Below are 112756 nucleotides of genomic sequence, written 5' to 3' on the forward strand. Positions count from 1 at the left end.
CCCGGGTATCCTGGCTCTGGCCGGGCTGTCGATGGCGCTGATGTCCGGCCTTGCACATCGAATGGTTTCTTCGCCAATGGCCTCGGCGATCGCCGGCACGCCGACGCCCGTGAACATCTCGTTCGTGCCGCATATCGGCGTGCCGCTCCTTCTTTCCGGCATGACCGTCGCCGCGGGTATCGTCTTTTACCTCAACCTCGCTCGGCTGCGCGGGGCAATGGCAACGATCCTTGCCGGGATCGGCTGGGGACCGGACCGGGGCTTCGACCAGTTCATGCGTGGTCTGGTGCGCTCCGCCGTGGCCGTGACCCGTCGGGTGCAAGGCGGTCGGCTCGACGTCTACATGACGGTGACCTTCCTGCTGGTCGCCTTCGTGCTTCTGGCCATTCCCTTCCACTATGGCGAATTCCCGCGTGCGCCCTTCTTCGCCGCGGATGTTCCCCTGCACGAACTTGCGATCATGACGATCGCCGTCGCCGGGCTCGTTGCGATGATGATTGCGCCGGACCGGCTGACCGCCATCGTTTCGCTCGGCATACAGGGTTTCGCCGTCGCCATGATCTTCCTGCTCTATGGCGCGCCAGATCTCTCCTTCACCCAATTCATGATCGAGACCCTGTCGGTCGTCGTTCTCGCCCTCGTCATGACCCGGCTGCGGCTGTCACCGTCGGACCATAGGCCATGGCGCGAGAAAGTGCCTGACTTCGCGCTCGCGCTTGCCTGCGGCACCGGCTTTGCCCTTCTCCTACTACGCGTCACCGGCGTGCCCTTCGATGCGAGCCTGACAGCCTTCTTTAACGAATATTCGAAGGCGATCGCGCACGGGGCGAATGTCGTCAATGTCATCATCGTCGATTTCCGCGGCACCGATACGCTCGGCGAAATCACAGTCGTGATGATTGCCGGATTGGCCATTCTTGGGCTCGTGCGGCTGAGGGCCGGCGCGCTCAAGCGCCCCGCCGTCGCCGAAGTCGTCGTTGAGGACGAGGATGTGGAGGAACGGGTATGAAGTCGGTAATCTTCCGCACGTTGGCGCCGTTCCTGGCCAGCCTCATGATGCTTTTTTCCGTCTTCGTCTTGCTGCGCGGCCATAATGAACCGGGCGGCGGCTTCATCGGCGGGCTCATCGCCGTTTCTGCGTTGGCGATCTATGGTATCGCCAACGGAGTCCAGACGGTGCGGCGCGCCATCTACTTTCATCCGATGGCGATCGCGGGCGCCGGTCTTTTCGTTGCGACGATCGCCGGTATTGTTTCCGTGGCCGTGGGCGTCCCATTCATGACTGGATTATGGATCTACCCGTCCTTACTCGGCGTCGAGGTCCCGCTTTCCACGGTCATGCTGTTCGACACCGGCGTTTATCTGGTCGTCGTCGGCGCCATCAGCTCGGTCGCGTTGTCGCTCGAAGAACGGGGAGGGGAGTGATGGAGGCCTGGTTTGCCCTGCTGGTCGGCGTCTTTTTCACCGTGGCCGTCTACCTGATGCTTTCGAAGTTCATCATCCGCGTGCTTCTGGGCGTCGCGGTTCTCGGAAACGCCGTCAATCTGCTGATATTTACCGGTGGCCGTCTGACGCGCGAGGTGCCGCCGGTCATTGCCGGTGATGCCGAAGTGCTGGCCGGACCCGCCGCGAATGCCCTGCCGCAGGCGCTGATCCTGACGGCTATCGTCATCTCCTTTTCTTTCTTCGCCTTCCTGCTTGTTCTTTCCTGGCGGGCCTACGACGATCTCGAGACCGACAATACGGATGAGATGCGCGTCGCCGAGCCGATGAACGAGCCGGCGCCGCCGCTGGGATACTGACTGCGATATGGCTGCTTCGACCGCCCCCTCCGTTGACCTCTCCGCCGCCCTCGTCCTGGCGCCGCCGACCGCAGCCGAGTGGCTGGTGGTCCTGCCCGTCGCCTGGTGCCTGACGCTTGGAGCCCTCCTCGTGATGATGCGTCGCAATATCGGCCTCCATCCGGCGATCACGATCGTCGGGCTGACCGGGCTGGTGGGCATCGACGCGCTGCTCCTCCTCGAGATCATGCGCAACGGTCCCATGACCATGGTCATGGGACGCTGGCTTCCCCCCTTCGGGATTGCGTTCACGGCCGACCTGACGGGCGCGCTTTTTGCGCTCGTCGCCGCTCTGGTCGCACTTGCCGCCGGCATCTTCTCTATCGCCGATATCAACGACAGCGGCCGGCGCTACGGCTTCTACCCGTTGCTGATGGTGCTAATGGCGGGCGTCTCGGGAGCCTTCCTGACAGGCGACATCTTCAACCTCTATGTCTGGTTCGAAGTTCTGCTGATCTCCTCCTTCGGCCTTCTCGTGCTTGGCTCGGAACATGAGCAGATCGACGGAACTGTGAAATACGGCTTCCTCAATCTCGTTGCGACAACGCTGTTCTTGGTCGCAACCGGCTACCTCTACGCAATCTTCGGCACTCTCAACATGGCCGATATCGCGCGCAAGGCGGAGGGGCTGCGCAGCAGCGCTCCGCTGATGACGCTGGCGGGGCTCTATACCCTGGCTTTCGGCATGAAGGCGGCGGCATTCCCAGTCAATTTCTGGCTCCCCGCCTCCTACCATACTCCGCGCGTCGTGGTCTCGGCACTCTTCGCGGGCCTGCTTACAAAGGTCGGCATCTACGCGCTGATACGCGTCATGGTTATGCTGTTCCCGGTTGAACGGGAGGAAATGAGCTTGCTACTTGCCGTAGCCGGCTCCCTGACGATGATCGTCGGCGTTCTCGGGGCGCTCGCCCAGTCCGATTTCCGTCGCCTGCTCGGCTTTCTTGTCATCGCGGGAATCGGTTCGATCCTCGCCGGCATTGCCGTCGGCGGCCCGGGCGGCATCGGCGGCGCCATATTCTACGCCCTGCATTCGATGCTCGTCATGACCGCGCTTTATTTCGCATCCGGCATCGCCATGCGTCTCGGTGCGAGTGCTTCGATCGTCACGCTCGCCGGTCTTTATCGCCGTCATGTCGGGTTTGCCGCACTCAGCCTGATGCTGTGCTTCGCCGTCTCCGGGCTGCCGCCCTTTTCCGGCTTCTGGCCAAAGGTCATGCTGGTGAAGGCGGCGCTCGATATCGGCGCCTGGTGGCTCGCCGCGGTCCTGCTGCTTGCCGGCTTCCTCACCACAATCGCCACCGGTCGTCTTTTCCTGCTGGCCTATTGGCGCGACGGAGCGGCAGCGGTCGGCGAGACGGCGCCGCTGCCCGCATCGACGCTGGGACCGCTTGCCGCCCTCACCCTGCTGACTTTGGTACTCGGCCTTTATCCTGAGCCACTGCTTGCGACGATCCAGGAGGCGGCGGCGGGGCTTGCCGATCCGTCCGCCTACGGAGAATCGGTCTTTCCGGAAGGGTGGCCGCAATGAAGTTCCTGGCGACCAACCTGATCCTGACTGTCATCTGGGGCGCCATCAGCGCCAGTTTCACGCCGGCCAACCTCCTGCTCGGCTTTGCTGTGGGGGCACTGTCGCTCTGGCTGATCCGCCGTGAACTGCAGCCCGTCACCTATCCGATCAGACCCTTGCGGCTGGCGCTTCTGCTTGCCCTGTTCTTCAAGGAACTTGCCGTCTCCGCGACCAAGGTCGCAATCCTTGTGACCCGCAAGAAAATGGCGCTCAAGCCCGGGATCTTCGCCTATCCGCTCACCGTGAGGAGCGATTTCGAGATTTCCCTGCTTGCCAATCTCATCACCCTTACGCCCGGCACGTTGTCCGTGGATGTCTCCGAGGACCGCAAGACGCTTTATGTCCATGCATTGGATTGCGCCGATCCGGGCGCATTGCGACTGGATATTTCGCGCGGCTTCGAACGGCGCATTCGGGAGGCTTTCGAACGATGATCTCCGATTGGATCCTGAATGCGGCCACCAGCCTTTCCCTGGCGGTCTTGTCTGCTGCCCTGCTCGTGACGCTCGTGCGCATCGTCCGCGGACCGACCTTGCCGGACCGGGTGCTTGGTCTCGACATGCTGGTGGCGATTGCCATCGGCTTCATCGCGGTGATCGCCGTCAAGACCGGCTTCAGCCTCTATATCGATATCGCGATCGCCCTCGGACTTGTCGGCTTTCTCGCCACCATCGCACTGGCGCGCTTCATCCTGACGCGCGGACTGGCGCCGGAGCGCGAAGCCAGGATGCCGACGGCGTCAGCTGGCGCCAAGCCCGCTCCGAAACCGATAAAGACAGGACGGCCGAACCGCCGCAAACGCAAGGGAGGACGCTGATGGGCGGACAGATCAACGCCATCGTTACGCTGCTCGTCGCTCTCATCATGGTCGTGGGCGCCGGGTTTTCGCTGCTGGCCGGCGCCGGCATAGTCCGGTTTCCCGATCTGTATACCCGCATGCATTCGGCGTCGAAGGCGGGCACCGTGGGTTCCGGCCTGCTGCTTTTCGCCGCCGGGCTGCATTCGCTCGATCCCGCGATCTTCGCGCGTGCGCTTGCAGCCTTTGTTTTCTTCGTGCTGACGGCGCCGATCTCGGCGCATCTACTGGCCAAGGCCGCGCATCAGGCAGGTTACAGGATGTCGAGACTATCGGTGATAGATCAGCTGCCGCAAAAGGAAGAGGCGCGCGGCCTTTGAGCGGCGCCGTTTCTGTCCCTTTATTTCCGGCAATTTCGGGCGTGACGGCCAAATTAGTGGCCTTGAATAGATTTGCTGGCGGTAGATGAAAATTATGTTTTGACATTTCCTAGATCAGTGTTAATCCACTATATGAAAAGTGTCGTCGCTGATAAATACTTTGAACTGAAATTCCAGCTTGGGTTGTGATTCTTCCTTGTTGCTTTGAGGCGTAGGCCAGCTCGGCGCCTTGGTGACGTTTCCAATCGCGACCGGAGCCTTGATGTTGCGGCGGAGCCGGCTTCCCCTGCAATGACCGTCCAGTTTCAAATGGCAAGTGAGTTCGGCGGCATTTTCTAACATGTTTCCTCCTGAAACGTCGTTTCAGGATATGTTGCTGAGTTCCGATAGGAGAAGAAGATGACAGAAACCACGCTCGGTACGAGCAACGAACTTTTGGTAGAGCTGACGGCGGAAATTGTAGCGGCCTATGTCAGCAACCACGTAGTTCCGGTTGCCGAGCTTCCGACGCTGATCGCCGACGTTCATTCAGCGCTCAACAACACAACCGCTCCGGCGCCGGTGGTTGCTCCCGTTGAGAAGCCGAAGCCGGCGGTATCGGTCCGCAAGTCGGTGCAGGACGATCAGATCACCTGCCTCGAATGCGGCGGCACCTTCAAGTCGCTGAAGCGCCACCTGATGACCCACCACAATCTGTCGCCGGAAGAATATCGCGAGAAATGGGACCTGCCCGCCGACTACCCGATGGTCGCTCCCGCCTACGCGGAAGCCCGTTCGCGTCTGGCCAAGGAGATGGGCCTCGGCCAGCGTCGAAAGCGTCGCGGCAAGTAAGAGCTCTATCAAATCGGCGCCGATTGCTGCGGCCGGTGAAGCTTATATTGCGAGTTCAGGCCGGGCTGCTTCAGTCCGGCTTTTTGCTTTAGTCTACAGCGCCGAGCGTCCTATCGGACGCGCAAAGGTCGCTGTAGTACTTTGAATTGCTGCATGTCCTTGAATCGAGGTCAATTTACATGCAGTAGGAGCGGCGCGTGTCGTATCAGACGCGGGATGGTGGCTGGCGCAGGTGCAACGGCATCACGCAGGCAGGCGCGTCTCGGCCTCACTCTTGATCCGCCGTACCATGGAGCGCAAACCATTGGCGCGCTGGGCCGACAGATGTTCGATGAGACCGATCTTACCGAAGATCTCGAGAGCATCGATGCTGGCGATTTCGGAGGCGCGCTTGCCGGAAAAGACGGCGAGCGCGATCGCCACGAGGCCGCGGACGATGTGGGCGTCCGATTCGCCGTGAAAAGTGAGCACCGGGTCTTCGGGATCACCCGCCGCTTCGGTCACCAGCCAAACCTGGCTCGCGCAGCCCTGAACCTTGTTCTCGCTCGTTCTCAAGGCCTCCGGCATATCGGGCAGACCCTTGCCCAGCTCGATCACATAGCGGTAGCGGTCCTCCCACTCGTCCAGGAAGGCGAAATCATCGATGATCTGGTCAAGGGAAGTCATGGCCCGTCCGATATTGGCGTTCTGCGCGCGCCGAAGGATGCGATTCCACTCGATCCTTCGGCCGCTCGCCGGGGATCCATCCCTCATATAGGGGATGCCGGCCGCAAAGAGAACAGTCAAGGCCCATTCAGTTCTCCACGCCTGACTGCGGCGCGGTCCATCGCGCCAGCCGGCACGACATTGCCTTGCGAATGCGGCTGTTACCTGGTGCCCGCCGCCCTCGGATGGAGACGCGGTTCCGGGACCGGCATCCGCTTGAAGCCCGGCATGGCTTCATGCGCTGTCTTTGCGGTTGCGTCATCTTCGACCGGGCCAACGGTGCCGGTCATGACCATGGCATCGGGTGCCGCATCCGTCCCGGCAAACTGGGTGTCCAGGAATTCATAGGCGATCCGCGCCCCCGTACGGGCGCGATGACCGAGCGCGACGAAGGTTTCCGTACCCTTTGCGCAGACATCGGGTTTCTCCGCGCAGATCGCGCTCACATAGCGGATCGCTTCGTTGGCTGCGGAGAAGGTGTCTCCGATCTCGATCGTCGGCCCCTTGTCGAGCTTTGCCCTGCTCGAGGGATCGAGGAACGGAAGAAGAACCAGCACCAGCGAAAACCAGAATGTCGCCTTTACGAGAAACCACATGGTCCGACTATCCTCTGTTCGCTTGTCGGAATTTGCCGCTTTCGGCATCATCGATCAAGCCATCCTTGCGTCATGTTCGGGGCCATCTGCATTCCGCTCATGTCACGGGATCGACCGTAGAACGGGAATCACAAGGCTGGTTTTCAAAAACCGGTTGGATTTGTCTCGAATTTTAAGAAAGTGTACAATTTTGACGTGCGATGCAACCGGATGTCTCGCATTTTAACGATCGCCGTTAAGCTTCGTGGCGAACCGCACGAGGCAATTGTCGGCTCTGCGGGCCTCAGCACCGTCACGCCTTGCCCAATTGGTTAACAAGAACCGGAAAATCCACCAAAATCCGCTGCTTACGCCCCGTTAACCACAACAGATAAAGCTCGGTGGAATTGCTTCAAATCGAGAAATTTCCGCCGTTTCCGCGGGCCTTTCGGGATACGCGCTTATTCTTTCATTAAGTCGGGAATGCGAGATTCGAAGCATAAAGAGGTGCGCCGGACACCGGCCCGGCAAAACGCGGCAGGGCCCCGGAAGCGCCTCGCAAAACAACAATGACGGCAGGGTATGGCGTGAGCGTATTGCGTGACATGGCTGGCAGGTGGGCATCCCGCTTGGATAAGGCGGCCGCACCTCGAATGCTGCGCCGTTCGAACGGATCCGCCGTCGCTGATCGTGACCTCCGGCGTCTGCGCGCCGTCGCCGCGGTTTCCTTGACCGCTCTGCCGATCGTGCCACTCGCCCTGATGGCAGTCTTGCCGGTTTCCGCGGCGTTGCCTGCGGGAACGGCGCTCTGGGCGTCAGCATCGCTTCTGGCGGCAGCCGCGGCCCTGGTCGGTGGACGCAATGCATATGTGTCCGTCGGGGCCGAGGCGTCCCTCGCCGGCGCCACGCCTGATCTGTCGGGCGCATACGATCTTTTCGCCGGTCTCGTCACTGTGCACGATCCGCGCGGCAATGTCCTGTCGGTTCACGGTCGCGACGCGGCCGAACACCTGAAGTCGCTGCGAGATCCTCGCGGCCGCGGGTTCCTCGAGCAGATCCACGTGTCCGATCGCCTCACCTTCCTCAGGGCAATCGATGCACTGCGCCAGGACGGGGGGCGTTCCGCGGTTGATATCCGGCTGGAACGGCCCTCGGTGAGGGCCGAAGGCGCGCAGTTCGTGCATATGCACTGCGAGATGGCGCCCCTGCGCGATGCCGAGGGGCGTCTGGTGGCGATCGTCGCCCAGTCACGCGACGTCTCCGACGAGGCCCGCTTGCGGGAGGAGGCCACCGAGAAGGCGGCGCATGCGGAATCGGCGAACGATGCGAAGACGCGCTTCCTGGCGGCAGTGAGTCACGAATTGCGCACGCCGCTGAACGCTATACTCGGCTTCTCGGATGTCCTTGCCGGAGAGTATTTCGGCAAGCTGGAGAATGACCGGCAGCGTGAATATGTGTCGCTGATTCATCGTTCCGGGACGCATCTTCTATCTGTCGTCAATACGATGCTTGACGTGAGCAAGATCGAGGCCGGCCGTTACGAGCTGTTGCCGGAGCCCTTCCCGGTCGCAGATGCGATCGCCGCATGCGAAGCGATGCTCTCGCACCAGGCGCAGGAAAAGGGCGTGAGGCTGACGAGCCGCGTGACGCGCGCAGTGGGTGAGATCAATGCCGATCAGCGCGCCTTTCAGCAGATCCTGATCAATCTTATCGGCAACGCGATCAAGTTCACCGACTGCGGCGGGCTGGTGACGATCGACGCGGAAAGAGACGGCGCAGCGCTGAAGCTGACCGTCAGCGACACCGGCATCGGCATAGCCGAAGACAAGCTCCAACTTCTGGGCCAGCCTTTCGTCCAGATTCAGAATGATTATACGCGCCGCTATGAAGGGACTGGCCTCGGGCTTTCCCTGGTGAAGGGGCTGGTCGAGTTGCATGGCGGCAGTTTCTCCATCCGCAGCGCCGAGGGCAGGGGAACGGTCGTCATTACCTCCATTCCCTGCGATGGTTCAGGAATTGCGGAGCGCGAGCAGGCGGGCTCTCCCGTTACGGTGGAGTTCCCGCCGAAACTCAGGGTGCGTGGCGAAGACAGGAGCGCTCCGGGACAGGCACTCGCCGCTGCGTCCAGGAGCGAGAGAACGAGCAAGGAAGGGGGACATGGCTCCGCGCAAGCGAAAACAGCCTGAGCGGAAGAGGGCGGCACGGTCGCAGCAGGGTTTCGCGCTCACGGGGCTGGCACTCGCCGGCCGCGGCCTGGGTCGCGTCATCGTGTTTGCCGGGCGGGCGGTCGCGCGCCATCCCGTCGGCGCCGGAGGCTCGGCGGCTTTCATGGTGGCCTTCAGCTTCGTGGCAGCAAATGCCATATGGTACCAGCAGGGCACGCATCCCTCGCCGCTGTTGCACACGCGTGTCCCGCTGGTCAGTGCGGAGGTCGCGGAACGTCTTGCTGCTGCCAACGGCGTGGCTGTCGAGCCGCGCCGCGTAACGACTTTCGTTATTGAGCGCGAAGGCGAGGCAAAGCCGGAGAAGGTCGAGGATGCGATCGCTGCTGACGGAACGTCGTCGGCGAAGCGATCCGTGCGCCCTGAAGCCGAGGCTGCCGGCGATACGGGCGGCGTCGTCGATTCGGCGCTCGTCGCCGACGTCCAGAAGGAATTGGTGCGGCTAGGGTTCTATGACGATGCGCCGGATGGCCGCAGCGGTCCGAAAACCGCGGCGGCGATCGTGCGATTTGAGAAACAGGCCGGCCGAACGGAGACCGGCGCGGTGAGCCCCGAACTTCTCGCGGACCTCCTTGTGTTCGGCAAAGCCGGAGCCGCGGCCGTTACAGTTCCGGATAATCGCCCCTATGCCGATCCGAAGACGGCGCCGGCGGACACCGATCCCGTCGCGGCGGCGATCCGCAAAGCAGAGGAGGAGCAGACGCTCGTGACGCGTGCCGGGGTTCCCGCATCGAGCGAACTGGTCATGAACATCCAGAGGGGCTTGAGCAATCTCGCCTACGCCGACGTCGTCGTCGATGGCGTCGCCGGCGACCAGACGCGGGCGGCGATCCGCCACTTCGAGAAGCACTACCGTTTGCCGCAGACGGGTGAGCCAAGCGCCAAGGTCCTCAAGAAGCTGAAGGAAATCGGCGCGCTTTGATGCATGCAGCCACTCTGACTTCCAGCATGAATTGTGGTCTGATTGGACGCGGGGCGCTGTAGAGCCGTATGGCGGCTTTGGAAGAGCGTGCATAAGGAGTCGATAGGCTCCAACTCCCTCGTTTGCATCTTACTGTTGCCGCGTGTATCAGCCTCGCATGCGCCTGAAGTCCCACATCTTCGTCTCTTCGCTCATGCGCCGCGTGTTTGCGCTCGGCGGCTACGCCGCGGTCTTGCGCAAGGGGGCGGAAGAGGCGGGTGCGATTTTCGTCCGGCAGCGCACCCGTCTGGGTGGGGAGACGCTCTACGCGCCGGCCCCGCAAAATTTCTTCGAAGACGAAGGCGATACGGCGCGCCGGTTCGAGATTCGGCTGCGGGACGTCGAGGCAGAGACGATCGACAGCACTTTATCGTCGGAGATCCGCTTCGATCCGGATTGCTGGGTCGTCGAGATCGAGATCGAGGATTGCAGTGACCTGCTCGAAACTGTCAGCGATGCTGATCGCTGACGGGCGTAGATTTCGCTTAGCGCATAGGCTTGAATGACAGACCTTCGGAAAACAACGATGCGCGGCTTCAAAAACCTATAGCGTCCGTCGTCCGAAAGGACGTGCGAAGCTGACACAGCGATCTGCAATGCTGCACGTTTATCTCAACCGAGGACCATCCAAGGAGACATGCGCCAAACCGAGATGCGGCAGTGGCCCGGCCCCCTCAGCGCCGGCCGAAGGTCCGCCTGAATTGCTCGATACCGTCGCGGTCGGCAGCCGACGGGTGGGCGTCCTGTCGACGCGGGTCCGGCCTTCGATTGTCCGCGAAGTGGGGTTCGTGCCGCGCCAGACTCTGCGGACCCGGTTCGTCGGCACGCAGCCAGGACTTGACGTGCTCGACACTCGCCCGCAGGTCCAGGGCTTTGATCAGCGCATCCGCGCGCGTGCCGCCGCCGAGTCTGTCCCCCAGATGCGGGTAGAGGCAGGCCAGCAGCGATGCCATGTCGGACGACGGAAAGTCCAGTGCGGCAAGCGTGGTGGCTAATTGCTGGCCGGAAACATCCAACAGGATCCGCTCGGCCAGGGAGTCGCTTGCCCCAAGCATGTCGGCGAGGGCATTCGCGAAGAGCACCGTCTCGCCCGTTCGCGCAAACCGCACGAGCAGTGCCTGGTGGACCTCGTCGATTGCCGGAAGCTCGGAAGGAGCGGCGGTATTCGATCCGGTGCGAGCCAGCGCCTTGATTTCGTCGCGCAGCTTGTCCTCGCGCGCGACGCGGTCGACTGCGGTCCGGTCCACTGAGGGGGAAGGCGCAACTGCTGGCGCCGGGCCGGTCAACTCGCGGGTCTGCACGGAGGCAGCTGCGTTCTTATGGTGCTCGACCAGGGCGTCGATCACGGAAGCGGAGAGATCGTCACGGCGAGCAATTGCGCTCGCATGGGCCGGGCCCCGCTTGCGGATGATGGAGATGAGCATCCGATCCGAAACTGCCTTCGAACGGGTGAGGAAGCTTGCAGCAACCGAAATCGGCATGCTGCCGATGAGAAGGGCAACGGCTTCCGGGACATGGTCGCATTGCGAAAGAGCCGCCGCCGCCTGCCGGCGCGCCTCCTCGCTGGAGCCGAGGAAAAGTGGTTCGAACAGTTCGGCGAATTGCCTCATTTCGGACCGGCGCGGTTTGCGAAGGCTTTCGAAGCTGGTGACGGTCGCCATCAGCACGACGTCCTTCAGTCGGCCCTTTTGCGGCCTTTCCAACTCACGAAACCGATCCGTCACGACAAATCCTTGCACGCAATGCAGGCCATTGCCGATGGTTCGGAACGGCACACGTCTCAAAAAGTAAACTGAAAACGTTAGCGTAGCATTAACTATGGACGTTGGAGCTTTATTCAGGCTTGCGGCGTTGCGGTGGCGGGACGCAATGGCGGCAAGTGCCGCCTCCGCCTCAAAAACTCCACAAGCGGCGCTATTTCATTCCCCGGACGGTGAAAGGCCTTCGGGCCTGCCGACGGAGAAGGCCCATCGTCTTCTTAAGGGAGAAATATCTGTGAAGCATCCCTTCCTGCGGGCAGCGGCTCTCGGCGCGTTGCTCTTCATGCCGGCGATCGCCGAGGCGGCCGGAGGCATCGCAACTGCCAACGTCAATATGCGCTCGGGGCCGAGCACCCGCTATCCGGCCGTGACCGTGATACCAGCTGGTAATTCGTTGGAAATCCACGGCTGTCTGGGGGATCGGCCCTGGTGCGATGTTTCCTTCTACGGCGGTCGAGGCTGGGTCGCAGGCCGCTATGTGCAAGCGGTCTATCGCAGCAACCGCGTGCATGTGGAACCGGAATATTATCGACCCCTCGGAATTCCCACCATTGTCTTCGAGTTCGACCGCTATTGGGATCGCAACTACCGCGGCCGCGAATTCTACCGCGATCGTGACCGCTGGCGCCGGGATCGGGCTGACGACGGTCACCGGCGTGACTGGGAACGTCGAGAGGCGCGTCCAGATTGGGACCGGGATCGTCGCCGCGGCGACGACGAATGGGAGAGCAGGGCCGACGAGGATTTCTTCGAGAACCGCCGTCGCGAGCGGGAACAGTCGCGATACGAGATCCGACGCGAATCAGAGATGAGAACCGTTCGTGAATGCGAGATAGACGACTTCGCGTGTGAAATCGACTGAACGCCGATTGGGGGGCGGGCGGTGTTGTCCGCTCCCTTTGTCGGTCCGCTCTGCCTTGTGATTTCGCGGGAACCAATCCGCGCTTCGACGCGTTGACATCGCGCAAAAGGGAAGGAGCGGACGTGATGGCGGAAGAAAAGCTGGCGGCAGTGGACTCCGAATTGGATGCGGATAATCGGACGGCGGATGCACAGGCGGAACTCGAAGCACAGATTGCGGATCTCAGGACCGAGATCGCCCGGTTGACCGAGACTGTATCGGCCATCGGAAGCGGAGCGAAGGCAGTCGTGCAGGGAGAAGCGGAACTCATGACGGAGCGGGTGCGAGAGCGCGTCCGCGAGGATCCGATTTCCACACTCCTGACGGTTGCAGGCGTCGCCTTCCTGTTCGGCGTGCTTGCAAGACGCTGAGAAACGCTGACGCGCGGACGTGCTCCAGCGCCCCCCAATTCGAAGTTGGCCCAAGGCTGGTGACGCGAGACGAAGGCGCGCACCGGATTAAGACATAGTTAAATAGGGCTATGGCTCAATCGGAGCGGGCCGGCTATTATCGGGTCTCGCATCTGATGCTCCGAAGCGGACGAAATCCGGGAGAACCGGAAGAAGGAGAAAGTGAGAACGGCGTGTCTGACCGGTCGTCACCGGGACCGCGCCAGCCCGCAGCGGGCAGGGTGAAATCTGTACGGTAGTTCATCCGTCTCGTGGAAATATGGAGACGAGCATGGCAGACGTAATCAGAATGGAGGACCGCAAGGTCAAACGACCGCGTCGGCGCCCGGTGACATCGGGCAGTGCCAAAGTATTGTTCTTCACCGGCATCCGCTATGAGCGCCTCGACGGTCGCGGGCCTCAGCCGAGTGCTCCGGCAGGCAAGCACGCGAAGAAACAGTAAGAACCTGACTGCGGATGACCGTTCGCAGAGGCTGGCGGCGGGGCTAATGCTCGCTGTCTCTCCCCACCCGATGAAATCCCTCCACGGCGCCGAGCGTCCGGCGTGCAAAGCCCGATACGACCCGTTACAGTAGGTCTGCGCATCGAGCTTTCCGATTCGTCATGACCGCCGAAAGAGCTGACAGCTGGAGTCGCTCAGAAAATCGCGGACCTGTTCCTCGAAGCTGTCAAAAGGGGCGAGCGCGCGCAGAACCGCGTAGCCTTCCTCGTCTTTCATCTCGATCATGATCGATTGGGTCAATTCCTCCGGCGGCGACTTGCGCAGTTCCACCAGTTGGATCGGCGTAGCCACGATGAGATCGAGATTGCCGTTGACGGCGGTGTGGTCGTTCATGCTGAACACTTCGTTCGAGCCGCTGTCGAAGACGGAGAGCGACCAGAAAGGAACGGGACCGCGGGCAATGAAGCGGGTCGGTGCATCCGCGACCGAGAAACTGCAGACGGCCGTTCGAAGAAACGGATTGCCGCTGCGCAAGCCGGTCGGGCTGGGCTCGGCCGTAAGGGGAAAGAAACTGTCCATTTCCAGAAGGTCCAGCACGCGGGTGTAGGCGTCGCGGCCGGTGAATTGCGGCAGTGCCAGGACGATCACAATGTGCAGGAGAGCTGCACCGAACAGCCCCACGAGGATGGCAAAGAGGACGCTACGCATTGCCGCACCCGGTCTTGACGATCTTCGGCATGTCGAGATCGATCAGCCCCGACGAGCCGGCCGTCGGCGTGTCGAGCAGCGTCAATACGAGCCGGAAACTGCCCACATGCCGAAGCGCCAGCCAGTTGCCCGGCTTGGCAACGGGGGAGGCGTGGACGACGAAGCGGCCGTCCCTGGCGCGGAGCACCGTCCAGGAGTTGATCGCCGAGGGGAGGTCCGGGCTCGGCCGCAGCGTAATCCCATCGGCGGTCGTCGCATAGAGGGTCCAGAAACGAGTGGGCGGCGTGATGCCGGAAATGTCGTAGGAACAACCCGCCGAGAGCCGCTCGCCGCTGTCGTCGGTCGCCGCCGAGAACATCAGCCCCTCCGCGCTGCCGAACAGCAGCTCGCCGGTACGGGCTCGGTGCGCCTTGGCATAGGGGTCGGCAGAGGCCGTCTGTGCCGCCGGAAACGCCACCCATGGTCCTATGGCAATGGAGCCGAAGCCGACCGTCGCCCTCAGTGCCCATACGGACGAAGCGATGCCACCGCCAAAGGCGACGGCAAGTGCGACGGCGACGAGGAGGGGAACTCGGAACAAGAGGAGACTCTATTGAAAATGTGTTGGCTAACCGGCAGCTGATTCTTTTGTCCTTGCGATCTGTCCATTGGGTCCATGTTCAGGGAACCCACCTGTCGTCGTCAGTTCGGTTTTCCGCAACTCAGTTCTCCGTCGAATTGGTTGTCAGTTGCCGCGTCAGAGCTTCGCCCGGCGCTTCGAGCGTCGCAACCTTGCCGCCGGCCTTTTCCCGGGGTTTGAGTGGAAGTGCATGCTCCAGTGCTTCGCCGATCGTCTTCAGCATCCGCGTCGCACCGGACGAAAGCGACCGCGGACGGATGAGCGGAGGCAGCGCGTTTTCGTCCCGGCTAGCGTCGCCGGCTTTGGCCGGTTTCTTCGACGCCACGGCCACCGGCGCTTCAAAGCCGGGGATGTCGCGATGCTCGATGCCCTGTTCGGCATAGTCCATCAGCCGCTTGAATGTCATCGCGGGCAGCGAGCCGCCGGTCATGTTTTCCGTGGAGGTGTAATCGTCATTACCGAACCAAACGGCCGTCGTGTAGTCGCCGGTGAATCCGATGAACCAGGCGTCGCGATAGGCCTGGGTCGTTCCGGTCTTGCCGCCGGTCACGATGCCGTTGTCAAGCGCAGCCCTACGGGCCGTCCCCATGACCGGGATTTGCGTGAGAATGCGGTTCATCGAGGACACCGCTTCTTCGCTCAAGACCCGCTCGGACGGCGGTGCGTCGCGCACGAGATCATAGAGGATGTCGCCGTCATAATTCAGGATCTGGCTGAGGCCGTGGCGCCGCGACTGGAAACCTCCTGCCGGAAAGACGGCATAGGCCGTTGCCTGGTCGAGCACCGTTACTTCAGAGGTGCCGAGCGGCATGGTCTTGTCGGTGCGGATCGGTGTCTCGACGCCCATCTTCTTGGCGGTTTCGGCGATGATTTCGGTGCCGAGCTTGTCCTTCGCAAGCCGGACCGGAACCGTATTGATGGATTTCGCCAGCGCCGTCATCAGCGTCACACGGCCGGCATAGCTGCGGCCGTAGTTCTGCGGCGACCAGCCGCGCCAGGTGATCGGCGCGTCGACGACCACCGTCTCCGGCGTCATGCCTTTTTCCATGGCGGCCGCATAGGTGTAGACCTTGAAAGACGAGCCCGGCTGGCGAAGGGCGCGGGTGGCGCGGTTGAACTGGCTCTCGCCATAGTCGCGGCCGCCGACCATCGCGCGGACGGCGCCGCCATGTTCGATCATTACGAGGGCGCCCTGCTTCACCTTGTAGGTTTCGCCATATTGTCTGAGGCCCGATTCTACCGCTTCCTCGGCGGCCGCCTGCAGGCCCATATCGATCGTGGTCCTGACGATCAGGGAATGCTGCGCGAAGGGAGCGGCGATGCGCTGCACCTCGTCGAAGGCCCAGTCGAGGAAGAAGTCCGGCGCCTTGACCTGGGCGCGATCGATGATCGTCGCCGGGTTGAGGCGGGCGGCGAGCACCTGCCCCTCCGTCATCAGGCCGCCCTGGACCATGTTGGTCAGGACCTCGTTGGCGCGCGCGCGCGCAGCCGGCAGGTTGACGTGCGGTGCATAGCGCGCAGGCGCCTTGAAGAGGCCCGCAAGCATGGCGGACTCGGCAAGATTGATGTCCGTGATCGCCTTGCCGAAATAGAACTGAGCCGCCGCCGCCGCGCCGAACGTGCCGCCGCCCATGTAGGCGCGGTCGAGATAGAGGCGCAGGATTTCCTTCTTCGAGAGATTGCATTCGAGCCAGACGGCAAGGAAGGCTTCCTTGACCTTCCGTTCGATCGTCCGCTCATTCGTCAGGAACAGGTTCTTGGCAAGCTGCTGGGTCAAGGTAGAGCCGCCTTGGACGACGCTGCCGGCCCGGGCATTTTCCGTCATGGCGCGAGCGAGGCCGAGAAAATCGATGCCCCAGTGCTCGAAGAACCGGCGGTCCTCGGTCGCCAGCACCGCTTTGATGAGATGGTCCGGGAGTTCGTCGATCGGGACGGAATCCTCATGGATGATGCCGCGATGGCCTATCTCGTTGCCGTAGCGGTCCAGGAAGGTCACGGCAAAATCGCCCTGGGCGCGCCAATTGCCTTTGGTTTCCTCGAAGGCCGGAAGGGCGAGCGCGAGCATCACTACCGAGCCAGCGGTCCCCCATGTCATGCCCTCGCCGAGAACTTCGAAAAGCGCCCGTTTCCAGCCGCGCACGCGGAAACGGCGGGAGAAGATGGTGGTGTCCTCCCACCATTCGGCAAGGCGGAACCCGGCATTCCACACCGTCGAATCGATCCAAGAATCGATCCGGAGGAAGATGTGTCGCGCCTTTGGCCGGTTGTCCTCTTTCCTCGGTTCCTGCACGGTCTTTCATGTCCCGACGCTATCCTGCCCCATCCAATATTTGCATGGCGCCAAATTCCAATCTACTTGCATATCGCGCCGCCGGCCTTAAAAAACCGGCAATTTTCTGCGAATTTTCCATGTCGGCGTGTATTGATGGAAGTGTGACGCTATGGGCGAAATGCCTTTCTGGAAGACGAAGAGCCTCGAAGAGATGTCCCAGGCGGAGTGGGAAAGCCTTTGCGACGGCTGCGGGCTCTGCTGTCTCAACAAGCTAGAGGATTGGGACACCGGCGAAATCGCGTGGACGTCGGTTCGCTGCACGCTTCTCGATGGCGAGACTTGTCGGTGCAAGGACTACGAAAACCGACAGGCGACGGTTCCGGACTGCATTCAGCTGACGCCGGAGCGCGTGCGCGAGATAAGCTGGCTGCCGCCGACCTGCGGCTATCGGCTGATTGCGGAAGGGCGCGGGCTCTATTGGTGGCATCCGCTCGTTTCCGGCGATCCGGAAACCGTGCATGCTGCCGGCATTTCCGTGCGCGGACGCAGCATTGCCGAGGACGGGATCGATATCGACGACTATGAGGATTACCTGGTTACCTGGCCACTGGAGGTAGGGCTCGAGCCGGCCGAGTAGCCGGCTGCAGCGTTTAGCGCCGCGCGTCAGTAGCCGCCGTTCCTGCGGACGAGGCTTTTCGGGGCGACGTTGCGCCACGCGGTTTCCATGGACTGGCGAATGAGTTCCTCGTCGGCATCGACAAAATAGAGCGAGGTCCAGCCGCGCTCGCCCCAGCCGCCGGGGACGGCGGCGCAGACGCCGGGTTCGGTTTCCAGCAGCATTCGCTGCTGGTCGGGCGTGAACTTGAAGACCGCGCGTCCGGCCTCGGGCAGGGTCATGAAAACCCGTTTGCCCACACGGAAATCCCGCGTGCCGAAATGGGCATTCTCCTGTGTTCCGGGCAGGCTCAGCGCCAGCTTTTCCATCTCCTCGCTCAGCATCCGAAAAGACTAGCACGAATTTATCAATTGACAAAAAGCATCCGCCCACCATTTGGCGGGCGGATGCTTGTACAGAATGCGAGTTGGCTTCTCCCGGATTTGGCGCCGGGTGCCGCGTCATTCGCTTGGCGGGACCAGCTTTTCCGGCGCTTCTTTCGCCGTGCGCATCGCGCGCCATTCACTCTCGAAACGATCGAGCAAAATTTGCGGAATTCTGGATTGCGTGGCTACGGGCGACTTGTTCGCGACTGACTGCATCCGGTCCTCCTGAATGATTTGGGTGGAATGAGCGGACCATTTCACATGGCAAAAACTTTGTAAATCAGAGGGTTAAATCTTTTAAACGATTGAAGAATATTTAAATCGATTAACTTCGGACCATATCCACAGCATTTGAAGCGCTGGCGCATCGGCCCGGAAGTCGTACCCGATTTTGGGAAAAGGCTCGATGCGCAGATCCAAAAGGCTACAGCGATCTTTGCGCGTCTGCGAAGGCGCGCGACGCTGGGAGATGAGCGAGGGCGCTTTCAGTGTGCGGAGTGGCTGATGTGATTTTTGATGATTGGCCGCCAAAGGATTCAAATGAATCGCTTTTCAGGGTCGGAGGCGTGACCCGTGCGCCACGCGCCGGGTCTGCACCGGCGTTGAGGGGGCATTCATTTGCCATTCAGCCTATATCGGATAAAAAAACCTCCATGTTGCTTCCCAAGTCGAAAGTGCATTCATGTCTTCACAAGTAATCATAGCCGCGCTTGCCGCAGGCCTCGCAGGCTTCCCACCGCCTGCCGTCACTGTGCCTGCGGCTGTCGTCAGTGCGGCTGGCGATTGCAGCGTCGCAGCCGCGCAAGTGGTGGCTGAGACGGGCGGTGAATTGCTTTCCGCCCAACCGACATCCGATGGCAAGTGCGTCGTGACCGTGCTAATCCCTGGCAATGGCGGGCGGCCGAAGAAGTTGACCGTAAGGGTCCCCATGTAGGCTTCTGCGCCCCGCACAAAGAACAAGGGGCTTTAGACGAGAGATGCGCATTCTGATTGTCGAGGACGACGCCAACCTGAACAGGCAATTGGCCGAGGCGTTGAAGGAATCCGGTTATGTCGTCGACCAGGCCTTCGATGGCGAGGAGGGCCATTACCTCGGCGATACTGAACCCTATGATGCGGTGATCCTCGACATCGGCCTGCCGGAAATGGACGGGATCACCGTGCTCGAGAAGTGGCGCGGCGACGGCAAGCTCATGCCCGTGCTGATTTTGACGGCGCGCGACCGCTGGAGCGACAAGGTGGCCGGCATCGACGCCGGCGCCGACGATTACGTCGCCAAGCCCTTTCACGTCGAAGAAGTGCTTGCCCGTATCCGAGCACTGATCCGCCGCGCCGCGGGGCATGCGAGTTCAGAGATCATTTGCGGGCCGGTGCGTCTCGATACGAAGGGATCGAAGGCGACGGTCGACGGCGTGGCGCTGAAGCTGACTTCGCACGAGTTCCGCCTGCTCTCCTATCTCATGCATCACATGGGGCAGGTGGTCTCCCGCACGGAACTCGTCGAGCACATGTACGATCAGGACTTCGATCGCGACTCCAACACAATCGAGGTCTTCATCGGCCGGCTTCGCAAGAAGATCGGCAATGACCTGATCGAGACGGTGCGCGGCCTCGGTTATCGCATGCAAGCCCCTGGCAATGGCAATTAGATCCCTCACGGCCCGCGTTCTGGCGGTATCGACCGGCTGGGCGGTCGTTGCCCTGGTCGTAATCGGGGTCGTCATCTCCGCGCTTTACAGGCAGGGATCGGAGCGCGGCTTTCAGGACCTCTTGCGGGCGCAGCTCTATAACGTGATCAACTCGATCTCGGTCGGCGAGAACGGCTCCCTCTCGGGCAGCCCGCAACTTGGCGACCTGCGCTTTTCGCAGCCGCAGACCGGCTGGTACTGGATCGTCGAGCCGATCGGCGAGTTCAATACGCCGCCCCTCCTGTCGACTTCGCTGGGCACGGCGAAATTGCCGATCGTCAGCGTCGACGAGGTGCCCTTCGACATACGCTACGAGCGCTTTTATACCACCGAGGACCCTTTCGGAAATCAGGTCGAAGTGGCGGAAACCGAGGTGGTTCTTGACATTGAAGGCCACGCGGCGCGCTTCCGAGTGGCGGGCAACCGCAATGTGCTCGAGGCGGACATCGATCGCTTCACCCGCAACCTGACGATAGCGCTCTCCATCTTCGGCCTCGGCGGCCTTGGCATGAATGCCCTGACGATTCTTTTTGGCTTGAAACCGCTCGACCAGGTGCGCCGCTCGCTCGAGAAGATCCGCACCGGCGAGAGCGAACGGCTGGATGGGGCGTTCCCGCGCGAAATCCAGCCGCTCGCCAATGAGGTAAATGCGTTGATTGACAGCAACCGCCGCATCGTCGAGCGCGCGCGCATGCAGGTCGGCAATCTTGCTCATTCGCTGAAGACGCCGATCGCCGTGCTACTCAACGAGGCGCGGGTGCTGGAGGTGCCGCATGGCGAGTTGATCAGGATGCAGGCGGATGCGATGCAGACACAGGTGCAATCCTATCTGAGCCGCGCCCGAATCGCGGCGCAGCGCGGGTCGGTCCTGGCGCGGACCGAAGCTCAGCCGGCGCTCGAAAGGATCGTCCGTGTGATGCGGCGCCTCAATCCGGAGAAGGAATTCAGCCTGTCAGTTCATCCGGCGGGGCTGGTGCTGGCCATGGAGCAGCAGGATGTCGAAGAAACGGTTGGCAATCTACTTGAAAATGCTGCGCGATACGCGCGCGACCATGTTTGGTTGAGCGTCAAGCCGGCCTCCGAGGAAGAACGCAGCAAGGAACCGGGTCGTGAATGGGTCGTGTTGCAGATCGAAGACGACGGCCCCGGCCTCTATCCGGACCAGATCGCTCTGGCCATGAAGCGCGGCAAGAGGCTCGACGAGAGCAAGCCCGGAACGGGGCTCGGGCTTTCGATCGTGAGCGAGATCGTGGGCGAGTATCAGGGCAGCCTGGAGCTTTGCCGTCGCGACGAGGGGGGCTTGCGCGCCAAGCTTCTTCTGCCGGTCGCGGTCTAGGGAGGTCCCCCGAAAGGCAATCCGGGCGGCGAGGACAGCGGGCGTTCGTCCGAAATGCGGCTTCTCCGGAAACAACGCATCGTGATCCGGCGGTCACACCGGTAACCGAAAATATCGCAGTCGACACCGGGTGCGGTTGCCTCGGGCGGTGGAGGGGTGCAAAAAGAAAACCTGTTCGTGCCGTTCCCATCGGGGCGGCGCCAGTAAATTCGAGAACGAGTAGTCGCGTATCATGAGGATTGGCGCAGAATTTGGGCAGGCCCTTGCTTCGGGCGGCAGGATCGCAATCGTCGCATCGGCCGTGACGCTTGCCGGCTGCGCTACTTCGAGCGGATCGCGCGGGACCGCAGCCGCCGCTCTCGCCCCAACCACGACCCGCAGCGTGTCGTCGTCGACCTATATCGAGGCACTACAGGGTGGGATCATCGCGCGCCTTTCCGGCGTCGATCTCGGCAAGTCGGATCGGCAAAGGGCACTGGAGGCGGAATACCGCGCCCTGGAAGCAGCACCCGGTGGCCAACCGGTCCTCTGGGAAGGGCAGGGCGTGAGCGGTTCCGTAGTTGCCGCCGCTCCCTATCAGGTCGGCTCGCAGAACTGCCGCCAGTACAGCCACACGGTCACCGTCAGGGGGCAGTCGACGAAAGCGCACGGTGCGGCGTGCCGCAACAGCGACGGAAGCTGGACGCCCTTGACCTGAGGCGGTCATCGACGGAACTCCGCTCCTCGCGCTCGGGATCTCCGGGCCGAACGGCTCCGGATAGGTCCTTGCGGCGAAACGCCTCAAATCTCCGTCATTTCCGGTTTTCGAGTTGGAATGACAGGGCCCGCATAGTATTTCCCCATCATGTTGTTCTGGATTCTCGTCGCCGCCCTGACGGCGGCTGTCGCTATCGTGCTCCTCTTGCCGCTGATGCGGGCGGCTTCGCCGCTCCCGTCTGCCCACAGCCATGACATTGAAGTCTACCGCGACCAACTCGAGGAGTTGGAGCGGGATCGCGGGGCCGGGCTGATCAGCGAGGAAGACGCGGAACTTGCGAGGGCGGAGATCGCGCGCCGGCTGCTTGCGGCGAGCGCAGCCGACGAACCGGCCCGAAGCGTGCCGAAGCAGGTTCTTTCGAACCGGATGGCGCAGGTCTTCATCCTTCTCTGCCTGCCGGCCGTTGGGCTTGGACTTTACCTGACGACTGGCAGTCCGGGCGTGCCGGCCCAGCCGCTGGCCGAGCGGCTGGCAAATCCCGGCGAGGACATCAACATTCTGATTGCCAAGGCCGAGAACCATCTCGCCGTCAACCCTGAGGATGGCGCAGGTTGGGATGTGCTGGCGCCGATTTACATGCGCAACGGCCGCGTGGACGACGCGGCTGCCGCCTATGAGCGAGCGATCCGACTGGTCGGCCCGACGGCGGCGCGGCTAGGCGGCTATGCGGAAGCCCTGATCGTTCAGTCCGGCGGGCTCGTCACCGCGGAAGCCCAGGACGCGTTGAAAAAAGCGCTGGCGCTCGATCCCCATGATCCGCGTTCGGAATTCTATCTGGCGCTGGGTTTGAAACAGGAAGGAAAGCAGGCTGCCGCACTCGCAGCGTTCCGCAAGCTCGCCGACACTTCGCCCGCCGATGCGCCCTGGCTGCCGCTGGTCACCCAGCACATCGCGGAGCTCGCGAACAGAAAGCCGGCCGACGGCGGCGCGGCGCCCGCAGACCCGACATCCGATGACATCGCGGCCGCCGAAGAGATGAACGCCGGCGACCGGCAGGCGATGATCCGCGGCATGGTCGATAGCCTGGCGGCGCGGCTGAAAGACGATCCCGCCAATCTCGAGGGATGGCTGCGCCTCGTCCGGTCCTATGTTGTGCTCGATCAAAGAGACAAGGCCGAGGATGCATTACGGCAAGGTCTGAAGGAATTCCCGGCCAAGGGCGATGAGGGCAAGCAGTTGCTGTCTGTGGGGCGGGAACTCGGCCTCGATGCCGGCGGAGAGCAAGAATGACGCGTAAACAAAAGCGGTTGGCAATCATTGGGGGCGGCGTTGGGTTCCTCACCGCCGCGGTGCTGCTCGTCATGTTTGCCTTCAGCCAGGCGGTGGCCTATTTCTATGTTCCCGGTGATCTGGAGAAGACCAGTGTTGCGCCCGGGACGCGCATCCGGCTCGGCGGATTGGTCGAGGTGGGCTCCGTCAAGCGCGGCGAGGGCAAGACGGTCACCTTCAGCGTCACCGATACGCTCGCATCGGTGCCCGTGACCTATACGGGCATCCTGCCGGATCTCTTCCGCGAGGGGCAAGGTGTGGTGGCGGAGGGCGCATTCGTTGCCGGCGGCTCCGTCTTCGTTGCCGATACGGTGCTGGCGAAGCACGACGAGACCTATATGCCGAAGGATGTGGCGGACCGGCTGCAGGCGCAGGGCGTCACGCTTGGCGGGAAGGAAAATATCAAATGATCATCGAGCTCGGGCACTACGCGCTGGTGTTGGCCCTTGCAACGGCGATCGTCCAGGCGGTGTTGCCGATCCTGGGCGTAAAACGCGGTGACCAATCCATGATGGAATTGGCGGGAGGCGCCGCGGTCGCCTCCTTCCTGCTCGTCGTCTTCGCATTCGCGGTGCTGACCTTTGCCTATGTCGTGTCCGATTTCTCGGTCAGGAACGTCTGGGAAAACTCGCATTCCCTGAAACCTTTGATTTATAAGATTTCGGGCGTTTGGGGAAACCACGAGGGCTCGATGCTCCTGTGGCTTTTGATCCTCGTTTTCTTCTCCATGCTCGTCGCCCTATTCGGCCGCAACCTGCCGGCGACATTGAAGGCGAACGTACTTGCGGTGCAGGCCTGGATCACCACGGCCTTCACCCTTTTCATTCTGCTTACGTCCAATCCCTTCGCCCGCCTCGTCCCAGCCCCGGGTGAGGGTAGGGACCTGAACCCGGTCCTTCAGGACATCGGCCTCGCAATCCATCCGCCGCTGCTCTATCTCGGCTATGTCGGCTTTTCCGTCTGCTTCTCCTTTGCTATCGCGGCCCTGATCGAGGGGCGGATCGATGCGGCATGGGCACGATGGGTAAGGCCCTGGACGCTCGCCGCCTGGACGGCCCTGACGGCGGGCATCGCCATGGGTTCCTACTGGGCCTATTACGAACTCGGCTGGGGCGGCTGGTGGTTCTGGGATCCGGTCGAGAACGCCTCCTTCATGCCCTGGCTTGCCGGTACCGCACTGCTTCATTCCGCCCTCGTGATGGAAAAGCGCGAAGCGCTGAAGATCTGGACCGTGCTTTTGGCGATTCTCACCTTCTCGCTTTCGCTGCTCGGCACCTTCCTGGTGCGTTCGGGCGTGCTGACATCGGTCCATGCCTTCGCGACCGATCCGACGCGTGGCGTCTTCATCCTGGCAATTCTCGTCATTTTCATCGGCGGCGCCTTCGCGCTCTTCGCCTTGCGCGCCACGCATCTGAAGGCGGGTGGGCTATTCGCGCCGATCTCGCGCGAGGGCGCGCTCGTCCTCAACAACCTGATTCTGACCACGGCGACTGCGACGGTGCTGACCGGAACACTCTATCCCTTGTTGTTGGAAGCCTTGACCGGCGACAAGATCTCGGTCGGTGCGCCTTTCTTTAACATGACCTTCGGTCTCCTGATGCTGCCGTTGCTCTTCGTCGTTCCTTTCGGGCCGCTGCTCGCATGGAAGCGGGGTGACCTCTCCGGCGCCGCTCAACGGCTCTTCGTCGCTGCCGCCATGGGCATTCTGGCCGCTGCAGTCATGTCTTATGCGAAAAGCGGCGGGCCGCTTCTTGCGCCCTTGGGCATCGGCCTCGGCGCCTTTCTGGTGCTCGGGGCGATGACCGATCTCGTGCTTCGATCCGGGCTTGGCAAGGTCGCGGGCCGCATCGCCCTGAGGCGCCTTCTCGGCCTGCCGCGCTCGGTCTTTGGCACAGCGCTCGCCCATGCCGGCCTCGGCGTCACGCTGATCGGCATCGTTGCGGCTACGGCCTATGGGACGGAGACCGTGGCGGAAATGAAGCCGGGAATGCTGGCGGATGCCGGCGGCTACACGTTGCGCTTCGACGGCATGCGAGAGGGGCGCGGCCCGAACTATTCGGAAGATACGGGACACTTCACCGTCAGCCGCGACGGTGTCCAACTCAACGAGATCTGGTCGTCCAAGCGCCTTTACTCGGCCCGCAGGATGCCGACCACGGAAGCCGGGATCAGGACCTTCGGTCTGAGCCAGCTCTATGTTTCGCTCGGCGACGAAATGTCCGGCGGCGGCATTGTCGTACGCATCTGGTGGAAACCCCTGATCCTGTGCATCTGGGGGGGGGCGCTGATCATGATGGCTGGCGGTCTCGTTTCCCTGAGCGACCGCCGCCTGCGAGTCGGCGCCCCGTCGCGCGCCAGGAAGTCACCCCAACTCGCTGCGGGAGCTGCCGAATGATCCGCGTCCTTCTCGCGCTCTGCCTCTGCCTGGCGTCCCTCGGACCGGCTCTCGCGGTCAATCCGGATGAGGTGCTTGCCGACCCCGCGCTCGAGGCGCGGGCGCGGGAGATCTCCGCGGAGCTGCGCTGCATGGTTTGCCAAAACCAGTCGATCGACGATTCCAATGCAGAACTTGCGAAGGACCTGAGAGTGCTCGTGCGCGAGCGCCTGAAGAACGGCGACAGCGATGAGGCGGTGATTAACTATATCGTGTCGCGCTATGGCGACTTCGTGCTCCTGAAACCGCGCTTCGGGGCCAAGACCCTGATTCTCTGGGGCATGCCGGTCGTTCTGCTGCTCGTCGGTGCAGGCACCATTTTTTTCGCTGCGCGCCGCCGTGGTGGCCGGACGGCGGGAGCGCCACTTTCCGACGAGGAGCAGGCACGACTGGACAAGCTCATGCGATCCTGAAGGTGTTTCGGCAACGGTATCCGGCTGTGCGAAAAGCAAATGCGATCAGCCGTTAGCGGTTTGCGCGCCGTGAAAGAGGCCAATTCTCCGGCATGTCTTGCCAACATTACGAAAAGTTCATCTGGCGGACAGAACTCAGTAAGGTCCCTTCCATTAAATCTTGCTTCATCGGCTGTTCCTCCAGTCGCAGCCAATCAGACGATCAGGTAACGGGCATCCGGATCCTGGCAGCAACGGTTTCGAGCCACCGCCGACCCGCGGAGCTCCATGGAAGAGAAAAGGCAAATCGAATGTCCACGAAGAAATCCCTGCGTCCCTCTCTCAAGACCATTCTGAAGACGTCCACGGTCGCCGGCGTTGCCGCGGTGATGCTTACGACCGGCATTCCGGCGCAGATATCGCACTCCTTTGCAGAGGCGGTGCAAGTTCAGGCCCCGGCCGTTCCCAGTTTTGCCGATGTCGTCGAAGCCGTTTCCCCGGCGGTCGTCTCCGTTCGGGTGCAATCGCGCATGCAGGTCTCCGATGAACAGGCCGGCAATTTCAGCTTCGACTTCGGCCGCGGCTTCGAGGATCTGCCGGACGATCACCCGCTGAAGCGCTTCTTTCGCGAATTCGGCGGCCCGGCTCCGCGTGACGGCGATCGAGCCGATCGCTGGCGTGATCGTCACGGGCCGCGTGAAGGCCGGCTCCGTCCGCGGGCACAGGGCTCCGGCTTCTTCATCAGCGAAGACGGCTATCTCGTCACCAACAACCACGTCGTTTCCGACGGCTCGGCCTTCACCGTCATCCTGAACGACGGCACGGAGCTTGATGCCAAGCTCGTAGGCAAGGATCAGCGCACGGACCTTGCCGTGCTCAAGGTCGATGCCAAGCGCAAGTTTGCCTATGTCAGCTTTGCCGACGACAGCAAGGTGCGCGTGGGCGATTGGGTGGTCGCCGTCGGCAACCCATTCGGTCTTGGCGGCACGGTCACCGCGGGTATCGTCTCAGCCCGTGGCCGCGATATCGGCTCCGGTCCCTATGACGATTATCTGCAGGTCGACGCGGCGGTGAACCGCGGCAACTCCGGCGGCCCCACCTTCGACCTTGCGGGCCAGGTTGTCGGCATCAACACGGCGATCTTCTCTCCGTCTGGCGGCAATGTCGGCATTGCCTTCGCCATCCCCGCATCGGTGGCGAAGGACGTTGTCCAAGATCTCATCAAAGACGGCAGTGTCTCGCGCGGCTGGCTCGGCGTCCAGATCCAGCCTGTAACCAAGGACATCGCCGAATCGCTCGGCCTTTCCGAAGCGAAGGGCGCCCTCGTTGTCGAGCCGCAGCCGGGTTCGCCGGGGGAAAAGGCAGGCATCAAGCAGGGCGATGTGGTGACAGCCCTCAATGGCGAGCCGATCAAGGATCCGCGTGATCTCGCACGGCGAGTGGCGGCGCTCAATCCGGGTACGACCGCCGACGTCACGCTGTGGCGCAATGGCAAGTCGGAGAGCATCAAGCTCGAGATTGGAACTCTGCCGAACGACACCGCGAGTGCGACTCCCGACAGTGGTGACGGGCGGCCCGATCAGGGACAGACGGGTGAGGAAACGCTTTCCGATCTCGGCCTGGCGGTCACTCCGTCGGATGACGGCAAGGGCGTCACGATCACCTCGGTCGATCCGGAGTCCGATGCCGGCGATCGCGGCTTGAAGGAAGGCGAAAAGATCGTCTCCGTCAACAATCAGAATGTGACGTCGGCGGACGAGATTCTCAAGGTGATCGACGCTGCCCGGAAGGATGGCCGCAGCAAGGCGCTCTTCCAGATCGAAGCTGCGGAAGGCAGCCGCTTCGTGGCGCTGCCGATCGACCAGGGCTGATCTATCAAGAGACCGGACCGGGTGCGGGAGGGAATGGTCGAAGGATCTTCCCCGCCCGCGTCTCGGCGCGTGGCCGAACCGCCGCGATCGTCGCGGCGGCTTCCGTTTCGACCCGATCTGCTGCGGCCCATGACACCGCGGCGTTCGGGCTGCTTGCGATCCGAAACCGGTTGAGACGATCAGAGGTCCGGGATTATGGTCATGCGTATGAAGATTCTCATTGTTGAAGACGACCTGGAGGCAGCGGCCTATCTCGCCAAGGCGTTTCGTGAGGCGGGTATCGTTTCCGACCATGCAAGCGACGGCGAGAGCGGCCTGTTCATGGCAAGCGAAAACGCCTACGACGTGATCGTGGTCGACCGGATGCTGCCGCGTCGCGACGGACTGTCGCTGATCTCCGAGCTCAGGCGCAGGGATGTCCACACGCCGGTGCTCATCCTCTCCGCTCTCGGCCAGGTCGACGATCGCGTCACGGGCCTTCGCGCCGGGGGCGACGACTATCTGCCGAAGCCTTATGCCTTCAGCGAACTCCTGGCGCGGGTTGAAGTGCTCGGCCGGAGAAAGGGAGCGCCGGAGCAGGACATGGTCTACCGCGTCGGCGACCTCGAACTGGACCGGCTCTCCCATTCGGTCAGACGGCAGGGCAAGGAGATTTCACTGCAGCCGCGCGAGTTCCGCCTGCTCGAATATCTCATGAAGAATGCAGGCCAGGTGGTCACGCGCACCATGCTGCTCGAGAACGTTTGGGACTACCACTTCGACCCTCAGACCAACGTCATCGACGTCCACGTCTCGCGCCTGCGCTCGAAGATCGAGAAGGATTTCGACCCGCCCCTGCTCAGAACCGTTCGGGGCGCAGGTTATATGATCAAGGACGACCAGGCGTCTGAAACATGAGCAGGTTCGGCGTTCTGTCCAGGACGACGGCGGTCAGGCTCTCCGCACTCTATCTCGTACTCTTCTCCCTTTGCGCCGCCATTCTCGTATTCTACGTCACCGGCATGTCCGAACGTCTGCTGGAACAGCAGACGCGCGAAGCTGTCGCTGCCGAGGCGTTACAGATCGAGGGCGTGTACGAGCGTGCCGGCATCAGCGGCCTGCTGCGGACACTCGAACGCCGTGCGCGCCAGCCCGGCGCCAATCTCTATGTCATCGCCGGCCCGGCAGGGGAAATACTCGCCGGCAATGTGGCCAGTCTTGAACCCGGCCTGCTCGATGACGCGGGCTGGACACCCGAGCCGTTCCGATACCGCCGCTTTACCGACGAGAGCCGCGCCGATAGTCATGTGGCGCTTGCCCAGGTGATCGTGCTCGACAATGGCCTCAGGATCCTGGTCGGCCGCGACCTGCAGGAGCCGGAGAAGTTTCGCGTCCTCGTCCGTCAGGCCCTGGTGGTCGCCCTCGGCATCATGGGGCTCGGCGCGCTGGTGATCTGGTTCGGCATCGGACGTAACGCCCTGAAGCGCATCGACCGCATGTCCGAGGCAAGCACCAAGATCATGGGGGGCGACCTGTCGCAGCGCCTGCCGATGAGCGGATCCGGCGACGAGTTCGACCGGCTTTCGGAATCGCTGAACACGATGCTCGGCCGCATCGAGAAGCTCAATGAAGGCCTGAAACAGGTGTCCGACAACATCGCGCACGACCTCAAGACGCCGCTGACACGACTGCGCAACAAGGCTGAGGCGGCGCTTGCCAGCCGCGAAAATCAGAGCGCCTCTCTCGAGGAGATCATCGCCGAGTCCGATCAACTGATCCGCACCTTCAATGCGCTCTTGATGATTTCGCGCGTCGAGGCAGGATCCGCCGTTGCGGAGATGAGCGAAGTCGATCTGACCGGCATCGTCGCCGATTGCGTCGAACTCTACGAACCGCTCGCGGAGGAAAGTGCGCTACGGCTGGAGACCGCCATCGAGCCCAAAGTGACAGTTGCGGGCAATCGCGAGCTTATCGGTCAGGCGCTGGGCAACCTACTCGACAATGCCGTCAAATATGCCGAGGGGGCGGAAAATCCGCTGATCCGGGTGGAAATGAAGGAGAGCGAGGGCAATGTCCTGCTGTCGGTTGCAGACCACGGCCCCGGCGTTCCGGCCGGCATGCGCAGCGAGGTCCTCAAACGGTTCGTGCGGCTCGACGAGAGCCGATCGAAGCCTGGGACCGGGCTCGGCCTCTCGCTTGTCGAAGCGGTCATGGAGATGCACCATGGCTCACTGGAACTCACGGCGACTGAACCGGACGGCACGGGATTGACGGTACGCATGGTTTTCCCGACCGCTTTGGCCTGATAGATCGATTGTGATGGGGAGGGATTGGATGCAGGCGGCGAGGGAAAGACGGCTGTCCGATATCGATGCGGTGCACATCCGGCCCGGAAGTCAGGCCGAGGCGAAGGCGTCGCTTGCCGCTCTGAAGGACGCGGCCAAAGGGCGTGAGGCACTCACTGCGCTGCTGGCCTCCGAAGCACCGCTCAAGAACTTCCTCGTCGCCGCTTTCGCGCTCTCCCCCTTCTTGCGCGATACGCTCGGCAGCCACCCGGCCATTCTCGAGGCTTTGCTTGCCGAATCCCTGCCTCTATTTCTCGAGCGACGGATCGATGCCGCGCGGGTGGCATGGAAAGCGGAGGGGACGGGCGTGGCACTGCCGGACGCGGAAGTGATGTCGCGGCTGCGGCGAGCCAAACGCGAGATTGCCTTCGCCATCGCCCTTGCCGATCTCGCCCGACTCTTCGACGGCCGGGAAACGACGCGCTGGCTGAGCGATTTCGCGGGCGCGGCTGTGTCTGCGGCGGTCGATCACCTGCTGTTGAGCGCAGAGGAGAGCGGCAAGTTTGCATTGAAGGACGCGGCCAAACCGAGCGCCGGTTCCGGCCTTGTCGTGCTCGGTATGGGCAAGCTCGGTGCGGCGGAACTCAATTATTCCTCCGACATCGATCTCGTGGTCTTCTACGATCCGCAATCCGTCATCCTGCTGCGACCCGACGAGGCGCCGGAGACCTTCGCGCGGCTCTTGAGACGGCTGGTCCGCATCCTGCAGGAGAGAACCGGCGACGGTTACGTTTTCCGCACGGACCTGCGCCTTCGCCCGGATCCGGGTTCCACCCCGCTCGCGATCCCCGTCGAGGCGGCGATGCTCTATTACGAGAGCCGGGGCCAGAACTGGGAGCGCGCCGCCTTCATCAAGGCGCGGCCGGTCGCTGGCGACCTCCAGGCAGGCGAGCGTTTCCTCAAGGAACTGACACCCTTCGTCTTCCGCAAATATCTCGATTATGCGGCGATCGCCGATATCCACTCGATCAAGCGGCAAATACATGTGCACAAGGGTCACGGCGAAATCGCGGTCAAGGGGCACAATATCAAGCTCGGCCGGGGTGGCATCCGCGAGATCGAGTTCTTCGTCCAGACGCAGCAACTGATCGCCGGCGGACGCATGCCGGCGCTTCGGCTGCGCGCGACCGAAGCGATGCTGCGTGCTCTCGCAGATACCGGCTGGATAGATCCGGGGACGGCGGATGAACTGATCGACGCCTATTGGTTCCTGCGCGATGTCGAGCACCGGATCCAGATGGTGCACGACGAGCAGACGCATCTTCTGCCCGAGACGGAGTCGGAGTTGAAGCGGATCGCCTGCATGCTCGGTTTCAGCGACACGGCCTCTTTCGCGGCGCAGTTCTCCGGCATCTTGCGGACGGTCGAGCGGCGCTACGCCCAGCTCTTCGAGCAGGAGGCGCGGCTTTCGAGCGAGACAGGCAATCTCGTTTTCACGGGCCAGCAGGACGATCCGGACACGCTGCAGACGCTGAAGAAGCTCGGTTTCGAGCGCCCGTCGGATATAGCCCGCATCATACGCACCTGGCACTATGGTCGCTACCGGGCCACTCAGTCCGTGGAGGCGCGCGAACGGCTGACGGAGTTGACACCGGAGCTTCTGCGCGTCTTCGGCGAGAGCCGGCGTGCCGATGAGGCGCTTCTGCGCTTCGATCAGTTCATCTCCGGGCTGCCGGCGGGCATACAACTTTTTTCCTTGCTCGGCAGCAATCCCGGGCTTCTGTCGCTGATCGTCAACATCATGTCTTCGGCCCCGCGTCTTGCCGATATCATCGCCGCCAAGCCACATGTCTTCGACGGCATGCTGGATCCGGGGCTTCTCGCCGAGCTTCCGACGCGTGACTATCTTGCGCCGCGAATTGCCAATTTCGTAGCGGGCGGCCGCCACTACGAGGATGTGCTCGATCGCCTGCGCATCATCGCGGCCGAGCAGCGCTTCCTGATCGGGATCAGGCTCCTGACGGGAGTGATCACCGGACCGCAGGCAGGCCGGGCCTTCACCGATCTCGCCGACCTGATCATCGCCTCCGCGCTCGAGGCGGTGCTCGAAGAGATCCGCGCCGTGCATGGCCGCTTCCCCGCAGGGCGGGTCGCGATCGTCGGCATGGGCAAGCTCGGTAGTCATGAGCTGACGGCTGGTTCCGACGTGGACCTCATTCTGCTCTACGACTTCGATGATGAGGCGTCCGTATCCGATGGCGCCAAGCCGCTGGATCCGGTCCGCTACTTCACCCGCGTGACGCAGCGACTGATCGCCGCCCTTTCCGCGCCGACGGCGGAGGGCATTCTCTACGAGGTCGACATGCGGCTAAGGCCGTCGGGCAACAAGGGTCCGGTCGCAACGCGCATCAGCGCCTTTGCCAAATACCAGCGAAACGAGGCCTGGACCTGGGAGCATCTGGCACTGACGCGTGCGCGCTGCATCTGCGGAGATGCCGGTCTGATCGGCGAGGCGGCGGCGATTTTCGCCGAGGTGCTCTCTAAGAGGCGCGACATCGAAAATATCCGCAAGGATGTCGGGGAGATGCGCGCGCTGATCGAAAAGGAGAAGCCGCCGCACGACATCTGGGATTTCAAGCTCATCCCCGGTGGTCTCGTCGACATCGAGTTCATCGCGCAATATCTGGCGCTGATCGCGCCGGCCAAGGGCGTGAAGCCGCTGCCCCCAGGAAGCCACACGATGGAGGCGTTGAAAACGCTCGGCGCCGCTCTCATGGATGCAAACGACCTCGATACCACGTTGGAGGCGCTTTCGCTGTTCACCGAGATATCGCAGATTGTCCGCCTTTGCATAGATGGCGATTTCGATCCGCGAAACGCGCCGTCGGGTCTCGTCGACCTCGTCTGCCGGGCGGGCGACTATCCCGACCTGAAGCATCTCGAGGCCGACATACGCCGCCTCTCCAAGGCGACGCGCCGAATATTCCAGTCGATTGTCGCAGGCTAGCGCCTCATGCTTTCCGAAAATCGAACCGATCTGTGGAAAAGGGCGCTGCAAAGACCGGAACCCACCTCAGGCGCGATCGGGAATCCTGACGGAGATGATCGTACCGACGCTCTCGGCCGAATGGATTTTCATCGTTCCGCCGTGCAGGCGCGTCAGCGAGCGGGAGATCGCAAGGCCGAGGCCGGACCCGCCCTTGCTCTTGGCATACTGGCTCTGAACCTGTTCGAAGGGCTGGCCGATTTTTTGCAAGGCATCCTTCGGGATGCCGATGCCGGAATCGGCAATGGTCAGCGTTACGGCGCCGCGGACTTTGCGCGCCCTCAAGGATATCCGCCCGCCTTCATTGGTGAACTTCACAGCGTTGGAGAGGAGGTTGAGCAGCACCTGTTTCATTGCCCGTCGGTCGGCGAACATCGTCAGACCGGAGGACACCTGCTGTACGATCCGGATATTCTTCTGCTCGGCCGGGATTGTGGTGAAGCGCAGCGTTTCCTCGATCAATGGTGCAAGGTCGATCCTCTCGCGTGCGATCCGCATGTGCCCGGCCTCGATCTTCGACATGTCGAGAATGTCGTTAATGACGTTGAGCAGATGCTTGCCGCTTTCGAAGATATCACGTGAATATTCGTGGTATTTCTCCGAGCCGAGCGGACCGAACATCTGGTTCTGCAGTATCTCCGAGAAACCGAGGATGGCGTTCAGCGGCGTGCGCAACTCATGCGACATGTTGGCGAGGAATTCCGACTTGGCGCGGTTTGCGGCCTCTGCCCGCTCCTTTTCCGCCTGGTAATTGGAATTGGCGACCGAGAGCTCGGCCTTCTGTCGTTCGAGCGTGATGCGCGAGGCGGAGAGATCGCCGATCGTTGCCATCAGCCGCCGCTCCGATTCGCGCAGGCGCACCTGATGGCGCTTCAGGAGCGTGATATCGGTGCCGACAGACACGAGACCGCCGTCGCGTGTACGCCTTTCGTTGATCTGCAGCCAGCGCTCGTCGGCGAGTTGCACTTCGCTGGTTTGCGAGTGGTTGCTGCGGTCCGGATCCGCCACCCGCCGCTCGACGACCGGCTTTGCCGCGGCAGCATGCACGACCGCGCGCTCGGTTCCCGGCACGAGCACGTGGTCGGGCAGCTGGTAGGCCTGCTGAAAATGGGTGTTGCACATGACCAGACGGTCGTGCTTGTCCCAGAGGACGAAAGCTTCCGAAGTGCACTCGATGGCGTCGGTAAGCCGCTGGTCCGCCTCCGCATAGCGTTGCGCGAGCCGATGCTGCTCGGTCACGTCCATAGCAATGCCGATGAGGTGAGCCCGGCCCGAAACGGTGCGGATGACCTGCGCCCGGGCGCGGAGCCAAACATAATGGCCGTCCGCATGGCGCATCCGAAACACCTGGTCGATCTGGCGTTCGTTGCCCTTGGCGATCGCCCGCGCCACCCGATAGATGCTGCGGTCCTCCGGGTGCATGAGCCGTGCGGCGTCGCCAAAGGACAGGACGCTGCTGTCTCCCGGCATGCCGAGCATCTCGTACATCGAGCGGGACCAGAACAGGCGCCGGTTGGCGAGGTCGAAATCCCAAAGGCCGCATCGGCCGCGTGACAGCGCGGTTTCGACGCGCAGGTTCGATTCGGCGAAGATCGCATCGGCATCGCGCGCGCGCTTGGCTTGGATGTAATAGGCATAGAGCACGACGAGCAGGATCGCCGAAATCCCGGCAAACAGGGTCACGTTGAGGGAAATGTCATCGCGCCAGGCAGTTTCGAACTGGGAAATCGGTGTCGCCGCCACGACCACCCCCGCGGACGCCGGCACCTGCATCACGGCTATGAGATGCCGGGCGCCGTCGATCGGCGCCTTCATGACACTGGAGCCTTCGCCGTAATATTGCTGCATCGCGGCATCGGGCGCGATGGCGGCAAGCGCATGCCCGACAAAGTCCGCACCGCCATTAGTGCCGGCGAAGATGCGGCCGTCCCGGCGGACCAGCAGGAGGAATATACCCGCGTCGAGCGCTTCAGCGGGCAGGTATCGCGCCAGCCGCTGCTCGGCCTCCCAGCGCCGCCCCTCGGAAAAAAGCACCGACCCGTCAGTCTGGAAGGCCGCCGCCGCCGCCGCCGCTGCCAAGCTGACGGTCTGGCGGGAACTCGTCTCCATGCGGGCATGCTCGTCCATGATGCCCGACATGCGCGAAAGCGCTACGATCAGGAGAAAGGCGATGATGAGGACCGGAATGGAGCGCTTGAGGATGGGCTCGGCCTTCGCGAGCTTGCGCGAGGCCGGTTCGGCAAAGAGCTTCACCTGCTCGATGATCTCTCGCTCCAGACCGGCAAGGGCCGGAAATTTGAGTCGCAACCGCCCATCGGCTGCGCTTCCCCGTCGCGCGTCCGCCATCTGTCCCTACCGCCATTGTCGAGTGCGCCCCGGCATGTCTGAATGCGGAGGGACGCTTGATCCTCTCGCTCCGAATCATCCCTTCTCCGGGCGCATGGACCGGATGCAGGCTGTTTCAGTGATTCGGCGCACCGTTCGCCCGAATCTGCCTCAATGAATCACACGGCGATTCGCCTTGTCTAGAGGCGATGGTGAAGATTTGTTAACCATTTTTCGTCGTTGGAAAGTCATAGCGCGACCGGAATGCCGTTCGTGCGCCAGGCTGGACAATGCGGGCAAATGTGCCCGCATCCTGGTCACGCCCGCCCTTCGTCCTGCAACATTCGCTCGACGATGTCGCTCACATCGGCGGAGAGGCTTGACGCCGCGGCGATTTCCTTGAGAGCGCCGCGAGCGTGTTCGGCTCTCGTCTGCTCCAGCGAGCGCCATGAACGCATCGAGGTTAGGATGCGCGCCGCAAGCTGCGGATTGCGGGGGTCGATCGCCAGGATCTGCCGCGCCAGGAAGCGATAGCCTTCGCCATCGGCGCGATTGAAGCCCGTGGGATTGGAGAAGGCATAGGTGCCGACGAGGGAGCGCACGCGGTTGGGATTGCTGGCATTGAAAAGCGGGTCAGACATCAGCGTCTTCACCCGGTCCAGAGTGGCCGGACCCGGGATAGTCGCCTGGATGGCGAACCACTTGTCGATGACCAGTGCATTGTCGGCAAAGCGCTTCTTGAAGGCGGCTAGCGCCTCCGCCGTCTCTTCCGCGTCCGGGAAGCGCTGTGCAAGCAGTGTCAGCGCCAGGCTCAGATCGGTCATGTTGTTGGCAGAGTGGAAAGCGTCCGCCGCCCTTTCCGGCCGCCCGTCGCCATAGACGAGGTAGGAAAGGGCCGCATTACGGAGCGAACGCTGGCCGGCGCTTGTGGCATCCGGACGGAACGGGCCGGGCAATGCCATGTCGTCGGCAAGGCGCTCGAAGGTGCTCCGGCCGGACGCGGCAATGGCAGACAGGATTGCCTGGCGGCCCGCTTGAATAGCATCGGGATCGTTGTCGTGGCCGATCTCGCGGGCGATGTCGGCCTCGCTTGGAAGGGAGAGGACCTGCGAGCGGAAGGCCGGCTCCAACCGATCGTCGCCGGCGGCGGCCAGCAGACCCTCGACGAGCAACTCGTCGCAGGTGATCGGTCGTGCCCCGCGAGCTTCGCCAGCAGCTTCGACCAGATTGTCCAATGCCATCGCGTTCAGCGCCTGCCAGCGGGCGAAAAGATCGACCTCGTGGCGGGCGATCAGGGCCCGGTCCTCGGCGCTCTGTTCGATGTGGACATTGATGGGCGCGGAAAAGCCGCGGTTGAACGAGGGGACGGGGCGCGACGGAATGCCGGAGAAGACGACTGTCTGCCTCCGTTCCGTCAGGTGGATTACGTCGCCGGTGACGTCCGCACCCGAAGCGCGTTTCAAGGTGGCCTCGCTACCGTCCTCAAGAAGCAGGCCCACGCGGAGCGGGATGTGCATCGGCCTCTTGGCGGATTGGCCAGGCGTCGGCGGCACCGTCTGTTCCAGGGCAAGGGTGAAGGTCTGCGCGGCCGTGTCGTAGGATCCGGAAGCGCTGACCAAAGGCGTGCCGGCCTGCTCGTACCAGAGAGAGAACTGGCTGAGGTCTCGTCCGCTTGCATCCTCGAAGCAGGCGATGAAGTCCTCGATCGTCACGGCCTGGCCGTCATGGCGATCGAAATAGAGATCCATGCCCTTCTTGAAGAGATCGCGTCCGAGGATCGTGGCGATCATACGCGTCACCTCGGAGCCTTTTTCATAGACCGTCGTCGTATAGAAGTTGTTGATCTCGCGATATTGCGCCGGCCGGACCGGATGGGCGAGCGGCCCAGCATCCTCCGGAAATTGTTCCGATTTCAGGTGCCGCACCTCGGCGATGCGCTTGACGACGCGCGAGCGCATGTCGGCGGAGAATTCGTGGTCGCGGTAGACGGTCAGGCCCTCTTTCAGGCAGAGCTGGAACCAGTCGCGGCAGGTGATGCGGTTTCCCGTCCAATTGTGGAAATACTCATGCGCGATGATCGCTTCGATATTGGCGTAATCCGTATCGGTCGCCGTTTCCGGATCGGCGAGCACGTATTTGTCGTTGAATACGTTGAGCCCCTTATTCTCCATGGCGCCCATGTTGAAATCGGAGACGGCAACGATCATGAAGATATCCAGATCGTATTCGCGGCCGAAGACTTCCTCGTCCCATTTCATAGCGCGTTTCAGCGCGTCCATGGCGTAGGCCGCGCGCGGTTCCTTGCCGTGCTCGACATAGATCTTCAGCGCCACTTCGCGGCCCGAAGCAGTCATGAATTTGTCTTCGACGACGCCCAGGTCGCCAGCGACCAGCGCGAAGAGGTAGCTGGGCTTCGGGTGCGGATCGAACCAGGAAGCGAAATGGCGGCCGTCGCCCAGGTCGGCGCCGCCGAGATAGTTGCCGTTCGAAAGCAGGAGCGGCGCCGTCGCCTTGTCGGCAATGATGTTGACCGTATAGACGGCGAGCACATCCGGGCGGTCGGGAAAATAAGTGATGCGGCGAAAGCCTTCAGCCTCGCACTGCGTGCAATAGACATTGCTTGTACGATAGAGCCCCATCAGCTTGGTGTTGGATTCCGGCGACAGGACTGTCGTCACCGTAATCTCGAAAGGGGCCGTCTCCGGCAGTCCGCGGATCGTCAGCGTATCGTCCAGCACATCGTAAAGTGCAGCGGGTATTTCCTCCTGATCGAGCAAAAGACCGGTCATGGTCAGTTCGTCGCCGTCGAGCACCAGGGGGGCGGAGGGGTTGGCGCCTTCGCGTCGATGGAAGATCAGACGTGCCTCGACTTTCGTCTCCTTCGGGTCGAGCTCGAACGTCAGGTCCACCCTCTCAAGAACGAAATCGGTCGGTCGGTAATCTTCCAGATGAACGATCTGGCCGGTATTTGTCCGCATGGTCAGTCCCGCTTTCGCCCCGCTTCCGTTGTAGAGGGCGCCTGTGATGGTGAAAAGGCCCAGGGGCAAGAATCTGCGTTTGCGAATGCCGTCGACCGCACTTCCGGCACAAACGCGCCGCCGATGTCCCTCCCGCTCCCTGTCTCCTGGAGGTTTATCGAAGCGCCACTAACAAGACCTAAATTCCACAGGATTTTTTCGCGCGCGCTGATTGAACCCCTTCTCCACGCGGTAGTCATCACGAAAAAATCGGTTTCATCAAGGAATTTGATCCAACTCCTTCTTCGGGCGGGGCTAGAGTGACGCATCTTACGCGGCGGGTCCGTCGCGTCCTCCCTTAGCCTCGCTCTTCCAGTAATCGGCTGGCCGATGGCAGATTGAAAAAGCGCGTTTCCATGGATGCCGACATACATAGCCCGATGAAGGGAATTTTGCTCAAGGTCCTTTCCGTCGTCGTTTTCCTCTGCATGTCCACCTGCATCAAGGCCGCCGGCAGCGACATCGCGACGGGACAGATCACCTTCTATCGCTCTGCGTTTGCCATGGTGCCGATCCTCGGCTATCTCGCTTTCCGCGGTCAACTGCGCGATGCTTTCAAGACGACCGATATCACCGGCCACCTTGGACGCGGTTTCGTTGGCATACTGGCAATGAGCTTCGGCTTCTACGGGCTCGTGCATCTGCCGCTGCCGGAGGCGATCGCGATCGGCTACGCCATGCCGCTTCTCGCGGTGGCCTTTGCAGCGTTCTTTCTCGGCGAGATCGTGCGGCTTTACCGCTGGACAGCCGTCATCATCGGACTCGTCGGGGTATTGATCATCACCTGGCCACGGCTGACCTTGTTGGAGCAGGGGGGCTTCGGAGAATCCGAGGCGCTCGGTGCCGCGGCAGTCCTGCTGTCGGCAACCTTCGGGGCCATGGCAATGGTGCTCGTGCGCAAGCTGGTGCAGAAGGAGCGCACGCATACGATCGTTCTCTACTTCTCTCTTTCCGCCTCTCTCTTCTCGCTGGCGACGCTGCCCTTCGGCTGGGCCGCGATGTCGTGGACGTCTTTCCTGCTGCTGATGGTGGCAGGCTTTTGCGGGGGTATCGCGCAGATCCTGCTGACGGAGAGTTACCGCCACGCCGACATGTCGACCATAGCCCCGTTCGAATATACGTCCATCGTCCTCGGCATCGTCATTGGCTATTTCCTGTTCGGCGACGTGCCGACGGCGACCATGCTTGCCGGCACTGCGATCGTCGTCGGCGCCGGCATCTTCATCATTTTCCGCGAACGCCGGCTGGGACTGGAGCGGAAGGGCGCTCGTAAGCACATGACGCCGCAGGGATAACGGCTATTGCGCCTGCGTCTCCCATTCGGGGACTGTATCATCCTCGATGATCGGACCAGCTTCCTGCTGGGCGAGCGGGTTCGTCACGTCCGGGCCAGGCGTCGGCAGGACGGTCGTCGCTTGGAAATCGGTTTTGGCGACGAGGCCCTCGTGCTGCTCGCGCTGCCCGATTCGCCAGGCCGCATAACCGGCATAGAGCGCAAAATAGACCGCGAGCACGATGAACAGTGCGGCGGGGCCGAACGCGTCCATAACCGGACCGACGACCAATGGGCCGGATATTGTGCCGAGGCCGTAGGTGATCATCAGCCCTGACGAGATCTTCACAAATTCGTCTGGCTGCGCGAGGTCGTTGGCGTGGGCGACGTTCAGCGCATAGATCGGGAAAAGCACCATGCCGACGCAGCCGGCAAGGGCGTAGAGGATCCAAGCGCCGCTGCCGATTGCGAGCGCCGTGACGAGACAGGAGACGAAGCCAAAGAGTCCGCAGGCGATCATGACGATGCGCCGGTCCATCCGATCAGAGGCCCGGCCGATCGGGATCTGGGAAAGGGCGCTGCCGGCAAGCACCGCGGCGAGCAAGGTCGCGCCCTCCGAGGTCGAAAGGCCGATCTTCTGCGTGAAGACGCCGCCGAGATTGAGCCAGGCGCCGGAGAGCGCGCCAGCGAGAAAGCCGCCGACGACTGCGACGGGTGAGCGGCGGAAAAGACCCGGCAGGTCGAAATTCGCCTGCGTCGGCGCCGCCGGCATCGGCGAGGATGAGAGCGCCGTCGGCAGGAGCGCGAGCGAGAACAGCACGCCGCACAGGATGAACAGGGACGTGTTGGTCGGATCGCCGAGCGGCACCAGATACTGGCCGGCGATCGTTCCGATCATGGTGGTGATCAGATAGAGCGAGAAGAGGAGACCGCGGTTTTCGTTCGTCACACGCTCGTTCAGCCAGCTTTCGATGACGAGATAGCTGCCGGCAATGGCAAATCCGGACACGGCGCGGAAGCCGATCCAGGCGCGCCAATCGACAATGAGGCCGCACATCAGGATCGCAACCGAAAGCAGCGTCATCAGCGCTGTGAAGACGCGGACATGTCCGACGCGCAGGACGAATTTCGGCGTGACGACGCAGGAGAGGGTGAAGCCCAACGTATAGCCCGTCGCGAAAACCGATACGGTGAGTGTCGACCAGTCCTCTGCGACCGAGCGCACCGGAATGACGTAGCTCTGCAGGCCGAAGGCCACCATCATCAGAAGCGTGGATAGCATCAAGCTGAAGACGGACGCGAAATTCGCCAACATTCGGCGCTCCTGGAAACTTCCGACCTCTGCTCAGCCCCGCGGGAGAACAAGGGCCAGCGACCTCCGCGTATCCGAAAGGACGCGCGGCGTTGCGTGTCAAAAAAAGCGAGAGTGGCTTTATTCCCGTTTCCGCGCTCTATCGATTGCGACAGGCCGTGGCGAGAAGACGCAAACCGTGAGCGACCGTGCCGCTGCCGGCGTCAGCTGGGCAGCAGCGGGCTGATCACGTTGCGATGGGCACGCCGGGCATCCGTGACCGAACTCAAGCGGCTATATTCGCGCGAGGCGCGCACTGCGGTACCGATGTCGGCGACCGCGTCGACGAGATTGCGGATAGACATGATACATTCTCCGATCCCGCAGCCTCAGGCGAAGCTGCGGCGGTCTGCGTGGGTCGTTGCCGGGGGATCAGCGCTGGATGAAGTCGGCGTAGATCTGCGTCGGACGCGTGGTTCGGGCAAAGCCCACAGCCGTCAATTGCTCGTTGGTTGCCGTGCCGGATCGATTAAACGGTGCCCGCCGGGCAAAGCTCGCATGGCGGAGCGTCTCAAAGCTGCTGTGGATCGGGCGAAAGCGGGCAGTCATGGTTCAATTCCTTAAATCCATTCCTCCCGTTAGCCCATATTGCAACGCAACATTGCTTTTGCAATGCACCAAAACGCCGCGCAGACATGCACAAACCGCATGGCTTTTTTCATACTTAATTGATGAATCAGGCCGCGTGGCGTCAGGCTCCGATTCTGGCCTTGAAGGCCAGCAGATCCTGCCAGGCGAAGCGCTTGTTGATCGGCGCGGTAACCAGGTCCTGCGGGTGCAACGTTGCCATTGCCGGCGCGGCGTGACCGCCGGCGGCGAGTTCCCGCCACTGCCCCCGCATCTGATGGATCGTCTCGCTACCGCCGTAAAAGAACCGTGCGGTAAAATTGCCGAGGAGGAGCACATGCCTGGGTTCGGCAAGGGCGATCTGTCGCTCGATGAAGGGACGGCAGATGTCCGCCTCGCGGCTGCTTGGCACGCGATTGCCCGGCGGCCGCCAAGGTATGGCATTGCTGAGCAGCACGTCGTCCCTCGAAAGCCCGATAGCGACAAGCATGCGGTTCAGCATGTCGCCGTGTCTGCCGGCGAACGGACGAGCATCGCGGTCGTCATCAGCATAGGGCATCGGCCCAATGATCATAACGGCGGAGCTGGCATTGCCCTCCACGAAAACCAGGTTGCGGGCGCTGTTTCTCAGGTTGCAGCCGGTAAAGGCCTCCATCGCACTGCGCAGTTCGGCGAGCGACCGTGCGCTCTCGGCGGCAAAGCGCGCCTCGCCGATCGCCTGTTCGTCGGGCATGGCGACGCTCGGTGGTGCTGAAGGCGGTGCGGCGTGATCTCTTGTCCGGCTGGCGGGAACTGCTGGTTGCGTTCTCTGTGTGCCCGTGGGGGTCGACTGCCTGGCCTGCGGCGCGGCGCGCCCCTCGGCGCGCCTCGCCTTCATGGCCTCGAACTCCGCCAGCCGGTCGACCGGTGCGTCTTCCAGCAGCCATTCGACGCCCGCCTCGGCATGGAAGGCGAGGAGGGCGGCGAGTTCGGAAGTGGAGAGGTCATTGGCCGAGATCATGGGGCGACTTTAGCAGATCGGAGGATGCGGTCCACCCGCTGTGGGAGCATCAACGCGCTGTCCAGGTCGCGATATCCTCGCGTTCGCCGATAAGCGCCAGGCCATGGGCGATCGACAGGAGTTCGCCGCCGCATTCGATTCGTTCCTCGCTGAAGCGATTCTCGAACAGCCGGCGGACGGCCGGCACGAACGAGGTGCCGCCGGTCAGGAAAATCCGGTCTATCTCGCCGGGAGGCGTCGCGGTCTTCGCCAGCACCGTGTCGAGGGCTTCTTCGATGCGGGCCAGGTCGGGCGCGATCCAGCCCTCGAAATCCTTGCGTCGCACCATCCGGCGTGATCGCTCCCCAAGCGGCGGAAAGTAGAACTCGGTCTCCTCGTCCAGCGATAGGCGCATCTTCGTGGCCGAGACCGCCTGGTAGAGCGGATAGCCCTCATCGTGCTCGACGAGATCCATGAAGGCCTCCAGCTTCTCCGGCTCGAGGCTCGAACGGACGAGCTTCCTCAACTCGGTGAAGTCTCTCAATGTTTTGAAGATCGACAACTGGTTCCACCGGCCGAAATTGGCATAATAGCTCGACGGCACTTCAAGCAGTTTGTCGAAGCTTTTGAAGAGACTCCCTTTGCCGATGAGCGGGGAGACGATATTGTCGATGATGCGGAAGTCGAAGTGATCCCCGGCGATGCCCACTCCGGAATGCCCGATCGGCGTTGCGGTCAGCCGCCCGGCCCCGCGTTCGAAGCGGATGATCGAGTAATCGGTAGTACCGCCGCCGAAATCGGCGACAAGCACGGTTGCGTCGCGCTCAAGCTTTTGTGCGAAGTAGAAGGCGGCCGCGACCGGTTCATAAACAAAATGCACCTCCGGAAAACCAAAACGCAGCAGTGCGCGATTGTAGCGTTCGATCGCCAGCGTTTCGTCGGGATTGGCCCCGGCAAACTGTACGGGTCGGCCGACGACGATCCGTCGAAGGCTGTCGCTCCATTCGCCACCGCCATATTCCCGCAGACGGGCAAGGAAGCCATGCATCAGATCTTCGAAATCATACCGCTTCGCGAAGACGAGCGTGCCATGAAACAGCGCGCTTGCGGCAAAGGTCTTGAACGATTGCAGGAAACGGCACTCGCCGGGATTGTCGATGAACTCTCTTATCGCTGCCTGCCCCGCTTCTATCCGCAAGGGGAGAGGACCCGGATTTTTCAGGAAGGAAAGCGCCGTTCGGGTCGTATCGGCTTTGCCGGCGGGGCTTTCCATGACGATGGAGCGAGTGGAGGCGCCTTCTGCCACGGCCAGTACGGAATTGGTGGTCCCGAAATCGAGGCCGAGTGCGGATGCCATGACGATCTCCATACGTGGGAAAGGGGCCGGCCTCCTCGCACGGGTGCCGGTCGAAAGCAAGGCCGTCCCAGTTTACGTTTACGTGCAAGTAAGTTATACGTGCCTGGCCTAAACTCATCAGGTCATGCGCAAATGCAGGGAAACTCTGTCGCATCCTGGCTCGACAACGCTTGCCACATTTGCCATGACGGAACGATATGGCTGGGAAAGGAGCCGGCGGAAGACCGGCAGGACTGGAGAGCATGATGACCGAGGTACAAGAACTTCCCGAGCGCGAGAGCATGGAATTCGACGTGGTGATCGTCGGAGCGGGTCCGGCCGGCCTTGCCGCAGCGATCCGGCTGAAGCAGGTCAATCCCGAACTCTCCGTCGTCGTCCTGGAGAAGGGCGCCGAGGTCGGCGCGCATATTCTGTCCGGCGCCGTCGTCGACCCGATCGGCATCGACCGGCTCTTGCCCGGCTGGCGTGACGAGCCGGATCATCCCTTCAAGACGGAAGTCACCGACGACCATTTCCTTTTCTTAGGTCCGGCCGGCTCGATCCGCCTGCCGAACTTCCTGATGCCGTCGCTGATGAACAATCACGGCAACTACATTGTATCGCTTGGGCTCGTCTGTCGCTGGCTCGCCGCCAAGGCGGAGGAACTCGGCGTCGAGATCTATCCGGGCTTTGCCGCCACCGAAGTGCTCTACAATGACGAGGGCGCGGTGATCGGGGTTGCCACCGGCGACATGGGCATCGAGCGCTCAGGCGAGCCGGGGCCGAACTTTGCCCGCGGCATGGCGCTCCTTGGCAAGTACACGCTGATCGGCGAGGGCGTGCGCGGTTCGCTCGCCAAGCAATTGATCGCCAAGTACAAACTCGACGAAGGTCGCGACGTGCCGAAATTCGGCATCGGGCTGAAAGAGCTTTGGGAGGTGAAGCCGGAGAACCATAAACCCGGCCTCGTGCAACACTCCTTCGGCTGGCCGCTCGACATGAAGACCGGTGGCGGCTCATTCCTCTACCACCTCGAGGACAATCTCGTCGCCGTCGGCTTCGTCGTTCATCTCAATTACAAGAACCCCTATCTCTACCCCTTCGAGGAATTCCAGCGCTTCAAGACGCACCCGGCGATCCGCGGCACCTTTGAAGGCGGCAAGCGTCTCTCCTATGGCGCCCGTGCCATCACCGAGGGCGGCTGGCAATCGGTGCCGAAGCTGTCCTTCCCCGGCGGCGCGCTGATCGGCTGCTCGGCCGGCTTCGTCAACGTGCCGCGCATCAAGGGCAGCCACAATGCAGTGCTGTCCGGCATTCTCGCGGCAGAAAAGCTGGCGGATGCAATCGCGAGCGGCCGCGCCAATGACGAGCCGGTCGAGATCGAGAAGGGCTGGCGCGACAGCGCCATCGGCCAGGATCTGAAAAAGGTGAGAAACGTCAAGCCGCTATGGTCGCGCTTCGGCACGGCGATCGGCGTCGCGCTCGGCGGCCTCGACATGTGGACGAATACGCTTTTCGGTTTGTCCTTCTTCGGCACGCTGAAGCACGCCAAGACCGATGCGGCCTCGCTGGAACCGGCGGCGAAACACCAGAAGATCGACTACCCGAAGCCGGATGGGGTTCTGACTTTCGACCGGCTGTCGTCGGTGTTCCTGTCGAACACCAATCACGAGGAGGATCAGCCGATCCACCTGCAGGTCAAGGACCCCGAACTGCAGAAGCGCTCCGAACACGATGTCTTTGCCGGCCCCTCGACGCGCTACTGTCCGGCCGGCGTCTACGAATGGGTGGAGAAGGATGGGCAGCCGACCTTCGTCATCAACGCCCAGAACTGCGTCCACTGCAAGACCTGCGACATCAAGGACCCGAACCAGAACATCAACTGGGTGCCGCCCCAAGGGGGCGAAGGCCCGGTCTATCCGAACATGTAATGTTCGGAAGGCGGGCCGCACGGACCCCCGCGAAGAAAGCAGGGCGAAGGCCCGGTCTATCCGAACATGTAATGTTCGGAGGGCGGGCCGCACGGCCCCCCCGACGAAAGCACGGCGAAGGCACGGTCTGTCCGAACATGTAATGTCCGGGGGAAGCGGCTTCATGGATCATCGGTGTAACGCGGAATGGCCGGTCTTCCCCGACGAGGAGGCGGGCTCGTGGACCCGCGGCGGCGGTCGTAATCGGGCGCGAAAAGAGGCGCGGCGCTTCAGCCGGGCAGAAATTAAGTGAAGTTTTTCCGCCAAGGCCTTCAATTATCTAGATGCATGGCTAAGATGGCCGTCAGGGCGCTCGCTGACGCAAATGGACAAGTGTTTGCCGGAGAGACTCGCTATCAATGGCAATGGCCGTTGATCGTGAGGATGGATCGATGGCGTGCAGCTGGTTGCGTCCAGGGGCTGGAGCAGGCGCTGTTCCGATGTCCGCCGCGGCGGTAGGGCGAGCAGCCCGTTGCAAACACACCGTCACAACAGAGGGAACCGAAAATGAACAAACTTCTTGCGACGACATTTCTTGCCGCTGGCCTGCTCGGGCTGGGCAGCGCTGCCTCGGCAGCGGAATGCGGCGACGTGACGATCGCCAACATGAACTGGCAGAGTGCCGAGGTTCTTGCTAACGTCGACAAATTCATCTTGACGGAAGGCTACGGTTGCAATGCCGAGCTGGTCGTTGGCGACACGGTGCCGACCATCACCTCGATGATCGAGAAGGGCGAGCCGGACATTGCGCCGGAAGGCTGGGTCGATCTTCTGCCGGATGTCGTCAATCGCGGTCTCGAGGAAGGCAAGATCGTCGGCGCGGCGCTTGCGCTTTCCGACGGCGGCGTCCAGGGCTGGTGGATGCCGAAATACATCGCCGACGAGCATCCGGACATCAAGACGATCGACGACGTGCTGAAGCACAAGGAGCTCTTCCCGGCTCCGGAAGATCCGAGCAAGGGTGCCATTTACAACGGTCCGCAGGGCTGGGGCGGCACCGTGGTAACGACGCAGCTCTACAAGGCCTATGACGCCGACGAGGCAGGCTTTACGCTTGTGGATACCGGTTCTGCCGCCGGCCTCGACGGTTCGATCGCCAAGGCCTACGAGCGCAAGGAAGGCTGGGTCGGCTATTACTGGGCTCCGACGGCGCTGCTCGGCAAGTATGAGATGGTCAAGCTCGACCACGGCGTTCCCGCCGATCCTGCCGAGTGGAAGCGCTGCAACACGGTTGCGGATTGCCCGGACCCGAAGAAGAACGATTGGCCGAAGGACAAGGTCCAGACGCTGGTGACGAAGGAGTTCGCCGAACGCGCCGGACCTGTCATGGATTACCTCAATACCCGCGCCTGGCCCAACGACGTGGTCAACAAGCTGATGGCCTGGATGACGGACAATCAGGCGAGCGGCGAGGAGGGTGCCGAGCACTTCCTCGAGGAGAATGAGGAGATCTGGACCAAGTGGGTTTCCCCGGAGGTCGCCGAAAAGGTCAAGGCCGCCCTCTGATCCACGGCCCTGATATGGAGCGGCGCGCCGGCTTGCGCGCCGCTCGCTTTTTAATGGACACCGCGTTTGCGGTACGGTGAATGCAGCGGCGTGTGTTCCTGAGATGCGCGGCGCTGCCGGCGGCAGATAAGAAGAAGAGTGTGCCGCTTTGACGACATGCGAAGGGGAATCGAGAAATGGAATGGTTGACCAAATTTCCGCACATGGACGACGATCGGCTTCGACAACTCAAGAAACTGATCGATGACGGGTTCCGGACTTTCACGCGCGCCTATGGCGACGCCATCGAGAGCTTTTTCGAACCGCTGCAGTTCTTTCTGATCCAGTCCGAGCGCTTTCTGACGCGCACGCCTTGGCCGGTCATTCTGATCCTGATCGCGCTTATCGCCTGGTTTGCGAGCCGCAATTGGAAGATCGTCGCCGGCTGCGTCGGCACCATGCTGGCCATCGGCTATTTCGACATGTGGGACGACACGATGAAGACGATCTCGATGATTTTCGTCTGTACCGTGCTGTCGATCGCCATCGGCATTCCGATCGGGATCATCATGTCGCGCTCCGACCGGTTCCAGAGCGTGGTCAATCCGGTGCTCGACGTGATGCAGACGATGCCAAGCTTCGTCTACCTCATTCCCGTCGTGATGCTGCTTGGCATCGGCAAGGTGCCGGGCCTGATCGCCGTCGTCATCTACGCCATTCCGCCGATGATCCGCCTCACCAATCTCGGCATTCGCCTGGTCGACAAGGACGTGCTCGAGGCGGCGGACGCTTTCGGCTCTTCCAACTGGCAAAAGCTGAAAAACGTCCAGATGCCGCTGGCTCTGCCGACGATCATGGCCGGCATCAACCAGACGATCATGATGGCTCTCGCCATGGTGGTCATTGCCTCGATGATCGGCGTTCAGGGCCTGGGCCAGCCGGTCCTGAAGGCGATTGCCAACCAGTACTTCACGCTCGGCATCTTCAATGGCATGGCCATCGTCGGCATTGCCATCATTTTCGACCGCGTCAGCCAGGCCTATGGACGCCGTCTGCAGCGGCATCTCGAAATCGTCCACGGCTGAACCACGCAACGAAGAGCGGCCCGAGGCTTCGGTCCCGGGCCGCTCTTGTTTCCCAGGTCCAGACCCTAGCTTATCGCTGGCGAGGCGACAGAATACCGGTCGAGAGGGCAACGCCGGTTGCTGTTGCGATAGCGGCGGTAACTTCGTAGGGGCCGATTGCCTCGCCGAGAAGCACGCCGCCGCCCACCATTGCGAGTACCGGAGTGAGAGCCGTGAAGGCGGCAGCCTGTGTGCCGCCGAGGCGGCTGACGGCGATGCCATAGGCAAGTGTCGCGACGAGGCCGGAGAGGATGCCCTGGCTCATTACTTGAAGCCCGATCTCATGCGCGGGAACGGTCGAGAGCGTGCTGCCGAAGAAAAGTGCCAGGAGGAGATGGATAACGAATGACCAGGAGGCGATCAGCGCGCTGCCTTCGATGGGACTCAGACCCGAACGCCGGAATGCGTGCGTATAGACGGCCCAAAGAATGCCGGCGCCGGGTAGCAGCAGGTAGCCCACCCATGCGGACGGATCGGCCGTGTCGAGGCAGCGGACGAGCAGGATTGCGACACCGACGACGATTGCCCCGAAGCCGATGAGCCGCATGCCGTCCGGCCGCTCCCCGAAGAAGCTTGCGCCGATGAGCGCCGTCGCCAGTGGCATTGAGCCGCCGAGGAGCACGCCAACCGACGATGCGGGTGTTGCATGAATGGCGAAAGCCGCAACCTGAAAGAAAACCGCGCCCGATCCGGCGACCATCAGAGCAAGCAATCCAAGAGGCACGCCTTTTGGAAAGAGGCCCAGTCGCAACCAGACAGGAGCAAGCGCCAGCGCTGGCACGCCGTAGCGAATGAGCCCGAGATCGATCGTGCCGAGCGTAGTCGCTGCCGTGTGTCGTGTGGCGAGAATCCAGCCCGCCCAGATCAATACCGTAACAAAGGCGCCCGCATAGCCGGCGGCCGGCGCCTGCGAATGCCGTTCGAGTGTCAGCGCAACCATGATCCAGTTCCTCCAGTGGTAATGCTCAGGCGTGGAGGTTAGCGCCGATGGCGAGGGCATGTCCTTGCTATTTGTGCCCCTCCCGATCTATAGTTGGCAATTATCTGCCAACGTGGCCGGGGTATTTGACTGGTTATGCCAAATCTCGACAAATTCGATATTGCCATTCTCCGGATCCTGCAGGAAGATGCGCGCGCGACCAATGTCGAGATCGCCGAACGCGTCAATCTCTCCCCGTCGCCCTGTCTGAGACGCATCCGCAATCTCGAGAAATCCGGTGTGTTGCGCGGTTATCGCGCCGACATAGACCGCAAGGAGGTCGGCCTCGGCCTGACGGTCTTTGTCGAAATCAAGGTCAGGCACCACAGCCAGGAGAACGCACGCCTGCAGCAGGAGGCGCTGCTCGCGGTTCCTGAGGTCGTGTCTTGCTTCCTTATTTCCGGCAATGCGGATTTCCTCGCAGAGGTCGTGGTCGAGGATCTGGCGGCCTATGAGAAACTGCTGACCGAAACTCTGCTGACCCTGCCCGGTGTGACCGATATTCGGTCTAATTTCGCCATACGGACGATCAAGACCGCCGGCCCATTGAAGCTTCCGTCCCGCTGAGCACGGGCCCAGAATCGGAGTCGCTTCTCAAAAGACGGGTGGCGCTGTGACGACCCGACCTGCCGGCGTCAAAGTCCGCTGCCGGCAGGTCTTTCCCTCTCTCGCCGCGTCAGAAACCGGTCAGCACCAACTTGCCGCGCGTGCGGCCGGTTTCGACCATTCGATGTGCCTTCTTGAGGGTCGCCGCATTAATCGGGCCGAGGGTTTCCGTCAGCGTCGTACGGATCTTTCCGGCGTCGACGAGTTCGGCCACCCGGTGCAGGAGCTTGTGCTGCTCGATCATGTCCGGGGTTTTGAACAGCGAACGGGCAAACATCATCTCCCAATGGGTCGAGACCGATTTGCGCTTGAACGGCATCACGTCGAGCACGGCCGGGTCATCGATGAGGGCAAAGCGCCCCTGCGGCGCAATGAGCTTGACGATCTCGTCGATGTGTCTCTCCGTATGGGTCGTCGAGAATACGAAGGCCGGTGCGCCGAGGGCGAGTTGATCGATCTCCGCCGCAAGCGGGCGTCCATGGTCCAGGACGTGATGTGCTCCAAGTGTCAGGGCCCATTCTCGGGTCTCAGGCCGGGACGCGGTTGCGATCACGGTGAGATCGGTCAGCGCCCGCAAAAGTTGAATGGCGATAGAGCCGACGCCGCCGGCCCCGCCGACGATCAGCACCGCATTCGCTGCACCCGGTACGGGGTCATTAACCCTGACCCGATCGAACAGGGTTTCCCAGGCGGTGATCGCGGTCAGCGGCAGGGCCGCGGCAGCAGCGAAGTCGAGTGATTTCGGCTTGTGTCCGACGATCCGTTCGTCGACGAGGTGGAACTCAGCATTGGTGCCGGGGCGATCGATGGCGCCGGCATAGAACACTTCGTCACCCGGCCGGAAGAGCGTGACCTCGCGCCCGACCGCCTTGACCACGCCGGCGGCGTCCCAGCCGAGGACCTTCGGCTGCCCGGGCTCCGGTTCGACGCCTGCCCGGACTTTGACGTCGACGGGATTGACCGAGACGGCCCTGACCTCGACGAGAAGATCGTGACCCTCGGCCGTTGGGGTCGGCAGTTCGACGTCGATCAGGGAGGTTTCGGCTGTGATCGGTTGGGATGTCCTGTAAGCAACAGCGCGCATCAAATGCTCCTTTACAAATTGAACAGGAGCTAGATGACGATTACAGTCGACAGTCGCAAGAATGCACAAATTCAGCCCATAGTGCCAAAAAGGATACCGTCATGTCTCTCCCGCGTCAGAAGCTGACGAACAAATTCCCCGGCTGCCCGGTAGAGGCGGCGCTGAGTTTCATCGACGGCAAATGGAAGGGCGTGATCCTCTATCATCTGATGGTCGACGGGACTCTGCGTTTCAACGCGTTGCGCCGGCGGTTGCCGAGCATCACGCAGCGGATGCTGACGAAGCAGTTGCGGGAGCTGGAGGAGGCCGGCCTTCTGTCGCGCACGGTCTTTCCGGTCGTGCCGCCGCGCGTCGAATATGCCCTGACGGCCAAGGGCGAAAGCCTGAGACCGGTAATCATGGCGCTGAAAAGCTGGGGCGATGAAAACGTCCTCTGTGAGGCAATCGCATGATGTCGATGCCCCTCGGAAAAATCAGGAATTGCAGGCCGTATTCGCTCGCATCTGGCCTCTGGATTAGGCTGCCGCAGCGCTTATCTGAGATGTCTACTACATGCCTCCTTAAATCGACCTCGATTTGAGAAGACATGGAGTGGACGCCTCGGCTAACGGAGACAGTGGCCATTCATGAAGGTCAAAGCCATCTTCAATCGCGATGGGGGAACATTCCGCACGACCGACATGGAGACCTATGGCAGGACGGTCGAGGAGGCCTTCCATGCCGCCGGACACAGGATAGAGATAGCCATCGTCCCCGCGGAGGTAATACTCCCGGCACTGGAGACGGCCTGCCGCCGCGGCGATCTCGATGCGATCATTGCGGGCGGCGGCGACGGCACGATCTCCGCGGCCGCCGGCGTCGCCTGGAGAACCGGCATGCCGCTCGGCATTATCCCTGCAGGTACCATGAACCTGTTCGCCCGCTCGCTGAAACTGCCACTCGACATCTGGAAAGCACCGGAGGTTCTGGCAAAAGGAACGATCATCGATGGTGATATCGGCAGTGCCGACGGCCGGGCCTTCGTACATCAATTCTCGATGGGGCTTCACGCGCGTCTGGTGCGCTACCGCAACGCCTATCACTTTGCCTCGCGACTCGGGAAAATCGGCGCCAGCACGCGCGCCGCGGTCGGGGTCATTCTCAATCCGCCGGATTTCGAGATCGAGTTCGACGCCGACGGGCACCGGGAACTCCGACACGTTTCTCATATCTCGGTTTCGAACAACCATTTCGGCCATGCAACGCTGATGTATGCGGACGATGTGACGGCCGGCCACCTCGGCTTCTACACGGCGCCCCCTTTGACTTCCGTCGGTGTCGTCAAACTGGCCTTCGATATCCTGCGCGGCCGTTTCCGCGCGAGCCCGCTGATCACGGAGATGAGCGCGCTCGCGGTCGATCTGCACTTTCCCAAGGTGGATCGCAAGATCAATTGCGTGGTCGATGGCGAACTCCTCCCGATCAGCCAGCGCGATGTCTCCCTTCGCATCCACCCGGGCGAACTGAAGCTGCTGGTCGGCACGGGCAATGACCACCCTCCCGTGTCCGATTACCCGCCGATCCAGATGTAGCGGAATCCGTACCGGTCCGCCTCCGAGCCGTAGAGGTAGGGCAGGGCGAGTTCGCGTGGCGTCGTGCCGGATACGACCACGCCCAGTTCATGGAGCGTCTGCTTCAGCGGATCGGGTAGCTGCGGCTGCGCGTCCGCCTTGTCGTGCCAGACCACCAGAAGCGGCCGCTTCGCGGAGTCGCCCGCGATCTTGTCCATGCGCGAGGACATCGCCACCGTCGCGTTTGCGAACTGCGTTCGGAAATTGCCCGCGGCCTGCTTGTCGTCGGTAAGCACGAAAGCCGGCTGTTGTCCCTTCGACGTCTCGATCGCTTCCGCAAAACTGGCGTAGGGTATGTTCAACCGCGAATAATCGCCGAACCAGGGCCGCACGACGGCGCGTCCGGAGACGACGACGAGCGCTCCAAACACGATCGTCGCGATCAGCGACGCAAAGAGTTTGAAGCCCGGCATCGGGTCGATTTTTGCCGCCTCGATCTTCAGGCAGAGATAGAGCGGCAGCAGGAGCAGATAGAGAACCAGCCATTTCTCGCGGATGTGGGTCGCAGCGACGCCGAGCACGATCAGGAGCACCGCCAGGAAAGAGAGTGCAATGGTCCGGCCGATGACGCGGGTCCACAGGCTTTCAGCCCGCCACACCAGGAGCACTTTGCCGCGCACGACAAGTCCAAACAGGATAACGGTGACGAAACTGCCGCCGATCACTGCGGAAACCAGCGCGGAGACGCCGTGGAGCGCCTGAAGAAGACGTCCTTCCGCTTCGCGTTCCTTCATCTCGTTCAAGGTTCCGGCCGAGGCCGCGTCGAGATTTTGCAGAATCCAGATCCCGTGAGGGAGCGCGATTAAGGCGGCGACGGCGATCGCGGCCACGATCCGCCAGTCGAAGACACGGGCGCGCAGCTCCCGTTCCGGCAGGATGGCGATAATCGCCGCTGTGGGGACCAGGACGAAATTGTATTTGGAGATCGCGCCGATACCGACGGCAAGGCCGGTCAGGAGATAGGCGGCAAGGCTTGGCCGCGTGAGCGTTCGGAGGAAGCCATAAAGGAAGAGCGAGACGGCAAAAAGCGCAGCCACCGTGTGCGAGAGATCCCGCTGCGCGAGCAGGAAGACAGGCGGCAGGCTCAATACGCCGAGCATTGCCATGGCGGCGAGGCGCCGGTCCTGAAGAACGAGGCGCGCGGCAAGTCCGTAGAAGAGGCAACAGAGGAACAGCAGCCCGTTCTTGAGCACCGTCATGGTTGCCAGTGACGGGCCGATCGCTTGCGAGAGCCCATATTGCAGCCAGTTGTAGAACGGCGCCTGCGGACCATATCCAAGCTGTAGGAATTGCGACAGGAATGCCTGCTCCGATTCGTCGATCTCGAGCGAACTCGAGATCGCCAGCCGCAAGGCGATGCAAAGCAGGAAATAGCCTGCCAATGCGACGATAACCGCATTCGGCCTACGTTCGACGATGTCAAGCATGCGGCGGTTCCGGCTCGAACACCTGCCGCACGATGTAATTTGTCGTTTCATCGTCCCGGAAATAGGCGCGGGCCATCATTTCCGCGAGAATGCCGGTCGTGATGAGTTGTACCGAGGAGAGGAAGAGCATTACGCCAACCATGAGCATCGGGCGATCGCCGATGTCGTTGCCGAGGAGGAACTTGTCAAAGGCGAGATAGGTGAGGATGAGCCCGCTCACGCCGCCAGCAGCAAGACCGATCGAGCCGAAGAAATGGCCTGGCCGCGCCTTGTAGCGCATGAAGAACAGAACCGCAAGCAGGTCGAGGATGACGCGGAACGTCCGTGAGATTCCGTATTTGGACGCGCCGAAATGGCGGGCGTGATGCGTCACGGGCATTTCGCCTATCCGGCTGCTGGGGACGACACCGGCCACCCAGGCAGGGATGAAGCGATGCATTTCGCCCATGAGCTTCACCTGCTTGATGACCGTGCTGCGATAGATTTTCAGGCTGCAGCCATAGTCGTGCAGCTTCACGCCGGTAATCTTGCCGATCAGGAAATTGGCGCACCAGGAGGGGATCTTCCGAAACAGGAGACCGTCCCGGCGGTTCTTCCGCCATCCGACCAGCAGATCGAGTTCCCGCTCTTCGATCGCCGCAACCATCGCCGGGATGTCTTTGGGATCGTTTTGCAGGTCGCCATCGAGCGTCGCGATCAGTCGTCCGGCAGCGGCGTCGATCCCCGCCTGCATCGCGGCCGTCTGGCCAAAGTTCTTCTGCAATTCGATGATCCGCAGGCGCAGGCCCGGCTGCAAGAGCTCCTTGCGCGCATTCGGCAGGGTCCGGTCGGTACTGCCGTCATCGACCAGGATCAGTTCCCACGGCTTGCCGAATCCGGTCATTGCGTCGCGAATACGGGCGACGAGCGGCTGGACGCTATCCTCCTCGTTGAACACCGGCACGACGATGGAAAGCTCAGCGCCTTCCAAAACGGCAGCCATTGCTTGCGCAGGTTCTTCCAACTTGTTCACGAGCGGTGTCTCCGGTGTTCCGTTGCTGGCTTTCTTGCACAGTTGACAGTAGTAACCAACAGGTATCGCATCGCTTGGACAGAGGAAATCGGCATCTCATGAATTCGGACCGACAGTGCCGTCGGCAGTCGTGGCTTGTGCGCAACCGCATGGGACTGATTTCTGTGGCGGCCGTCGCGGTCTACGTCGTCTTCGTCGAGTGGATCTGGGGATGGCTCACCTTGATGCGGCAATGGACCGAGGTCGGCGCAATGCCCATACTCTCGGCGCTGGCGCTCCTTATCGCCACCTACTTCGTTCGCTGCTACCGGATTTACGACTATTTTCCCGAACAGACTCGCGGTCGGTTCCTGACGCTTCTGCGCGTTACCCAGACCCATAATCTCCTCAACATCATGCTGCCATTCAGAGCCGGGGAAACGAGCTTCCCGCTACTGATGCGCACCGAGTTCGGCGTTCCGCTGTTGCGCGGCACCTCGGCGCTGCTCGTCATGCGGCTGCTCGATCTGCATGCGCTCGTCATCGTCGCTGCGATCGGCCTCGTGCTCGGGCGGAGCCAACAGGCGGCTTGGTGGCTCCTCTGGCTGCTGGCATTCTTCTCGCCACTCGCATTCTTTCTGCTGAAGGCAAGAGTTCTTGCCGTGGCGCGCCGATTGACGCCTGGCAGGTTCGGGCCCTATTTCGCCGAGATCGAGGCCGGTCTGCCGGAGCATGTTTCGGCATTCCTGAGGGCCTGGGCGATGACGATCCTGAATTGGGCGGTCAAGGTGGCGATTCTCGCCTGGGTGCTCGCGATCATGGGCGTGGCGCCCTTTGCCGCCTCCTTCGGAGGGGCGCTCGGAGGCGAACTGTCGTCGGTTCTTCCGGTGCATGCGCCGGCAGGCGTCGGCACCTACGCGGCGGCGATCGTTGCCGGTGCGATGTCGTTCGGCGCAGCCGGCGATCCCGCGACGCTTGGCATGCTCGGGCGCGCGAGCGTCAATGCGCACCTGCTCGTCATCGTCTCGGCAGTGGCCGGCACACTGTTGTCGCTGGCGCTGAAGCCGAAGGCCTGATTCACGGCGCTGCTAGCGCATCGGCCCGAAAATCGTATCCGATTTTCGGGCCGATGCGTCGATTCAAAGAGTTACAGCGACCTTTGCGCGTCTGAAAGCGTCTGAAAAGACGCGCGGCGCTGTAAGCGGGAAGGTCCGGCGACATCGATAGGTCTATTGGAACGATGTCTCGTAGAAGCTTCTGAGCTTGCGTGAATGCAGCTTCTCCGGTGGCATCGCCGCGAGTTTCTGCAGCGCCAGAATGCCGATCTTCAGATGTTGGCTCACCTGGGTCCGGTAGAAAGCGGTTGCCATTCCCGGCAGCTTCAATTCGCCGTGCAGCGGTTTGTCGGACACGCAGAGCAAGGTGCCGTAAGGCACGCGGAAGCGGAAGCCATTGGCGGCGATCGTCGCCGATTCCATGTCGAGCGCGATGGCGCGCGCCTGCGACAAGCGCTTGACCGGGCCGCGCTGGTCGCGCAATTCCCAGTTGCGGTTGTCGATCGTGGCCACGGTGCCGGTGCGCATGATCTGCTTGAGATCGTAGCCCTTGTAGCCCGTCACCTCGGCCACCGCGTCCTGGAGCGCGACCTGCACCTCCGCCAGTGCCGGCAGTGGAATCCAGACCGGCAGGTCATCGTCGAGCACGTGATCTTCGCGCATGTAGGCATGGGCGAGCACATAATCCCCGAGCCGCTGGCTGTTGCGCAGACCGGCGCAATGGCCGAGCATCAGCCAGACATGCGGTCTCAGCACGGCGATGTGGTCGGTGATGGTCTTGGCGTTGGAGGGGCCGACGCCGATATTGACCATGGTGATGCCGCCATGGCCCTTCTTCTTTATGTGATAGGCCGGCATTTGCGGCAGGCGGGCGAGCGAATAATCGGCCTCCGGCCTGTCGGCGCCCGCCGGCGTGATAATGTTGCCGGGCTCGATGAAGGCCGTATAGCCATTGCCGCCTTCGGCCATCTGCTGGCGTGCCCAGGCGCAGAACTCGTCGATATAGAACTGGTAGTTCGTGAAAAGCACGAAGTTCTGGAAATGCGTGGCGCTGGTCGCCGTGTAATGGCTGAGGCGCGCAAGCGAATAGTCGATGCGCTGGGCTGTGAAGGGGGCAAGCGGGGAGGGCTCGCCGGGGCCCGGCTCATAGGAGCCGTTGGCGATCTCGTCGTCGGTGGTGGTGATATCCGGCGCATCGAAGAGGTCGCGCAGCGGAATATCGATGCTCTCGCCCGCCGATGCCTCGACATGCGCGTTCTCGCCGAAGGCGAAGTGCAGCGGAATGGGCGTTGCCGATTCGGACACGATGACGCTGACGCCGTGATTGCGGATCAGATGTCCGAACTGTTCCTTCAGGTAGTGGCGGAAGAGCCGCGGGCGGGTGATCGTCGTCGTGTAGACGCCGGGTGCGCTGACATAGCCGAAGGATAGCCTGGAATCGACATGGCCGAAGCTGCTTGTCTCGATGCTGACCTGCGGATAGCAGGCGCGGAAACGCGTGAGCGGCCTGCCGTTCTTTCCCAGCCCCTCGAAAGCCTCCCGCAGGAAACGGGTGTTGCGCTCGTACAGCGCTTCCAGACAATCGACGGCATCGGCCGGATTGTCGAAGGTTTGCGGCTCGAAGGCTTCAGGGGTGGCGATGGAGAGGGCGGAATGTGAAGAGATTCGTTTGTCCATGTTGCATTATAGGCTGGGGCTTCTGACAAGCAAACGACAAGATATGCGGTTTTTCACATGCTTCGCATCCGATGCATGTCGACGCGCTTTACAGCGCCGCGCGCCTTTTCAGACGCGCAAAGCTCGATGCAAGTCTTTGAAGCTGTGCATTGAGCTTTCCGAAAAATCGGGCACGATCTTCGGGCCGATGCGCTAGCGGGGGCCTGCGAGAATGATCGCGCTGCCGGCAATTGCAACCGCCATGCCGGTCAGGTCCCAACGGTCGGGCCTGATGCCCTCGGCGATCCAAAGCCAGGTGAGCGATGTGGCGATGTAGACGCCGCCATAGGCCGCATAGGCGCGCCCGGCAGCGGCCGTATCGATCATGGTCAGGAGCCAGGCAAAGAGGGCCAGAGAACCCATGCCGGGTATGAGCCACCAGGCGGACTTGTCGAGCTTGAGCCACGCCCAGAAGGCGAAGCAGCCGGCGATCTCGGCAAGTGCTGCAAGGAAATAGATGGCGAATGCGGGCATGGCTTGCTCCTTTCACGGGTGACAAGGAGCGGAGAGTTAGGTGAAGCGCAAGAGGGAAATGGAGTGGGCGCGACCGTGTGATCAACTCATCGCCTGGCGCTGGAGCGTCATGAAGAGAACGAAGCCGGCGCCGTTCTTGCCGATGCCGGAGGTGCTGGCCTTGTTGTAGGTCACCGCTCCGATCGGCGCCATCAGCAGGCCCGTGACGAACAGGAGCCGGAGTGCAAGGATGGCGGAGGAGACGAACGCGGACATTTCCCTGATCCTGGTGTGTTGGGGCGGAGCGAGCGGGGGGGGGGAAGACCGCTCGCCTCCAGTCCCGCCTTAAAGCTTGGCCTGGCAATATTGTGCGGTGTGTGCGGTGCAGTCGGTCAGCGAGCCGATATAGGTGTTCTGGCGGCGACGCTCGGTGTCGGCGCCTACGGCCGCAGCGAGTGACATTGCGAAGACGACCATCAGCAGGCTGATGAGGGTGAGGCGTCGGGCGAGGATATCCATGTTTCTGTCCGTGGGCTGGAGGCGCTGTCAAATCGATTGGGCGTCTTTTCGCACAACCAAACTGAATTCTTGCTGAGGCGCCCATTCATCTGCCGTTCATCTTGGTTGAAGGCAGGGGCCTTGCCTCGCGCGGAGCGCGTTCCTACCTGTGGTTTTCCACGAACCTCAAGGAGAGATCGCCGATGACGGCTCCGATCGAGCTTTATTACTGGCCGACACCGAACGGCTGGAAGATCACCATCATGCTGGAGGAACTCGGCGTTCCCTACGTGGTCAAATACGTCAATATCGGCCGCGGCGACCAGTTCGCGCCGGAATTCCTGGAGATCTCGCCCAATAACCGCATGCCGGCGATCGTCGATCCCGAGGGCCCGGACGGCGTGCCGATCTCGGTGTTCGAGTCGGGTGCGATCCTGCAATATCTCGGCCGCAAGTACCGCAGGTTCTATCCGAGCGACGAACGTGCCCGCGTCGAAGTCGAGCAATGGCTCTTCTGGCAGGTCGGCGGTCTCGGCCCCATGGCGGGGCAGGCCCATCACTTCCGGCAATATGCGCCGGAACGGATCGCCTATGGCATCGAGCGCTACACCAATGAAGTGAACCGCCTCTATGGCGTGATGAACAAGCGTCTCGCCGACCGGCCCTTCCTGGCCGCCGATTACTCCATTGCCGACATGGCTGCGATCGGCTGGGTGATCCCGCACGAGAACCAGGGGCAAGATCTCAACGAGTTCCCGAACCTGAAGCGCTGGTTCGAGACGATGCTCGCGCGCCCGGCGGTCAAGAAGGCAATCGAGGTCGGCAAGGAGGAGCGAGCCCGTCAGAAGAGCCTTGCAGAGGACAAGGAAGCCCAGAAGATCCTGTTCGGCCAGCGCGCGCGGTAGCGCCGGGTGAGGCGACATGTGGTGCAAACGAATGCCGCTTCGCGGCAACCCTCTTCAACCCCACAGGTGGGAGGGGCTTGGAGATTGCGGCAAATCCCTGGGCATTTCACTGCCTTAGCTCCTGCTGCTACAGTCAAGATGCGGTGAGGAGGTGCGGCAGATTAAGCACCTCCCACCTGTGGGGAGGGGTCTTGCTTCGACCCTGATCAAAACCGCTTACAGACGAGTCCAGGTCTGTGACTTGCAAAGCACCTTCAGCACGCAGCCCTTCATTTGCAGCGAATTGCCGTCGACCGAGCCCGAGCCGCTATAGGTCTTGTCGCTCTCCGGATCGGTGATTTCGCCGCTGTAGCTGCCGGCAGCGCCAGCAAGATTACCAATGCGTTTCCCGGCATGTTTGCCCGTCTTCAGCGTGACGCAGAAGGAACCGCTGCAGGGGGCGATTTCCGCCGTGGCGCCGCTGGCGGTCTTCCAGTTGCCGACGATCGGTTCGGCTGCCTGGACCGAGGCTGCCGCGGCAAGAGCGAGTGCCGCGGCTACGAGCAAAGTGCGAATCATTCAAGTTCCTCCGACAAAATGGGCGGCCTCCACGCCGCCTGAGCACAGGATAACTTACGCATACGTAAAGGTAAATAAGCCGGAAAGCGGGCATTTGGCGAGGCGGAGCGCCGCGCAAGCGGACCCGTTCCTGGTTTCATGGTTAGCGTTTGGTTGAAATCGAAGATTGAAGATTTCGTAAAATTCTAGGCGAATTGCCGCTGTTTGAGGGGCTGCGATGCTTAACAAAAACCCAAGTTTACCAAGTATTTGAACTTTGTTTTCGGCAAATTAAGCATGCATTTTAAGCGCCTGTTGAAGGGCCTCGGCGATACTCGGAGCCATAAGAGGAGCGGGGCGAACACCCCGCCGAAAAACCGGAAGCGACGCTGCGCAAAGACGGTGCACTTCCGGAAGCCCGCCAAGAGGCAAGACGAAGACAGGGACCGACAAAACGACAAAAGACAGGTGCGCCCTACGATTGAGGCGCACCAATCGAAGACAGGGACACGACAATGGCACGCTTTGACATGCAGACTGTTTCGGATGCCGCGATGGGTGGCGACAACCGGGCCGACGCCCTCTGTGAAATGGGCCTTGCCTATGCCACGGGCCGCGGCAGGCCAGTCGATTTGGTCGCCGCCCACAAGTGGTTGAACATCGCCGCCATCAAGGGCTCCGATCGCGCCGCGGGTCTTCGCGCTGACCTTGCCGCCACCATGAGCAAGACCGAGCTTGCGGCCGCCCTCCGCGCGGCGCGCGAATGGATGACGATGCACTGACGTCGAGGCGGCGCCGTTCAGTTCAGGTTCTTGAGGACGGCGGGAAGCGAGGCTGCAAGCAGGTCCATCTCCGCATCCGGCCCGGCGCTGATCCGGACGCAGCGATCGAGCGGCGCCACACCCGGCATGCGGATGAAGACGCCGTGGTCGCTCATCAGCCTTTCGACGATCGCTCTGGCATAGCGCGCGTCGCGGCCGCAATCGACGGCAACGAAATTCGTCGCGGAGGCAAGCGGCGTCAGGCCATTATCCCGGGCAATTGCGGCAATCCGGTCGCGGGACCTCGCGATCCGCCGAGTGACTTCAGTGAGATAGGCCTGATCTGCCAGTGCCGCGATTGCCGCCGCAACGCCCACGCGGCTCATGCCGAAATGATTGCGGATCTTGTCGAAGGCCTGGGCGGTGCCGGCTGTCGCCAGCGCGTAGCCGACGCGCGCACCGGCAAGCCCATAGGCCTTGGAGAAGGTGCGGGTGCGAATCACATTGGGTCGGTCGATCAGGCTTTCGACCGGTGGGACCGACTCCGGCGGGGCCGTTTCGCTGTAGGCCTCGTCGAGGATGAAGAGCGTCGTTTCTGGCAAGGCGGCGGCAAAATCGACGATGCGATCGGCTGGCCACCAACTGCCCATCGGATTGTCGGGATTGGCGAAATAGACGAGCGGCGCGTCCTCACGCCTCACGGCGGCAAGCAATCCCTCGAGGTCTTCGCGGTCGTTGACATAGGGTACCGTCACCAGCCGGCCGCCATGGCCCGCAACGTGATAGTTGAAAGTCGGGTAGCCTCCGAGCGAGGTGACGACCGGTGCGCCGGGCTCGACGACGAGGCGGACGATCTGCCCGAGCAGGCTGTCGATGCCTTCGCCGATGGCGATACTAGCCGGCGGCACCCCGAGATGGGCGGCAAGAGCCTGCTTCAGTTCCCAATTTTCAGGATCCGCATATTTCCACGTTTCGCCGGCCGCCTCCTGCATGGCCAGTAGCACTGACGGAGCCGGGCCGAACCCGCTCTCATTGGCGCCGATGCGGGCGGCGATCCTGCGGCCGCGCTGTCGCTCGATGGCCTCCGGTCCGACGAAGGGAATGGTGGCCGGCAAGGACTGGATGAGCGGCGTGAAACGCGAGAAGGCGGACATATGGACGACCCTGTTCGAAGTGCGCCCGGAACTTAACGCATAAGAACCGAAATCGGAATCGCCTCGCGCAAGAAAGATCGCGGTCGTTTCAGCCGCGGCTGTCCGCGCCGAAGAAGAAGGGGCGCGCCGGCGCCGTGAGGCGACGTGGGTCCCTCGTCGTTCTCGCGTTTCGGCTTTCTCCGGTAAAGTAATCGAGGCGGACGATCTCGTGCAGGAACGATTCTTCGATCGTCTTGATGAATTGCACCGCGAGTTTGTCGCCCGCCCGGTGGATCTCGGCGCAACCGATGCGCCGGTTCGTTCCGACGACGTGGAGATAGTAGTGCAGCGGCAAGCCGATCGTGGTGCCGACGGAAAAGCGCGCTCCGCCACGCGAGATTTCGATCATCCTGCAGGCCCGTATGGATACTCCGCCAAGCCCCGGCTGCACCGCCATCAGCGTTCCGGCATGGGCGATGGCGAAGCGCTCGTGACGTTCGTCATAGAGCGGCGAAGGCGCAAGCGAATACATCGTCGACTGCTGCATGCATCTGCTCCGGCAAATGGAGCGCCGACAGTGCAAAGGCGGGCATCATCGGCTTTCGCCGGCGTCGCACCCGTCGCTCCGGTCGGGCTCATGGAAGGTGGAATCCCGGCAAGTCATTCGCCGGCGCTTTTCGCAAACCTGTTGCAAAGGCCGACAGTCAGTCTCCGCCGGCAAGCTTGCAATCCCTTGAAGATATTCGATAGAAATCTAACGAGCGTCGCTTTCCCGCAGACGCCGCTTTGCCTCCGCGCCGGCGCTGCATGAAGACGGTCGGCAAATTGGATACGGATCAGCCGATCCAGGAATGCCTTTGCGGGCAGCACGTCGAAGCGTCTGCAGCGCGCTTCTGATTCGACGGCTCGCCCCGCCGGAACCCGGACGAAAATGGTAGGATTTCCTGAAATCCGACAAAAAAATCTTGCATTGCCGACGCACTGACACTAGTCAGGCGCTAACGGAGAGGTGGCCGAGTGGTCGAAGGCGCTCCCCTGCTAAGGGAGTATACCGGAAACGGTATCGAGGGTTCGAATCCCTTCTTCTCCGCCATCCTGCTTCTGTCCAGCCCGAAGACATAGGTAACAGTTTGTACCTAAGACATGGGTGACAACCTCGTGCCGAACGGGTTGTCGATGGTTTGCAAGGTCCTCTGCTCCAGGTCGATATATCCCAAATCATAATGCATGAAGCTGATGAGCCAAATTCCGTCCTCGACTTCCTTGATGCCAAGCCTCTGACCGGCCATGACGGTCGAGATGTTGATCTTATTGCGATGCATGCAGATGCGGCCGCAGGCGGTGACGAGGACGTCGCGATCGTGGAAGGGATAGTCGAGCTCCGGCAGACCGTCATAGGCTCTTGAAGAAGGCGTGTAGAGCTCGGCCGGCATCCGCATGGCGAGCGCCTCGTGGGGGCGCTCTTCATTGAATTCGCTAAGGAAAGCATCGAATCGCGCCTGCTGCTGCAGGGCATTTATACCCGGCGGCCGCGTCGTCTCCCGCTTCAGGGTCAGATGCATGCGCTCGTGGCGCCCGTTCTGTTGCGGATGGCCGGGTTTGATCCGTTCGATGGCGATGCCAAGCCGCAGCCACCAGACCGACAGCTTCGACAAATTGTAGAGGCCGTTGGGCGAGGCGAAGGGCAGCCCGTTGTCGCTGCGGATGGCGAGCGGCAAGCCGCGTTCCTTGAAGAGGCGGACAAAGGCCTCGATGACCGGTTCCTCCCGGGTCGATTCAAGCGCTTCGCACAAGAGCAGGTAGCGCGATGCCTGGTCGGTGACCGTCAGGGGGTAGCAGTAGCGGCCATCGCCGAGCTTGAACTCGCCCTTGAAATCCGTGCACCACAGAGTGTTGGGCTGGACGGCGTTCGAGAGGGGCGTGCCCACGGCCTTGCAGCGCCGCCTCTTGCGGGCGCGCTTGACAAGGCCGTGGCGATCGAGCACCGCATGGACGGTGCTCTTTGCGGGAATGCGCACATCGCCGGCCAGCTTGCGCACGAGCCGTTCCCGAATCTTTCGAGCGCCCCAATGCGGCTTCTCGCGCTTAGTCTCGACGATCAGCCGCTCCACCGGCTCGGGAAGCTGGTTGGCATATCGGACCGGCCGACGCGAGCGATCGCAAAGCGCCTCGAGTCCCTCCTGCCGGTAGCGATTGAAGATCTTGTAGCCGGTCTTGCGGGAAATCCCGAACTCCCGGCACACATCGCTCATGCCTTCTCGAACCGAATCGCCACCGCTCCACAGCGCCCCCGATTCGCCCATCCCGCGCACAGATTCCCTTGAGAATCACCCGATCCACCCCGATTCTGAGTGTCCGTGCGGCTCGGCCCCCATGCCGAGGCAGACGCAAAGTCCCCGCCCGAATGGGGCCGATGCCCGGTTTTGCCCCGAATTTCGGCCGCTTTCTGCCTCTTTTCGGAACAGCGGGTGCACTATGCATCGCGGCTAAACCCTAGTCGACAAAGGATTTTCTTAAGGCTTTGTTAATCCTTTCAGGCCGTCTGGGGCGATTTTGTGTCGTTTGAGCAACAGGGATCGGGGAAGGGCGGCGCAAAGCAGTTGATCTCGCAAGTTGGTCGTTGCGCGCCCCACCCGGTTTTGTATTTTCAACTCCGGAAGCAAGGGCGGTTGATCGTCCGACTTCTTGAACGAATTGGGGATGGGGCAGGGAACGCTGTCCTTCAGCAAAGAAACCCAGACCCGTGTGAAACTTTTGACTGGAGGTCAGAAATGAACATCAAGAGCCTTCTTCTCGGCTCCGCTGCTGCGCTCGCAGCAGTATCCGGCGCCCAGGCTGCCGACGCCATCGTCGCTGCCGAGCCGGAGCCCATGGAATATGTTCGCGTTTGCGACGCTTTCGGCACGGGCTACTTCTACATCCCGGGCACGGAAACCTGCCTCAAGATCGGCGGCTTCATCCGCGTTCAGGGCGACTTCGGCCGTGACGCAAGTGCGTTTGGCGAGGGTTTCGACGCCGAAGACGGCTTCTCCGACTGGGATGTCTTCTCCCGCGCTTACATCTCGTTCGACGCGAAGAGCGACACCGAATTCGGCACGCTCACCGGCTTCGCCGCCATTGAGTTCAACGCAGACAACGACACCGACGTTGGCGACAGCCGCATCGACGTCGATGAAGCCTACATCCAGCTCGGCGGCCTGAAGGCCGGCTTCTTCTACAGCTGGTGGGATAAGGGCCTGAACGGCGAAACCGACGACCTCTCCACCAACTCGGAATTCAACTCGATCGCCTATCTCTATGACGGCGGTACGTTCCAGGCTGGTATTGCTGTTGACGAGTTCCAGGGCGCGGGCGTCACCACGCGTAACAACGGCGTTGGCATCGAAGGTATCGTCTCCGCTTCGCTCGGCGGCGTAAGCTTCGACCTCCTCGGCGGCTTCGACACCGAACTCGAAGAAGGCGCCATCCGCGCCCTGCTTTCGGCCGACCTCGGTCCGGGCGTCTTCCAGCTCGCTGGTATCTGGGCTTCCGACCCGAACGCTTACTATGGCGATGCCGAGTGGACCGTTGCTGCTTCCTACGCCTTCCAGGCCACGGAAAAGTTCAAGATCACGCCCGGCGCTCAGTACTGGAGTGGTCTGTCTAACGGCTCTCTCACTGACTTCAGCAATGACGATCAGTGGCGCGTTGGCGTAACGGCCGACTACCAGATCACGGAAGGTCTCGCTTCGCGTCTGTCGGTTCAGTACACCGATCCGGACAACGGCGACGACTCTGTCAGCGGCTTCCTCCGCCTGCAGCGTGACTTCTAATCTGACCTGACCTCGGTCAGTGACGGAAAGCCCGGCTCATCGAGCCGGGCTTTTTGACTCCGGGGCTGTGATCGGCGTGGTAGAGATTTTTGAACCCGGTCACCTGTGCGATGGAATAACTCCGGGACCGCCGCCGGAAAGCTGGCGATCGGAGAGGAAAAGTCTCTTCAACCAAGGGCTTGGCGCAGGATTCTGGTCACGAACGCAGGATGAGGATCGGTGAGTTCAACTCGCCAAATGCCGCTCGAGAACGGGCACGCACATGTCCAGATCGTGCGTCGCCAGATGCGCATAGCGCATGGTCATCGTCAGCGTCTGATGGCCTAGCCACATCTGGACCCGCCGGAGATCGATACCGCCGCGCACGAGGCGAGAGGCGCAGGTATGTCTCAGAATATGGGGAACGATATCGGCTTCATCGCCCAGCCCCGCATCCTGCTTGGCCGCATTCCAGACTGCCCGAAATTTTTGCTGATCGACGTCGCTGAAAGGTCCCGGTGATCTGGCTGCCAGGTCTTTCAGCACCTCTTTTGCCCGCGCTGTCAGGGGCACGGTGCGGCTGCGCCCGGATTTGGTAATCCAGAAGGTTGCTCGACCCTCGTGAATGTCATTCCATTTGAGGCCAATGCCCTCGCCAAGACGAGCGCCCGTGTCCACCAGGAATATAGAGAATTTCAGGAAGAGCTCCGACCGGCTGCCGATCTCCCGGAACAGGATTTCCTCTTCATCGGCCTCGAGAAAGCGCAAACGTCCGGCTCTTTCTTTTTGACGCCTGAATTCCGGCAGACTGTGGATATCGCCCATCTTGTACGCTTTCCGCAGCAACTTGCTCAGCGCCGCCATCTTCCTATTGATGGTCGCATTGCTGTTGCCGCGTTTGCGTAGTGCCCCGATCAGTTCGTCGAGCAGGTCCTGCGAAAAGGTGGAGAACCGGGCGCCGAGCAGAATCTCGTCAAGTTCACCAATGAAGGCCTTCACATTATATTTGTGGTTCCCTTCGTCCCACAGGATGTCGACGTAGCGATGAAACAGTTCGGCAAGCGAAGTCTCCTTGACCAGGCCTGTCGGGCCCCTCTGGCCAAAGCAATAATTGACCTCGTATTCCGGACTCACGCCCGAAATCCCGAAGTCGCTCGCCAATTTTTCGGCGGCTGACGTCACGTTTGCTGCTTCCCTTCCACCCCACCACGAATGGACCAAGGAACCGCTGGCGCTCAAGCCAACGCTTATATTTCAGCAGTCTAAATAACCAAGACGGCACGCATATGTTGCGGTACAGCAACAGCCCGCAACCCCTAGAGTTGCGGGCCGTTCGCTCGTTCAGATTAGAAGTCGCGCTGCAGGCGGAGGAAGCCGCCAACGGAGTCATCGGCATTGTCAGCATCGGTGTACTGAACCGACAGGCGCGAAGAGAGACCTTCGGTAATCTGGTAGTCGGCCGTTACGCCAACCTTCCACTGATCAACACCGTCGACGAATGCGAGATCGCTCCAGTACTGGGCGCCGGGCGTGATCTTGAACTTTTCCGTGACACTGAACGCGTAGGAGGCGGCAACCGTCCACTCAGACTGGCTGAAGTAGGCGTTCGCGTCGGAAGCCCAGATACCAGCGAGCTGGAAGACGCCCGGGCCGAGGTCGGCCGAAAGCAGGGCGCGGATGGCGCCTTCTTCGAGTTCCGTGTCGAAGCCGCCAAGCAGGTCGAAGCTTACGCCGCCGAGCGAAGCGGAAACGATGCCTTCGATGCCGACGCCGTTGTTGCGGGTGGTGATGTCTTCGAGTTCGTCGATGGCAACACCAGCCTGGAACGAACCACCATCATAGAGATAGGCGATGGAGTTGAATTCCGAGTTGCTGGAGAGCGAGTCAGTCTCGCCGTTCAGGCCCTTATCCCACCAGCTGTAGAAGAAACCGGCCTTCAGGCCGCCGAGCTGGATGTAGGCTTCGTCGATCTTGTAATCGGCATCGGCGACGTCGTTATCGGCATCAGCCTCGAGCGCATAGAAGCCGGTGAGCGTGCCGAATTCGGTGTCGCTCTTGGCGTCGAAGGAGATGTAAGCGCGGGAGAAGACATCCCAGTCGGAGGGAGCAGATTCATCACGGCCGAAGTCGCCCTGAACGCGGATGAAGCCGCCGATCTTGAGGCAGGTTTCCGTGCCCGGGATGTAGAAGTAGCCCGTGCCGAAAGCGTCGCAAACGCGAACATATTCCATGGGCTCCGGCTCGGCAGCGACGATCGCGTCGGCAGCCTGGGCGCCGGATACTGCTGCGAGCGCAGCAGCGGAGCCGAGAAGAAGGCTCTTGATGTTCATTTCTGACCTCCAGTCAGAATTGAACATCGGGCCACCGATGGCGATCGCCGCTACCCCCTCTGGCCTGCCGGCCATCTCCCCCACAAGAGGGGGGAATCGATGCGGCACCATTGCGCCTCCACCAGCGCGTTCCGCTTGTAGAAACGTTTCGATTGGATCGAGGGGCAGCCGAGCACATTCTCCCCCCTTGTGGGGGAGATGGCCGGCAGGCCAGAGGGTAGAGCTTGCGGCCTTCTACCTGCGCACGAAATCGCCGATCGCCTGCTTCAGTCCGTCGAGATGCAGGAGCGGCGCGTGGCCTTGGCCGATCGCGGTCACTGCGATCAGTCCGGAATGCCGTCGCGCCATTTCCTGGACCGTCGCTTCGCTGAGCAGTCGGGAATGTTCACCGCGTACGACCATCATCGGAATATTGGTGAAGGCGTCGAACTGGGGCCAAAGTGGCGAAAGCACGCTTTCGCCGGTGAGATCCAGCAGCTGCGCGGCGATCGCTGGATCGTAGTCGGCGATCGGCGTGCCATTCTGGTCGCGGTAGATCGCTTCGGCCATGGCGCGCCAGTCGTCGGCGGTGAGGATCGGGAAGTCCGGGCCGTGCACCGTCCGGAGATAGTCGGGCGCCACCGCCCAACTCGCCGGCCCGTCCTTGGTGTTCAGGTAGTCGCGGATCGCGAGCAATCCCGCCAGTTCGATCACAGGGCCGATATCGTTGAGAATGGCGCGAGCAACAAGGGCAGGGGTGGTGACGGCGAGGTGATGAAGGATCAGGCCCCCGCGCGAGGTGCCGATGAAAGTGGCCTTGTCGATGCCGAAATGGGCGCATGCCGTGACGATGTCCTCGGCCTCGACGGGAATTGCGTAGCGGCTCTTGTCCTCGTCACGCGCCGACTGCCCGCGGCCGCGATAGTCAAGCGAGACGATCGCGTGCGCGCCGCCTTCGGGCGAGGCGAGGAAAACAGCGAGGTCGTGAAAATCGCGGCTGTTCCGGGTCAGCCCCGGCAGGCAGACGATAGGGCTGCGACGTTGCCCGATCGCGGGGCCGTAGGATCGAGCATAGAGCTTCAAGCCGTCCTTGGCGCGGAAATAATGTTCCTGAAACATCTGGCTCCTTTGGGGCGGGTGGGTCGTTAAAGGTGCTGGCAGCCGCGACCCCCTCTGGCCTGGCGGCCATCTCCCCCACAAGGCGGGAGACGACTCGCGGCACCGTGCCGCCTCCACTGGAGCTTTCCGCTTCCAGCAGCGTTTCGGTCGGAAGCGAGGGGTATGCCGCTTGTATTCTCCCCCTTGTGGGGGAGATGGTCGGCAGGCCAGAGGGGGTATGCCGGCTGGACGTGCGTCGCCGTTTCCGAGCTCAAGGCTCCCGCCCCACCCGCAAGTCCGCAACGATATCGGCATTTTGCCCGAGGCGGGCCTTGTACACCTGGTAATTCTCCATCACCCGCTGCACGTAATTGCGCGTCTCCTCGAATGGAATGCGCTCTATCCAGTCGACGATGTCGTCGATCGGCTTGCCGCGCGGATCGCCGTAGCGTGCCATCCACTGCGGCACCCGGCGCGGGCCGGCATTGTAGGCGATGAAGGTCAGGATATAGGAGCCGCCGAAACTCTCGATCTGCTCGCCGAGATAATGGGCCCCGAGTGTTGCATTATAGCCGGCGTCCGCCGTCAGCCGCTCCGCGGAATAGGCAAGGCCGTAGCGGCTGGCCACGCCCTTGGCGGTTGCCGGCAGAAGCTGCAGGAGCCCGCGGGCATTTGCCGCGGAAACGGCCGCCGGATTGAAGGCGCTTTCCTGGCGGGCGATTGCATAGGCGAGCGCCTTGCCGGCGCCGCCGATATTGGCGCCCGACGGAATGACGCCAAGCGGAAAGGCGAGGGCGGCGACGTCGATGCCGCGGCCGAAGGCGATCTTGCCGATCTGCAGCGAAAGTTGATGGCCCCGCGTTTCTTCCGCCCGCGCCGCAAGGATCGCGAGTTCCCCGGGACTGGTCAGCTCCTCGGCCAGCGCCCGGTAGAGGCTGTCCGCACGCCAGCCATGTCCTGCCTCCTCCAGCCGGTCGATCGCCCGGACGGCTTCGCGCTCTTGGAACCGCCTCCGGTCTTCCTCCGTCGGCGTCGGATAGCTGACATTGAGCGTGGGGCGGCCGAGTCGGGCCGCGGCCAGTTGCCCGTAGAAGCTTGCCGGATAGTGAGCCGCATTGGCGAAATACTCCTCCGATTTCCCGGGGCCGCCAGCCTCCGCGGCGCGCCCGAGCCAATACCAGGCGCGTGAGGCCGAGATCGGCCGGCTGGAGACTTCAAGGATCCTGCGAAAATGGCGCGCCGCCGTCGCCGGCTCTTCGAGCGCGCGCAACGCATACCAGCCGGCATGGAATTCGGCATCGACGATGTCGGTCGGCTCGTTTGCCGCATGGTGCGCCGCGATGCGATAGGCGCCGCGGAAGTCGCCCTGATCGAGCAGCCCACGGCTGACGATGCGCTGCTCCGTCCACCATTCGCCGGCATCGACAAGGGCGCTTTTGTCGCGCGGCATCCGGTCGAGAAGCTTTGCCGCCTCCTCATATTTTTCCTGCTTGCGCAGATATTCGATGCGCAGGAAGAGATAGGCGGGATCGTCACGCCAGGACGAATCGACAGCCGCGATCAGATCGGCGGCCTTGCCGCCGCCGCGGATGACGGCGGCCCAGGCGCGATACAGAGACTGCGCCTTGCCGAGCGCGGCGAAGCGCTCCGCCTGCTCGACGCGGCTTCTGTAAAGGAGCATCTCCATGCGCCGCTTGTGGTCGGCAGGCTGCAGCAGCGCGGAGAATTCCGAGAGCACCTTGTCTTCGATGTCCTTGTCCAGAGCATCCTTGACCCAAAGGGCCCGCAGGTGCCCCGCTGCTTCGGCACTCCGGCCCTCGGAGGCCAGCGCACGCGCAAGGACGATCGCGCCCTCCGCGGTTTCCGGTCGAGTCGCGCCGAAGGCGGCGATGACGTCCGCAGCCGGCGGATTCTCGCGGTAGAGCGCCCGCTCCGAATGGGCGCGCAGCGATTTCAGGCCCGGCCAGCCCTCGAGTTCCCTTTGCGCCGCGGCAATTTCACGGGAAGGGACGCCCCTCTGGCCAGAGAGCGCAATCGCCCAGGTGAGGATGTGCCGGTCGAGCGTGCCCATGCGCAGTCCGTCGCGAACGGCGATCGCCTGCTCCGGTTTCCGGTTGGAAAGGGCGTCGAGGCCGGCCTTCACCTCCAAGCTGCGGGGCGCAGTCGCGGCCGGAATGGTGGCGGTCGCTTCTCCGGACGCGACGCGTCCCGTCTTGGCCGGAAATTCAGGCTTGCTTGTCGGCACGGGTATCCGGCCTTCGCTTGCGGCAGACGAAGCCATCATCGCGACACCAACGCCGGCGGCGAGAGACAGAAAGTGTGATCCGCGCATCAAGAACCCCGAGCTTCCCCCATTGTCTCAGTCTTCATTTGGCGCCGGATTGCCCTAACGAAACATTAATCCGCGCGAACCCGTCGAGGAGCCAAAGGCCGCTACGGTTGTCGAACGCAACGCGTCTCTGTCGTAAAACGACATCGATCCAACACCACAGGCCGCAACAATCGACTTGCACGGAAACTGACGGCAAATGCATCGTCACGCCGCTTGCCGCAGCCATATCACATGATTATGGTGCGGCAGTTTTTAACCATCGAATGCGGCCAAAGAGTGAGCGTTTCTTGCCCTTCCGAGCCGTCAGGAGTTGTGCATGTTCAAGGGTTCCATTCCCGCACTCGTAACCCCGTTCACGTCCACCGGTGCCGTGGACGCGGATCGTTTCGTCGCGCATGTGGAATGGCAGATGAAAGAGGGCAGCCACGGACTTGTGCCGGTGGGCACGACCGGCGAGTCCCCGACGCTTTCGCATGACGAGCATAAGCAGGTCGTGGAACTCTGCGTCGAGGCGGCCGCGCGGCGCGTGCCGGTCATCGCCGGCGCCGGCTCCAACAACACGATCGAGGCGATCGAGCTTGCGCAGCACGCCGAGAGGGCCGGCGCCGATGCGATCCTGGTCGTTACGCCCTACTACAACAAGCCGACGCAGAAGGGGCTCTTTGCCCATTTCGCGGCGATCGCCGAAAGCGTGAAGCTGCCGATCGTGATCTACAATATTCCCGGCCGGTCTGTTGTCGATATGAGCGTCGAAACCATGGCCGCGCTCGCAAGGGCCTATCCGACGATCGTCGGTGTCAAGGATGCGACCGGCAAGATCGAGCGCGTTTCCGAGCAGCGCATGGCCTGCGGCAAGGATTTCGTCCAGCTTTCCGGCGAGGACGCGACCGCGCTCGGCTTCAACGCGCATGGCGGGGTCGGCTGCATCTCCGTCACAGCCAATGTCGCCCCGCGGCTCTGCGCTGAATTCCAGGAGGCGACGCTCGCGGGTGATTATGCCAAGGCACTGGAATACCAAGACAAATTGATGCCGCTACACAAGGCGATTTTCATGGAGCCGGGTCTCTGCGGCGCGAAATACGCGCTCAATCGCCTCGGCCGGATGAGCCGCACGGTGCGGTCGCCGCTGCTCTCGACGCTGGAGCCGGCAACCGAGGCGGCTATCGACGCGGCGCTCAGGCATGCGGGATTGATGAATTGATGGCACAAAAGGGCAGCGAGCGCACGGTCAGAAGAGTTGTGGCGGAGAACCGCAAGGCTCGCTTCAACTACGAGATCGTCGATACCTACGAGGCCGGTCTCGTCCTGACCGGAACGGAGGTCAAGTCGTTGCGTGAGGGCAAGGCCAATATCTCTGAATCCTACGCGACCGACGAGGGCGGTGAAATCTGGCTGATCAATTCCTATCTGCCGGAATATCTGCAGGCCAACCGCTTCAATCATGAGACGCGCCGCCGGCGGAAACTGCTTCTGTCGAAGCGACAGGTCAATCGCCTGCAGGGCGCCGTCAACCGCGAGGGCATGTCCCTGGTGCCGCTCCGGATCTATTTCAACGAGCGCGGTCGGGCGAAACTCGAACTGGCGCTCGCCAAGGGCAAGAAACTGCACGACAAGCGAGAGACGGCCAAGGAGCGGGACTGGAACCGGCAGAAGAGCCGGCTGCTCAAGGAGCGCGGCTGAGTTCTGGGCACTGGTGCCCCTCATCCCGCTGCCGCGACCTTCTCCCCGCAGGCGGGGAGAGGGCTAGTCCTCGGGTTAAACCCGAGGAGAGGGGCACCACGCCGCACGCCCTGGTATCCCGTCTATTCTGATCAAAGCTCCACATCATCCGCAACCGGCTCTGCCGGCCGCGGCGTGCGTTCCGAAGGTTCGCGGCCAACCTCGCCTCTGAGCGTTGCGAGATCGATGAAATGGTCGGCCTGGCGGCGCAGGTCGTCGGCGATCATCGGCGGCTGCGTCGACATGGTCGAGACGACGGAGACCTTGCGGCCCTTGCGCTGCAGCGCCTCGACGAGCGTGGTGAAATCGCCGTCGCCGGAGAAGATCACCAAGTGATCAACGGTCTCGGCCTGTTCCATGGCGTCGATCGCAAGCTCTATATCCATATTGCCCTTGATCTTGCGCCGTCCGAGCGAGTCGGTGAATTCCTTGGCCGGCTTGGTCACGACCTTGTAGCCATTGTAGTCCAGCCAGTCGATCAGCGGCCGGATTGAGGAATATTCCTGGTCCTCGATGAGCGCCGTGTAATAATAGGCCCTGAGCAGGTAGCCGCGTTTCTGGAATGCTTTGAGCAGCTTGCGGTAATCGATGTCGAAACCTAGGCTCTTCGAGGCGGCATAGAGATTGGCGCCGTCGATAAACAGAGCGATTTTCTCCCGGGGATCGAACATCGTGATTTCCTTTTCCACGCCTGCGCATTGTACCGACCGCCCCCGCGGAAGGCTGCGCTTAAATAGGTGCACTACATTAATAATTGCTGGTATGGCAAATAATGTAAGTTAGGCGATTGCATTAATCCAACAGGCGTATGCTGCCTATTGCAAATTTTAGCAGTCGCTGCAGTTCATCCACACGTTCAATTTACGATTGTCGGCGGCGTTTTTACCTCGCTTGCAATGAAATACGATCCATATCTAACGCCTGCCACCCGTGCCGGGACGGCACATTCTACCATGCGGCGGGGAAGGATGTGAGCGCCGGATGCAGGAAAAACTTGAACTTGTGCGGATTTGATTGTATCCGGGCGCTAATTCCAGAAATCGGAGCCAATGGAGCCGTCACGTTACGGCAATTTCCGGTTTCGACGTCGTCAATCTGCGCAGCGGCAATGCCGCCGCGCCTTTCCAGTCGCAAAGGACAAGGCCATGGCCCGCGTCACCGTCGAAGACTGCATCGACAAGGTCGAAAATCGTTTCGAGCTCGTCCTGCTTGCCAGCCACCGCGCTCGTCTCATATCGCAAGGCGCCCAGATCACGGTCGACCGCGACAATGACAAGAACCCGGTCGTCGCATTGCGCGAGATCGCCGACGAGACGCTTTCGCCCGGCGATCTGAAGGAAGACCTGATCCACTCGCTGCAGAAGCATGTCGAAGTGGACGAGCCAGAGCCCGATGCGGCCGCGCTCACCCAGACCGAGACGGCCGCTTTCGCGGAAGCCGCGGAGGAAGAAGACCAGCCGGAAGCGCTGACCTTCGACCGCATGTCCGAGGAAGAACTGCTGGCCGGCATCGAGGGCCTGGTTCCCCCGGAAAAGAGCGACGACTACTGAGATCCGTTCGGCAAAAGCTGTTCCAACGTGTTTTCGAAGCAGTGCGCCACTCGTATGATTGGCGCACTTTTTTTGTTTGTTGTGATTGCAATGGAGCCGCCAGCGGATGATGCGCCAATACGAGCTCGTTGAGCGCGTGCAGAGCTACAAGCCCGATGTCAATGAGGCCTTGCTGAACAAGGCCTATGTCTACGCCATGCAGAAACATGGACAGCAGAAGCGGGCAAGCGGCGATCCCTATATTTCCCACCCCCTGGAAGTGGCGGCGATCCTGACGGAGATGCACCTCGACGAGTCCACGATCGCCGTGGCGCTGCTGCACGACACGATCGAGGACACGACAGCGACGCGACAGGAGATCGACGAACTCTTCGGCGAGGATATCGGCGCGCTGGTCGAGGGGCTGACGAAAATCAAGAAGCTCGATCTCGTCACCAAGAAAGCGAAGCAGGCGGAAAACCTGCGCAAGCTCCTGCTGGCGATCTCGGACGATGTCCGCGTTCTCCTCGTCAAGCTCGCCGACCGGCTGCACAACATGCGCACGCTCGATCACATGTCGGCGGAAAAGCGTGCCAGGATATCCGAGGAGACGATGGACATCTATGCGCCGCTTGCCGGGCGCATGGGCATGCAGGACATGCGCGAGGAACTCGAAAACCTCGCCTTCCGCCATATCAATCCAGAGGCTTACGAGACGGTCACGAGGCGGCTGGAGGAGCTCTCCCAGCGCAATGAAGGCCTGATCAAGAAGATCGAACAGGAATTGAGCGACTTGCTCGAGGCCGAGGGCCTCAAGAGCGGCTATGTGAAGGGAAGACAGAAGAAGCCCTATTCCGTCTTTCGCAAGATGCAGTCGAAATCGCTCTCTTTTGAGCAATTGTCGGATGTCTGGGGCTTCCGCATTATCGTCGACGATATCCAATCCTGCTATCGGGCGCTCGGCATCGTCCACACCCGCTGGCGCGTGGTACCAGGCCGTTTCAAGGACTACATCTCCACCCCGAAGCAAAATGATTACCAGTCGATACACACGACGATTATCGGACCGTCCCGCCAACGCATCGAACTGCAGATCCGCACCAAGCGCATGCATGAGATCGCCGAATACGGCATCGCGGCGCATGCGATCTACAAGGATCGCGACACCGTCTCGGGGGAGGCGACGCGGTCTCCGACGTCGAATGCCTATGCGTGGCTGCGCCGCACGATCGAGTCGCTCGCCGAAGGCGACAATCCGGAAGAATTCCTCGAGCACACAAAACTCGAACTGTTCCAGGACCAGGTATTCTGCTTCACGCCCAAGGGGCAGTTGATCGCGCTGCCGCGTGGCGCGACGCCGATCGACTTTGCCTATGCGGTGCACACCAATATCGGCGATACCTGCGTCGGCGCCAAGATCAACGGCCGCATCATGCCGCTGGTGACGCGACTGAACAATGGTGACGAGGTGGAGATCATCCGCTCCGGCATTCAGGTGCCGCCACCCGCCTGGGAAGAGATCGTCGTCACCGGCAAGGCGCGCGCCGCCATTCGCCGCGCGACGCGTGCGGCGGTGCGCAAGCAATATGCCGGCCTCGGCTACCGCATCCTCGAGCGCACCTTCGAGCGGGCCGGCAAAACCTTCTCACGCGAGGGATTGAAGCCGGTGTTGCACCGGCTCGGGCAGAAGGAAATCGAAGACGCGATAGCCGCCGTCGGCCGCGGGGAGCTCTCCTCGCTCGACGTGCTGCGTGCCGTCTTCCCCGACCATCAGGACGAACGCGTGACCGTCAAGCCTAGCGCAGACGACGGCTGGTTCAACATGCGTAGCGCCGCCGGGATGGTCTTCAAGCTGCCGGGCCGCTCGAAAGAGGCGACCGCTGCGCAGCAGGCCGAAGGACCGGAAGCGCTGCCGATCCGCGGCCTGTCCGGCAATGCCGAGGTGCATTTCAGCCCCGCCGGGGCGGTTCCCGGCGACCGGATCGTCGGCATCATGGATAAGGAGAAGGGCATCACCATCTACCCGATCCAGTCGCCGATCCTGCAGAAGTTCGACGAGGAACCGGAGCGCTGGATCGATGTGCGATGGGATCTGGACGAGGCGAACAACAGCCGTTTCATGGCAAGGATTGCTGTCAGCGCCTTGAACGAGCCCGGCACGCTGGCGGAGATTGCCCAGGCGGTTGCTACCACCGACGTCAACATCCGCTCGCTGTCGATGGGCCGCGTGGCAGCCGATTTCAGCGAATTGCAGTTTGATCTCGAAGTCTGGGACCTGCGCCAGCTCAACCATCTGATGACGCAACTGAAGGAACTGCCGAGCATTTCCATGGTGAAGCGCCTGTTCGCGTGATCCAAATACCAGTCTCGGTGACAGGAGCCGATAGGGCCGGCTCGATCGTGGGCGTCGAGAACCTGCTGATGCAAATGCCTGAATATCGGGCACGGATGAGCGAGAAACCGGTGCTGCCATGCGCGCGGCGCATGGCTGCCGCCTCATCCCGGCGCTGGTGTAGCAGACATAGCTAAACTATCTTCCTGCTCGGGAGGTAAACGAAGAGGTTTGCCATGTTCAAGCAGTTGAAGAAAATCACCCGTGCTCTGCACATTCCCACCGTCGAGGAACGCGAGATCGCCTATCTGAACGGCTCGGTCGATCGCATGGACCTCGAGCACCGCCAGCGTCAGATCGATCGCGGCCTTTTTCGGAAGTATTATTGACCTGCAGCCGTTGCGCCCCGGTGAGGCGCCGCGGAAGCGCTCAATCGAGTCATGCGCCATTTGCATGGCTCCCACGCTGGCAGACCCGTCATGGTCTCCCTTGCGTGCGGCGCTGCTCGCACTTATCTTTCGCCGGAACGAGGCGGGCGGGCCGTCTTGCGCCGATTTGCGGCGGTCTCTGCATGGGATCATGACGGCATAGATGTTATTCAGGCGTAGAAAACCGGTGCCGCTTGCCGAAAGACTCCGCGCCGTGATCTCGCCGCGCAAGGGGCGAGGGCGCGGTTTGCGCTATATCGCCCTGCGTATACTGCGCCTGAAATCGTCGCCGCATTCGATTGCCGTCGGCGTGGCGGCGGGCGCAGCATCCTCCTTCACTCCGTTCTTCGGTTTGCACATCGTTATGGCGGTCATCCTTGCATCGGCCTTCTCGGGCAATGTGCTCGCAGCCGCCATCAGCACGGTACTCGCCAATCCGATCACCATTCCGGTGATCCTGACCGTTTCCTATGAGATCGGCACCGCGCTTTTGGGGCCAGTGGGCGGTGCGGCCGTCACCGCGGCGGAAATCGGCCGGATGATCGAGCACATGAACCTGGCTGAACTCTGGGGACCGGTTCTGAAGCCGCTGCTCGTCGGTTCGATCCCGCTCGCCCTGGCCGGCGCCTTGATCTTCTATCCGCTTGCCTTCCGGGCCGCTTGGCATTTTCAGAAGCAGCGCCGGCACCAGCGTGTGCAGAGGGTCGGACATTCATCATGATCATCGGCATCGGCAGCGATCTCATCGATATCCGCCGCATAGAGAATTCTCTCGAGCGTTTCGGCGAGCGTTTCGTCCAGCGCTGTTTCACCGACATCGAAATCGCCAAGTCGGAGAGCCGCAAGAACCGCGCGGCATCCTACGCCAAGCGCTTCGCGGCCAAAGAGGCCTGTTCGAAGGCGCTGGGTACCGGCCTGGCGCAGGGCGTGTTCTGGAAGGACATGGGCGTCGTCAATATGCCGGGTGGAAAGCCGACGATGCAATTGACCGGCGGCGCGGCGCAGCGCCTGCAAGGGATGTTGCCCGTCGGACACCGCGCGGCGATCCATCTGACGATCACCGACGATTTTCCATTGGCGCAGGCCTTCGTGATTATCGAGGCTCTTGCGGTTGCTCCGGCGGATGGAACGGTTTAGAGCACTCTCGGGAAGACGGGACCTGCGCGCGAGCGCACTGCGCCACTGAGACCTTGTGCCTCCGAAAAGACGCACGTCGCTGCAAAGGTCGCTTGAGGTGCGGTATTCCCGGAAACTATAGGATCGACTTGCGCGGCGTCGCGCAGGCACGGGAGTTCGGGGCAGTCGAATGCTGAATCGCAAGGCACCCACCGGTCAGGATGACAAGGAAGAAGGCAGAGTGTCAGAGAACACAGAAACGAAGCAGAGCGGTCTCTGGGAAAATGTGAAGGTCATCATCCAGGCACTGCTCCTGGCTTTGGTCATCCGGACGGTCTTCTTTCAGCCCTTTACGATTCCGTCGGGTTCCATGATGCCGACGCTGCTCGTCGGCGACTACATCTTCGTCAACAAATTCGCCTACGGCTATTCGAAATACTCGCTGCCCTTCTCGCCGAACCTCTTCAGCGGGCGCATTTTCGCGAGCGAGCCGGAGCGCGGCGATATCGTCGTCTTCCGTTTCCCGCCGAACCCGGACATCGACTACATCAAGCGGCTGGTCGGCCTTCCGGGCGACCGAATCCAGGTGCGCAACAGCGTTCTCTACGTCAATGACAAGCCCGTTGATCGCGTGCCGGACGGGTCGTTCCGCGCGGACGACCAATACGACACGGGCGGCGACATCCCGGTTTACCGGGAGACCATGGACAACGGCGTTTCCTATGACACGCTCGACCAATTCCCGGATTCGCGCGGTGATAATACCCGTGAATTCATCGTCCCCGAGGGCCACTACTTCATGATGGGCGACAACCGGGACAATTCTGCCGACAGCCGCTTCGATGTCGGTTTCGTTCCGGCTGAGAACCTGGTCGGCCGCGCCAGCCTGATCTTCTTCTCGCTCGGCAACGACACCTCGTTCCGTGAGATTTGGAAGTGGCCGGCCAACCTGCGCTACGACCGCCTGTTCAAGGGCGTCGAATGATGAAGGGACGCTCGCTGAGCGCGGAGGATCGGGCAAGGCTCGAGACCGCGATCGGTTATCAGTTCTCGGAGAAGGAGCGGCTTGATCGCGCCCTGACCCATTCCAGCGCCCGAACGGCGCGGGGCAGCAACTACCAGCGGCTGGAATTCCTCGGCGATCGCGTGCTCGGGCTCTGCGTAGCGGAACTCCTGTTCCAGACCTTTCGTGACGCCAACGAGGGCGAGCTTTCGGTGCGCCTGAACCAGCTCGTCAGCGCAGAGAGCTGCGCGCGGGTTGCCGACGAGCTATCGCTGCACGAATTCATCCGCACGGGGTCGGACGTCAAGAGAATTACGGGCAAGCACATGATGAATGTGAGGGCCGATGTGGTAGAGTCACTGATCGCCGCCATCTATCTCGACGGCGGGCTGGAGGCGGCGCGGCGCTTCGTGCTCAAGCACTGGACCGATCGCGCCGAAAGCGCCGACGGTGCCCGGCGCGATGCGAAAACCGAATTGCAGGAATGGGCGCACGCCAGGTTCGGTGTCGCGCCGAAATACAGGACGGATGATCGTTCCGGTCCCGACCATGATCCCCGCTTCACGGTGACGGTCGAGGTGGCCGGGCTAGCGCCCGAGACGGGCATGGACCGCTCGAAACGCGCCGCGGAGCAGATCGCCGCCATGAGGTTGCTGGAGCGCGAGGGTGTTTGGCAGAAGCGGTCTGCCGGAGATTGACGGATATCATGACGGACAAGGAACAGGACAAGGGCGCCGGCGCCAAGCCGACCCGCTCGGGTTTCGTGGCGCTGATCGGCGCGACGAATGCCGGCAAATCGACATTGGTCAACCGCCTTGTCGGGGCGAAGGTGACGATCGTCAGCCACAAGGTGCAGACGACGCGGGCGATCATTCGCGGCATTGCCATTCACGACAACACTCAGATCGTCTTCCTGGATACCCCCGGCATCTTCAAGCCGCGCCGGCGGCTTGACCGCGCCATGGTCACCACCGCATGGGGCGGCGCAAAGGATGCCGACGTGATCGTGCTGCTGATCGACAGCGAGCGCGGGCTCAAGGGCGATGCGGAGGCGATCCTCGATGGCTTGAAGGAGGTCCGGCAGCCAAAGGTGCTGGTGCTCAACAAGATCGACCGGGTCCGCCCGGAGGAACTGTTGCAGCTTTCGGCCGCGGCAAACGATGCCGTCGGCTTCGAGCGTACCTTCATGATTTCGGCGCAGAACGGCTCCGGCTGCCAGGATCTCATGGATTACCTCGCGGCGACGCTGCCGGAGGGCCCGTGGTATTATCCCGAGGACCAGATTTCCGACCTGCCGATGCGCCAGCTCGCGGCCGAGATCACCCGCGAAAAGCTGTTCCTTCGCCTGCATCAGGAGATCCCCTACGCCTCGCATGTCGAGACCGAGAAGTGGGAAGAACGCAAGGATGGCTCCGTGCGCATCGAGCAGGTGATCTATGTCGAGCGCGACAGCCAGAAGAAGATCGCGCTCGGCAAGGGCGGTGAGGCGATCAAGGCGATCTCGACGGCGGCCCGCAGGGAGATTTCGGAGATCCTGGAACAGCCGGTCCACCTGTTCCTGTTCGTGAAGGTGCGCGAGAACTGGGGGGACGATCCGGAACGCTTCCGCGAAATGGGGCTCGAATTCCCGAAGTAGCCCGTAGCTCCGCGGCTTGCGGTCGTTAGACTGTAAACGAGTAAGATTCGCTCGCGCCCACCTCCTCCCGTGAGGCAAGTCCGTTATCCAGAGCGCGAACAATCTGTCACCCCTCCACGCGATTGACCCGCCGGTAGTCTCATGGGAGGAGGTGGGCGATGGCGCCGGTGAGTACAGCGTCTCGGGAGAGCTCGAATGCCGCAACTGGTCGACGGAGAATGGGTAAGGACCGATGTCGCCGCGAGCGAGATGAAGGACGGCGCCTTCCACCGCGAGCCGACCCGGTTCCGCAACTGGATCACCGCCGATGGACGGCCGGGGCCGGACGGCCAGCCGGCGCGAAGGGCGGAAGCCGGCCGCTACCGGTTGTTCGTATCGTATCTTTGCCCCTGGGCCTCGCGCACCATCGCGATGCGCGTACTCAAGGGTCTCGAAGGGATCGTCAGCCTTGCAGTGGCGGATCCCGTGCTGGGAGACGACGGATGGGCCTATCGCGAGCCCGCCGACGCCGGCACCCGCGTCGGCCGCATTCGCTACCATCACCAGCTCTACACCGCAAGCGATCCGACCTATACGGGCAAGGTCTCGGTGCCGGTGCTGTGGGACATGCAGGAGGGATCGATCGTCAACAACGAATCGGCCGAAATCATCCGCATTCTCAATACGGCTTTTGATCGGCTCTCAGGCAATCGCCTGGACTTCTATCCTGCATCTTTGCGCAAGGAAATCGAACGTTGGAACGAGCCGATCTACACCCGCGTGAATAACGGTGTCTATCGGGCGGGCTTCGCCAAGACGCAGGCCGCCTATGACGAGGCCGTCGCGGCGCTTTTCGACATGCTCGACGAGCTCGAATCGCATCTTTCGACGCACAGATATCTCGCCGGCGAATATCTTACCGAAGCGGATCTCCGCCTGTTCGTAACCCTGGTCCGTTTCGACGCCGCCTATTACGGTGCCTTCAAGTGCAACATTCGCCGGATCGAGGATTATCCTTCGCTCTCCGGCCACCTGCGGGAGATCTACCAGTGGCCGGGCATCCGCGAGAGCGTACGCATCGACGAGATCAAGCGCGGCTATTACAGCCTGCGCAACGTCAACCCGACCGGAATCGTACCGGCCGGACCTGCAATCGACTTCGATCGTCCGCATGATCGAGACCGTCTCCCCGGCCGGGGCGTCTTCGGCGCCGGCTCCATGTTTCCGTAAAGCTTGACCGGCTGCAGTCGAGTCCGCTGCAGCGATCTCTACGCATCAGAACAAGACGAACGCTGTAGAGGACTGACACCGGGCGGTACCTCAAACGTATAGCGATAGTTCTTTCGAATATTCTAAGGCGGCAAGTCCTTGAGGGGCCACGGAAAAGCCCCATTGATAAACCGCCGAACCTCGCTAAGTTTAAGGGAAGTTCTGATGGATAGGAGCCCTAAACGGCTTGCCTGACGACATCCCGGTCGCTGCTCCTGCGCGCATTGCCGGTTCAGCTTTCCGGAGGCCGTGAGGCTTGCCCGAGCCGGTTTCCGGCCACTTCCGGACGCGACCATTTCGCGAGCGCAGCACATATTTCCGGAAGACGGCCGAGCCACCCTACGCTCCGTGCGGAAGAACCGAAAGGTTTCAGTCGAGGTCTGGCGTCGAGGTAGGATATGAATGCGGCATTGGTGAATTTGCTTCGCAGTCTGGTGCAGAAGGGAAAACTCAAGGTCATCTTCGCGACGGGTGAGCAGGTCGTGTTCGGCGACGGCACGGGGAAGCCGGCGACCATAAGGCTCGTCGACGCCGAAGCAGAAAAGGCCATAGTGCGCGATCCCGGGCTGAAGTTCGGCGAAATGTACATGGACGGTCGCGTCGTCATCGAGGAGGGCGATATCTTCGATGTCCTTTCCATCGCCAAGAGCAATGGTCTGGAGAACGCCGCAAACGCCGCCAACACCGTGACGGCGGTTTGGCACGTTCTGCGCCAGCAGCTAAAGAGCCGGCTGCCGGTCAATCGCAACCGCCGCAACGTCGCGCATCATTACGATCTCGATGGCAAGCTCTTCAACCTCTTCCTGGATGAGGACTGGCAATATTCCTGCGCCTATTTTCATCCGCCGGGAATCTCGCTCGAAGAGGCTCAGCGCGCCAAGAAGCGGCACATCGCGGCCAAGCTTCTGCTCGAACCCGGCCAGAAGGTGCTGGAGGTCGGCTCCGGCTGGGGCGGAATGGCCATGTATCTCGCCGAATCCTCGGGGGTCGAGGTTACGGGCATCACGCTCAGCGAGGAGCAGCTCAAGGTTTCGCGCGAGCGCGCAGCCAAGCGCGGCCTTTCCGATCGCGTCCGATTCGAATTGCAGGACTATCGCACCATGCAGGGGCGGCAGTTCGATCGCATTGTCTCCGTCGGCATGTTCGAGCATGTGGGCATCGGCAACTACGGCATTTTCTTCCGCAAGATGAAGGAGCTCCTGAAGCCCGACGGGGTGATGCTGCTTCACTCGATCGGCCAGATGTACAAGCCCTGGGCCACCAATCCGTGGATCGAGAAATACATATTCCCCGGCGGCTATATCCCCGCCCTTTCGGAGGTTCTGCCGCCGGTCGAAAACGTTCGACTGCTGGTCAAGGACATCGAAATCCTGCCGATGCATTACGCCTGGACGCTCAGGGCCTGGCGCGAGCGCTTCGTGGCGCGGCGGGAAGAGGTGCTGAGGCTGTACGACGAGCGCTTCTTCAGGATGTGGGAATTCTATCTCGCTGCCTCGGAGACTGCGTTCCTCTACGACAAGCATTTCGTTTTCCAGCTCCAGCTTTCGCCATCGCTCGAGACGGTTCCGGTGTCGCGCGACTACATCGAAGCGAAGGAGCGCGAACTGCTGGAATTCGAGAAGACGCGGCAGCGGCTGGAACTCATTGCCGTTTGACCATCCGCCTGCGATATTTTTGAAGAAGCGATGAGAGGGCGCACCATCCCCCCTTCGCCCGCATGCGGGGAAGAAGCCCGCGGGGAATCGTTTCTGCTCTCCTGTGGAGTTCCGGCCGGCCGCAAACGGCTTTCGCTTGGCCTTGCCTCGTTGCGCCGGTATGGTCCCGCCGGAAACAGAAGAACGGAATGCCGAATGGTCACGACCGCAAAGCCCATCGCCACCATCATCGCAAGCGAGATCAAGGCGACCCCTGCTCAGGTCGGCGCCGCAGTCGAATTGCTCGACGGCGGGGCCACCGTGCCGTTCATCGCCCGCTACCGCAAGGAGGTCACCGGCGGTCTCGACGATACGCAACTGCGTATTCTCTCCGAGCGGCTCACCTATCTGCGCGAACTCGAGGCGCGGCGCGTGTCGATTCTCGACTCGATCCGCACCCAGGGCAAGCTCACCGATGACCTCGAAGGCAAAATAGCCGCCGCTGTCACCAAGGCGGAGCTCGAGGACATCTATCTGCCCTACAAGCCGAAGCGGCGGACCAAGGCGGAAATCGCACGGGAGCGCGGCCTCGGGCCGCTCGCGGAAGCGATCCTTGGCGATCGCACCATCGCGCCGGCCGAGCGTGCGGCCGCCTTCCTGAGCGCGGATATCCCAGACGTGAAGACGGCGCTCGACGGCGCCCGCGACATCATCGCCGAGGGCATGACCGAAAATGCCGACCTTCTCGGGCGCCTGCGCAACCATATGCGCGAAGCGGCCTTCCTGCGCGCCAGGGTGGTTGACGGCAGGCAGGAGGCCGGCGCGAAATTCTCCGACTATTTCGACCATACGGAGCGCTGGGCCACCGCGCCCGGGCACCGGGCGCTGGCGATGCTGCGCGGTTGGAACGAGGAGGTCCTTTCCGTCGATATCGTCGTCGATCAGGACGAGGTTTCGCCGCAGAAACCCGTCGAACGGATGATCGCGGCTGCCTATGATGTGCGCGGATCCCTGCCGGGAGACAAGTGGCTGCTGGAGGTCATAGGCTGGACCTGGCGTATCAAACTTTCGCTGTCGCTCTCGCTGGACCTGATGCGCGAGCTGCGTGAGCGGGCCGAGGAGGAGGCGATTCGCGTCTTCGCACGCAATCTCAAGGACCTGCTGCTTGCCGCCCCGGCCGGCTCGCGTGCGACCATGGGTCTCGATCCCGGCATCCGCACCGGCGTGAAGGTCGCCGTCGTCGACGGCACGGGAAAACTCCTGGACACGACGACCGTCTATCCCTTTCCGCCGAAGAACGATGTTCGCGGCACGCAAGCCGAACTCGCATCATTGCTGCGCAAGCACCAGGTCGAGCTGATTGCCATTGGCAACGGCACCGGCAGCCGCGAAACAGAGAAACTCGTCGCCGACATGCTGGCGCAAATGCCGGCACCGAAGCCGACGAAAGTCATCGTCTCGGAAGCGGGAGCCTCGGTTTACTCCGCTTCGGAAACGGCGGCCGTCGAGTTCCCGGAGCTCGATGTTTCACTGCGCGGGGCCGTGTCGATCGCGCGGCGGCTGCAGGATCCGCTTGCCGAACTCGTCAAGATTGAGCCGAAATCGATCGGCGTCGGTCAGTATCAGCACGACGTCGACCAGTCGAAGCTCAGCCGGTCGCTGGACGCAGTGGTCGAAGATGCCGTGAATGCCGTCGGCGTCGATCTCAACACCGCTTCGGCCCCGCTTCTGGCGCGGGTCTCGGGACTCGGCAAGTCGTCGGCGGAAGCGATCGTTACACATCGCAATGCGATGGGCCCCTTTGCCAACCGGCAGGAACTTCTGAAGGTGGCGCGCCTCGGTGCGCGCACCTTCGAGCAATGCGCCGGTTTCTTGAGGATTCCGAATGGACCCGAGCCGCTCGATGCCTCCGCCGTGCACCCGGAAGCCTATGGCATCGCCAAGAAGATCGTCGCCGCCTGCGGCCGCGATGTGCGCTCGCTGATGGGCGATAGCGCTGCCTTGAAGAAGCTCGACCCGCGGATTTTCGTCGACGAGCGCTTCGGTCTGCCAACCGTCAAGGACATTCTCGCCGAGCTGGAGAAACCCGGCCGCGATCCTCGTCCGAGCTTCAAGACCGCGACCTTCGCCGAAGGTATCGACGATATCAGGGACCTGAAAGTCGGCATGCAGCTCGAAGGCACCGTGACGAACGTCGCAGCCTTTGGCGCCTTCGTCGATATCGGCGTACACCAGGATGGCCTCGTGCATGTGTCGCAGCTCGCAGATCGTTTCGTCAAGGATCCGCATGAGATCGTCAAGGCCGGCGACGTAGTACGTGTGCGCGTCACGGAGGTCGATATCGCCCGCAAGCGTATCGGCCTTAGCATGCGCAAGGATGGCGGCGCCTACACCGGCCAAGAGGCGAGGGGAGCAAATCCGAGCGGCGGCAATCGCAATGCGGGCGGGCGGCCGCAGAAGAGCCAGGCCCCGGCACAGGGTGGGTTCGGTGCAGCGCTTATGGAGGCGATGCGCAAAAAGTGAGCGCCGGAAGGAACGGCTTTTGCTGCGGATCGTTAGTACAACGACACGGTTGGCTGGATTCCGATTTTTCAGTTCCTGAACCGGCCCTCCGTCATCCCTCCGGTGGCGACGCACGTCGTCGCATGTAGGTGTCGACCTTTAGGAGTGCCGGTCTACTGCGGAACAGGCCCGTGAAAATCCTCTTCCGCCGGAGCCCCCGGTGAGAGGAGGTGCCTCATGGTACGCAATGTGACCCGCAGCCTTCCGCACGCTGCTCTGCTGGCGCTGGCAGCAACGGTTTATCCGGTTCCGGCTGAAGCGCAGGGCGTCGTAAATTGCGCCGAGCGGTCCCAGGTGATCGAGTTCCTGGCGCGGCAATATGCCGAAAAACAGGCGGCGGTCGGACTGATCAACCCGCGGGCGGTGATGGAACTCTATGCTGCCGACAGCGGTACGTGGACTCTGATCGTGACGGATGTCTCCGGTCGCAGCTGCGTTATCTTTGCGGGGCAAAGCTGGGACGCCAAGGTGCCGGTAGGAACGAAGGCCTGACGGATTCGTCGAAGCTTGACTCCTGTCTGCAGCCCCCTTGATTTCCAGGTGCCCAGGCTACAGCGTCGACCGTGAACAATGACTATCGCTAAGCGGCGCGCGGGTTCGCTCGGGCGTGCAGCCAGGCGAGCAGCAGCCACAAAAGCTGCCTCAACCAGTTGAGAAGGAGCGAGAAGTTGTAGCCGGCGGCGGCCAGGACGGCGTTGTTGGCGTCGCCGTGTTCGCTGGCGAGATAGTTGCGGCCCATGCGGTGCTCGGCCTTGAGATGGCCGATGACCGGTTCGACGGCGGAACGCCGCCGCATCTCGCGCTTAATCGCCGGCGTGACGCGGCGTTTCTGGCCGCTGGTGAAGACCCTGAACCTGTGGCTCTCCGGGGCATTGTGGCCGCGGTAGCCGGCGTCGGCGAGAATGCGGCCGATCTCGTTGCCGATGGTTTTCTCCATGTCCGGGATCACGGTCGCCAGCGTGTGGCCATCATAGGGATTGCCGGGCAAGGCCTTTGCATGCAGGGCAAACTGGCCGCCCCTCGAGCGCTTGAGCGTGGTGGCGACGGAGACCTTGACGCCGAACTCGTACGGCCTGTGCGCCTTGCCTTTGCCGATACATTCGACCTCCGGCGCGTGCAGGCTGTAAATCTTGCGGCCGCGCTGGCGCTGCCGCTGCTCCAGAACCGTCGAGGCCTGGTGGAGCGGCCAGAGGAAGATCGCCCGCAGCTTCTCGTCATCGCCGATCTGCCGGCGAACGTCGCGGACGGTGCGGCCGAGATAGGTCCTGAGGGTCCGCAGCGCCTTGTTGGCCCGCTTGAACTGCTTGGCATGGGCGTAGCGCTGGTGCTTGATCAGCGCCAGCTTGCCGATCCGCAGATAGGTCTGGCGCAGCTTCACGCCGGTCTTCTTCGCCAGCCTCACCAGTCGCTCGCGCGCCCGGTGGAGGAGCTTCGCGTCGGTCGGGAACATCACGTTCTTCGGCTGCACGGTGGTGTCGACGATCACCCGGCGTGTGTCGGCCGGCTGCATCGCCCCGGTCTTGACCGCCACCGCCAGGCTTTCCTGCAGCAGCGCGGTCAGCCGCTCCTCTCCCATGCGCCCTCGCCAGCGGGTCATCGACGAGCGGTCGAACGGCAGGTCATGGCGGAAGAACTCTTCGCCGCACAGATATTGGAAATAGGGGTTCTCCACCCAGCGGGCGCACAGCTCCTCGTCCGACAGGTTGAAGGTATGCTTGAGGATCGAAAGCCCGGCCATCAGCCGCGTCGGCAGCGGCGGCATGCCGGGGCCGTCGCTATAGACTTCACCGAAGTGGCGCTCCAGAAACGGCCAGTCGATCGCCTGCGCCAGCCGCACCAGTTCGTGCTTCATGTTGATGATCTGATCCAGCCGGGAGCGGAATAGATCCTGCTCCCCCGTCTCGCGCCGCTCGCGTGGTCTCGACATCGCCGCTCCTCGATTCACCGCCGCTAAACCGAGTGAATCACGCCGCGCTGAAGGCGCAAACCGCAAAATCAAATTGCAAGAAAAGCGCGCTTAGCCAGCGCCTTTCTTGCAACACTGTACCGCAGGAAAGCAGAAATTACAGAGCGCTTTCAGAGACGTACGGATAGTTCACGGACGACTACAGCGCCGCGCGTCTTTTCAGGCGCGCGGCGCTGTAGCTCTTGAAACTACGCATCGTTTCGAAATCCGGTTCCGGACCGATGCCACCCGGGGCCGTCACGGAGCGACGTGGTTCCGCCTCATCAATCCGGTCTGCCGATGCTGGCATAGCTGAAGCCGTGCTTGGTGACTTCGTCCTTGCGATAGATGTTGCGCAGGTCGACGAGCAGCGGCGTCTTCATGGCGGCCTTCAGCCGGCCGAAATCCAGCGCCCGGAACTCGTTCCATTCGGTGACGATCACGAGCGCATCGGCGCGCGCCGCAGCCTCATAAGGGTCTTTCGCATAATTCATGCCGTCGATGACCTTGCGGGCGTTTTCCACGCCTTCCGGATCGTAGCCGGTGACTTCGGCGCCCGCGTCCCGGAGTGTCTGAACGATCGCGATCGCCGGGCTGTCGCGCATGTCGTCGGTGTTCGGCTTGAAGGTGAGCCCGAGCACGGCGATCTTGCGGCCGCGCACGTCGCCGCCGGCCGCCACGATCACCTTGCGGCCCATTGCGCGCTTGCGGTTGTCGTTGACGGCAACCGTGGTCTCGACCAGTCGCACGGGGCTGTCATGGTCCTGCGCCGTCTTGACGAGTGCCAGCGTGTCCTTGGGGAAGCAGGAGCCGCCATAGCCGGGGCCGGCATGCAGGAATTTGGAGCCGATGCGCCCGTCGAGGCCGATGCCGCGGGCGACGTCCTGGACATTGGCGCCAACTTTTTCGCACAGGTCAGCCATTTCGTTGATGAAGGTGATCTTCATCGCCAGGAAGGCATTACCGGCATACTTGATCAGTTCGGACGTGCGGCGCGTCGTGAAGACCAGCGGCGCCTGGTTCAGGTAGAGCGGGCGATAGACTTCGGTCATCACCTCACGCGCCCGTTCGGCATTGCCGTCGAGGCCGATGACGATCCGGTCCGGTCGCTTGAAATCCTCGATCGCCGCGCCTTCGCGCAGGAACTCCGGATTGGAGACGACGGCGAAGTCGGCCTCCGGATTGGTCTCGCGAATGATGCGCTCGACCTCGTCACCGGTTCCGACCGGTACGGTGGATTTGGTGACGATCACGGTGAAGCCGGAGAGGTTGGCGGCGATCTCGCGCGCAGCCGCGTAGACGTAGGACAGATCGGCATGGCCGTCGCCGCGACGCGACGGCGTGCCGACGGCAATGAAGACGACGTCGCTGTTTGCGACGGCGGATGTGAGGTCGGTGGTGAAGGTCAGGCGTCCTGCGGCGACATTGTGGGCGACGAGCTGGGCGAGGCCCGGTTCGAAAATCGGAATCTCTCCCTTCTCGAGGGCCACGATCTTGCCCTCGTCCTTGTCGAGGCAGACGACGTCATGGCCGAAATCCGCAAAGCACACGCCGGAAACCAGGCCGACATAGCCGGCGCCAATCATCGTTATCTTCATCCGCTCTTCCTTTGTCGTTGGGTCTTCAAGGCTCTTGGGAGGTAGGCCAGGCGCTACCAAACCCGCGTCGCAGAATGGGCGAATTTGGTAGATCCCAAGCCAACTGCATGTCTCCTTAAACCTCGTCTAAGAGAAGGACATGCAGAAATTCAAAGTGCTACAGCGACCTTTGCGCGTCTGGTAAGACGCGCGGCGCTGTAGACCAATCCATTGATAGGCAAATAGGACCGATTTTCGACCAGCAAATGACAGGGGCGTGCGCATTCGCCGCAATTGTCTCGAAACGCCTCAATCGGCGCCGCCTGCGTGGTAATATTGCGCATACCATTTCACGAACCTGCCGACACCCTCCTCGATTGAAATCGAGGGCTTGAAGCCGGTGAGCGCCTCGAGCAGTTCCGGCGACGCATAGGTGTGTGGCACGTCCCCCTTCTGCATCGGCAGCATGTTTCGGATCGCTGGACGGCCGAGCGCTTGCTCGACAGTCTCCACGAAGGTCATCAGGTCCACCGGCTGGCCACCCCCGAGATTGACGACACGGAACGGCGCATGGCGCGAGAGGGTGTCGTCGGCCGCATCTGCCGCGACGCGGTTGTCTTCGGAGGGCGCGACGTGCGAAAGCCGGAGAATGCCCTCGACGAGATCGTCGATATAGGTGAAATCGCGGCTCATGCGCCCTTCACCGTAAATGTCGATTGGCCGGTTGTTGTGGATGGCTTCGACAAATTTGAAGAGCGCCATGTCCGGCCGCCCCCACGGGCCATAGACGGTGAAGAAGCGGAAAGCCGTCGTCGGTACCTTGTAGAGATGGGCGTAGCTGTGAGCCATCAGCTCCATCGACTTCTTGGTCGCGGCATAAAGTGTCATCGGCTCGTCGGCCCGGTCGGTCTCGACAAAGGGAATTTTTTCGTTGGCGCCGTAGATCGAAGAGGTCGAGGCGAGCATCAGATGTTTCGGGGCAACCGCTTTCGCGAGTTCCAGGATGTTCCAGGATCCCACGACATTCGAGTCCATGTAGGCTTTTGGGTTTTCGAGGCTGTAGCGAACGCCCGCCTGTGCGGCGAGGTGGATGATGACCTCCGGCTCGGCGAGCCCCGCCGCCCGGTCAAGGGCGGCCCGGTCTTCAAGCATGGCCGTCACTGCCTTGAAGCCGTTGGAGCGCTCGAGAATGGCATGCCGGCGCTCTTTCAGCGTTACGTCGTAATAGGGCGTCATGCCGTCGAAGCCGACCACGAAGTGCCCGTCGTCGATCAGCCGCTTGGCGACGTGAAAGCCTATGAAACCTGCGGTTCCGGTGATGAGGTAACGCACGACGATATCCCAGATTGCAATAACTCACCGTTCATACGCACAAAGGCGGGCGATTGAAAGGTGTCGCTCCGATGGCTTGTCTGCAGCGCGTCATGATCGAGCGTACTCGTGCGACGCGCTTGAGGTCCGTGTTTTTATGCCTGTCATTCCCCAAAACCGCTGCACGTTTTTGGGCGACATGATTACAGCGCCGCGCGTCTTTTCAGACGCGCAATGGTCGCGGATGGCCCCCCGCTCAGAAGGAAAGAAGCGGGTTGTCGGCCGTCGTGCCCATCGGGGCGTCGCCCGGCGGCAGCGCCGCACTCATCGGCGGTTCCGCCTGGATCACGACAACCCGAGTTCCTTCCGGCACGCGACTATAAAGATCGATGATATCCTGATTGAGCATGCGGATGCAGCCGCTCGAAACCGCCCTGCCGATCGACCAGGCTTCCGGGGTGCCGTGAATACGGAACAGCGTGTCCTTGCCGTTCTGGTAAAGGTAGAGGGCGCGCGGGCCAAGCGGATTGGTAAGACCTGGTTCCATGCCGCCCGCGAGCGGCCCGTAGCGCTCCGGCTCGCGTGCGACCATATCCGATGTCGGGATCCAGCGCGGCCATTCCGCCTTCCGGCCGATGCGGGCCTCGCCGGCGAACTCCAGGCCTTCCCTGCCGACCCCGATCCCGTAGCGCAGCGCCATCCCGCCGTCCTGCACCAAATAAAGATACCGGTCGGGCGTGTCGATGACGATCGTGCCCGGCGGCTCGATGGTGGAGTATGGTACCTGCTGGCGCAGGAAATTCGGGGCCACCTTGCTGATGTCGGTCGCCGGCAGCGGGAAAAGCTCTTCCGGCAACGGCCCGTACATCGCCGTGTAATAAGGGTCGGGTCCAGCCGGCCGGGCGGCCCGCGGCTTGCTGCTGCTCGCGCAGGCTGCGAGGGCAATGGCGGCGACGAGAAGAATGGAAATCTGTGCGAGGCGGAACACAAACATAATCGAAACGATCCTGTCGATGGCAAATGGCATCGGCGAAATCGGCCGTCACGCCTGTGCCCTCATTCGAACACGGCTGCGAATCGACCCGTTTCGAATGTAGTCCGAGGAGGGGGCGGCTGAAAGGGGCCTTTGCGCCTGCGGGCGTCCTGGTGCGGTATTCGATCCATCCCGCTTGATCGGCTTCACGCCGCGGGTGTATGCCTTTTCAATGCAATGGAGCGACCAGGCCATCATTCTCGGCATCCGCAGACATGGCGAGAGCTCGGTCATCGCGGAGGTCATGACGTCCGGGCACGGCCGGCATCTGGGGCTGGTGCGCGCGGGCCGAACGCGTGCCATGCAGCCGGTGCTGCAGCCGGGCAATTCGGTCGAGGTCACCTGGCGCGCGCGCCTCGACGAACATCTCGGCGAATTCCGTGTCGAACCCACGCAGTTGCGCGCCGCCAGTCTGATGGAGACGGCGATCTCGGTTTACGGCATCCAGGCCTTGGGTGCCCTTTTGCGGCTTCTGCCCGAGCGCGATCCGCATCCGCATCTTTACGAGGCGCTTGCCGTCATCGTCGACCACTTGCAGGAACCTGCGGATGCCGGCGAACTCTTCGTGCGCTTCGAACTGGCGGTTCTGGACGATCTCGGCTTCGGCCTCGATCTTTCGGAATGCGCGGCAACAGGCAGGCGCGACGAACTCGTCTATGTGTCGCCGAAATCGGGCCGCGCAGTCAGCCGCGAGGCGGGCGCCCCTTATGGCGAGCGCATGCTCGCCCTTCCAAACTTTCTATCGGGTCGCCAGAAGGCGGCCGATCACGACGCGCTCGCGGCAGCGTTCCGTCTCACCGCGCACTTCCTGAACCGCCATGTCTACGAGCCGCGCGGCATCCATGCGTCTTCCGCGCGCGACGGATTCGTCCAGGCGACGTTGAAGGCTTTGAGTCCGGCCTCGCCGTCAGCTGCCTGATCGAAGAAAAGGGCGCCGCACATCTCATGCGGCGCCCCGTTCACAAAGAATGCTGTAGGCCTGACTCGACGCTTCAGTCCGAAAACCGGGTCCGACTCTCGGGCTGATGCGCTTAGCCGATCTTGCCGCCGCCCTGCTTGGTCACGGCGACGACGGCCGGACGAACCGGCATGTCGTCGCGGAAGTCCGGCCAGCGCGTCGCTGGCTTTTCATAGGTCGCAAGCCCGGCATCGCCCGGATGCTGCACGGCGAGAAAGAAGGTGTCGCTCGTGGGGTTGAAGCTCGGGCCGCACATTTCGGCACCGACCGGCACGCGGAAGAAGAGCTTCGAGGTGCCGCGGGCTTCACCTTCCGTGTCGACCGCCCAGATGCCGTCCGTACGGCCGGTCTCCTTTTCATTGTTGCCGTCGGTCGCGACCCAAAGGCGGCCATCGGCGTCGATGGCGCAATTGTCCGGCATGCCGAACCAGCCGTTCTTGGTCGTCGCTGTCGAGAAGGACGCACCGACCTCGGCAACGCTTGGATCGCCGCATTTCAAGAGGATGTCCCAACGCGACTTGGTCGAGGCGAAATCACCGTCCGTTTCGGTGATCTCGACGATGTGGCCGAAGGCGTTCTTGGCGCGGGGGTTGGCGGCGTCGATCTCGTCCTCTTTCCGCTTGGTGTTGTTGGTCAGCATGACGTAGACCTTGCCCGTCTTCGGGTTGGGCTGGACATCTTCCGGGCGGTCCATCTTGGTGGCGCCGAGCGCATCGGCGGCAAGCCGGGTGTTGATCAGCACATCGGCCTGCGAGGCGAAGCCGTTCTCGGCCGTCAGCGGGCCCTCGCCGTGGATGAGCGGCATCCAGGTGACTGTGCCGTCCTCGTCGAACTTCGCCACGTAGAGTGTGCCATCGTCGAGAAGATCCATGTTCGCCGCGCGGTCGTTGGGCTTGTAGGTGCCATTCGTCACGAACTTGTAGACATAGTCGTACCGCTCGTCGTCGCCGCTATAGAGCACGACGCGGCCGTCTTTGTTGACGATGGATTCACAGCCCTCGTGCTTGAAGCGTCCGACGGCGGTGCGCTTCTTCGGCACGGAATTGGGGTCGAACGGATCGACCTCGACGATCCAGCCGAAGCGGTTGGCCTCGTTCGGCTCTTTCGTGACATCGAAGCGATCGTAGAATTTCGACCATTCATATTGCCCACCCGGCGCGCCGAGACGCTTCAGCACCCTGAATTCCGGATGATCTTCGGCGAGGTCGCCGCCGAAATAGCCGTTGAAGTTTTCCTCGGCCATCAGATAGGTGCCCCAGGCGGTGACGCCGCCGGCGCAGTTGTTGATCGTGCCGAAGACCGTAGTGCCGGTCGCGTCGGCCGAGGTCTTCAACCGCTCATGGCCGGCCGCCGGACCGGAAAGCTGCATTTCGGTGTTGGCGGTGATGCGGCGGTTGAACTTGCCGTCGAGAACCGGCTGCCACTTGCCGTCGACCTTGCGAATCTCGATGACGGTTCCGCCATGGGCCGCCATCTCGATGTCGACCAGTTCCTTGGTGTAGTCGCCGAGAACGACTTTGTCCTGTTCCTTGCCGTCCTCCGTCACCTTTTCGACGCGGGCGAAGTTCGGGAACATGATTTCGGCATTGGTGTATTCGTGGTTGACGACCAGAAGGCCGTGGTCGGGACTGCCATCGAGCGGGATGAAACCGACATAGTCGTTGTTGTAACCGAACTGCCGGCTCTGAGCCTCTGCCGTCTGCTTGAGCGGATCGAAGTCGGGGCTGTCGGCGAAGATCTTGTCGCCCCAGCGCAAAAGGATATCGGCATCGTAGCCTTCGGCGACGTGGTGAGTTTCGTCGACGCCGGCTTCGATCTCCTTGAAGTCGAACTGCGACATCTCCTTGGCCCTGGCGTCATCGGCAGTCAGCAGGGCGAGCGGGCTGACTGTCGTGGAAATGGCGGCGACCGCAAGCGAACCGCCGATGAAGGACCGGCGCGAGAAGCGGCGGTTTATGATGTCGCCCATGGTGGGGTTGGCGGAACAGTTCTGGCCGATGTCTTCCAGCTCCTCTCTTCGTTCCGTCAGAGTCTTGATTTCGATTTCTTTCGCCGAGCCGAGATACTTGTCCATGCTTACTCTCCCCGTTGAGACGATAGAACCGCCAGCGTGATGCGGCGTCGACATCGCTCTACCAGCTAGCTCATGACAGTTATGCGACAGTTCAATGAAGAGATTGCAGCGCCTCCCTGCATCAGCAATGCGCCAGGAGGCCAGCGCTTGCGAAATGAACCGATGATTGCGTATCGCCTATGGCTCAATCTATGCTCCGCCTATGGCATTCCACGCCAAGCTGTGCGAATCCTTCGCAAGCTCTTGTGGTGTCGGTGATCCATGCTCGAACTCATTGCCATTGTTGCCTTTATTCTGGCGCTTGCCGCCTTCCTCGGTGGCCGTGGTGCCGCGAAGCGATTCGATGCGGAAATCACGGACCTGAAGGCGGAGATCGCCCGACTCGCGAAACGGCAGGCGACGGATCTGCCGTCCGAGGCAGAAAGGCCATTGGAGGCTGCGGATGAGACCGAACCGGAGGAAGCGCCCCCCGCCGGACCGTGGTCGCAGGCGCGAGAGGGGGCGCGAATCTTCAGCGACGCCGCGGCTGACGAAGGGAGCCTGGGCAGCCCCACCAGCGATCCGGCTGCCGCTGCGGCTGCGCCGATTGCAGCAGCGCCGGTCGAGAGCCTCGAAAGCCGGATCGGCGGGCGGTGGCCGGTCTGGGTCGGCGGTCTCGCACTGGCGCTGGGCGGTTACTTCCTCGTGCAATATTCTATCGAAGCGGGACTGTTGAGCCCGGCCGTCCGCCTGACGCTTTCCGCCGCCTTCGGTCTCCTTCTTGGCTTCGCGGGCGAGGTTATTCGGCGCCAAGCGGTGCCGACGATCGCCGATCGCTTCCGCAACGCCATGGTCCCCGGCGTGCTGACGGCTGCCGGTGCTGTGACGCTGTTCGGCGTCGTCTATGCGGCTCATGGCATCTACGCATATATCGGCACGGCCACGGCCTTCCTGCTGCTGGCGCTGATTTCGCTCGCCACGGTGGGCCTGTCGCTGCTGCATGGACAGGCACTTGCCGGGCTTGGGCTGCTCGCATCGCTGCTCACGCCCCTGTTCGTCTCGAGCGGCGAGCCGCGGCCCTGGGTTCTGTTCGGTTTCCTCTCGACCGCCTGGCTCGCGACGTTTCTCGCCTCGCGCCTCAAGCAATGGACGGTCGTACCGACGCTCGCCAATGCGGGCCTTGGCCTCTGGGGGCTTGCCTATGTCACGCTCGAAGCGCCCTTCGAGGCTCCGCCGGTCGCTTTCGCCCTTCTGGTGATGATCGCTGGCATCGGGCTCGTCTGGCCCGGCAATCTGCCGCGCGAGCCTTTCGATACGGCGGACGCAGTCACGGGCCCTTGGGAGCGGCTGTTTGCACCGCCAAAGGCGGCCATCACTGTCTCCGCAGCGATCGCCGCCGCAGTCCTGGCGCTCCTGTTCATCAGCCCGGCGCTCGAGGCCCTGCGTATCCCGGTTGCCGAATTCGTGATCGTGACGGCGGCTCTTGCCGCGGTGGGCGCCTTGCGGGCGACGGCGGTTTACGCGGCGTTGCTTGCCGCTTTCGCAGCGATCGCCGGCACCTGGAGCCTGACCGCGTTCAGCGGCGTGCTCGCCTATTTCGATCCGTTGGCACCCTCACCGGAGATCGTCATCCCGAGCCGCGTTGCGATGCTGACGGCGATGACCCTGGCAGCTTTGTTCCCGTTGCTTGCGGCCGCGGTTCTAGCCGGGAGGCTCCGGGTGGAGCGGCATTTCGCCATTCTTTGGGCCTGCCTTGCCGCAGGCGTGCCGAATGCCCTTGTCGGCATGTCCTTTCTGATGACGGGCACATTCGCCTTCGACTTGCCGCATGGGCTTGCCGCTTTCGCCGGGGGCCTGTTTCTCCTGGCGCTCGCCGAATGGCTTTATCGGCGCGGTACGGAACCGGGCGAAGGCATCGATGCCGATGCCGCGCTCCTGGTCCTCGGATCCTTCGGCCTGTTCGTCATCGGTCTCCATGCCTGGACGGACGGTCTCGTCACGACGCTTGCCATTGCGCTTCTCGGGGCGGGATACAGCTTCGCGACCCGGTTTCGCAACCGGCCGATCCTGCCCTGGGTAACCGCGGCTTCAGCCGTGGTCGTGCTCGGGCGCATAGCCTGGGAGCCGACGATCGTCGGCCCGGGCAGCCTCGGCACCACACCCGTCTTCAACGCGCTTCTGCCGGGCTACGGCATCCCGGCGCTGCTGCTTGTCGCCTGCGCCTATTTCCTGCGGAACGCGCGAGACAGGCGCGTGGTGAACCTCCTGCAGGCACTCGCGTGCCTCTTCGCGCTCCTGACGGTTGCGATCCTTGTGCGCCATGCGATGAATGGCGGCGTGCTCGACAGTTCCGTTCCGACGCTCGGCGAGCAATCGATCTATACGCTGCTCGCCATCGGCGCCTCCGGCATCCTGATGACTCTCGACGGCAGGTCGCCGAGCCCGGTCTTCCGCTACGGCAGCATGGCCCTTGGAACTCTATCGATGCTGTCGGTCCTCGCCGCGCATCTCGTCGGACTGAACCCCTTTTTCAGCGGCGAGCTGCTAGGGTCCCTTCCCTTCTTCGATCTCTTGTTTATCGGTTATCTGCTGCCGGCATTCGGCTATGCCTTGCTTGCCTGGTACGCTCGCGGCAGGCGCCCCTTGCCCTATGTGATGGCGCTCGCCGGCAGCGGCGCCGTCCTTGCCTTCGCGTGGGCGAGCCTGAGCGTGCGCCGCTTCTGGCAGGGCCAGAGTGTTGCCGACTGGAAGGGCTTCCTTCCGGGTGAAACCTATACCTATTCGGTCGTCTGGCTGGCGCTCGGGGTTTTCCTGCTCATGGCCGGCTCGCGCTTCAACGCGAAAAGCATCCGTGTCGCCTCGGCCGTGCTCGTCTTCATAGCGGTTCTGAAGGTCTTCCTGATCGACATGTCGAACCTCGAGGGCTTCCTCAGGGCGCTCTCCTTCATCGGTCTTGGCGGCGTGCTGATCGGCATCGGGCTCTTCTATCAGCGGATCCTATCGAGCCGCGGCCTCGATGTTGCATCCGGGGCTGCGGCGAGCACGGCCGGCGAGGGGGCGCACCGCGCATGAGCCGTCCTGCCACGCTTGCTGCCGCCTTTTCGCCGTTTGAAGAGCTTGCGGATGAGCTCCTGCCGCATGCCTTTTCCGGTGATGATGGCTCGCACGATGCCGCACATCTCATCCGGGTCTGGAGGAACGCCGTGCGCATCCGCGCGGAGGAGGGCGGCAAGGCGCGCCAACTCGCAGCCGCGGTGCTGCTGCATGATTGCGTGGCTGTCGAGAAGAATTCGCCGCAGCGTGCCGAGGCCTCGCGGCTTGCCGCAGAAAAGGCATGGCAGGTCCTCGACGGGCTCGGCTGGCGTACGGCGGAAATCTCGCCCGTCGCCCACGCAATTTTGACGCACAGCTTTTCCGCCAACATTCCGCCGGAAACGCTCGAGGCGAAGATCCTCCAGGACGCCGACCGGCTCGACGCCATCGGCATGATCGGCGCCGCCCGCTGCTTCTACATCGCCGGGCGCATGGGCAGCGGTCTTTACGATCCGCTCGATCCGCTCGCCGAGGACCGGCCGCTCGACGACAAGGCCTTCGCAATCGATCACTTCGAAACGAAGCTGTTTCGCCTCGCTGACGGCTTCCAGACGGCCGCCGGCCGGCGCCTGGCGCGGGAGCGCCAGCAGCGGCTGCGCGGCGTGCTCGCCATGGTGCTCGACGAAATTTAGCGCGGCATGAGGAATAGTGTGCGCGGGTTTCCGCCCGCATGCGCGCTAACTTCTTAGAATCGCGTGCGGCTGGACAGAAGCTCGTCGATTTCGGCGCGCAAGGGCATGGCGGGAGCCGTTCCGGAGCGGGTCACTGCAATCGCAGCCGTGGCGCAGCCAAATCGAACCGCCTCGACTGGAGTGTTCCCTTCCGACAGCGACGCGGCGAAGCCTCCGAGAAAAGCATCGCCGGCGCCGGTCGTATCGACGACCTTGCCAGCTGAAAAGGCCGGAACCAGGACGCTCTGTTGGGTGCTGTGGTAGAGTGCGCCGCGGGGGCCGAGCGTGATAATGGCGCAGCCCGCTCCTTTGCGGAGCAGAAGCTCGGCCGCAGCGCGTGCCTGTTCGTCGGTCTCGACGGCATGGCCGACGAGATGGGCGACCTCCACCTCGTTGGGCACGACATAGTCGCACAATGTGTAGATCTCGTCCGGAATGGTTTGGGCGGGCGCCGGGTTGAAGACCGTCGTCACGCCGGCGCGCTTCGCAATGGAGAGTGCGTGGACCGCCGCCTCCAGCGGCTGTTCCAGTTGGGTCATGAATATGGCGGCGTTTTCGATCTCCGCCCTGTTGGCGTCCACGTCCTCGACGCCGATCAGTCCGGCCGCGCCTGGAGCGACGATGATCGCATTGTCGCCATTGTCCTCGTTGACGAAGATGAATGCGGCACCGGTCGAGACGCCTTCCATCTTCATCACATTGGCTTTGACGCCGGCCGCCGCATAGGCGGAAAGCGCCATGTCGCCGAAGGGGTCGTTGCCGATACGGGAAATGAAAGTCACCTTGCCGCCGGCCTTGGCCGCGGCAATCGCCTGGTTTGACCCCTTGCCGCCCGGGCCGAGCTTGAAATCCGAACCGAGCAGCGTCTCAGCGATATGGGGCATCCGCTTGGCGGTATAGGCAGTATCGGCGGCGAAGATCCCGAGAATGACAATTCCGCTGCGTCCGCTCATTTGTTTCTCCCCGTTGGCGGCCGGTCACCGGCCGTGTTCCTATCCGGTTTCAATCGCATCGCGGCGCCGTGGAGCCACGCGCGATCAGTGAACCGTCGATCATCTCGTCCTTGGCGGTGAAAGATCCGCCGAAAAGAAGCGCCACGGCGCGCATTGCCAGCTTTTCCACCGGCTGACACACCGTGGTCAGCCGGGGAACGACGAGTTTGGCGAGCGAAATATCGTCGAAGCCGGCAATCGACAGCTCGCGCGGAACATCGATCTTCAGGTCGCTTGCCGCTCGCAACGCACCGATTGCCTGTTGATCGCTCGCCGCGGCAATGGCCGTCGGACGCTTGTCGGGCGCCAGGGACAGGACTTCGCGGGCGATCATCTCGCCGGATTCGTAGTCGAATTTCCCCGGGTAGATCGTCAGATCGACTGCCTCGCCGGTTTCGCCGAGACGGCGGAGCCGATCGACGAAGCCTTGCTGTCTCAGCCGCCCGACCTCCGTATCGGGCGGCCCAGCAATATAGGCGATCCGGCGATGCCCGAGCCCGTAAAGGTGATCCGCCATCAAGGACGCCGCCTGGGCGTGGTTGGTCGACACCAAGGGGAAGTCGGCGAAACGCCGGTCCAGCGAGATGATCGGGATCGGCAGGTCCCCGGGCAGATGCGGGCCTTGGCTGGAAGCAGCCACGATGATGCCGCACACGGAGCGATCCAGAAATGCCGATATGTGGTGGCGTTCGGCCTCGGGGTCGTTGTGCGAACTCGCCAGCATCACCGTATGCTTGCGCTGCATGGCGGCGCTTTCGATGCTCGCGGCCATCTGCGCGAAAAATGGATTGGTGATATCCGGAACGATCAGGCCGATCACATCGGTCTTGCTGGTGCGCAGCGCCCTCGCGGTGACGTTCGGTCGGTAGCCGAGTGCCGCGATCGCATCGGTCACCTTCTCGCGCAGGGCAGGCTTTACCGCCGCTTCCCCGGCGAGCACGCGGGAGACGGTCCCGACCGAGACGCCCGCCTGCTCGGCGACATCCTTGACTGTGGGCATTCTGCGCATGTTCGATACCCGCCGGATCTACTTCACCGCTCCGGCGGTCATGCCTGCAATGATATGTTTCTCGAGCAGGACGCCCACGAAGACCAGTGGAAGGATTCCGGCGGTCGAAAGTGCAGCCATGGACCACCAGTTGATGCCCTGGCTGCCGGTCTGGCTGGCGATCATCACCGGCAGGGTGTTCGTGTTGGTCGAGGTCAGCAGCGCCGCGAAGAAATATTCGTTCCAGCACAGGATCAGCGAGAGGATGAAGGCGGCCACCATGCCTGGAAGGACGAGAGGCACGATGATCCGCAGGAAGGCTCCCCATATGGAAAGACCATCGACGAGCGCCGCCTCCTCGAGCTCCACCGGCACGGTCGCGAACTGGTCGCGCATGATCCAGATCACGATCGGCAGGACCATGAGTGTATAGACCGCGATCATGCCGACATATGTGTCCAGCAGAGCAAGCTCCTTGTAGAGGACCAGAAACGGCAGCGCCAGCACCACGGGCGGCATGATGAGCTGGGAAAGGAAGAAGAACGAGATGTCGGAATTGCGCATATATCCGAACTTGTAGGAAAAGCGACTGAGGCCGTAGGCGGCGAGCGAACCCAGGACGACCGCCAGGCCCGAGGCGGTGATCGACATGATCATGCTGTTCCACAGCCGGCGCATGAATTCCTCGCGTACGGTCGACACATTGACGATCGTGTCGGGCGAAAGCCCGAGCGAACGCCAGCCGAGCCAACTGGGCGTGAAATCGAACCATGGGACCAGATTGCCCTTCATCACATCCGCAGCCGTCTTGAAGGAGGTTGAGACCGTCCAGAAGAGCGGGAACATGCAAATCACGGCCCAGGCCGCGAGCAGCCCGTAGACGACGAAGCGCATCGCCCACCAGCGAAGGCGCTGGCCGCGGGCATATTTGTCGAAGTCGATCGAAACCATCACAGCCTTCCCGTCAATTGCCGAACGATCCGGTCCGATAGCTTCAAGAGCATGGTCATGCCGAATACGATGATCACCAGGTACACGATCGCGAGCAGCGTGCCGTATCCGACGTTCGAACGGTCGCGGTATTCGCGATAGATGAAGCTTGTAACCGAGTCGGTCGCGCCACCGGGGCCGCCCGCGGTGACCGTTATGATGATGTCGGCGAGCTTCAGCTTGAAGATGATGCGGATCATGACGGCCGTCACCGAGACCGGCAGCATCAGCGGGAAGATGACCTTCCAGAAGCGCTGCCAACGGGTGGCGCCGTCGACCTCTGCCGCCTCCAGAACCTCCCGGGGCAGGGCCTGAAGGCCGGCGAGGAGCATGATCATCATGAATGGAATGAAGGTCCAGGCGTCCATGATCATGATGGAAAGCCTGGCGGTCAGCGGGTCGCCGAAGAAGGAGGGGTTCTCCCAGCCAAGCCAGCGGGCAAGCCTCGCGATCGGGCCGAAGCGGATTTCCAGCATCGATTTGCCGACCATCCAACTGACCGCGACGGGCGAAAGCATCAGCGGCACGAGGAATGTGACGCGCCAGAACTTTCGCGCGGCAATGTTTTGGCTCAGGAGCAATGCGAGCCCGAAGGCGATTGCGTATTCGACCGCGATCGCCAGGCAGTAGAGCACCATGTTGAGCAGAGCATTGGCGTAGAAGGGATCGCTGAGCATGCGGCGCAGATTGTCGAGCCCGTTGAATTGCCGCCCGGTCAGCGATGCCAGGTTCCAGTCGGAAAAGCCGACCCAGAGCGCGAACAACAGCGGGAAGACGACCATCGAGACGACGAAGAGTGCGGCCGGCAGGACGAACAGCGCTTTCTTCCCGGCCTCGCCATAAAGGACGACGCGCGTCACGCACAGGACGATCGCCCAGAGAATATAGGCATAGAGAACCGGGCGCCAGTTCTCGAAGCCAAAGGCGATCCATCCCGATTCGTGGGCCGCTTGCAGCGCAAAGGACGTGGCAAGCCAGATGGCGCTCAGCCAAAGCGCCGCGCGGCCCCAGAAGTGGCGGCCTGGAGAAATGGAATCGGCTTCGACTGTGTGCAGCAAATCGCGATCGAGCGTCGTCATGTTATCCCTCGGACAGAATTGCCACCGGCGGAGGCGGATTTCCGCTCCGCCGGTGGCGCTGTTCCATTAAAGTCCAAGGCTCGCCCGATAGAGCTTCAACTGGCTCTCGCGGCCGATCTGGTCGGTGATCTTTTCCCAGGCGGCGGCAATCGCGTCCGCGGTCTCCTGGGCCGACTTATATTGTCCGGCAAAGCCCTTTGCCAGCTCGTCTTCCGCGACGGAGTAGTATTGAAAGATGCCGGGGATGCGGGGCTCGATGGCGGCATTGGTGTGGTTGTAGCTGTCGGCATTCGATCCGAGGTAGTCCTCGATATAGGCACGATCATAGCCGGCTGCCTGCCACTCGTCATAGTCGAAGTGGGACTGCCGATAGGGCTGGAAGCCGGACGGATAGGCCGATGTCCACAGCGAAAGATCCTTGCCGCCCAAATGTGCGGCTGCCGACCACGCGGCCTTGCGCTTCTTCTCGTCACCGGACACCCGCTTGGTGACGTAAATCCCCCAGCCGAGATAGGCCATGTTCGGCGCTTCGTTGTAGGTCTCTTCCCACTGGCCGCTCTTGCGGTTGTACACGCGGTTGGAACCGCGATTGATGCCGAAGCCGACGACATCGCCGACGACCGAGGTGTCGGAAGTGCGAGCGCTCGAGCCCACGTCGCCCCACCACATCAGCATGGAGCCGGTGCCTGCGAGGAACTGAGAGAATGCCGTCGTACCGGGGTCCGCATTGATTTGGTCGGACGGATAGGCATTGGCGGCGATCAGGTCCATCACATCCTGGATCGCCTGGACCCAGGCCGGGTTGTTGACGAGCGGCTTCATGGTGTCTGGGTCGAACAGCCAGGCGGGATCGCCGGGATACTTGGCATAGGCGGTCGCGCGGTTCTCAAGGAAGTAGAAGCCGAAGCCGCCCCAGCCCTTCAGCGGATCGAGATAGCCGTAGGCCGCCAGACCCGTCAGGGGATCCGACTTGCCGATGAGAGCCTTGGAGACTTCATTGACCTCCTGCCAGGTCTTCGGCGGTTCGGCGCGGCCGCTGATCGAGCCTTCGCCGAAATAGTCCTTCCTGTAGGAAAAGGTATGGCAGTCGCCATCGATCGTTACGCGGTAGGTCTTGCCGTCCCAGGTTCCGACCGGTGGCTTCAGGTAACCCACGAGGTCGTCCGCGTCGATCTGCGCTGCGACCCAATCGGGCATTTCGTCCAGGAGCCCGCGGCCCGCTGTATCGCCTTCGAAGGGGGCGCCCATCTCGATGATGTCGAAATCGACGGTGCCGGTCGCGATCGATTGCTGCAGGCGTGCGTTATAGTCGGCCTGGGCCAGGTCGATCCAGTTGATCTTGGCACCCGTATAGGCCTCCCACGGCTTCAGGAAGCCGCGGAAAAGGAAGTTATGAAGGTTCTGGTTGTTGAGGCCCATGAAGGTGAGTTCGACCCCTGCGAACTCACCCTCCGCCACGTTGGCCTTGGTCGGGGCGAGGCAGAGCTCGCCGACCTTCTGCCAATCGGCATCCGTCGGAGCGCCCTTGCCGACGCCCGGAATTTTCAGGATCTGCGCCCGCAGGTCGTCCTCGGCCGAGGCCCTCGTGGGAATGCCGCCCAGGACGCCTGTGAGCCCGACCAACGCCGCAGCGCTTGCGGTGCCCCGCAGGACGTCGCGGCGGTTCGCCTGGCGACGCATCAACGCTTCGTAGATTTCGACTTTCATAAGAGGCTCCTCCACCCTTATCTCGTTGCCGCCCGGCGCGACCTTTGTCAGGCTGGCCATTAGCGCTGGCCACGGGCGGAACTATTTGGTAAGCAAGAAATGAAACGTTTCATATCTTGATTGAAACCGCTCCTCTCGGTCTCGGTGGTGAGGATCAGGCGGCGAAGAGAAAATGTCAACAAGGCAATGAAACGTTTCACGGAGGAGGCTGCAGGGGTCTTCCGAGAAGGGCGCTGGCTTGTTTTGCCCGCTCCGGCGACGTGGAGATTCATGCAGGGAGCGGCCGTGGCTACGCCTGGCCATGAGAGCGAGTGGGAGCGAGATGGCTGGAGTCAAGATTTCCAGGGTGCTGAAGGCTTACGGTACCCTGAACGTGCTTCACGGCGTGGACATCGATATCGCCGATGGGGAGTTCGTCGTGCTGGTCGGGCCTTCCGGCTGCGGCAAGTCGACCCTCCTGCGGATGGTCGCTGGGCTTGAAAGCATCACGAGCGGGACCATTGCGATCGGCGACAAGGTCGTCAACAATCTGCCGCCCAAGGATCGCGATATCGCCATGGTCTTCCAGAGCTATGCTCTCTATCCGCATAAGACCGTCGCGGAGAACATGGTATTCGCTTTGCGGCTGCAGAAGCGGCCAGCCGATGTCATCAAGGAGCGCCTGCGGGCCGCAGCGGAGACATTGGACCTCGTTCCCTACCTCGACCGGTATCCGCGCCAACTGTCCGGCGGCCAGCGCCAGCGCGTGGCCATGGGGCGGGCGATCGTGCGCGACCCGCGGGTGTTCCTGTTCGATGAGCCGTTGTCGAACCTGGACGCGAAGCTACGCGTACAGATGCGCAAGGAAATCAAGGAACTACACCAGCGACTGAAGACGACAACCATTTACGTGACCCATGACCAGGTCGAGGCGATGACCATGGCCGACAAGATCGTGGTCATGCAAAGCGGCAAGGTCGAACAGATCGGCACGCCGCTCGAGCTTTACGACAGTCCGGACAACACCTTCGTGGCGACTTTCATCGGTTCGCCTGCCATGAACCTCCTGAAGGGAGCATACGCGGCGGCTGGCAACCTTTTTGTGACCGAGGCCGGTGACCGGATCCCGCTCGGCTTCAAGCCGGAGGCGACGGATGGGCAGACCGTCCTACTCGGGGTTCGACCGGAGCACTTGGCGCTTGCCGATAATGGCCTTCAGACGACCGTGAACGTAACCGAGCCAACGGGATCTGAGACGACGGTGTTTCTGCGCTACGGCAATGGCGAGATCGTCGCGCTCTTCTCCGATCGTTATGATTTCAAGCCGGGGCAGCAGATCGCCGTCGCCGCCGGCGCAGGAAAACTGCATGTCTTCGATGCGATGTCCGGAAAGAGCTTGCGGCCGAATGCGGCGGTCTGACGCTGGTCGGGCACCACCGGCGGCTCGGAGACCACCGAAGCTCAGCTCTTTCAACGGGTTGCGGCGCTTCCATGAATCGGATTAGGAAAAAATTGATTCTGTTTCTGAACCTGGAAGTGCGCGATGAAAGTGACCGGCCTCAACATTCACCCGTTGAAAAGCGGGCGCGCCATTCCGCAAACCTCGGTGACGGTCAAACTCGACGGCCTCGTGGGCGACCGGCGTTTCATGCTGGTCGAGCCCGGCGGCCGCTTCATCACCCAGCGCGAATTGCAGGCGCTGGCGCAGGTGGAAGCGGTGCCGGTCGACCGCGGCGTGCATCTGAAGATGAACGGCAGCGCACTGTCCGCCCGCTTCGATCCGGACCGGCGACTTGCAGTCCGCGTCTGGTCGAGCGACGTGAATGCCGCGCTGGCTGACGAGGCAGCCAATGAAGCGCTCTCCGGATGGTTCGGACGGTCCCTCAAGCTCGTCCATATGGACGAAGAAGCTGAGCGCTTCGTCGGCGCCGAATGGGCGGGATCGGCGGCGCCGGTCGGGTTTGCCGACGGCTTTCCCATCCTGATCACGACGACCGGTTCGCTTGCCGACCTCAATCGCACCCTCGTCGAAAAAGGGCAGGAGCCGGTCGGCATGGAGCGCTTCCGTACCAACATCCTGATCGACTGTGACGAGCCCTGGGCGGAGGATCTTTGGGAGAGCCTGGAGATCGGCGGCATCGTAGTCGATCTCGTCAAGCCCTGTTCGCGTTGCATCATGACCACGCAGGATCAGACGACCGGGGAGCGCATCGGCGGCAATCCGATCCAGGGCCTTTCGGAAAAACGCATGTCCGCCGATCGCCGCGTTCCCGGCGTCCTCTTCGGCTGGAATGCCGTACCGCGCGGCGAAGGGACGGTAAACCTCGGCGATGTGGCGACCGTCGGACGCTATCGGAAGGAGCGTTGGCCGATGAAGTTGCGCGACAGCGCCTGAAATGCGGATTGGCACGGCTGCAGGAACGTCATCAATTCCTGTGATCCAATCGTCAATTTAATTGGTTTTGCGCAATTAAAGCGTGCTCATAGGATGGCCCCTCAATAGATCGGAGCCTCCCCATGTCCGCAGTCACCCCAGCCGTGCGTACGGCAGATCATGGCAGTCTGCCCTGGTTGATCATTGCCGCCGGTTCCATGATCGCGATGCTGACCTTCGGTCCGCGTTCGGCCATGGGCTTCTTCCAGTTGCCCATGCTCGCCGACACCGGATGGGACAGGACGACCTTCGGTCTTGCCATGGCAATCCAGAACCTCTGCTGGGGTCTCGGCCAGCCGTTCTTCGGCGCCATCGCCGACAAGTTCGGCACCTGGCGCACGCTGGCGCTTTCGGGCCTTCTCTACGCAAGCGGCCTCGTCATCATGGCCTTCGCCAATGCGCCGATCTGGTTGCATATCGGCGGCGGCGTGCTGGTCGGTCTCGGCGTCGCGTCCGGCTCCTTCGGCATCGTGCTCTCAGCCTTCGCACGCAATGTCGCGCCGGACCGTCGTGCGCTCGTCTTCGGCATCGGCACTGCGGCGGGCTCGGCCGGCATGTTTCTTTTCGCGCCGCTGAGCCAGGGGCTGATTTCAGCCTATGGCTGGTCCGACAGTCTCGTCTATCTCGGCCTCCTGATGCTGCTCGTGCCGCTCATCGCCGTCCCGCTGCGCGGCAATGCCAGTTCGGGGAGGCACTCCGAAGCGCTGTCCGCGCAGACCATTGGCGAGGCCGTAAAGGAAGCGCTCGGCCATCGGAGCTATCTGCTGCTCGTCTCCGGCTTCTTCGTCTGCGGCTATCAGGTGGCCTTCATCACGGCACATTTCCCGGCCTATCTCGGCGACATCGGCATCGATGCCCGTTATGCGGTGATCGCGCTTGCGCTGATCGGCTTCTTCAACATTATCGGCTCTCTGTCCGCCGGCATCATCAGCCAGCGCTATTCGAAGCCCTACTTCCTGGCGTGGATCTATCTTGGACGCTCGGTCGTGGTGACGGCCTTTCTCCTGCTGCCGCAAACGCCGATGTCGGTCATCGTCTTCGCGATTGCCATGGGTCTCCTGTGGCTTTCGACCGTGCCGCCGACCAACGCGCTCGTGGCGATAATGTTCGGAACGCGCCATCTCGGCCTGCTCGGTGGCATCGTCTTCCTTTCCCACCAGGTAGGCTCCTTTTTGGGGGTCTGGATGGGCGGCTATCTCTACGACCGCTTCGGATCCTACGATCCTGTCTGGTGGCTCGGCGTCGCGCTCGGCGTCCTCGCGGCGATCGTTCACTGGCCGATCGAAGAACGCGGCGTCGCCCGCCCGGCTATGGCCTGACATCGAGAGGGTGCGTCCGGCAGCGCCGGGCGCACTGCCTGTTTGCGACGCTTGAAATCTGTCACAAAACTTTCTAAATCAGTTCGGCGGCCCCCAGCCGCTTTTGTTTTAAGCCAATTATGCTCACATTGAGCATAATTGGTCGAGCCGAGAACGGCAAAAGGAGAGCTCGATGAGCAGACTTGACCTTCGCACGGCCGCGGCGTCTGCGCCAGCATTCGTGAGCGCTGCGGCGCGCTTCGGCGTCATCGAAAGGCCGGACCTCGCCTACACCCCGGCGGTCGCCCGCGAGACCGAGCATCTCCACGAAAAGGTCAAGGATTTCATTCCGCCGATAGAATGGGCAGCCTATGCGCCTTATATCCACGCCATCAACCGGCTGAAGAAAGAACGCAACGCCGTCATCCTGGCGCACAATTACCAGACGCCGGACATCTTCCATTGCGTTGCCGATATCGTCGGCGATTCGCTACAGCTCGCGCGCGACGCCACCAAGGTGGATGCCGAGATCATCGTCCAGTGCGGCGTGCACTTCATGGCCGAAACCTCCAAGCTGCTCAATCCGGACAAGACGGTGCTGATCCCCGACGCCAGGGCCGGTTGCTCGCTCTCGGAATCGATCACCGGTGCCGATGTGCGGCTCTTGAAGGAGCGCTATCCCGGCGTTCCGGTCGTCACCTACGTCAACACCTCGGCCGAGGTGAAGGCCGAGACCGATATCTGCTGCACCTCGTCGAACGTGTTGGCGGTTGTCGAAAGCCTCGAATCCGACACCGTGCTCTGCATCCCGGACGAATACCTGGCGATGAACGTCGCCCGCCAGACCAACAAGAAGATTCTCACCTGGAAGGGTCATTGCGAGGTTCACGAGCGCTTCACCGCGGCCGAACTCCTCGCCTACAAGGAGGCCAATCCGGGCATCGAGATCATTGGCCATCCGGAATGCCATCCGGACGTGATCGCCGTTTGCGATTTCTCCGGTTCGACTTCGGGCATGATCAACTACGTCAAGGACAGGCGGCCCGGCCGCGTGCTGCTCGTCACCGAATGCTCGATGGCGTCCAATATCCAGGCGGAGGTGCAAGGCGTCGACTTCGTCAAACCCTGCAATCTCTGTCCGCACATGAAGCGCATCACGCTGCCGAAGATCCTCGACAGCCTGCTCGACATGACGGAAGAGGTTCTGGTGGATCCCGCCATCGCCGACCGCGCGCGCCTGGCCGTCGAGCGCATGGTGAACCTCAAGCAGTAATATCGGCTGCAGAGCCAGCCCATGCAGGCCGTCGAAGGAGTGACCGCGCCATGCTGACCGACCATTTCCGTCCGCAATCCTTCAATGGGATCGATGATATCGTCATCGTCGGCGGGGGCCTTGCGGGGCTTTTCTGCGCGCTGAAGCTCGCGCCGCGGCCCGTCACCGTCCTGGCTGCCGCGCCGATCGGCCACGGCGCCTCCTCCGCCTGGGCGCAAGGGGGGATCGCCGCGGCGATGAGCACGGGCGACACGTACGAGAAGCACGTCGCCGATACGGTCGCCGCCGGAGCCGGCATCGTCGACGAGAAGATGACGCGTATGATGGTCGCCGAGGGACCGGCGCGCATCCACGATCTGCTCGAATACGGCGTGCCCTTCGACCGGGATCTCGAGGGCAGGCTCCTGCTTTCGCGCGAGGCCGCGCATTCCGAGCGGCGCATCGTCCGCGTCAAGGGTGACATGGCCGGCCGGGCCATCATGGAGGCGCTGATCGCCGCCGTGCGCGGCACCCCTTCGATCCGCGTGCTGGAAGGTTACGTGGTTGAGGAACTGGTGCGCGAAGGCCGTTTCATTTCCGGTGTCGTGGCCAGGCCTGATGCCGGTCAGTCGAAGAGGCGGGTATCCTTTCCGGCGCGCGCCGTCGTCCTCTGCTCGGGCGGTGTCGGTCACCTCTTCGCGGTTACCACCAATCCCTGGGAGGCTTGTGGCCAGGGCGTGGGCATGGCGGCGCGGGCCGGCGCCATCATCGCCGATCCCGAATTCGTGCAGTTCCACCCGACCGCGATCAATATCGGCAAGGATCCGGCACCGCTCGCCACCGAGGCGCTGCGCGGCGATGGCGCCATTCTCGTCAATTCCAAAGGCCAACGCTTCATGCTCGACATTCATCCGGACGGAGAGCTTGCCCCGCGCGATGTCGTTTCCCGCGGCGTCTTCGCCGAAGTGCAGGCCGGGCGCGGCGCCTTCCTCGATTGCACCAGGGCCGTCGGCAAGCATTTCCCCGAGATGTTTCCGACCGTCTATGCCTCCTGCATCGCGGCCGGCATAGACCCGGTGGAACAGCCGATCCCGGTCGCGCCGGCGGTGCACTACCATATGGGCGGCGTGCTCACCGACGGAGAGGGGAGGACCTCGATCGATGGCCTCTGGGCTGCGGGCGAAGTCACTTCCACCGGCGTCCACGGCGCCAATCGGCTTGCCTCGAATTCGCTGCTTGAAGCGGTCGTCTTTGCCGCGCGCATCGCCGACAACATCAAGGGCGCCCTGCCGGCGCCGAAGCTCACCGAATGGGGCGACAATGCCGGCGAGAACGACGATCCGGTGACGGTCGACGACAGTCCGCCATTCAAGCGCTTGCGTGCGCTGATGAGCGAGTGCGTCGGCGTCGTGCGCACGCGCGAGAGCCTGGCTCGTTCCATCCGCGAGATCGCCGAGCTGGAGCGCGCCAACACGCGGTTGCGCTTCGCCAATATCGTCACCACGGCCAAGCTCATCGCCGTTGCCGCCTTGCAGCGCTCGGAGAGCCGGGGCGGCCATTTCCGCGCCGATTGCCCGGAAGAGCGACCCGAATGGCGGCGCCGCACCTATTTGACACTGGCGCAGGCGGAGCGGCTGGCGGCCGAGGTCGCCGAAACCGAGCCGGCGTGACCCCGCGCCACCGTGGATTCAGACAATGGGGAACTCCGTCATGACCGTCGCCCTTCGTCCCGAACTCCCCGCTCTCATGGTCGAGGAGCAGGTGAGAAACGCTCTATTGGAAGACCTCGGCCGCGCTGGCGACATCACCACGCTTGCGACCGTCGGACCGGATATGGCGGCCACGGCCGAAATGCGCGGGCGCGAAGCGGGCGTCATTGCGGGCCTGGAACTGGCACGCACCGCCTTCCGCCTCATCGATCCGTCGATCAGTTTCGAAGCCCTGGTTAACGAGGGGGAACGCGTGGCAGCGGGAACGGCCATCGCCCGGATATCCGGTCGCGCCCGCTGCCTGCTGTCGGCGGAGCGCGTAGCGCTCAATTTTCTTATGCATCTGTCGGGCATCGCCAGCTATACGGCAAAATTCGCCGACGAGATTGCCCACACGGCGGCGAAGGTCTGCTGCACGCGCAAGACCATCCCCGGCCTGCGGGCGCTCGAGAAATATGCCGTGCGCCTCGGCGGCGGCTCCAACCACCGCTACGGGCTCGATGACGCGGTGCTGATCAAGGACAATCACATCGCGGTTTCCGGAGGGGTCGCCGACGCCATTCGCGCCGCGCGCGCCTATTGCGGTCATCTGGTGAAGGTCGAGGTCGAGGTCGATGGCCTCGCTCAGATGCGCGAGGCGCTGACCGCCGGGCCGGACGTGATCCTGCTGGACAATATGG

103 protein-coding genes, 1 tRNA gene and 1 pseudogene (2 of these 105 cut by a window edge) are annotated in these 112756 nt (G+C 62.3%); 62 read left to right on the forward strand and 43 right to left on the reverse strand.

The features are described 5' to 3' along the window. The 7 genes in view from AC4P1R_RS02980 to mnhG are tightly spaced (at most 7 nt apart) and all read left to right on the forward strand, a layout consistent with a single transcriptional unit that may run on beyond the window. Positions 1 to 1009: the 3' portion of a putative monovalent cation/H+ antiporter subunit A gene (locus AC4P1R_RS02980; protein WP_492177398.1), read on the forward strand. The gene continues 1367 nt to the left of window position 1, outside the view; only the last 1009 of its 2376 coding nucleotides appear in the window; the start codon falls outside the window, past its left edge; it ends in the stop codon at positions 1007 to 1009. Then, positions 1006 to 1425 carry a Na(+)/H(+) antiporter subunit B gene (locus AC4P1R_RS02985; RefSeq protein WP_151610953.1) on the forward strand — a complete coding sequence of 140 codons (420 nt, stop codon included), beginning with the start codon at positions 1006 to 1008 and terminating at the stop codon, positions 1423 to 1425. Before AC4P1R_RS02980 ends, AC4P1R_RS02985 begins: the two co-directional genes overlap by 4 nt. Beyond that, a complete protein-coding gene (locus AC4P1R_RS02990; protein WP_151610954.1) occupies positions 1425 to 1802 on the forward strand; it encodes a Na+/H+ antiporter subunit C in 378 nt (125 codons plus the stop codon). Before AC4P1R_RS02985 ends, AC4P1R_RS02990 begins: the two co-directional genes overlap by 1 nt. A gap of 7 nt (positions 1803 to 1809) precedes the next feature. After that, a complete protein-coding gene (locus tag AC4P1R_RS02995; RefSeq protein ID WP_151610955.1) occupies positions 1810 to 3369 on the forward strand; it encodes a Na+/H+ antiporter subunit D in 1560 nt (519 codons plus the stop codon). Beyond that, entirely contained in the window at positions 3366 to 3842 is a 477-nt protein-coding gene (locus AC4P1R_RS03000) for a Na+/H+ antiporter subunit E (RefSeq protein ID WP_151610956.1), read from the forward strand. Before AC4P1R_RS02995 ends, AC4P1R_RS03000 begins: the two co-directional genes overlap by 4 nt. Next, positions 3839 to 4225 carry a cation:proton antiporter gene (locus AC4P1R_RS03005; protein WP_151610957.1) on the forward strand — a complete coding sequence of 129 codons (387 nt, stop codon included), beginning with the start codon at positions 3839 to 3841 and terminating at the stop codon, positions 4223 to 4225. Before AC4P1R_RS03000 ends, AC4P1R_RS03005 begins: the two co-directional genes overlap by 4 nt. Continuing rightward, positions 4225 to 4584 carry a monovalent cation/H(+) antiporter subunit G gene (gene mnhG / locus AC4P1R_RS03010; protein ID WP_492177400.1) on the forward strand — a complete coding sequence of 120 codons (360 nt, stop codon included), beginning with the start codon at positions 4225 to 4227 and terminating at the stop codon, positions 4582 to 4584. Before AC4P1R_RS03005 ends, mnhG begins: the two co-directional genes overlap by 1 nt. A gap of 120 nt (positions 4585 to 4704) precedes the next feature. On the opposite strand, the gene AC4P1R_RS03015 is transcribed toward mnhG, so the two are convergent. Next, complete coding sequence (locus tag AC4P1R_RS03015) at positions 4705 to 4926, reverse strand: hypothetical protein (RefSeq protein ID WP_192803739.1); 222 nt, start codon at positions 4924 to 4926, stop codon at positions 4705 to 4707. 57 nt (positions 4927 to 4983) lie between these two features. On the opposite strand from AC4P1R_RS03015, the gene mucR reads away from it, so the two are divergent. Further along, positions 4984 to 5415: an exopolysaccharide biosynthesis transcriptional regulator MucR gene (mucR, locus tag AC4P1R_RS03020; protein WP_069460488.1), complete on the forward strand. Its 432-nt coding sequence runs from the start codon at positions 4984 to 4986 to the stop codon at positions 5413 to 5415. Positions 5416 to 5658: 243 nt separating this feature from the next. On the opposite strand, the gene AC4P1R_RS03025 is transcribed toward mucR, so the two are convergent. Continuing rightward, positions 5659 to 6081 (reverse strand): SufE family protein, encoded by a 423-nt coding sequence (locus tag AC4P1R_RS03025; protein WP_492177716.1) that lies wholly within the window; start codon positions 6079 to 6081, stop codon positions 5659 to 5661. Between the two features lie 200 nt (positions 6082 to 6281). Then, positions 6282 to 6716, reverse strand: coding sequence for a DUF5330 domain-containing protein (locus tag AC4P1R_RS03030; RefSeq protein ID WP_151610958.1), 435 nt, complete (start codon positions 6714 to 6716; stop codon positions 6282 to 6284). 584 nt (positions 6717 to 7300) lie between these two features. On the opposite strand from AC4P1R_RS03030, the gene AC4P1R_RS03035 reads away from it, so the two are divergent. From AC4P1R_RS03035 to AC4P1R_RS03045, 3 genes are all read left to right on the forward strand, one after another. Further along, positions 7301 to 8881: a sensor histidine kinase gene (locus AC4P1R_RS03035; RefSeq protein WP_492177717.1), complete on the forward strand. Its 1581-nt coding sequence runs from the start codon at positions 7301 to 7303 to the stop codon at positions 8879 to 8881. Continuing rightward, a complete protein-coding gene (locus AC4P1R_RS03040) occupies positions 8853 to 9839 on the forward strand; it encodes a peptidoglycan-binding domain-containing protein (protein ID WP_492177401.1) in 987 nt (328 codons plus the stop codon). Before AC4P1R_RS03035 ends, AC4P1R_RS03040 begins: the two co-directional genes overlap by 29 nt. A 157-nt stretch (positions 9840 to 9996) precedes the next feature. Next, positions 9997 to 10347, forward strand: coding sequence for a DUF1491 family protein (locus tag AC4P1R_RS03045; RefSeq protein ID WP_069460492.1), 351 nt, complete (start codon positions 9997 to 9999; stop codon positions 10345 to 10347). Positions 10348 to 10552: 205 nt separating this feature from the next. Here the strand turns inward: AC4P1R_RS03045 and AC4P1R_RS03050 are convergent, their stop codons facing one another. Beyond that, complete coding sequence (locus tag AC4P1R_RS03050; protein ID WP_492177718.1) at positions 10553 to 11626, reverse strand: DUF2336 domain-containing protein; 1074 nt, start codon at positions 11624 to 11626, stop codon at positions 10553 to 10555. A gap of 247 nt (positions 11627 to 11873) precedes the next feature. Between AC4P1R_RS03050 and AC4P1R_RS03055 the strand changes: the two genes are divergently transcribed. The 3 genes from AC4P1R_RS03055 (at position 11874) to AC4P1R_RS03065 (ending at position 13391) form a co-directional block, all read left to right on the forward strand. Beyond that, a complete protein-coding gene (locus tag AC4P1R_RS03055; protein WP_069460493.1) occupies positions 11874 to 12500 on the forward strand; it encodes an SH3 domain-containing protein in 627 nt (208 codons plus the stop codon). Positions 12501 to 12625: 125 nt separating this feature from the next. Further along, positions 12626 to 12910: a hypothetical protein gene (locus AC4P1R_RS03060; protein ID WP_069460494.1), complete on the forward strand. Its 285-nt coding sequence runs from the start codon at positions 12626 to 12628 to the stop codon at positions 12908 to 12910. A gap of 310 nt (positions 12911 to 13220) precedes the next feature. Continuing rightward, positions 13221 to 13391, forward strand: coding sequence for a hypothetical protein (locus AC4P1R_RS03065; protein ID WP_165614749.1), 171 nt, complete (start codon positions 13221 to 13223; stop codon positions 13389 to 13391). A 159-nt stretch (positions 13392 to 13550) separates the two neighbouring features. On the opposite strand, the gene AC4P1R_RS03070 is transcribed toward AC4P1R_RS03065, so the two are convergent. The 3 genes from AC4P1R_RS03070 to AC4P1R_RS03080 all read right to left on the reverse strand — a co-directional run bounded on the left by AC4P1R_RS03070 (position 13551) and on the right by AC4P1R_RS03080 (position 17008). After that, positions 13551 to 14099 (reverse strand): DUF1254 domain-containing protein, encoded by a 549-nt coding sequence (locus AC4P1R_RS03070; protein ID WP_069460496.1) that lies wholly within the window; start codon positions 14097 to 14099, stop codon positions 13551 to 13553. Then, positions 14092 to 14679 carry a DUF1214 domain-containing protein gene (locus AC4P1R_RS03075; protein WP_069460497.1) on the reverse strand — a complete coding sequence of 196 codons (588 nt, stop codon included), beginning with the start codon at positions 14677 to 14679 and terminating at the stop codon, positions 14092 to 14094. The genes AC4P1R_RS03070 and AC4P1R_RS03075 overlap by 8 nt, the downstream gene beginning before the upstream one ends. A gap of 121 nt (positions 14680 to 14800) precedes the next feature. Then, on the reverse strand, positions 14801 to 17008 hold the full coding sequence (locus AC4P1R_RS03080; protein WP_492177402.1) for a transglycosylase domain-containing protein: 2208 nt from the start codon (positions 17006 to 17008) through the stop codon (positions 14801 to 14803). Positions 17009 to 17159: 151 nt separating this feature from the next. Between AC4P1R_RS03080 and AC4P1R_RS03085 the strand changes: the two genes are divergently transcribed. Beyond that, the gene (locus AC4P1R_RS03085) at positions 17160 to 17627 is read left to right on the forward strand and encodes a YcgN family cysteine cluster protein (protein WP_069460499.1); all 468 of its coding nucleotides are present in this window, start codon (positions 17160 to 17162) and stop codon (positions 17625 to 17627) included. 26 nt (positions 17628 to 17653) lie between these two features. On the opposite strand, the gene AC4P1R_RS03090 is transcribed toward AC4P1R_RS03085, so the two are convergent. Both AC4P1R_RS03090 and AC4P1R_RS03095 read right to left on the reverse strand, forming a co-directional pair. Next, complete coding sequence (locus AC4P1R_RS03090; RefSeq protein ID WP_069460500.1) at positions 17654 to 17989, reverse strand: MmcQ/YjbR family DNA-binding protein; 336 nt, start codon at positions 17987 to 17989, stop codon at positions 17654 to 17656. A 117-nt stretch (positions 17990 to 18106) separates the two neighbouring features. Continuing rightward, complete coding sequence (locus AC4P1R_RS03095; RefSeq protein ID WP_165614750.1) at positions 18107 to 18247, reverse strand: hypothetical protein; 141 nt, start codon at positions 18245 to 18247, stop codon at positions 18107 to 18109. Positions 18248 to 18713: 466 nt separating this feature from the next. Between AC4P1R_RS03095 and AC4P1R_RS03100 the strand changes: the two genes are divergently transcribed. The 12 genes from AC4P1R_RS03100 (at position 18714) to AC4P1R_RS03155 (ending at position 33049) form a co-directional block, all read left to right on the forward strand. After that, on the forward strand, positions 18714 to 18965 hold the full coding sequence (locus tag AC4P1R_RS03100) for a hypothetical protein (RefSeq protein WP_069460501.1): 252 nt from the start codon (positions 18714 to 18716) through the stop codon (positions 18963 to 18965). A gap of 43 nt (positions 18966 to 19008) precedes the next feature. Then, positions 19009 to 19680 carry a two-component system response regulator FeuP gene (feuP, locus tag AC4P1R_RS03105; RefSeq protein ID WP_069460502.1) on the forward strand — a complete coding sequence of 224 codons (672 nt, stop codon included), beginning with the start codon at positions 19009 to 19011 and terminating at the stop codon, positions 19678 to 19680. Further along, entirely contained in the window at positions 19670 to 21055 is a 1386-nt protein-coding gene (locus AC4P1R_RS03110) for a sensor histidine kinase (protein WP_069460503.1), read from the forward strand. Before feuP ends, AC4P1R_RS03110 begins: the two co-directional genes overlap by 11 nt. 232 nt (positions 21056 to 21287) lie before the next feature. Next, positions 21288 to 21752: an RT0821/Lpp0805 family surface protein gene (locus tag AC4P1R_RS03115; RefSeq protein WP_069460504.1), complete on the forward strand. Its 465-nt coding sequence runs from the start codon at positions 21288 to 21290 to the stop codon at positions 21750 to 21752. Between the two features lie 147 nt (positions 21753 to 21899). Next, on the forward strand, positions 21900 to 23042 hold the full coding sequence (gene ccmI, locus AC4P1R_RS03120) for a c-type cytochrome biogenesis protein CcmI (protein WP_069460505.1): 1143 nt from the start codon (positions 21900 to 21902) through the stop codon (positions 23040 to 23042). Continuing rightward, the gene (gene ccmE / locus AC4P1R_RS03125; RefSeq protein ID WP_069460506.1) at positions 23039 to 23491 is read left to right on the forward strand and encodes a cytochrome c maturation protein CcmE; all 453 of its coding nucleotides are present in this window, start codon (positions 23039 to 23041) and stop codon (positions 23489 to 23491) included. The genes ccmI and ccmE overlap by 4 nt, the downstream gene beginning before the upstream one ends. Continuing rightward, positions 23488 to 25476 carry a heme lyase CcmF/NrfE family subunit gene (locus tag AC4P1R_RS03130; RefSeq protein WP_069460507.1) on the forward strand — a complete coding sequence of 663 codons (1989 nt, stop codon included), beginning with the start codon at positions 23488 to 23490 and terminating at the stop codon, positions 25474 to 25476. Before ccmE ends, AC4P1R_RS03130 begins: the two co-directional genes overlap by 4 nt. Next, positions 25473 to 25928, forward strand: coding sequence for a cytochrome c-type biogenesis protein (locus AC4P1R_RS03135; protein WP_069460508.1), 456 nt, complete (start codon positions 25473 to 25475; stop codon positions 25926 to 25928). The genes AC4P1R_RS03130 and AC4P1R_RS03135 overlap by 4 nt, the downstream gene beginning before the upstream one ends. A 290-nt stretch (positions 25929 to 26218) precedes the next feature. Continuing rightward, positions 26219 to 27778, forward strand: coding sequence for a Do family serine endopeptidase (locus AC4P1R_RS03140; protein WP_069460509.1), 1560 nt, complete (start codon positions 26219 to 26221; stop codon positions 27776 to 27778). A gap of 195 nt (positions 27779 to 27973) precedes the next feature. Next, positions 27974 to 28675, forward strand: a complete 702-nt coding sequence (locus tag AC4P1R_RS03145) for a response regulator transcription factor (protein ID WP_069460510.1) — start codon at positions 27974 to 27976, stop codon at positions 28673 to 28675. Beyond that, the gene (locus AC4P1R_RS03150) at positions 28672 to 30063 is read left to right on the forward strand and encodes a sensor histidine kinase (protein WP_069460511.1); all 1392 of its coding nucleotides are present in this window, start codon (positions 28672 to 28674) and stop codon (positions 30061 to 30063) included. Before AC4P1R_RS03145 ends, AC4P1R_RS03150 begins: the two co-directional genes overlap by 4 nt. 28 nt (positions 30064 to 30091) lie before the next feature. After that, the gene (locus AC4P1R_RS03155) at positions 30092 to 33049 is read left to right on the forward strand and encodes a bifunctional [glutamine synthetase] adenylyltransferase/[glutamine synthetase]-adenylyl-L-tyrosine phosphorylase (RefSeq protein WP_151610962.1); all 2958 of its coding nucleotides are present in this window, start codon (positions 30092 to 30094) and stop codon (positions 33047 to 33049) included. A 66-nt stretch (positions 33050 to 33115) separates the two neighbouring features. Here the strand turns inward: AC4P1R_RS03155 and AC4P1R_RS03160 are convergent, their stop codons facing one another. Both AC4P1R_RS03160 and pepN read right to left on the reverse strand, forming a co-directional pair. Continuing rightward, positions 33116 to 35434: a PAS domain-containing sensor histidine kinase gene (locus tag AC4P1R_RS03160; RefSeq protein ID WP_069460513.1), complete on the reverse strand. Its 2319-nt coding sequence runs from the start codon at positions 35432 to 35434 to the stop codon at positions 33116 to 33118. A 296-nt stretch (positions 35435 to 35730) separates the two neighbouring features. Then, on the reverse strand, positions 35731 to 38391 hold the full coding sequence (gene pepN / locus AC4P1R_RS03165; protein ID WP_492177404.1) for an aminopeptidase N: 2661 nt from the start codon (positions 38389 to 38391) through the stop codon (positions 35731 to 35733). Positions 38392 to 38786: 395 nt separating this feature from the next. On the opposite strand from pepN, the gene AC4P1R_RS03170 reads away from it, so the two are divergent. Then, positions 38787 to 39725 carry a DMT family transporter gene (locus AC4P1R_RS03170; RefSeq protein ID WP_069460514.1) on the forward strand — a complete coding sequence of 313 codons (939 nt, stop codon included), beginning with the start codon at positions 38787 to 38789 and terminating at the stop codon, positions 39723 to 39725. A 3-nt stretch (positions 39726 to 39728) separates the two neighbouring features. On the opposite strand, the gene AC4P1R_RS03175 is transcribed toward AC4P1R_RS03170, so the two are convergent. The 5 genes from AC4P1R_RS03175 to AC4P1R_RS03195 form a co-directional block, all read right to left on the reverse strand. Further along, entirely contained in the window at positions 39729 to 41018 is a 1290-nt protein-coding gene (locus AC4P1R_RS03175) for an MFS transporter (protein ID WP_069460515.1), read from the reverse strand. 200 nt (positions 41019 to 41218) lie between these two features. Next, positions 41219 to 41359 (reverse strand): hypothetical protein, encoded by a 141-nt coding sequence (locus tag AC4P1R_RS03180; RefSeq protein WP_192803740.1) that lies wholly within the window; start codon positions 41357 to 41359, stop codon positions 41219 to 41221. A 67-nt stretch (positions 41360 to 41426) separates the two neighbouring features. After that, positions 41427 to 41603 carry a hypothetical protein gene (locus AC4P1R_RS03185; RefSeq protein WP_106407928.1) on the reverse strand — a complete coding sequence of 59 codons (177 nt, stop codon included), beginning with the start codon at positions 41601 to 41603 and terminating at the stop codon, positions 41427 to 41429. 142 nt (positions 41604 to 41745) lie between these two features. Further along, entirely contained in the window at positions 41746 to 42621 is an 876-nt protein-coding gene (locus tag AC4P1R_RS03190; protein ID WP_492177406.1) for a uracil-DNA glycosylase, read from the reverse strand. Between the two features lie 49 nt (positions 42622 to 42670). Next, positions 42671 to 43957: an Hsp70 family protein gene (locus AC4P1R_RS03195; RefSeq protein ID WP_069460836.1), complete on the reverse strand. Its 1287-nt coding sequence runs from the start codon at positions 43955 to 43957 to the stop codon at positions 42671 to 42673. 245 nt (positions 43958 to 44202) lie between these two features. On the opposite strand from AC4P1R_RS03195, the gene AC4P1R_RS03200 reads away from it, so the two are divergent. The 3 genes from AC4P1R_RS03200 to AC4P1R_RS03210 all read left to right on the forward strand — a co-directional run bounded on the left by AC4P1R_RS03200 (position 44203) and on the right by AC4P1R_RS03210 (position 48476). Further along, positions 44203 to 45867: an electron transfer flavoprotein-ubiquinone oxidoreductase gene (locus AC4P1R_RS03200; RefSeq protein WP_069460517.1), complete on the forward strand. Its 1665-nt coding sequence runs from the start codon at positions 44203 to 44205 to the stop codon at positions 45865 to 45867. A gap of 546 nt (positions 45868 to 46413) precedes the next feature. Further along, positions 46414 to 47412: an ABC transporter substrate-binding protein gene (locus tag AC4P1R_RS03205; protein ID WP_069460518.1), complete on the forward strand. Its 999-nt coding sequence runs from the start codon at positions 46414 to 46416 to the stop codon at positions 47410 to 47412. Positions 47413 to 47588: 176 nt separating this feature from the next. Further along, positions 47589 to 48476: an ABC transporter permease gene (locus tag AC4P1R_RS03210; RefSeq protein ID WP_069460519.1), complete on the forward strand. Its 888-nt coding sequence runs from the start codon at positions 47589 to 47591 to the stop codon at positions 48474 to 48476. Between the two features lie 70 nt (positions 48477 to 48546). Here AC4P1R_RS03210 and AC4P1R_RS03215 read toward each other — a convergent pair whose 3' ends face one another. Next, the gene (locus AC4P1R_RS03215) at positions 48547 to 49455 is read right to left on the reverse strand and encodes a DMT family transporter (RefSeq protein WP_069460520.1); all 909 of its coding nucleotides are present in this window, start codon (positions 49453 to 49455) and stop codon (positions 48547 to 48549) included. 135 nt (positions 49456 to 49590) lie between these two features. Between AC4P1R_RS03215 and AC4P1R_RS03220 the strand changes: the two genes are divergently transcribed. Continuing rightward, a complete protein-coding gene (locus tag AC4P1R_RS03220; RefSeq protein ID WP_492177408.1) occupies positions 49591 to 50061 on the forward strand; it encodes an Lrp/AsnC family transcriptional regulator in 471 nt (156 codons plus the stop codon). Between the two features lie 109 nt (positions 50062 to 50170). On the opposite strand, the gene AC4P1R_RS03225 is transcribed toward AC4P1R_RS03220, so the two are convergent. Next, the gene (locus tag AC4P1R_RS03225; RefSeq protein ID WP_069460522.1) at positions 50171 to 51184 is read right to left on the reverse strand and encodes a zinc-binding alcohol dehydrogenase family protein; all 1014 of its coding nucleotides are present in this window, start codon (positions 51182 to 51184) and stop codon (positions 50171 to 50173) included. Positions 51185 to 51285: 101 nt separating this feature from the next. Here AC4P1R_RS03225 and AC4P1R_RS03230 point away from each other — a divergent pair, with 101 nt between their 5' ends. Together AC4P1R_RS03230 and AC4P1R_RS03235 are read left to right on the forward strand one after the other, a co-directional pair. Then, positions 51286 to 51636: a winged helix-turn-helix transcriptional regulator gene (locus tag AC4P1R_RS03230; RefSeq protein ID WP_069460523.1), complete on the forward strand. Its 351-nt coding sequence runs from the start codon at positions 51286 to 51288 to the stop codon at positions 51634 to 51636. Between the two features lie 174 nt (positions 51637 to 51810). Beyond that, positions 51811 to 52755, forward strand: a complete 945-nt coding sequence (locus tag AC4P1R_RS03235) for a diacylglycerol/lipid kinase family protein (protein WP_492177409.1) — start codon at positions 51811 to 51813, stop codon at positions 52753 to 52755. Here the strand turns inward: AC4P1R_RS03235 and AC4P1R_RS03240 are convergent. Then, positions 52734 to 54221, reverse strand: coding sequence for an ArnT family glycosyltransferase (locus tag AC4P1R_RS03240; protein WP_492177410.1), 1488 nt, complete (start codon positions 54219 to 54221; stop codon positions 52734 to 52736). The two genes, AC4P1R_RS03235 and AC4P1R_RS03240, sit on opposite strands and share 22 nt — an antisense overlap. After that, a complete protein-coding gene (locus tag AC4P1R_RS03245; RefSeq protein WP_106407929.1) occupies positions 54214 to 55233 on the reverse strand; it encodes a glycosyltransferase family 2 protein in 1020 nt (339 codons plus the stop codon). Before AC4P1R_RS03245 ends, AC4P1R_RS03240 begins: the two co-directional genes overlap by 8 nt. A gap of 98 nt (positions 55234 to 55331) precedes the next feature. Here AC4P1R_RS03245 and AC4P1R_RS03250 point away from each other — a divergent pair, with 98 nt between their 5' ends. Beyond that, positions 55332 to 56288, forward strand: a complete 957-nt coding sequence (locus AC4P1R_RS03250) for a lysylphosphatidylglycerol synthase domain-containing protein (RefSeq protein WP_492177411.1) — start codon at positions 55332 to 55334, stop codon at positions 56286 to 56288. 153 nt (positions 56289 to 56441) lie between these two features. On the opposite strand, the gene AC4P1R_RS03255 is transcribed toward AC4P1R_RS03250, so the two are convergent. From AC4P1R_RS03255 to AC4P1R_RS03270, 4 genes are all read right to left on the reverse strand, one after another. After that, positions 56442 to 57944, reverse strand: a complete 1503-nt coding sequence (locus AC4P1R_RS03255; RefSeq protein WP_069460528.1) for an AMP nucleosidase — start codon at positions 57942 to 57944, stop codon at positions 56442 to 56444. 192 nt (positions 57945 to 58136) lie between these two features. Beyond that, on the reverse strand, positions 58137 to 58457 hold the full coding sequence (locus AC4P1R_RS03260; RefSeq protein ID WP_069460529.1) for a YnfA family protein: 321 nt from the start codon (positions 58455 to 58457) through the stop codon (positions 58137 to 58139). An 81-nt stretch (positions 58458 to 58538) separates the two neighbouring features. Then, positions 58539 to 58712, reverse strand: a complete 174-nt coding sequence (locus AC4P1R_RS03265) for a hypothetical protein (RefSeq protein WP_492177413.1) — start codon at positions 58710 to 58712, stop codon at positions 58539 to 58541. Positions 58713 to 58781: 69 nt separating this feature from the next. Next, positions 58782 to 58955, reverse strand: a complete 174-nt coding sequence (locus tag AC4P1R_RS03270) for a hypothetical protein (protein WP_151610968.1) — start codon at positions 58953 to 58955, stop codon at positions 58782 to 58784. Positions 58956 to 59137: 182 nt separating this feature from the next. Between AC4P1R_RS03270 and AC4P1R_RS03275 the strand changes: the two genes are divergently transcribed. Then, positions 59138 to 59839 (forward strand): glutathione S-transferase family protein, encoded by a 702-nt coding sequence (locus AC4P1R_RS03275; protein WP_069460530.1) that lies wholly within the window; start codon positions 59138 to 59140, stop codon positions 59837 to 59839. 216 nt (positions 59840 to 60055) lie between these two features. Here the strand turns inward: AC4P1R_RS03275 and AC4P1R_RS03280 are convergent, their stop codons facing one another. Further along, the gene (locus AC4P1R_RS03280; protein ID WP_069460531.1) at positions 60056 to 60397 is read right to left on the reverse strand and encodes a DUF2147 domain-containing protein; all 342 of its coding nucleotides are present in this window, start codon (positions 60395 to 60397) and stop codon (positions 60056 to 60058) included. 494 nt (positions 60398 to 60891) lie between these two features. On the opposite strand from AC4P1R_RS03280, the gene AC4P1R_RS03285 reads away from it, so the two are divergent. Further along, positions 60892 to 61158, forward strand: a complete 267-nt coding sequence (locus AC4P1R_RS03285) for an SEL1-like repeat protein (protein ID WP_069460532.1) — start codon at positions 60892 to 60894, stop codon at positions 61156 to 61158. Between the two features lie 17 nt (positions 61159 to 61175). Here AC4P1R_RS03285 and AC4P1R_RS03290 read toward each other — a convergent pair whose 3' ends face one another. Further along, complete coding sequence (locus tag AC4P1R_RS03290; RefSeq protein WP_492177414.1) at positions 61176 to 62291, reverse strand: pyridoxal phosphate-dependent aminotransferase; 1116 nt, start codon at positions 62289 to 62291, stop codon at positions 61176 to 61178. An 88-nt stretch (positions 62292 to 62379) separates the two neighbouring features. Next, entirely contained in the window at positions 62380 to 62817 is a 438-nt protein-coding gene (locus AC4P1R_RS03295) for a hypothetical protein (protein ID WP_069460534.1), read from the reverse strand. 456 nt (positions 62818 to 63273) lie between these two features. Here AC4P1R_RS03295 and AC4P1R_RS03300 point away from each other — a divergent pair. Then, positions 63274 to 63363, forward strand: a tRNA-Ser gene (locus tag AC4P1R_RS03300). 43 nt (positions 63364 to 63406) lie between these two features. On the opposite strand, the pseudogene AC4P1R_RS03305 reads toward AC4P1R_RS03300, so the two are convergent. Continuing rightward, positions 63407 to 64528: pseudogene (locus AC4P1R_RS03305) on the reverse strand (helix-turn-helix domain-containing protein); the annotation flags it as partial. Positions 64529 to 65041: 513 nt separating this feature from the next. Between AC4P1R_RS03305 and AC4P1R_RS03310 the strand changes: the two are divergent. Next, positions 65042 to 66082 (forward strand): porin, encoded by a 1041-nt coding sequence (locus tag AC4P1R_RS03310; protein ID WP_492177415.1) that lies wholly within the window; start codon positions 65042 to 65044, stop codon positions 66080 to 66082. Positions 66083 to 66307: 225 nt separating this feature from the next. Here AC4P1R_RS03310 and AC4P1R_RS03315 read toward each other — a convergent pair whose 3' ends face one another. The 4 genes from AC4P1R_RS03315 to AC4P1R_RS03330 form a co-directional block, all read right to left on the reverse strand. Then, entirely contained in the window at positions 66308 to 67243 is a 936-nt protein-coding gene (locus AC4P1R_RS03315; protein WP_492177416.1) for a tyrosine-type recombinase/integrase, read from the reverse strand. A gap of 164 nt (positions 67244 to 67407) precedes the next feature. Beyond that, on the reverse strand, positions 67408 to 68391 hold the full coding sequence (locus AC4P1R_RS03320) for a porin (RefSeq protein ID WP_492177417.1): 984 nt from the start codon (positions 68389 to 68391) through the stop codon (positions 67408 to 67410). A gap of 234 nt (positions 68392 to 68625) precedes the next feature. Then, positions 68626 to 69489, reverse strand: coding sequence for an alpha/beta fold hydrolase (locus AC4P1R_RS03325; protein ID WP_069460538.1), 864 nt, complete (start codon positions 69487 to 69489; stop codon positions 68626 to 68628). Between the two features lie 250 nt (positions 69490 to 69739). After that, positions 69740 to 71800, reverse strand: coding sequence for a lytic transglycosylase domain-containing protein (locus AC4P1R_RS03330; RefSeq protein ID WP_492177418.1), 2061 nt, complete (start codon positions 71798 to 71800; stop codon positions 69740 to 69742). 316 nt (positions 71801 to 72116) lie between these two features. Here AC4P1R_RS03330 and dapA point away from each other — a divergent pair, with 316 nt between their 5' ends. After that, positions 72117 to 73001, forward strand: a complete 885-nt coding sequence (gene dapA / locus AC4P1R_RS03335) for a 4-hydroxy-tetrahydrodipicolinate synthase (protein ID WP_492177419.1) — start codon at positions 72117 to 72119, stop codon at positions 72999 to 73001. Then, positions 73001 to 73480 carry an SsrA-binding protein SmpB gene (gene smpB / locus AC4P1R_RS03340; protein ID WP_069460541.1) on the forward strand — a complete coding sequence of 160 codons (480 nt, stop codon included), beginning with the start codon at positions 73001 to 73003 and terminating at the stop codon, positions 73478 to 73480. Before dapA ends, smpB begins: the two co-directional genes overlap by 1 nt. Positions 73481 to 73611: 131 nt before the next feature. Here the strand turns inward: smpB and AC4P1R_RS03345 are convergent, their stop codons facing one another. Further along, entirely contained in the window at positions 73612 to 74190 is a 579-nt protein-coding gene (locus AC4P1R_RS03345) for a LabA-like NYN domain-containing protein (protein ID WP_034854310.1), read from the reverse strand. 474 nt (positions 74191 to 74664) lie between these two features. On the opposite strand from AC4P1R_RS03345, the gene rpoZ reads away from it, so the two are divergent. The 12 genes from rpoZ to AC4P1R_RS03405 all read left to right on the forward strand — a co-directional run bounded on the left by rpoZ (position 74665) and on the right by AC4P1R_RS03405 (position 87499). Beyond that, positions 74665 to 75069 carry a DNA-directed RNA polymerase subunit omega gene (gene rpoZ / locus AC4P1R_RS03350; RefSeq protein WP_069460542.1) on the forward strand — a complete coding sequence of 135 codons (405 nt, stop codon included), beginning with the start codon at positions 74665 to 74667 and terminating at the stop codon, positions 75067 to 75069. A gap of 106 nt (positions 75070 to 75175) precedes the next feature. Further along, positions 75176 to 77401, forward strand: a complete 2226-nt coding sequence (locus AC4P1R_RS03355) for a RelA/SpoT family protein (protein ID WP_069460543.1) — start codon at positions 75176 to 75178, stop codon at positions 77399 to 77401. A gap of 215 nt (positions 77402 to 77616) precedes the next feature. Continuing rightward, the gene (locus tag AC4P1R_RS03360; protein WP_069460544.1) at positions 77617 to 77769 is read left to right on the forward strand and encodes a DUF3563 family protein; all 153 of its coding nucleotides are present in this window, start codon (positions 77617 to 77619) and stop codon (positions 77767 to 77769) included. Between the two features lie 202 nt (positions 77770 to 77971). Beyond that, a complete protein-coding gene (locus AC4P1R_RS03365) occupies positions 77972 to 78529 on the forward strand; it encodes a DUF2062 domain-containing protein (RefSeq protein ID WP_069460545.1) in 558 nt (185 codons plus the stop codon). After that, positions 78526 to 78945 carry a holo-ACP synthase gene (gene acpS, locus AC4P1R_RS03370; RefSeq protein ID WP_069460546.1) on the forward strand — a complete coding sequence of 140 codons (420 nt, stop codon included), beginning with the start codon at positions 78526 to 78528 and terminating at the stop codon, positions 78943 to 78945. Before AC4P1R_RS03365 ends, acpS begins: the two co-directional genes overlap by 4 nt. Before the next feature lie 220 nt (positions 78946 to 79165). Beyond that, positions 79166 to 79909 (forward strand): signal peptidase I, encoded by a 744-nt coding sequence (gene lepB / locus AC4P1R_RS03375; RefSeq protein WP_069460837.1) that lies wholly within the window; start codon positions 79166 to 79168, stop codon positions 79907 to 79909. Next, on the forward strand, positions 79909 to 80625 hold the full coding sequence (gene rnc / locus AC4P1R_RS03380) for a ribonuclease III (RefSeq protein ID WP_106407947.1): 717 nt from the start codon (positions 79909 to 79911) through the stop codon (positions 80623 to 80625). Before lepB ends, rnc begins: the two co-directional genes overlap by 1 nt. 8 nt (positions 80626 to 80633) lie before the next feature. Beyond that, positions 80634 to 81563, forward strand: a complete 930-nt coding sequence (gene era, locus AC4P1R_RS03385; RefSeq protein WP_069460838.1) for a GTPase Era — start codon at positions 80634 to 80636, stop codon at positions 81561 to 81563. Positions 81564 to 81758: 195 nt separating this feature from the next. Further along, complete coding sequence (locus AC4P1R_RS03390) at positions 81759 to 82772, forward strand: glutathione S-transferase family protein (RefSeq protein WP_069460548.1); 1014 nt, start codon at positions 81759 to 81761, stop codon at positions 82770 to 82772. A 437-nt stretch (positions 82773 to 83209) separates the two neighbouring features. Further along, positions 83210 to 84466, forward strand: a complete 1257-nt coding sequence (locus tag AC4P1R_RS03395) for a cyclopropane fatty acid synthase (protein ID WP_492177420.1) — start codon at positions 83210 to 83212, stop codon at positions 84464 to 84466. 195 nt (positions 84467 to 84661) lie between these two features. Next, positions 84662 to 86968 carry a Tex family protein gene (locus AC4P1R_RS03400; protein ID WP_492177421.1) on the forward strand — a complete coding sequence of 769 codons (2307 nt, stop codon included), beginning with the start codon at positions 84662 to 84664 and terminating at the stop codon, positions 86966 to 86968. 216 nt (positions 86969 to 87184) lie between these two features. Next, on the forward strand, positions 87185 to 87499 hold the full coding sequence (locus tag AC4P1R_RS03405) for a hypothetical protein (RefSeq protein WP_069460551.1): 315 nt from the start codon (positions 87185 to 87187) through the stop codon (positions 87497 to 87499). An 88-nt stretch (positions 87500 to 87587) separates the two neighbouring features. Here AC4P1R_RS03405 and AC4P1R_RS03410 read toward each other — a convergent pair whose 3' ends face one another. From AC4P1R_RS03410 to AC4P1R_RS03425, 4 genes are all read right to left on the reverse strand, one after another. Next, the gene (locus tag AC4P1R_RS03410) at positions 87588 to 88934 is read right to left on the reverse strand and encodes an IS5 family transposase (protein WP_492176801.1); all 1347 of its coding nucleotides are present in this window, start codon (positions 88932 to 88934) and stop codon (positions 87588 to 87590) included. A gap of 302 nt (positions 88935 to 89236) precedes the next feature. Further along, on the reverse strand, positions 89237 to 90550 hold the full coding sequence (gene rkpK / locus AC4P1R_RS03415) for a UDP-glucose 6-dehydrogenase (protein WP_069460552.1): 1314 nt from the start codon (positions 90548 to 90550) through the stop codon (positions 89237 to 89239). Between the two features lie 288 nt (positions 90551 to 90838). Continuing rightward, positions 90839 to 91861: an NAD-dependent epimerase gene (locus tag AC4P1R_RS03420; protein ID WP_492177422.1), complete on the reverse strand. Its 1023-nt coding sequence runs from the start codon at positions 91859 to 91861 to the stop codon at positions 90839 to 90841. A 235-nt stretch (positions 91862 to 92096) separates the two neighbouring features. Then, on the reverse strand, positions 92097 to 92834 hold the full coding sequence (locus tag AC4P1R_RS03425) for a L,D-transpeptidase (RefSeq protein ID WP_069460839.1): 738 nt from the start codon (positions 92832 to 92834) through the stop codon (positions 92097 to 92099). 211 nt (positions 92835 to 93045) lie between these two features. On the opposite strand from AC4P1R_RS03425, the gene recO reads away from it, so the two are divergent. Continuing rightward, a complete protein-coding gene (gene recO, locus AC4P1R_RS03430; RefSeq protein WP_492177423.1) occupies positions 93046 to 93792 on the forward strand; it encodes a DNA repair protein RecO in 747 nt (248 codons plus the stop codon). A gap of 112 nt (positions 93793 to 93904) precedes the next feature. On the opposite strand, the gene AC4P1R_RS03435 is transcribed toward recO, so the two are convergent. Beyond that, positions 93905 to 95905: a PhoX family protein gene (locus AC4P1R_RS03435; protein ID WP_492177424.1), complete on the reverse strand. Its 2001-nt coding sequence runs from the start codon at positions 95903 to 95905 to the stop codon at positions 93905 to 93907. A 261-nt stretch (positions 95906 to 96166) separates the two neighbouring features. Between AC4P1R_RS03435 and AC4P1R_RS03440 the strand changes: the two genes are divergently transcribed. Together AC4P1R_RS03440 and AC4P1R_RS03445 are read left to right on the forward strand one after the other, a co-directional pair. Beyond that, positions 96167 to 98956, forward strand: coding sequence for a DUF2339 domain-containing protein (locus AC4P1R_RS03440; protein ID WP_492177425.1), 2790 nt, complete (start codon positions 96167 to 96169; stop codon positions 98954 to 98956). After that, positions 98953 to 99609 carry an HD domain-containing protein gene (locus tag AC4P1R_RS03445; RefSeq protein WP_069460557.1) on the forward strand — a complete coding sequence of 219 codons (657 nt, stop codon included), beginning with the start codon at positions 98953 to 98955 and terminating at the stop codon, positions 99607 to 99609. Before AC4P1R_RS03440 ends, AC4P1R_RS03445 begins: the two co-directional genes overlap by 4 nt. Positions 99610 to 99662: 53 nt before the next feature. On the opposite strand, the gene rbsK is transcribed toward AC4P1R_RS03445, so the two are convergent. From rbsK to AC4P1R_RS03470, 5 genes are all read right to left on the reverse strand, one after another. Next, positions 99663 to 100601 (reverse strand): ribokinase, encoded by a 939-nt coding sequence (gene rbsK / locus AC4P1R_RS03450; RefSeq protein ID WP_492177426.1) that lies wholly within the window; start codon positions 100599 to 100601, stop codon positions 99663 to 99665. A 49-nt stretch (positions 100602 to 100650) separates the two neighbouring features. Further along, on the reverse strand, positions 100651 to 101649 hold the full coding sequence (locus AC4P1R_RS03455) for a LacI family DNA-binding transcriptional regulator (protein WP_069460559.1): 999 nt from the start codon (positions 101647 to 101649) through the stop codon (positions 100651 to 100653). An 18-nt stretch (positions 101650 to 101667) separates the two neighbouring features. Further along, entirely contained in the window at positions 101668 to 102579 is a 912-nt protein-coding gene (locus AC4P1R_RS03460) for a carbohydrate ABC transporter permease (RefSeq protein ID WP_069460560.1), read from the reverse strand. Continuing rightward, a complete protein-coding gene (locus tag AC4P1R_RS03465) occupies positions 102579 to 103697 on the reverse strand; it encodes a carbohydrate ABC transporter permease (RefSeq protein ID WP_151610984.1) in 1119 nt (372 codons plus the stop codon). The genes AC4P1R_RS03460 and AC4P1R_RS03465 overlap by 1 nt, the downstream gene beginning before the upstream one ends. 66 nt (positions 103698 to 103763) lie before the next feature. After that, positions 103764 to 105404, reverse strand: a complete 1641-nt coding sequence (locus AC4P1R_RS03470; protein WP_492177427.1) for an extracellular solute-binding protein — start codon at positions 105402 to 105404, stop codon at positions 103764 to 103766. A gap of 322 nt (positions 105405 to 105726) precedes the next feature. Between AC4P1R_RS03470 and AC4P1R_RS03475 the strand changes: the two genes are divergently transcribed. From AC4P1R_RS03475 to nadC, 6 genes are all read left to right on the forward strand, one after another. Next, complete coding sequence (locus AC4P1R_RS03475; protein ID WP_492177428.1) at positions 105727 to 106803, forward strand: ABC transporter ATP-binding protein; 1077 nt, start codon at positions 105727 to 105729, stop codon at positions 106801 to 106803. A gap of 123 nt (positions 106804 to 106926) precedes the next feature. Continuing rightward, positions 106927 to 107778: an MOSC domain-containing protein gene (locus AC4P1R_RS03480; protein ID WP_492177429.1), complete on the forward strand. Its 852-nt coding sequence runs from the start codon at positions 106927 to 106929 to the stop codon at positions 107776 to 107778. Between the two features lie 122 nt (positions 107779 to 107900). After that, positions 107901 to 109136, forward strand: a complete 1236-nt coding sequence (locus AC4P1R_RS03485; RefSeq protein WP_492177430.1) for an MFS transporter — start codon at positions 107901 to 107903, stop codon at positions 109134 to 109136. Positions 109137 to 109308: 172 nt separating this feature from the next. Then, a complete protein-coding gene (gene nadA, locus AC4P1R_RS03490) occupies positions 109309 to 110388 on the forward strand; it encodes a quinolinate synthase NadA (RefSeq protein ID WP_492177431.1) in 1080 nt (359 codons plus the stop codon). A 50-nt stretch (positions 110389 to 110438) separates the two neighbouring features. Continuing rightward, a complete protein-coding gene (locus tag AC4P1R_RS03495) occupies positions 110439 to 112037 on the forward strand; it encodes an L-aspartate oxidase (RefSeq protein WP_151610988.1) in 1599 nt (532 codons plus the stop codon). A gap of 40 nt (positions 112038 to 112077) precedes the next feature. After that, positions 112078 to 112756, forward strand: the 5' portion of a protein-coding gene (gene nadC / locus AC4P1R_RS03500) for a carboxylating nicotinate-nucleotide diphosphorylase (protein ID WP_069460567.1). Its footprint extends 224 nt past the window's final position; 679 of the gene's 903 nt are visible here — the first part of the coding sequence; its start codon is at positions 112078 to 112080; its stop codon lies off the right edge, out of view.

Source organism: Sinorhizobium sp. Y406 (assembly GCF_058732025.1).

Bases quoted from the DNA above. Each gene is read 5' to 3' on its own strand.
- AC4P1R_RS02985 (WP_151610953.1), top strand. From the start codon at position 1,006: ATGAAGTCGGTAATCTTCCGCACGTTGGCGCCGTTCCTGGCCAGCCTC.
- AC4P1R_RS02990 (WP_151610954.1), top strand. From the start codon at position 1,425: ATGGAGGCCTGGTTTGCCCTGCTGGTCGGCGTCTTTTTCACCGTGGCC.
- AC4P1R_RS02995 (WP_151610955.1), top strand. From the start codon at position 1,810: ATGGCTGCTTCGACCGCCCCCTCCGTTGACCTCTCCGCCGCCCTCGTC.
- AC4P1R_RS03000 (WP_151610956.1), top strand. From the start codon at position 3,366: ATGAAGTTCCTGGCGACCAACCTGATCCTGACTGTCATCTGGGGCGCC.
- AC4P1R_RS03005 (WP_151610957.1), top strand. From the start codon at position 3,839: ATGATCTCCGATTGGATCCTGAATGCGGCCACCAGCCTTTCCCTGGCG.
- mnhG (WP_492177400.1), top strand. From the start codon at position 4,225: ATGGGCGGACAGATCAACGCCATCGTTACGCTGCTCGTCGCTCTCATC.
- AC4P1R_RS03015 (WP_192803739.1), bottom strand. From the start codon at position 4,926: ATGTTAGAAAATGCCGCCGAACTCACTTGCCATTTGAAACTGGACGGT.
- mucR (WP_069460488.1), top strand. From the start codon at position 4,984: ATGACAGAAACCACGCTCGGTACGAGCAACGAACTTTTGGTAGAGCTG.
- AC4P1R_RS03025 (WP_492177716.1), bottom strand. From the start codon at position 6,081: ATGACTTCCCTTGACCAGATCATCGATGATTTCGCCTTCCTGGACGAG.
- AC4P1R_RS03030 (WP_151610958.1), bottom strand. From the start codon at position 6,716: ATGTGGTTTCTCGTAAAGGCGACATTCTGGTTTTCGCTGGTGCTGGTT.
- AC4P1R_RS03035 (WP_492177717.1), top strand. From the start codon at position 7,301: ATGGCTGGCAGGTGGGCATCCCGCTTGGATAAGGCGGCCGCACCTCGA.
- AC4P1R_RS03040 (WP_492177401.1), top strand. From the start codon at position 8,853: ATGGCTCCGCGCAAGCGAAAACAGCCTGAGCGGAAGAGGGCGGCACGG.
- AC4P1R_RS03045 (WP_069460492.1), top strand. From the start codon at position 9,997: ATGCGCCTGAAGTCCCACATCTTCGTCTCTTCGCTCATGCGCCGCGTG.
- AC4P1R_RS03060 (WP_069460494.1), top strand. From the start codon at position 12,626: ATGGCGGAAGAAAAGCTGGCGGCAGTGGACTCCGAATTGGATGCGGAT.
- AC4P1R_RS03065 (WP_165614749.1), top strand. From the start codon at position 13,221: ATGGCAGACGTAATCAGAATGGAGGACCGCAAGGTCAAACGACCGCGT.
- AC4P1R_RS03070 (WP_069460496.1), bottom strand. From the start codon at position 14,099: ATGCGTAGCGTCCTCTTTGCCATCCTCGTGGGGCTGTTCGGTGCAGCT.
- AC4P1R_RS03085 (WP_069460499.1), top strand. From the start codon at position 17,160: ATGGGCGAAATGCCTTTCTGGAAGACGAAGAGCCTCGAAGAGATGTCC.
- AC4P1R_RS03090 (WP_069460500.1), bottom strand. From the start codon at position 17,989: ATGCTGAGCGAGGAGATGGAAAAGCTGGCGCTGAGCCTGCCCGGAACA.
- AC4P1R_RS03095 (WP_165614750.1), bottom strand. From the start codon at position 18,247: ATGCAGTCAGTCGCGAACAAGTCGCCCGTAGCCACGCAATCCAGAATT.
- AC4P1R_RS03100 (WP_069460501.1), top strand. From the start codon at position 18,714: ATGTCTTCACAAGTAATCATAGCCGCGCTTGCCGCAGGCCTCGCAGGC.
- feuP (WP_069460502.1), top strand. From the start codon at position 19,009: ATGCGCATTCTGATTGTCGAGGACGACGCCAACCTGAACAGGCAATTG.
- AC4P1R_RS03110 (WP_069460503.1), top strand. From the start codon at position 19,670: ATGGCAATTAGATCCCTCACGGCCCGCGTTCTGGCGGTATCGACCGGC.
- AC4P1R_RS03115 (WP_069460504.1), top strand. From the start codon at position 21,288: ATGAGGATTGGCGCAGAATTTGGGCAGGCCCTTGCTTCGGGCGGCAGG.
- ccmI (WP_069460505.1), top strand. From the start codon at position 21,900: ATGTTGTTCTGGATTCTCGTCGCCGCCCTGACGGCGGCTGTCGCTATC.
- ccmE (WP_069460506.1), top strand. From the start codon at position 23,039: ATGACGCGTAAACAAAAGCGGTTGGCAATCATTGGGGGCGGCGTTGGG.
- AC4P1R_RS03130 (WP_069460507.1), top strand. From the start codon at position 23,488: ATGATCATCGAGCTCGGGCACTACGCGCTGGTGTTGGCCCTTGCAACG.
- AC4P1R_RS03135 (WP_069460508.1), top strand. From the start codon at position 25,473: ATGATCCGCGTCCTTCTCGCGCTCTGCCTCTGCCTGGCGTCCCTCGGA.
- AC4P1R_RS03140 (WP_069460509.1), top strand. From the start codon at position 26,219: ATGTCCACGAAGAAATCCCTGCGTCCCTCTCTCAAGACCATTCTGAAG.
- AC4P1R_RS03145 (WP_069460510.1), top strand. From the start codon at position 27,974: ATGGTCATGCGTATGAAGATTCTCATTGTTGAAGACGACCTGGAGGCA.
- AC4P1R_RS03150 (WP_069460511.1), top strand. From the start codon at position 28,672: ATGAGCAGGTTCGGCGTTCTGTCCAGGACGACGGCGGTCAGGCTCTCC.
- AC4P1R_RS03155 (WP_151610962.1), top strand. From the start codon at position 30,092: ATGCAGGCGGCGAGGGAAAGACGGCTGTCCGATATCGATGCGGTGCAC.
- AC4P1R_RS03160 (WP_069460513.1), bottom strand. From the start codon at position 35,434: ATGGCGGACGCGCGACGGGGAAGCGCAGCCGATGGGCGGTTGCGACTC.
- pepN (WP_492177404.1), bottom strand. From the start codon at position 38,391: ATGCGGACAAATACCGGCCAGATCGTTCATCTGGAAGATTACCGACCG.
- AC4P1R_RS03170 (WP_069460514.1), top strand. From the start codon at position 38,787: ATGGATGCCGACATACATAGCCCGATGAAGGGAATTTTGCTCAAGGTC.
- AC4P1R_RS03175 (WP_069460515.1), bottom strand. From the start codon at position 41,018: ATGTTGGCGAATTTCGCGTCCGTCTTCAGCTTGATGCTATCCACGCTT.
- AC4P1R_RS03180 (WP_192803740.1), bottom strand. From the start codon at position 41,359: ATGTCTATCCGCAATCTCGTCGACGCGGTCGCCGACATCGGTACCGCA.
- AC4P1R_RS03185 (WP_106407928.1), bottom strand. From the start codon at position 41,603: ATGACTGCCCGCTTTCGCCCGATCCACAGCAGCTTTGAGACGCTCCGC.
- AC4P1R_RS03190 (WP_492177406.1), bottom strand. From the start codon at position 42,621: ATGATCTCGGCCAATGACCTCTCCACTTCCGAACTCGCCGCCCTCCTC.
- AC4P1R_RS03195 (WP_069460836.1), bottom strand. From the start codon at position 43,957: ATGGCATCCGCACTCGGCCTCGATTTCGGGACCACCAATTCCGTACTG.
- AC4P1R_RS03200 (WP_069460517.1), top strand. From the start codon at position 44,203: ATGACCGAGGTACAAGAACTTCCCGAGCGCGAGAGCATGGAATTCGAC.
- AC4P1R_RS03205 (WP_069460518.1), top strand. From the start codon at position 46,414: ATGAACAAACTTCTTGCGACGACATTTCTTGCCGCTGGCCTGCTCGGG.
- AC4P1R_RS03210 (WP_069460519.1), top strand. From the start codon at position 47,589: ATGGAATGGTTGACCAAATTTCCGCACATGGACGACGATCGGCTTCGA.
- AC4P1R_RS03215 (WP_069460520.1), bottom strand. From the start codon at position 49,455: ATGGTTGCGCTGACACTCGAACGGCATTCGCAGGCGCCGGCCGCCGGC.
- AC4P1R_RS03220 (WP_492177408.1), top strand. From the start codon at position 49,591: ATGCCAAATCTCGACAAATTCGATATTGCCATTCTCCGGATCCTGCAG.
- AC4P1R_RS03225 (WP_069460522.1), bottom strand. From the start codon at position 51,184: ATGCGCGCTGTTGCTTACAGGACATCCCAACCGATCACAGCCGAAACC.
- AC4P1R_RS03230 (WP_069460523.1), top strand. From the start codon at position 51,286: ATGTCTCTCCCGCGTCAGAAGCTGACGAACAAATTCCCCGGCTGCCCG.
- AC4P1R_RS03235 (WP_492177409.1), top strand. From the start codon at position 51,811: ATGAAGGTCAAAGCCATCTTCAATCGCGATGGGGGAACATTCCGCACG.
- AC4P1R_RS03240 (WP_492177410.1), bottom strand. From the start codon at position 54,221: ATGCTTGACATCGTCGAACGTAGGCCGAATGCGGTTATCGTCGCATTG.
- AC4P1R_RS03250 (WP_492177411.1), top strand. From the start codon at position 55,332: ATGAATTCGGACCGACAGTGCCGTCGGCAGTCGTGGCTTGTGCGCAAC.
- AC4P1R_RS03255 (WP_069460528.1), bottom strand. From the start codon at position 57,944: ATGGACAAACGAATCTCTTCACATTCCGCCCTCTCCATCGCCACCCCT.
- AC4P1R_RS03260 (WP_069460529.1), bottom strand. From the start codon at position 58,457: ATGCCCGCATTCGCCATCTATTTCCTTGCAGCACTTGCCGAGATCGCC.
- AC4P1R_RS03265 (WP_492177413.1), bottom strand. From the start codon at position 58,712: ATGTCCGCGTTCGTCTCCTCCGCCATCCTTGCACTCCGGCTCCTGTTC.
- AC4P1R_RS03270 (WP_151610968.1), bottom strand. From the start codon at position 58,955: ATGGATATCCTCGCCCGACGCCTCACCCTCATCAGCCTGCTGATGGTC.
- AC4P1R_RS03275 (WP_069460530.1), top strand. From the start codon at position 59,138: ATGACGGCTCCGATCGAGCTTTATTACTGGCCGACACCGAACGGCTGG.
- AC4P1R_RS03280 (WP_069460531.1), bottom strand. From the start codon at position 60,397: ATGATTCGCACTTTGCTCGTAGCCGCGGCACTCGCTCTTGCCGCGGCA.
- AC4P1R_RS03285 (WP_069460532.1), top strand. From the start codon at position 60,892: ATGGCACGCTTTGACATGCAGACTGTTTCGGATGCCGCGATGGGTGGC.
- AC4P1R_RS03290 (WP_492177414.1), bottom strand. From the start codon at position 62,291: ATGTCCGCCTTCTCGCGTTTCACGCCGCTCATCCAGTCCTTGCCGGCC.
- AC4P1R_RS03295 (WP_069460534.1), bottom strand. From the start codon at position 62,817: ATGCAGCAGTCGACGATGTATTCGCTTGCGCCTTCGCCGCTCTATGAC.
- AC4P1R_RS03310 (WP_492177415.1), top strand. From the start codon at position 65,042: ATGAACATCAAGAGCCTTCTTCTCGGCTCCGCTGCTGCGCTCGCAGCA.
- AC4P1R_RS03320 (WP_492177417.1), bottom strand. From the start codon at position 68,391: ATGAACATCAAGAGCCTTCTTCTCGGCTCCGCTGCTGCGCTCGCAGCA.
- AC4P1R_RS03325 (WP_069460538.1), bottom strand. From the start codon at position 69,489: ATGTTTCAGGAACATTATTTCCGCGCCAAGGACGGCTTGAAGCTCTAT.
- AC4P1R_RS03330 (WP_492177418.1), bottom strand. From the start codon at position 71,800: ATGCGCGGATCACACTTTCTGTCTCTCGCCGCCGGCGTTGGTGTCGCG.
- dapA (WP_492177419.1), top strand. From the start codon at position 72,117: ATGTTCAAGGGTTCCATTCCCGCACTCGTAACCCCGTTCACGTCCACC.
- smpB (WP_069460541.1), top strand. From the start codon at position 73,001: ATGGCACAAAAGGGCAGCGAGCGCACGGTCAGAAGAGTTGTGGCGGAG.
- AC4P1R_RS03345 (WP_034854310.1), bottom strand. From the start codon at position 74,190: ATGTTCGATCCCCGGGAGAAAATCGCTCTGTTTATCGACGGCGCCAAT.
- rpoZ (WP_069460542.1), top strand. From the start codon at position 74,665: ATGGCCCGCGTCACCGTCGAAGACTGCATCGACAAGGTCGAAAATCGT.
- AC4P1R_RS03355 (WP_069460543.1), top strand. From the start codon at position 75,176: ATGATGCGCCAATACGAGCTCGTTGAGCGCGTGCAGAGCTACAAGCCC.
- AC4P1R_RS03360 (WP_069460544.1), top strand. From the start codon at position 77,617: ATGTTCAAGCAGTTGAAGAAAATCACCCGTGCTCTGCACATTCCCACC.
- AC4P1R_RS03365 (WP_069460545.1), top strand. From the start codon at position 77,972: ATGTTATTCAGGCGTAGAAAACCGGTGCCGCTTGCCGAAAGACTCCGC.
- acpS (WP_069460546.1), top strand. From the start codon at position 78,526: ATGATCATCGGCATCGGCAGCGATCTCATCGATATCCGCCGCATAGAG.
- rnc (WP_106407947.1), top strand. From the start codon at position 79,909: ATGAAGGGACGCTCGCTGAGCGCGGAGGATCGGGCAAGGCTCGAGACC.
- era (WP_069460838.1), top strand. From the start codon at position 80,634: ATGACGGACAAGGAACAGGACAAGGGCGCCGGCGCCAAGCCGACCCGC.
- AC4P1R_RS03390 (WP_069460548.1), top strand. From the start codon at position 81,759: ATGCCGCAACTGGTCGACGGAGAATGGGTAAGGACCGATGTCGCCGCG.
- AC4P1R_RS03395 (WP_492177420.1), top strand. From the start codon at position 83,210: ATGAATGCGGCATTGGTGAATTTGCTTCGCAGTCTGGTGCAGAAGGGA.
- AC4P1R_RS03400 (WP_492177421.1), top strand. From the start codon at position 84,662: ATGGTCACGACCGCAAAGCCCATCGCCACCATCATCGCAAGCGAGATC.
- AC4P1R_RS03405 (WP_069460551.1), top strand. From the start codon at position 87,185: ATGGTACGCAATGTGACCCGCAGCCTTCCGCACGCTGCTCTGCTGGCG.
- AC4P1R_RS03410 (WP_492176801.1), bottom strand. From the start codon at position 88,934: ATGTCGAGACCACGCGAGCGGCGCGAGACGGGGGAGCAGGATCTATTC.
- rkpK (WP_069460552.1), bottom strand. From the start codon at position 90,550: ATGAAGATAACGATGATTGGCGCCGGCTATGTCGGCCTGGTTTCCGGC.
- AC4P1R_RS03425 (WP_069460839.1), bottom strand. From the start codon at position 92,834: ATGTTTGTGTTCCGCCTCGCACAGATTTCCATTCTTCTCGTCGCCGCC.
- recO (WP_492177423.1), top strand. From the start codon at position 93,046: ATGCAATGGAGCGACCAGGCCATCATTCTCGGCATCCGCAGACATGGC.
- AC4P1R_RS03435 (WP_492177424.1), bottom strand. From the start codon at position 95,905: ATGGACAAGTATCTCGGCTCGGCGAAAGAAATCGAAATCAAGACTCTG.
- AC4P1R_RS03440 (WP_492177425.1), top strand. From the start codon at position 96,167: ATGCTCGAACTCATTGCCATTGTTGCCTTTATTCTGGCGCTTGCCGCC.
- AC4P1R_RS03445 (WP_069460557.1), top strand. From the start codon at position 98,953: ATGAGCCGTCCTGCCACGCTTGCTGCCGCCTTTTCGCCGTTTGAAGAG.
- rbsK (WP_492177426.1), bottom strand. From the start codon at position 100,601: ATGAGCGGACGCAGCGGAATTGTCATTCTCGGGATCTTCGCCGCCGAT.
- AC4P1R_RS03455 (WP_069460559.1), bottom strand. From the start codon at position 101,649: ATGCGCAGAATGCCCACAGTCAAGGATGTCGCCGAGCAGGCGGGCGTC.
- AC4P1R_RS03460 (WP_069460560.1), bottom strand. From the start codon at position 102,579: ATGGTTTCGATCGACTTCGACAAATATGCCCGCGGCCAGCGCCTTCGC.
- AC4P1R_RS03465 (WP_151610984.1), bottom strand. From the start codon at position 103,697: ATGACGACGCTCGATCGCGATTTGCTGCACACAGTCGAAGCCGATTCC.
- AC4P1R_RS03470 (WP_492177427.1), bottom strand. From the start codon at position 105,404: ATGAAAGTCGAAATCTACGAAGCGTTGATGCGTCGCCAGGCGAACCGC.
- AC4P1R_RS03475 (WP_492177428.1), top strand. From the start codon at position 105,727: ATGGCTGGAGTCAAGATTTCCAGGGTGCTGAAGGCTTACGGTACCCTG.
- AC4P1R_RS03480 (WP_492177429.1), top strand. From the start codon at position 106,927: ATGAAAGTGACCGGCCTCAACATTCACCCGTTGAAAAGCGGGCGCGCC.
- AC4P1R_RS03485 (WP_492177430.1), top strand. From the start codon at position 107,901: ATGTCCGCAGTCACCCCAGCCGTGCGTACGGCAGATCATGGCAGTCTG.
- nadA (WP_492177431.1), top strand. From the start codon at position 109,309: ATGAGCAGACTTGACCTTCGCACGGCCGCGGCGTCTGCGCCAGCATTC.
- AC4P1R_RS03495 (WP_151610988.1), top strand. From the start codon at position 110,439: ATGCTGACCGACCATTTCCGTCCGCAATCCTTCAATGGGATCGATGAT.